Below are 114,887 nucleotides of genomic sequence, written 5' to 3'. Positions count from 1 at the left end.
GAGCCGTTGAGGTGCAGGTGAGCGGCGAACATCGCGATCTCCCGGTGAGGGTCGAAATCACGAAAGAGTTCGTCGGCGAGCTCGCGTTCCATCGCACCGATGCGTTCCGTGTATGCGGATTGCCACCGGTCGGGATCTGCGAGCATGTCCAGGTGCCGGTTGGCGTGCACGAACGGCAGCACCGCCAGGCGCAGCACCGTGTCGTCTGGGCCAGGAAAACGTAGTACGCCACCGTTTTTCGGGTCTCGGGGGCTGTCGATGTAGTGAATGCGGCTGTGTGGTCCGGCCGCGGTGGCGAACAGCCGGAAAAGGTACGCCGAATCGTGGTTGCCGCGCAACACCACCACGGGAGCGACGGTTTCGAGTTCCTGCAGGACCAGCAGGGCTCTTTCCTGGTCCGGGTAGGACGGGCGGGCGTGGTCGAACAGATCGCCGGAATGCACGATCAGGTCCGGCTTGTCGGTACGAGCGATGGCAATGATTTCTTGCAGGACTGTGTCGTGGTCTTGTGCGCGGGGCTCTTTGTACAGGATGCGACCGAGGTGCCAGTCGGAGGTATGCAGAACTCTCATCAGGTCTCTTCCAGGAATGGTCGACGGGGCTTACCCGCCGTCGGGAGCGATCGAACTGTCTGCGAATCGTGCGGGTCAGGCGCTGCGAACGCGGTGGGCGTGCAGGTGGGTGAGCATGGCCTGGTTGGCCTCCCATCCGTCCGGGAACTTGGCCGGCACGCCGATGTGCAGCGGTTCACCGGGCGGGTGGGCGTCCAGAAGTTGTTGAATCCCTGCGCGGGCGACCACAATGCACGCATGCCGGTGCCGGGAGGTCAGCACGCATAGTCGCCCGGACTCGAGATGGAACGCGGTGGCGTCCCGGCGCCCCGACAGCGGATGCAGCACCAGGACAATGTCGTATTCGCTGCCTTGGAGCCGATTGGCGGTATCGACCCGGATCCGGTCGACGCCGCGCGCGTGCAAGGCCTGCCCGATGGCGGCGACCTGGTTGCGGTGGGCCGCGCCGATGGCGATGCGCTCCTGAGTGACCACGACACCGTCCGGGTCGCGTTCGGACCGGGCCATCGCGCCACGCTCGAGCAGGCGCACGGCGATGTCGGTGATCGCCTGCACGGCTTGGGGGTCGGTGCGCATCGTATGCCGGGCAGGCAACTCGTGCAGGGCCCATCCGGTGCGCGCGGCCACTTCGAGGGTGTCATCGATCGGACCGCCGAATCCACGGGTCCGGTAGGTCAGCTGCCGCTGTTGGGCGGTGGTGGCGGCGCGGAACCCGGTGAACGGGTAGAACGCTGCGGAGACCGGGGGCGCCGCGGTGGCCGACAGCCGCCAGGACACCGGCAGCTGGTGCGGGCGAATGTCAGGGTTGTTAGCCAGCAGCGCTGCCACAGCGCTCTGCATCGGATCCCACGCCAGCCCGGTCCACCGGTTGATGTCGATCGTGGAAAATGGGTCGAGCTGCCCCGGGTCCCCGACCAGCAAAGCCCGGTCGAAGCGCGGCGCGACACGCAGCAACATATCCGAGCGCATCTGGTAGGCCTCATCGACGATCGCCCATGGCCAAGGCCCCTGGTTGATGTGGACCCATTTGGCTGCGGTGCCGAGCACGATCGCCGCCTCACCGAGGTCCGGGACCTTGTCGGCCACAATCACATTCGGATGACCGACGCGGGCGCTGGGGACGTAGTCACCCCCGCGCAGGCGGCCGATGCGCGTGGCCGGGGCTTCGCGGGCCATGCGGTCGACCAGGTCGTCGACCTGGTCGTTGGTCTGCGCGACGACCATGACCGGCTCGCCTGCGCGAGCAATCTGTGTGGCCGCGCGCACGACCAGCGTCGACTTGCCCGCTCCGGGTGGGGAATCGACCACGACACCACGACCGGCGCCGCCGGTGAAATCGTCCAGGACCCCCGAGATCACCGACTCGACGACGGTCGCGTCCTCGCTCATCACGACCACTCCTCATCGGCATCTTCCATCGACCAGGCGGGAGGTTCGGTGGAGCCGCCATGTGTCCACGGGGTGTCCTGGCGCGCAGGGAAACTGCCCTGCGGCTGGTAGGCGGCGCTCAAGGTGCTGTAGCACACCCGCTGCCCGACGACGGGCACGCTGCCCTCGGGGGCGATGGAGGCTCGACCCATCCCGCCTGCGAGCTCGAGCGTGACCTGCACACCCTCCGGCACGTCGTCGACGGAGATGATGGTCGCTTTCTGTTGTGGGCGTGCGGGATCGGTGAGCGGTCCGTCACCGGGGGCGAACCGGACCGGATCACGGGTGACCACGGTGGCCAGCGGTCGCAGCACCGCGTGCCGGCCTGTTCCGATGCGCCGATCGGCCGTGATCGAGGCGAGGGTGCCCGCGAACGCCTCGCCGATCAGCCGGAACTCGGCCATCACGAGGGGGTCGTCGAATGCGCGCTGCGCATCGTATTCGGCTCGGCAGCGTTCGAGCTGGTTGAGACGAATCGCTGCGGCTACCGCGCTGTCACGCTTGGGCTGGGGCCGCCCTCCTTCGGCCACATAGGTGTTGAACGCGCCGAACGCATCGACGTCGCGCGCCCAGCGTTGCGGGACATGCGCTGCGGGCCGCAGCTGGCGGAGCTGATCGATCGCCCGCCACATCAACTGCCAGGTCGGGTCGAGCTGGCTGCGCAACGCCGATTCGATACGCGCCACCGCCCGCCGCCGAGCCCGCTCCCCGGTGGCGCGATCGTACTCGGCGATGCACGGCGCCAACACTTCCCGGTCGAACCCCGGGTCCGTGCTCGGCCCGGCCGGGGGCCACAACAACGGATCCTCGGCCTCGAGCGCACCGTGGGCTGCGGTGGAATCCGACGGCGGGGCGATCCATGCCAGCAAGGCCGCCAGATTCTGGTCCTCCACCGCGCTCTGCCCGCTGGCCCAGTGCTGCCCGAGGACATCGGTCGCGGCCAGCAAGAGACAGGCCCCTGCGTGTTCGGCCTGCTCGGTGAAGAACGTCAGCCACATCCCCGAGCGCGGCACAGCACCGCTGACCGCGTGCGGACCGGTGGTGGACCGAAAGCGGGTGGAGCGGCCCAGCAATCGCAGAAACTCGATCCCTCCACGGTTGGGCACCCACAACTGCGGCGCGCCGTCCATGTGCGAGCCCATGCCTCCCGGGCCCGTGCCGATGGAAGCGCCGAGATACCGGTGCAGCGTCTTCGCGAAGCTGCCAGCGAATTCCAGGCGCAGATCACGAGCCCGAGGCTGAGGAACAACCCACAGGCGCGGGGATTCCCGCTCGGTACCGGCCATGAGCGCCAATGGGGCGTTCGCCTCCCCCGCCATGGTCAGCGGTACACACACCATAGGTTCTCGGGCGATGTGCACATGCCGTGCGGTGGTGATCGGTTGTGCGCGACCCCGATCGAACGCCCTCGCCCGCGCCAACGCGGTCAACGTGCTCATGCCACACCGCCCAGGCACTCCTCGCGCAGTGTCTGCGCCAGCTGCAGCAGCTCGGCAGCCTCCCGCTCGTGGTCGCCGGGATCGCGATCACCGACCGCCAACTCCAGTGCTGCAGAGATTGTTTCGATACCGCCGAGATCCTCGCGAACCGAGCGCCCCAGCGCGGCAGTGGATCCGCGGGCCTGGGTCCGGCACAAGAAGCTCATCTCACAGGTGGCAAGACACTCCGGCGCGTACCGCGGCTCGAGCCGATTCACCGCCTCGAGCAGCTCACTGACCGGTCGCCGCGCCACTCCCGCCGCGTCGATCCGCAGGTCCAGGGTCAGCCCTGGCGGCAGCGCAGAGATCAGTGAGCCGATCTGCTCGATCCGGGCGAGCTGGCGGCGCAGGACCAACAACTGTTTGCGCACGTCCACGCGCGCCGCAGTGGGGCGGTTCGAGAAATCCTGCGGGCACACCACGAACACCTCATCGGACACCCGCCCCGGATCGGCGCCGAGTTCGGCCAGCAACTGCCGCAACGCCAGCACATACACCGCCGACTGCGTCGCGGCCGCGGACACCTTGCCCGGATCAGCGCGACCGTCGATGATAGGGAACGATTTGATCTCCACCACATGGAACAGGGTGTTGTGTAGTTGGAACGCAACAAGATCCGGCTCCAAGTAGACCTGATGTCCCGCGATCGTCATCTGCAGCACCGGATGATCGAACAACGTCCCCGAATCGTCCCCGGCGCGCACAGCCTGCGCGAGCACCTGACGCGAACGAAGACACCGCGCCTGCAAGGTTTCCCGGCCCGCGACGCTGTTGAGGTCGGTGTAGGACGCCTCGCGCACGGGCAGGCCGAGGCGATCGCGCAGCAGAGCCAGCACCTCCGCGCACCCGTGGGCCTTGACGAAGGTCTCGAACGCGATGCCACGGGCGATGGCGAATTCGGACATACCGAATCGCGGCGGGTACCCCAGGTGTTGGGCCAGGGCATGTTTGTCGATCGCGGCCGCGTCCAGCACCGCGCGCCGCGCGCACCCAGGATTGCCGGTCAACGCGGCGATGGCGCGCGCGTTGAACTTCTCCGGCGCGACCGGGCCGCGAATGACATCCAGACGAAAGTCGGTGTCGTTCAAGTGATCTTCCTTCACAACGGAAGCAAGCAAGGGATAGGGGAAAGTATGACCGGGTCGCCGGTCAGTCTGGAGCTGTAACGCGCGTAACAACCTTCAGAGCCGAGCCGAACAATTGCTCGGCGTCGTCGAGTTGTCGGCGCGCCCGCAACGCGGTCGACTCTCGCTCAGCGTCGTCGGCGTCCCGGTGGATCGCCAACTCCGCCCGCGCAGCATCCGCAACGGTGGCTGCGTCCATCACGTCGAAGGACGCAGCCGCATCAGGAATGCTGGTCGCAAACCGCCACAGCAGCCGCAACACCGGCAGCGTGGGGACAGGCATCCGCGTGATCCGTTCTGCCACCGCAATTCCCGCGGTCAGGAAATCCACGCGCGGACTCAGCGGCCCGATGACCCGGCGACTCATCGCCCAGGTCGACACCGCCACAAGACCACGAGCGGCGACCAGCCGATCGGCAGTCAACGCGCTGCACAGGTAGAAGGGCCGCGCATGCGGTGAAGAACGAAACGACCGTTCCTCGTCCCGCCGCAGACTAGCCAGCTGAGCCCCGGTCAGTTCTCCAGCGAAAAACGCATCCTGCACTGCCACAATCATTTTCGGAGCCGACGGCACACTCAGCAGTGTCAGCGCTTGATGGACCTGATCACGCACAGGCAGCATCGTTCCCGGTTGCTCACATGGGCCGGACTCAGCCTTGGGCATGTCCACAGCGTCCAACGCCTCGTAGTACGCGCTGTCCGCGCGACGTAGCTCGGCCCTCAACTCACGAAGGCGCAGGGGATCACCCGCACGCACCACTCGCTGCACCTCGGTCCGCAGATCGTCGATGCGCCGCTGAAGCTCCTCCAAGGACTCGGCCACACCACGCACCGTACCCCAAAGCTCCAATGACTTCCAAACTATTCCAATCTTTTTTGCTGTACGCGTCGTGAGGTAGCCCGTTCACATCGAACCGACCAGTGCTCGGCCTCGGTACTCGCGAGCGGTCACCGAGGCGTCAGGTAGCCGAATCCGCTCGGATCGTCGGAGTTCCGTAATAAACCCACCGGTCAAACCGATCTTCGAGGTCGGACATATCTCAGATCTGGCGTGTAGTTCGCGTGTCATCGTTCGGGGGCAGCGTCGGAGTCGAGAGAGTGTTGATCAAAAGATCAAGCTGTGCCGCAACGTCATACAGTGGCATTGCCTCTTGCTCGATTCGCCGGAACAGCGCGGGTCCTGCGGTGGCGACGAAGTCGTAGGCGTCGGCTTCGGTCTGGGTGAGGTGGGTGAGCCGCGCCGGGGAAGGCTTGATCGGGTGACCGGCCTTGTCGTGGTTCACGCCATGGCGGGCATACCGGTGCAGGTCGGAAGCGTCCATGAGGAGGGAGTGGACGGTCTTGGCAGGCAAGCCGTCTGTGGTGGGTGTGCCCATCGCAGCGCGCAGCCGGTCGAGGATCGCGTACCCGTCGGCGTCGATATCACCCCAGTAGACAACGTGTTCGGCCGCGCGTATCCAGGTGATGCCGACAAGCAGAGACGCAGCGGCCTTGCCGCTTCCTTCGACGATGATCGTGTCCTTGGCAGGGGGGAACCAGAGGCGGCAGTCACGGTTTTCGACGATGAGGACGACCCGTGGCTCGTACGCGAGATCGTGGACGTCGCCGGTGGTCCACGAGTCGTGCCTGCGTCTACCCGAATCGGTGTAGTCGGGGTCGACGTAGGTCAGGTGCACGACGGCGAGTCGCGGCCGGACTTCGGCGCGCACGTCACGGCCGGCGACCATCGCCAGGAGCGCACTGTGGGTTTCGAGCCACTTGGAGTGCATCCCGGGGACCGGAAGTTGGCGAGCAGTCCACTCACCCACGTCGGGATGGTCACGTAACCAGGACACAGCCGCGAACAGAATCTCAGTGTCGGAATCGGCGAGCCGGTGGGCGCCCTTCAAGGTGGCTGGGGTCAGAGTCGCACCGATGGCGTCGAGCGATTCGGCGAGGATGCGGGCACGATCGACGTCGACGGCCAGGGGGCTCGCTTGAGCTCGGCCCGCGAGTTCGATAGCGGCGGAGAAAGTTTCGGCTACGAGCATTGCCGGGAACTCATCAGCCACACCGCGGATCGTCACCGGCTTACGGATGATCTTGACCCGTTCGACTCCGCTGATGACCTGTGTCTCGAACAAGCGCCACGCCGCATGCCATGCGTGCCAGTGGTCGTACCCGATCTGTCCGACGCTTTTCCCGGTCGACACGCCGGGGCGAAGCGGCACCGAAAAGGAGACGGGGACACCGATGCCGCGTTCGGCGCACACAGCGTCGGCCCACTTCTGGTCGATCTTGCGGCGGATCGTGTCAAGGGCCGCCTGCACTGTCACCAGTCGGGCGGTCACTCCGGCTCCCCGGACACGCCGATAATGGGTTTGGCCCACGAGCGGCTTTGGGGGTCCTTGAGCACCAGATACTCGGCCTCGACATGCGGTTCGATGGCGCTGTTCTTGTCGTTGGGGGCACCGACAATGAGCTGGAATCCGAGACCACGCCAGGCGCCGATGGCGCGACCGGTGTAGCGGGCGTCGGCCTTGATGAGTGCTTCGTCGAGGAAGACCGGAGCGTAGCGGGGTCGTTCGGCCCCCGCGTCGCCCAGCTGATAACGCAGGGCCGAGCCGACGATGAAGGCCACGAGTTCCTGGGACTCGCCGCCGGATTTCTCTCCGATGTGGTCGTAGAGCGCGACGTGTTCGTTTGCGGCGTTGCGCTTTTCGGCGCTGATGCGGATGTGGGTGCGTACATCGATAAGGTCGGCGAAGTCCGGGGCTGCCCGGCGGATGCGGTCGATCACCTTGGACATTCGACCGTAGGCACGCTCCCGGTCGGTGTCGGTGCTGGCCTGGTCGATCAAGCGGCGGACATCACGCAGCTCTTTGCGGAAGCGGGCGCGGACTGTCGAGTGGCTTTCCTGTGGGTCGATCTGCAGTCGATGGTCGTCATCGCTGAAGGGTAGGTCGGCGAGGATGCGGTTGACCGGTTCGATCCGGTCGCGGATTTCCCGGATGGCCGAGGCGAGTTCGCTGTCGAGGCTTGTGAGGTCGTTGCCCGACAGTTTCAGCAGGCTATCGCGCCATTGGCTTTCCAGCTCGTGCAGTCGGCTGGTCTCCAGGTCGGTGAGCAGGCGTTCGAAATCGTCGTAGGAGGCTTCGGGGTCGGTACCGAGGTTCGGGTTCGGCCAGCGTTCGACGAATGTCGAAAATGTTTCGGACAGTGCGTTTCTGGCCCTGGCGATTGCGCTCGCCGAGGTCTGTCGATCGGTGGTGAGCCGATCGGCCACACGGTGCACAGAGCTATCGAATAGCTCGAGGGCCTCGCCGGCCGAGACATCGGTGGCCCCATCTGTCCCGAGCGATGCGGTGAGATAGTCGCGGTGCTCCGCGGTGATCTCGTGGCCGGACTGGTGGGCGGTGTCGAGTTCCTCTGTGGCGGTGGCTGCCTCGGCGGTGAGCTTTTCCCAGGCTTTGTCGAGGTCTTCCTTCTCGAGCTTGGCCCGGATCGCTTTCTCGGCGAGGTCCTTCGCCTTGACCTTCAGTGCGTTCAATTGTGTCTGCAGCCGGTCGATCTCGGGGTTGTCGGAGTGAACCTCGTCGATGATTTTTGTCCATCGGTCCCGTTCGGCCGAGACGGAGTCGACATCGATTTGGTCCCAGGACAGTTCGGTCAGAGTGCGGTACGCGCCGCGCCGGTCTTCGAAGGAGTCGAGGGCGTCCTGCGCTGCTTTCAATCGCTTGCCCGCGATGGTCTCGCGCTTCTCGGTGTCGCTGATCTGTTCATCGAGACCCCTCAGCAGCCGGTCGTTGGTAAAGCCGAGGACGTTGGCTCGTCCCTGGCCGCCGTGCGCACCGCGCGCACCGTCCGAGATCTGACCGGTGATCGTGAGCGCCTTGGCATGCTGTGACAGCAGGCGGGGAGTCTCGACACACACATAGTCGAACCGGCTGACGAGTTCGCTTTTGAGCCAGGCCGTGAACGGCGAGGGACGGTAGTCGAGGCGGCCGGGGAGCCTGCGATCGTCGAGCCCGATCACGTCCCGCAATCCGGTCCGCACCCCCTCGAACTGGATGCGCCGACCGGTGCGCACGGTGTTGATCTTCTCGCGAAACGTGTTCAGGTGCGCGACGTCGATCAACATCCTCGTCGCGAAGCCGCCCAAAGCCAGGTTGAACGCTTCGCGCCACGGTTCGAAACCCGTACGCACCTCGATCAGTTCGCCAACAAACGGAAGATCATCCGGCGTGAGACCAGCCGCCTCTGCGAGCTCGGCACGCGCGCGATGCAGCTCGGTGGGGATATTGCCACGGCAAGCGGCGGTGGCGTCACGCTCGGCGCGCAACGCCGTCAGTTCACGCGAAACGCTCGTCTGGTGCACCTTCGCTTCGGCGAACTGGTTCTGAGCAGTCTTCCGGGCTGTCTTGTCATCGATCGATCGGCGCGCCTGTGCGAGCAAGGCAGCGAAATCCTCTTCACCGGTTACCTCGGCGTCGAGAACGTTCAACACCTCGTCCAGTCGCGTGCGCGCCCGCGTAACGTCGTCAAGCCTTTTCTCCACCTCACGAAGCGCTCCATGTGCTCGCTCGAGCCTGTCGCCACCGGAAGCACGGAGAGTCTCCGCTACTCCGTCCCGTTCGGATGTGGCCGCCTCAGCCAGGGCTGACTGCACACCGGCTGCTTCGCCGGCTCGCTTGCGATGTCGCTGTAGGTCTTCTACAGCAGCGCGCATCAACTCGACTCGTCGTTCGTGCCGCCACAACCACGCCGGTGATGAGGAGTCGGTGAACGATCCGATGGCTTCGATCATGTGCAGTCGATCGGTCGCCTCGTGGATGGCGCGGCGATGCTCACGGATCGGCGTCAGGGCCCTGACCTGCTGGCGCGCGGTGGTCATCTGTGTGCGCGTGCTGGACAGTTCGTCGAACTGCTTAACCACCTCATCGGCCGTGGCAAGGGTCGAGGGTTCCTCGAGAACCATCGTCTTGTACAACGCGTCGACCGTGGTGATCTGCTGTCCTGCTTGAATCCGGCCCAACAGCGCGACGGCTTTGTTCCCGTCACCGGCGGCGCCGATCCCGAGCGCGGCGTGCAGCCTCGCGGTGTACTCCAGGTCGGTGGGGTAACAGATCAGCCCGAGTCCTTTCACTGCAGGCTCGGCAAGCCGCTTGTTCGCCGGTCCCGCCAGCTCGCGCAGGTCGAAGGGCCCGTCGCAGGTGGCTCTCACCTTGACGAGGTCGTCGAGAGAGCGCGCCGAGGACGGCACATACCATGCCCGGACGGCAGTGAACTGCGCATTGGACCGATCCGCCCATGTCATCGCGATGGCTGACCAGGTGTCCCGGCCGTCGCCGCGCAGAACCCGCGCCTTCGTCTCACCCGCGGTACGGGATTCGTCGAGTTTTCCCCGCGCATACGACAGGATGTTGCGCTGGTCCTTGCCGCGCGGCCGACCGACCACGCCGCCATTGGAGGCCCCGTTGAAGGGCATCGTGTGCGGCATGATCAACGCGATATAGGAGTCCATCAGAGTCGATTTGCCCGATCCGGACTCACCGCACAGCAGGGTCGCGCCGGGCGCGAAACGCACACGATGATGCCCGTCGTATCCGCCCCAGTTGACCAGCTGCAGATCCTGCGCCACCCACTGCTCGCCGCGAGACGCCTCGGGGATCAGCCCGAACAGCGTGTCGATCATATTCATGACGCGATATCTCCCGTGGCGTCCTCGACCATGGGGCCCGTGCCGTCGTTGCGTTCACGCAACCACCGACTGAGCTCGCTGAGTTTCTCGGTGCTCATCACGACCTCCACCAGCGGCGTGATCCGGTACCGGCCCGCGGTTTCCTCCTCGATCAATCCCTCCTTGGCCAACCGCGCCACCGCGCTGCGGATCTCTTGCTGTCCTCGTGCCAGGTTGGTGTCATCCGGGTCGAAGTAGGTCAGCACTGTTTGCTCGAGTTCTTCGATATCGACGCGCGCCGAGTTCTCACCCGCGACCCTTTCCTGTTGGAATACCGTGCGCAGGTGGACCAGTACCAGCGTCTCGGCGCGGTTGTAGGGGTCGTCTCTCAACAGGATCGGCACGTCGAGTTCCGCTGAGCGCACTTGCTGCTTGTGGGCGATGCCGCGCTCGTGATCGATCACGAGCCGGACGAACATGTCGTGAAGCCGCGACTCGATGAGTTGCTGGTTCTCCAGTAGCGTCCGCCACTGCGTCGGATTCTTGTCGGCCAGCAGGTACCGGCGCTGCAGAAGCCGCACCAGCACCCGCCGCACCTGCGCGTCCAATGTGCCGGTGTCGCCAGCGAACAACTCGGTCGGGTCTTCCTCCATCGAGACCGGATCGATGAACCCGGTGTCCTCGCTCTCGGGCCACGAGTCATCGCCGGCATTCGTCTCACTCATCCGTCGCCCCCTTCTTTCGTCGCGGCCACACCGCCGAACGCGAATCGCCGCCGCGTCCGATCCGGTCGGACCGCCTCGACGGTGACGACCTCTCCAGTTTCGGTCATACCGGCGCGATGCGCGAGCTCGAGCAGACCGAGCAAATCGACTGGGCGGCGGACCTTTTCGGGTGCCGCACCGAACACGGCCGCGATGTCGATCGCGTCCGCTTCGGCGGTGAACCGTGCTAGATGCTCATCCAGCGCCGCGTAATTCGGACCGCCCCACGCCCGGGTATCGGTGTCCGGCACCATGTCCCGGTTCCACTCGGCCAGCGGTGCGGGCGGCTGGAATGGGCGTAGATCGCTCACCGATTGACGCAGATGCTCGACACTCGCGGTTGGTAGGCGGCGCAGCGGCTCGATCAGCTCACCGCGCCGGGAGCCGGGCATCCATCGTTGAAAGCCGGTCATCACCTCACGGAGCAACTCGTCCACTTGCCGGTCCCGCATCGGATCGTGGTTGCGGACCTGGGTCGTGATCACATGCGACGCTTGCCGCTGCGCTGTCAGCACCTCCTTGACGCCTCGCTCGATCCGGCGCGCGATATCGGTGAACTCCCGCCGCTGCGGTTCGGTCAACTGCGCGGTGAACCGATGCCGCAGCACCGTACGCAACCTGCTCGACAAATCATCGATCTGCTCGGGATCGCCGATCAACCGCAACGCCCCCGCGAACGCCCGCCCTTCCGGCGTTGCATCCATGATCTGCTGTCCTTGTTCCAAGTATTCCCGCAACACCTCTCCCGTCGGCCGCACATCCTGCCGCAGATCAGCGACCACATCCCGCTGCATAGCCTTGATCGACTCCGCCACCCGGGCAAAGTCCGCTGGCAGCTCCCGCACCAGGTGCAGCACGTTTTCCGTCTCCTCCACCAGCCGCTCATCGTCGATCGACTCGACGTCGCCACCGGCCTCGAGCCGCTCCAACTCCTGTTGCCGTTCCTGGATTTCGCCCCTCAGCCGAGCGATCCGCGCCGTCACATCCGGATCGGCGTCCTGCGCCAGCCGCTCTACTGCTTCCAACAGCGTCCGGACCCGCGACTCCGACACCCGCGTCCGCGAACCTCCCACCCGGCCCGCAACTTCCAACGCGCCCACGCCGTGCGCAGACAGCCGATACACCTCGACCTTGTTGTCCAGCACCTGACGCACCAGCCACCCGGCGTTCACCCACTGACGGCACAGATCACGCGCGCTGCCCACCGGCAACGGCAACTGGTCTTCCTCGCCGTATCCCACTGCCCGCAACTGGTCCAACGCATCGCTGATCTCCGCATGCGCGTCCGCCACAGTCACCGCAGAACGCTCAGCCGTGAACACCGTCGCCAGCATGGTCACCACAAATGGCGCATACGTCTGATGGAGCAAATCGAGCATCGGGGTCTTGAACGCCCGAAGAGCCCCCTGATACGCACCCTCTACACCTGCAATACTCATCAGCGCCAGAGTACGTCGGGTGACCGACACAGAAGCCGGAAAGACAAGCCGCTCAGTATCTCTCAGTCACGGAACCTCGAGGCGCCCCGCGTCCACCCAGGCAGACTTCACCCGCCACTGAGTCCGCGGGAACGGAACCAACAGTGCATGTGACTCACCTGCGCCTATTCGGTCATGAGTCTTTTTGGTGTGAGCACTCGTAGGGCGGAGGGCGACGCGCAGAATGATCCGACCTGCCGCCGACCAGAAGCCTCTGTGACCGAACCACGTGTTGGGAGCCCTCAAGGGCGGATGCAGGCTGACCGGGATGACCTGCCGGAAATAGCTGTGTGCTTCGTCGTAGTGGTGGAGGTATTCGTGGTGTACACCGCCGATGTCGGAGAACCTGCTCGCGGGCAGCTGTGTCGTCGCCGACACCTGCCCGGTGGCGCGGCAACTCACTGACGCCATCCGGTGCGATTCATTCGTTCGAAGTAGGCGTCGTCGGCAGCTTGTATCTCCTGCTCGGTCATCGGCTTGGTCTTCGCGGGTCGTGGTGTGCCGGTTATTGTTTCGCGGACAGCTTCTATCCCGGTCCGGACTCGGGGGTCTCCGGTCAAGGGCTGCGTTGCGGCCGCAGCTTGTTTCGCGGCGTCGCGTTCGGCGGCGGTGGTGGCTTCGAGGATCAGGTCGGCGAGCCGGGGTCCCAGACGGGACACGTCGCGGGGCAGGTGAAGGTCACGCAGACGCCCAGCGGCGTCAACGGTGGCGAAGATGGTCCCGTTGCCTGCCCTGCCGACGCCCCGGATCTTCGCCATCGCTGCGCGAACGCGATCGGCCTTGGCGCGGATCTCCGCCAGCGTGGTATCGATCTCGGTGGAGTCACTCATCGAGCAGGTCCGCGAACTCGGCGACGATCTCGGGGAAGTTGCGCCATTCCCTTATCACGTCCAGGGTGCTCTTCGGTGGGAAATAACCGTACTTGTCCGTGATCGTTTTTCCGGTCGGGTCGGCCCCACGGGTCCGGAGAATGCGGATCGTCTGCACGGGTTCGCCGACACGGGCAACCGCAGCCCAATATATTGCGGGCATTCCCTTTGCGGTGACCGCGTTGACATCGGCCCCCGCGTCGAGGAGACGTTCGACGACCTGTGGCCGTCCTCTGTTCGCCGCGAAATGCAGCGGCGTCCACCCCTCCGAGTCAGGGAGATTGACGTCCTCGGTGGCCAGCAGACGTTCGACCTCGGCCAGGTCGCCTTCGAGTGCGGCGTAGTGCAGTAGTGATCGACCGTATTCATCCAACTCGGTCACTATTTCTGCTCCCTTCGGTGACTGCGGTTACCGTACTGATCCTCGACGTGGAAGTAGTCAGGGTGTGTGTTGACGTAGTCGTTCAACTGCTCCTGAGTCATATTCTGCGCCTGGGCATCAGCGAGCAGCCTTCGATTCTCGAAGCCGCTGTTGTGTCCGAACTCCCAGCTCGGATTGACCGGATACATGGATCCGTTGGCAGTGTCGATGTAGTACTTGCCGTCGGGAGTCTTGGGTAGCTGCTGAACCCACGGCTTGTCGGTGTAGGACTTGTTGATCGGTACTTTGACTTCGGGCTCGGAGTCGACCTGGTAGAAGTCCTCAGGCTCTCCCGGCCGGCCCCACGTCTTGGTTTTGGCCAGGATCGCATCCTGTGTGCCCTGGCGCAGTGACGGGCGACGCAGCTTGGCCCAGGCGGTGAACGATCCTGGCCCTGCCTCCGTCCCCAGAGGTCCGGCCAGCGCGGGTTCCGCACGTAGCAACGGTATGAGTAGCTCGGCGCCGCGTGCGATCGCCTGGGAGACCGCGGCCGGGACACGGGACAGCTCGGCCAGCCCGATCAGCGTGCGAATCAGATTCGCGATGTCCAACCCGGTGCGCGCGATGATCAGCGCCATAGCGCCCTGCGCGGCGGCCTCGGCAGAACCGCCGGTGAAGAACGCCAGCGCGGCACCGGCGGCTTGGTCGGCGAGGATGAGCCCGACCATCTCGACCAGTGATTTGATGATCGCCTTCTTCGTGCTGTCGACCGAATCTGCATACGCGTCACAGGATTTGGCCAGGCCGCCGCAGACATCGGCCAGCGCCGTGAACTGCCCCTTGACGATGTCGTGCTGGTCCAGCGCTTGTGCGGTGTCAGGGCTGCGCTGGGCGTCGATGAAGCTCCGAGCCTGCGGCACCGTGGATGCCCAGAGTTTGTCGCGCATCGTGCGCCACGCCTGCGCTGCTTTACGAAGCTTGCCGGGGTCGCCGTTGGGCCACACCTCGCCCTGGACAGCGCCTTTCACCCAATCCCAGCCGGTGGGCTCGGGGTCATCGCCCCCGAAGGTGACCGGCGGTTCGGGCGGGTTGTACACCGCCAGTGATCCGGGCGGGAACACCAGATCGTCCGGTTTCGGATCGGGTGCGGATTGCGCGTTGGCGTTCTTGTAGTTCGCCGCGGTGTGCTGCAGCAGGTCATGCATCTGCCCGCACGCCAACGCCAGGTCCCCCAGAGCATCAACCGTGTCGAAAGCAGCCGGGTCGTAATCCTTCGACCACGCCAGCCCGGCATTGTCCGAACCCGCCGAACTCCCGCAGCCGGCCAGGACGTTGCACAGATCGGTAATCGCCGGAACGAGCTGATCGTCGTGCACGGCGGCGTAGACCCCGGCCGCCTTGGTGAACCCCTCGGGATCGACGGCCACGATCGGAGCCATCAGGGCCACATACGGGTGTTGGTGTGTACTGCGTTGCTGTAGTTCGCATGCGCGCGTTCGGCGATCTTGCGCAGATCCTCGAGGTTCTCGCGCATCTCACCGACCCCGGACACCCATTTGTCGTGTGCGACATGCTGCGCATCGGCCGCGGTGCTCGACCACGACATGTGCAGATCCTTGATGTGGCGATCCACCTCGGCCAGCCAATTGTCCACGGCCACACCGAACTTCGTCATCGCATCGACCGACTCCTCGAGCAGCTCGAGGTCGACCGTGAACTTGTCCTCACTACCGGCCACGACTACAACCCTGGCAGATCCAGGCTGGAGCCCGCGATACTGTCACGGAAGGAATCATCCTGGGCCACATAACCATTCGCCGCATCAGCCAATGCCGTCGACGAATCATCAAGAGCAGCAAGGATCGTGTCCGCGCCACGCTTCCACTCGATCCACGACCCCTCATACGCCGAGGCGGCCTTACCATCCCAGCCCTCGGCCAGCAGTCGCTTACCGATCGTCTCGTCCAACTGCTTCAGCCGGGACCGCATCGCCACAGCCTGATCGGAGACGAACCGGGACGCCTCCCGCAACCGATCCGGATCGACCCGCAGTTCCCCACTCACGCCCATCCCGCCCTCCCGTACTCGACACGCCACAAGCGATGCCACGAACGACCCCCGTCGAGAAGATGATCCGCACTCACGGTCCTGGGGCTCTGCCGATGACGCCGTCTTCGTACGATACCGGCACCGAACAAACCGACCAACGTCATGGTCAACGTCTATGCGCACCAGCACTTCCCGCCGACCAATGCGCGATACACGACCCACGGCGTTCACTGGTAGGCATCGAATTCGCCGACCATGGCCCTCCCTTCCATTGACCGCTCCCCGGACCACAGCCGCCTCGAACGACACAACAACAGGCCGTCGCGACTCACTGACCGGCCCCGCGCATCGGGCGCTGAGATATGTTCTACCCCAGCATGTTTTGGTGATGGGGTACAGCGCGCAATAGGCTTTCGAACTTTTCCAGGCTCTCCAGCCGCACGTATGCGGTGTTGCGATTCTCACCGGTCCCCGAGGACCGACGCTGCCACCCGCAGATCGGGATCGGCCTGCCCGCCAATCCGTTGCGATTCTCGTCGGTCCTTGAGGACCGCCGCTGCCCGCGGGGTCCGGTGCGTTCTGCCCGCCAGCGATCGTTGCGATTCTCGTCGGTCCTCGAAGACCGACGCTGCCTCCAAAGCATCCGCAATGATCGCGTCGATATCGTTGCGATTCTCGTCGGTCCTCGAAGACCGACGCTGCCGTCGAGTGCGTCGATCCGCTCCTGCACCGACGCGATGTTGCGATTCTCGTCGGTCCTTGAGGACCGACGCTGCCGAAGCCCTGGACGAGGCGGCGGCCGCCGAGCTGGTTGCGATTCTCGTCGGTCCTTGAGGACCGACGCTGCCGTTCCTTCACGTACGTTCCCGAGCCAGCGCGGCTGTTGCGATTCTCGTCGGTCCTTGAGGACCGACGCTGCGCGTGCCCATCGGGCAGCGCCGCCAGGCGGTAGCGGTTGCGATTCTCGTCGGTCCTTGAGGACCGACGCTGCTGTGGCCAACCAGAAGGGTGGCGTCGGCAAGACCGTGTTGCGATTCTCGTCGGTCCTTGAGAACCGACGCTGCGCCATCATCGACGCACGCATCGGCCCACCGAGGTTGTTGCGATTCTCGTCGGTCCTTGAGAACCGACGCTGCGACCGCGATGTCGAGGTCGTCGTGCTGGGTGGTGTTGCGATTCTCGTCGGTCCTTGAGAACCGACGCTGCCTGCTGGACCGGGCCCGCGACGCGTGCCTCGAGATGGTTGCGATTCTCGTCGGTCCTTGAGAACTGACGCTGCTGGCTCAACCTGACACCACCACAACTGACCAGAAGTTGCGATTCTCGTCGGTCCTTGAGAACCGACGCTGCGACTTCCCGATGTGCCGACAGCTGATCCCCGAAACCGTTGCGATTCTCGTCGGTCCTTGAGAACCGACGCTGCTGCCACCGCGACAGGCATCCCGGCTCCCTGCACGTGTTGCGATTCTCGTCGGTCCTCGAGGACCGACGCTGCCTCTGACGCAGCGCAATTGGGAGGACGAGAAGGGGTTGCGATTCTCGTCGGTCCTCAAGGACCGACGCTGCTGGGCGATCTGACCGGCCACGAGCAGGACCGGGTGTTGCGATTCTCGTCGGTCCTCAAGGACCGACGCTGCCGCCAGTTGCATGGCACGCAGGCGCGGATGCGCGCGTTGCGATTCTCGTCGGTCCTCAAGGACCGACGCTGCTTCCAGTCCCCCCGCGCCTTGCCCGGCCCGAAATCGTTGCGATTCTCGTCGGTCCTCAAGGACCGACGCTGCGCTGGATGACCAGCAAGTTTGGCAGGCTGTTGTTGGTTTTCGATTGCCTTGACGGCTCTGCGGGGCATTCCGTCCTGGATGCGACTTCGGGACCTGTCCGGGTTGATGATCGCATTTGGGGTTCCGAACTTGTTCTGGCCACTGGGCCCTGCTTCTGCATGCCTCGTTGCGGGGTCCGTAGAAAAGACCTACGGGAGAACGGGTCACAGGATGAGCGGCGCATCGTGTGGTGGATCTACAGCTCTGCCCAGATGGCGTGCTGCTCTTAGTGTTCCACCGTCGAGTGGGTAGATTCTGACGCTGTCAGTACCAGGTTTGATGGCTTGGGCTAGAGCCGCTTCCAAGCGCAGCCGGTCAGGCGTGGTGCAGGTGATCTCGAATACCGACTTCTGGACCCGGTACCCATGACCTTCGCAGATCTTCGCGACGCGGCGAAGCCGGGCCGCTCCTTCCGGGCTGACGGATTCGATGTCATAGGTAACGAGCAACTCCATCAGCTAACCATCCAGGGAATGTATCTATCGGTGTCGCCCCGCAAGTGCCGTGCGAGCAGCCGGGCTTGAATGAGCGGCAGCAGCCCGGCGGGCACGTGGCGGTCGAGATATGCGTGTAGCCATTCTCGTTCTCGCGCTACAGACCATTGCTCAAGGAAGGATCGACGACCTGTGTCGGTGAGTTGCACTTCCCCGCCGGGGAGTGTCTGGGTATAAGACTTGACGATTTGATCTCTGTTGATCAGTGTGAGCACTAGTCGATCAACCAGCAGCGGGCGGAATACCTCCATGAGGTCCAGGGCCAGTGCAGGTTTCGCAGGACGGATACCGTGCAGATACCCGATGTAGGGGTCTAGTCCGACCTGTTCGAGTGCGCCGTGGACCGATGCCCGAAGCATGCCGTAGCCGAACGACAACAGGCAGTTCGCAATATCGGTTGGTGGTCGCTTGCGGCGGCCGGGTTGCGTTGACGGTGCGATCGACGGAAAGCATTGGAAATAATCTCGTGCGGCGCGGCCTTCGATGCCGAGGACTTCGTTGAGGTGTTCGGCGGCGCCGAGGGCGGTGAGTGCGGTGGCGTGGCGGTTGGCGGTATCTCGGAGGTTGGTTTGACGGGTACCGGTCAGGTCGCGAGCGGCGCGCAGGAGTAGTTGCCGGTAGTTGTGGAGTTTGCCGGCGACCATGGACTTGGCCAGTGTCAGCCTGCGGTCGGGATCGTCGTGGGCGCGGACCTGCTGGAGCCGCAGGTGGGGGTTGCCGTGCAGCGGTCCGGCGACGCGGGCGAGGAATTTGCCGTTGCGGGTCACCCAGGTCACGGTCCGGCCGTCTGCTGCACATCGGTGCAGCAGAGCGTCGGTGAGCGTGACGCCGTTGAACGCGACGATGTCGTTGATACGGAACAGTGGCAACAGATGGCGGCCCGACTTGTCCGGGTGGTATACGCGCATCGCGTCGCCATCGAGGTGCAGGCTGGTACCGGGTGTAGTCACGTATAGGGTTTTGAGCAGCTCAGTCATTCCAGTCTCCGAGGCGGCGCGGGAGGAACAGGTCGACGGGTCGATGGTGGGTGCTTTCGGGAAGGCATCCCGGGCGCAAAGAGCACCGGTTGCAGCGGCTGTCGTTGACAGCTGGCGGTAGTGCAGCGGCGGCGATGGCTTGTCGCAGGTTTTCGACAGCATCGCGGACTGTGCAGGTCAATGCGTCATCGACGTCGACCCGGTAGTGGCGTCGGGATCGCCCAGCGAACACCTCGCCGTAGGGAATGTCTTTGTCGAACATCTCACGTAGACACATCACTTGGGCGGCGACCTGCAGGTCCGCCGCGCCCCCGGATCTGTAGGTTCCGGATTTGTGCTCGACGGGGATCGGGCCTGCTGCAGTCCAGTGGACAGTGTCGCAGATCCCGTGCATGCCGAGTTCACAGTGAAGGACGGGGAGAGACCGCCAGATGGTCGCACCTGCCCGCCCTGTGAGCTTTCCGCCTCGGTCGACGGCGGCATGAGCGAGGTCACCGCGCACGGTGTCGATGTTCGACTCGAAATACGCTTCCTGCCAAATCAAGATCGCTTGGCGAGGGCAGTACGCGTAATGCTCGAGCGCTGAAATCGGCACATTCCAGCGTTCATCGGTGTCCAGAGTGCGGCTCATCTGGCCGTTACCGCGTCGAGGCCGGTTCTCATCCAACAATTTTGGTGAGGGTGATCCCGTTGGGGATCTCGGTTTCATCGATAGTGACGCGGTAGTCGGTGAACGAGCGAATTGGTGGCGCGATCGTATTGCCGGAGTCGACCGCGCGCTCGATCTTGACGGCATCGGTGAGTACGTGGGCCGGTGCGGTGCCGAAGGCATCGGAGTGGGTGAACACATACAGGCCGCGCAGTGCCATCTCCGCACGCGAGGAGGAATGGTCGTGCTCGAACATCCATTCCATACTCCGCCACAACATCGCCAGGTCTTCGGAGGTGACACCGGTGCGTTTGGCCAGGGGGGCGCTGAAATGTCCGATACCTCGGTAGAGGCCGTACGGCACTGTGTGTTTGCTGCCCATGTCAGTCTTTTTCGAGTCTTCTTCTCTGGTGCGGGTGGCGCGGGTGATTCCGTGTTCGTGTGGGAGGACGGGGTCGATGCTGCGCGAGAAGGTGAGTTGCACAGGGCCTTGCACTCGTCCTGCGGGCTTTTTCCCGGTGGACATGACCGCGCCGAACATGCGGACGTCGAAGAAGGTTTGGCACATCCATTGTTGCGCGATCGCCTCGGAGTCTTTGCCGTCGGGCAGGCCCAGTGCCTCGTAAGCACGTTCGTGCTGAGAGTTGAGCGATACGCCGGCTTCGACATAAATGTCGTTGCCGGGCTTGGGCTTTCCTTCTCCGAAGAGCGTCACCATGTTCCGGATTTTGCGTTTGATGGCCACGTCGGTGACCAGACCCTGCATAGTTTCGGGGTCGGTGCGTGGTGTCCCCGCGGCGTCGGGGTCTCCGTTGGGGTTGCCGTCGGTGACGTCGTACAAGAACACGAAGTCGTGTTTACGGGCAGGGTCCACATGCGGTCCGGTGCTCATGTTCCGGGATGCTCCTTGTCCTACGGGGTGTTTCACGGGGTGTTGCAGCGGATTATTTGGCGGCCTTGGCGGCGCGGGCGGCGGCCATGTCCGCAGCGCGCTGGTGGTCGTATCCCAGGATGAATCGGATCTGACCGTGACCGTCCAGGAGTGCCGGGAGAGTCTGGAGGTGTTCGCTGAGCACGGCCAGCTTCGCGTCGAGGGCATAGCCAGCGCCCCGGGTGGCTTCGGTGCCGCGGAGTTTCTTGAGGTGGCCGTTGGCACCGAGCCGCAGCGTGCGCATCGTTGCTTCGGGTCGGCTCATGGCCAGCGCCAGGTATTTGTCGCGGATGGTGGTGTTGATGTCGGGGATGGCTTTGCGCTGGATCGCTTCCAGGACGGCGAACATCCGGCCCCACACGTAGCCGGGATCGGTGGCCGTGTCATCGAGGCCGGGCATGACTGTCTCCTTGTACGGGGGTCTGGTGAGGGCCAGCCGGAGCATGGCGACGCGGGGGGCATCGATGCGGTGGTCGTTACGGATGCGATGAAGCAACTGCGGGACCAGGCTCGGCGGCGGCGCGCTGCCGTGCAGTGCGCACCGCAACAGATCACGTTCCAGACCTCGGACAGCGCTTCCTGCAACGTATTTCTCACTCCCGCGGTCCCACCGGCCGCTGGCTTGCACCATCCGCCACAGCGCGACAGCGTGGACCCCGTCGTCCCATAGCTGGGTGGACTCGTGGTCGGTGAACCACTCGGCGAGGCGAGCCTTGATCCGGGTGAGCGGGACATCGATCCAGTCGCGGACGATGACGCGACTCTGGTTGGCCGACAGCAGCAATCCGTAGAACTCGTTGTCCTCGAACGCCCCGGAGGAGTCGATGGTGTTGATCTCGTTCAGCAGCGTGGTGACGTCGTTCGGATCAGGGTCGTCGATAATCAGCGGATTGAATGCCGCCCGAGTACGCAGCCACCAGACGAATACGGTGTCATCACCGCGGCGGCGATGGTTCTGGTCGGCGAGCATCGTGTTGAGTGCGGATATCGCGCGGCCACCGCAGTCCTCGCACAACGGGGTGTTGACCAGCTGCTTTCGTCCCGATCGGCCCTGCGCGGAGGTGTTGATCGATACCAGTGCTGCGTCCCGGCCGCGTTTGGGCTGGCCTTTGGCGTCGATGCCGACGGGGATGAGGTGTCCTTTGACCATGTCGGGCACCGACTTCAGCAACGGCCCGACTTCCCCGCACGACAGACACACACCGGTCACACCCGAGCCCTTCCGCGTCCGCGCCACCTGCGCCCAGAACTCGACGGCCGACCCGCACATATGAACCAGCTCCGCATCGATGACCAGGCACACCAGATCCGACGACGCGGCTTCACGAATGCGCGCCTGCGCAGCGAGTTCAATGCGAACCTGCGCCGAGAAGAGTTCGATCACGGTAGCCGCGATCGGATCACCGCTTGCCGCGTTCCATTCCTGTAGCAGCGCAAGGTAGTTCGCGTGCCGCTTGTCCGCGCGCGTCTGCGCGGCGGCGGTGTCGTTCTCCGCGATGCCCAGAACGTATTCCATGGTGTCGACCAGCAATGTCGGAGTATCACCACTGGCCCGCACGACGTACGGAGTGCTCATCGGAGGTCCGCTCTTGTGATCGCTGTCGGCCCGGTCGATCAGTTGAGCGTTTCCGTCCCGGGTCAGGTGCACTGCCCAGCGCACAGCCCGGGACCGGTGGTAGCGCACAGTGCCGTCGTCGGTATGGGCGCGGACGAGTTGTTCGATCAGCACCCGATCACCCGCGTCCGGCCGCCGAACGCGACGACGGCAGTTGCAGCCCGTAGCGCGGCACCTGCAGCACACCGTGGTCGAGGGCAGCGGAGAACCAGCTGTAGGACTCGCCGGATTCGTCGTAGTGGATGTCGTGCAACATGATCCCGAGTTGCTTGCTCAGTGCGATCGGCTTTGCCGCCGTGGGGTTTCCGAAACTGGCCGAGAATTCCCTGGTGCCCAGGAACGGCTGACTGAAACACGCCCCCTTGTTGACGCGCCGCCGGAACTGCTCGCGGTACCCCGATTCACTCGTGGTCGCGTGCGCCTGAAGCTGTACTTGGGCGTAGATCCGGTAGGACACCTCTCGCAGGCACACGGCATTGCGTTGGTCGCGGTCGGTCTCCACGTCGTAGCGCACCGTGGTGTCGGCCGCTGCCCGGCGCACCCAGTCCTGCGACAACATCGTTTTGACTTCGTTACGGCGGATCGAGAACCACGAGATGGGTTTGAGGACCTCGATTTTCGTGATGACGTACTCGAACTCGGGCTTCCAGAAGATCGCATGGAGCACACCCCGCGCCGCGGAGGGCGTCATGACCTCGTAGCTGACCCGTTCGGCTTTCGCCTCGGGCCGTGTGAAGCAGGCGAATTCACCGGCAACCTCCACCACCAGCGGCGGATTCCGGTAGCGGGGATGGTCGTTCACAATACGTACTCCTTCGGCTCGAGATCCTTCAATTCGATGCCCCGCTGGTCGTGGTAACCGCTGATCAACTCATACATGCGGGCCTGGTGGGGTGTGGCTGGGTCGCCGAGCAGTACACGCGCATATCCGTCGGTGACCGCGCGGGCTGCCAGCTGTTTGGGCAACGCCGCAAGATAGGGCTGTAGTCGTCGAAAGACCCATGGCTCAACAGGATCCGGTCCCACCAACTGTGACCGCAGGTCTTCGCGTTCCACCTCGTCCCCGTAGGGGACAAGCACCGGGACGGTGCCTTCCTCGATCATGGTGAACAGCTCGGCGACCTTGATGAAGTCGAAGTCCGCGCGAAGCTTCTGGATTCTGGTGCCGAGGCTGGCGTTGTCGATGTTCTTCACCGCGTAGCGGGTGTTGTAGTAGGCGGTGAGCAGATCCAGCCGATCCGGGTCCCGGCCGGGCCCGAAATACGATCGCGTCGCATCCAGGGCAGCCCCGTAGACCATTCTTGTGCCCCGCACGCTGCCGTCGGCGGGATCGAACACCACCACCACGCCTTCGTCCAAGAGCCCGTTGCGGTTACAGCGGCCCGCCGCCTGCAGCAGCGCCTCCGCCGGGGCGAACGCGCGATACACCAGCGGGAAGTCCACATCCACGCCTGCCTCGACGAGCTGGGTGCTGACCACCGCCACCGGCAGCTCGTCCGCGAGCAGTCGGCGGATCCGTTCGAGTGTGTCCCGGCGATGTGCACCGGCCATCCGAGTGGACAGATGGAACACCGGCCCGCCACAGCGGCGTCCATGCTCGATCGCCGTGTGCAGCACACCAGCATCGCGGGTGGTGTTGACCACCAGCAGCACCTGGTGAGCGGCGGCCACCTCGTGAGCGATCCGTTCGAACGTGGGCTTAGGGTCACACCGCCACTCGAATCGCACCCGGCGCAGGCTGTCGTACAGCGGCTGTGGCTCGGTGATCACCGGCCGTGGTTTCAGATCCTGAAAAACTTTGAGGCTGAAGAATTCCGGTTGTGTCGCCGAGGCCAGCAACACACTCGTACCGAAGTGCTCGCTCAGGTGCCGCAGCGCTGACAAGATCGGAACCAGCAGCTCGTCCGGCAGAGACTGGACTTCGTCCAGGACGATCACCGCCCCCGCCAGCCGGTGTAGTTTGCGCATCGCCGCGGGTTTGCGGCTGAACAGCGACTCGAACAACCGCACGGTCGTTGTCACCACCACCGGTGCATCCCAGTTCTCGGCCGCGAGCCGCTGCCAACGGTGTTCGGCGGGCAGATCATCCAGGTCCACCCCGCTGTGATGCTCGAGCACGTTCTCGGCTCCGAACAACCCCCGATACACTGCGGCGTTCTGTTCGGTGATCGACAAGAACGGCACCGCGATGATCACCCTGCTCAGATTGTGCCGAGCCGCGTGATGAACAGCGAAACCTCCTGCCGCGATGGTCTTTCCGACACCGGTCGGCGCCGGAAACGGGAAAATCCCCCGCCGCGCCGAGGCAGCGGCCACCGCCTGCCGATAGACCTGCTCTCGGATCACGTTGACCTTCGCCCCCGCCACACCGGCGTCGGCCAGCAACGTTCGACGGTTGGCCTCGAACACCTCCGCCATACCGGACAACGACGGCGGCGTCACACGCGGAACGCCCGTGAAATGCTGTGCGGTGTCAAGGAAGTCGGCATCCACCAGGGCGCTGAAAACCATCCGAAGCCACAGTTCTCCGACACACGGATCCAACGCGTGCAGTATTCGATCCGGCACCGCTGGTGACTGCCGCGGCATGATCGCCGGAACCAGTGCCGCGACCCGAGATATCGCCTCCTGCACCGCATCCCGCGCCGTCCCCTCGGCACGAGCGATGGCCTGTTTGAGCGATTGCCGGTCCCCCAGACCGCCGTGGTGGCCCAGCACCGCCATCGCGAAATAGCCCAAACCCGCGTGACGGGCAGCCAACCACGTTCCAGCAAGTTTGTGATCGATGCTCTTGCCATGCTGATCAACCACCCGACCGCCGCACTTGTCCGCGCGATCCAGACCATCCTGCCACGCACACCGGCCCTTGCCCACGTCGTGGACACGACCGAAATACTCGGCGACCTCGCGTCCTCCGAATACCTCGGCGAAATCACCAGCGCGCCTGGCGGTTCCCTCCAGATGGTCGCTGAGGCGATCTCGCGTGCCCGCCGAATTCATGCTGTGCGCCCACAGATCCGACGCCATAAGATACCCTCCCGACCTGCAGCGATACGTACAGCGCAGGACTGTACACACGAGGTCCGACAAACTAGATGCGATCACCACCGATCGAAATACCCTGGGCGCGTTCCTGTTCTGTTCGACAACAGCCACGACGTCGTGGATGACATGGTCGCTCGCTGGCCAGGATCGTCACCGAGCCTGTGGCAATGGGCCAAGGGCCGGGCCGGGAGTGCAACGGTGTCCCATTGCTCGGTTAAAGGCATCGTGCCGAAGTCGATGTGATCGAAACCGCGTGGTCGGGGGCGGTCTCGGGGTCATCCGCGTTGGGCTGCGGACCGACTATGGCCGCACTCCCTACGCCGACTGCGGGTTTGGCTGACCCAGCCGCACCCTGACCAGGCAGCATCTATCCTCGCCGCAGCGCACGCCCGCCTCCTCACCGCGATAGCGCCTCATGGAGCACGACATGCACGACGACGGCGAGATCGAGCCCGCAGAACTCGGCGGCGACCGCGAAATTGCTGCCCCAAGACAAGCCCGGCGTGGTGTTCACTCCCAACGCGTACACCGGCCCAGCCGAGCTGGCGACATAGTCCACGCACACGGCACCGCGGCAGCCGAGCGCATCCACAGAGTTCGCGCATACACCGCCAGCGCTTCCAACACGGCGGCGGGCAGATCCGCCGGTTCGAGGGAGACGGCTCCTGGCTTACTGCAGTCGAGTTTCGCTGCAGCATCATAGAATTCGGCGTCATGCACCACGGCGTCAAGGCGGGAGAACCAGCGCCCTACCGGGGCCTGATCATGTGCCCGATCCCGAAAGTATCACCGCCACTGGCAGATACAACGATCGAACGAATGTACCCGACCCAATGCAAGGACCGCAGCTGCGGTCAGTCGCAGAGGCGCCCCAGTAAAGCACCTTGTCCCGATTGCAGAATGTGCGCAGCTTCCAGTGGGATCCAGAAGCATTCGAACCGTGTCGGTTCCTGCTGGCCGTCGTGGTCTTCCTGACTCGCCCACCGATCAGGCGTGTCCTGTGCGAGCGCTAGTTGGAAGAAGTGCCGGTGCTGGATCTCGAACCTGTACGGGCTGATGTCGTAGTCGGCTTCCCCGAGCTTGCGCACCACGGTGAACTCCGACAACCCGGTCTCTTCTCGCGCCTCACGCAGCACCGCATCCTCAGGCGCTTCACCGTCACGGACACTACCGGCCGGCACCTGGATCCCGACCTGTTCGAAGGAGAAATCGGTGTGCCGGAACACCAACAACCTCCCGCTGCGGACCACATAGGCCATTACCTTGTCCTTGACCAGCTTCTCGCGCATCAACCTCGATTCCCTTCTCTCCGAACAAAGAGCCCGCACAAGTAGAACAACCGCTACACCGACTCAATCCGGCACCTGCACAGCCTTTTACATCGAGCACGGCTGCGGCCGATACGAGCACATACATCCGTATACCCGGTGTCCGATCTTCTCACGACCTCGTCGGCGGCGACGTGTGAGACCTGGTGCGGCTCAGCCTCAACGCGCGGCTCTGGATCTGCTCCTCGGCGATGGTGAATCGGTCATTCGGCCCTACTTTCGGCACATGCCGATGCGGGGTGGGGTCTGCTGATAGGTTCGCCGCCATGTCCTACGACGACAAGACCGTCGATCTTGTTCTGTGTACCTTCAACAGCGGCGAGGACCTCGAGCGTTTCCTGCCGACTCTGGCCACCGCGGTAGAACCGCTCACAGTCAACGTTATTGCGGTGGACAATGCGTCACGGGACGCAAGCGCCGACATCGTCGAGCAGTACGGTGCCCGCGTGATCCGCAACCAGGACAACCTCGGGCTGACCCGGGCCCTCAATCAAGGCGCCGCAGAGGGGACCGGGGAATGGATCCTGATAGCCAACCCGGACACGGTACTGTCACCGGGTTCGGTGGCCAGGCTGGTCGAGACCGCCTCGACCGATGAACGGATCGGCCTGATAGGACCGCGGATCGCACGGTTGGACGGCACCCCGTATCCCACCGGGCGCCGGTTTCCCGGAGTCGCGGTGGGGATCGTGCACGGACTGATCGGGTCGGTGTGGAAGTCCAACCCTGCCACCCGCGCCTACTTCGGCCGACCCGTCGACGCCGTCAGCGATGTGGACTGGATCAGCGGCTGCTGCATGCTGTTCCGCCGCACCGCATTCGAGACCATCGGCGGCTACGACGAGCGCTACTTCATGTACTTCGAGGAAACCAAGATCGCCCTGGACATGCACCGTGGTGGGTGGCGGGTCGTCCTGGACCCAGCTGTGCAGATCCACCACCGCGAAGGCGGCAGCACACAGCACGCCCCGATCCGCAAGGTACTCAATCACCACCGCAGCGCATTACGATTCTTCACCGACTACAACCGCCACCGCCCCTGGATCGCGCTGGCCCCGCTGGTAGCGGCCGGATTGGCGCTACGTTGCGTCGCGTCGATGGCGCGTACCGCGCTAGCACAACGGCACAGCTAACTCATCAGACAGCACGCTGGCCCGCTCGTACCGTGGACCACCAACGTGCACAGTCGAATTCCCTTCGGGGGCTGAGGTTTCGACCAATTCGGCGTCCCGGATCGAGAGGTTCGAAAGCGCGCGTGGAGACAAATCCAGTGTGGTGGCACGGCAGAACAGGGTCATGAACTTGCCGATCAAGGTCGGCATCGGTGGGGTGTTCCGCGTGCGTGCGGCACCCAGCGCAGGAACCATGATCGAAGTCATCCACAAGGTAGCTGCATCCAGGTCACCGGAGGCCAGGCCGAGATCCTCCTAGAACAGGCTCCAGCACTCCGTACCGGAACCACGTGCGCCGAGGACGATGTAACGAACCCGCTCTACACGTCCACGACCACCAGCACCGACCTTCCAGGCATGTCCGCGAACACTTCCACCCCTTCAGCAACCGTAGAGGTACTACCGTTCACGCCAACAGGATGCCGGTACCCTGAACCCACGTTGCGCGATGCGCTGCCGTGAGGCCCAACACTATTCACTGCAGGACGGGCGCTTCAGGACGGCTCACCCGGCAAAAAGCATCTGGCGAACATGCTGTCCGACAACGCAATTCTGCCCTTCTTAGGCAGCTGTTCCTGACCGCGCCGTGCACTGCTAACCGCGGCTCATCAGCAATCCGGCGCTGCCCTTCGACCGGGCGAGACGGTCGTGTGGGAGACTTGCTGCTGTGCCCAAGCTTCGCATCGGCGTCCTGGTCTCGCACAACGGCTCGAATCTTCGTGCGCTACACCGAGCATCGCTCGAACCCGACGCTGAGTTCGAAATAGTGGTTGTGATCAGCAATAACAGCGGATCGCTCGGCCTGGCGCATGCGCGGGAGAACCTTATTCCCTTCCAGCATCTGTCGAGCAAGACCCACCCCGATCCCGATCAACTCGACGACGCGATCCGCGCTGTGCTCGTGGCACATTCGGTCGACTGGGTCGTCACCGCCGGCTACATGAAGAAGCTCGGCGCGCGCACCCTGACGGACTTCACTGCGCGAATCCTCAACGTCCACCCCGCATGCCTTCCTAAATTCGGAGGGGCCGGATTCTTCGGGCACCATGTTCACCGGGCTGTCCTCGACTCCGGAGACACGATCAGCGGCGCGACGGTCCATCTCGTCGACGGCGACTACGACACCGGCGAAATCCTCGCCCAACTCGAAGTCCCGGTCCTTCCCGACGACACCGTCGACACGCTCGCCGCACGTGTCCTCGAGGCCGAGCACCTACTGCTGCCGCGGGTCGTGCAGCAGATCGCCAGCACCAGGCTCTCGCGGGAGACGACCCATGGCGATCAGTGACTCGGATATCTCGAACACGCTGTCCGCCTACCTCGCGAGCCACCCTCAAGACGCCGCGCAACTGTCCGAACCGATGCGTCTGCTGCAGCGGGGAACGAACTTCGCCTCACGGCGAACCTTCCCCTTGCACGTGACCGTCGGCGCACTGCTCGTCCGCGGCGACGAGATCCTGCTGGTCGAGCATCGCGCCTACGGGATCCTGTTGCAGCCAGGGGGCCACCTCGAGCCACACGACACGTCGTTGATCGGCGCAGCAGTCCGCGAACTGACCGAAGAGACCGGACTCGACCCGCACGAGATCTCTGCAGTGTCACACACTCCCGTCTATATCGAGCACGGCACGGTTCCGGCCCGATCGGAAAAGGTTGAACCGGAGCACTCCCACCTCGATATCGGGTACTGCTTCTCCGCCACAGCACAGGCAGACATCGGGAACATCCAAGCCTCCGAGGTGACCAGTGCCGGGTGGTACCCACTCTCGGTAGCCGAGTGCCTGGTCGGGTCCCGCATCGGACGAGCCCTCACCGTCCGATCCATCGTGTCACAGCTATCATCGGATATACCGGACAATCGAGTCCAATGAGTTTCGAATAGCGTTCAACACATTCGGGTTTCATCAGCCCGAGGCGCGGAACCGATTACCACCGCAGCTTTCAGCAATTGACTGGTATTCGCGCGGATACGAGCTGGATTTCCGGTCGCGTCCCGGTCCCCGGCTCTCACCATTCGTCTGGCCCGCCCGGTTTTATGAGCCCTGGAGCCGGAGGGCGTGCCCGGCGGCACCGGTACCGAAGGCGCCAGTGACTTAGAACAGTGCGGCGCGGATCTGCCGTCCCGCCCTGCAGCCGACCGTAGGCGGCGACATGTTCTGTCCCGTGGGTTGGCCTGCGACATTGACGAATTCGGATGCGGTCGTGGCGGAATCGAGTCTCGTACGGCACAGTCGTCTTCGTGTCTACGCAATTCGGGCCCGTTACTGATGCCGCTCTGCGCGAGACCGCAAAGCGGCTGGACGAGCCTGGCGCGGTCGTGTTCTGCGGATTCCCCGGGGCGGGCAAATCAACTGCGGCGCGGTATCTCGCCTCGCTGAGCGGCGCGGTGATCCTGGACAAGGACCGCTTCGCACCCGAGGTCGAGGAATCGGTGATGGGTGTGCTGACTCACCCCCATGATCGGGACAGCGATGTCTACAAATCCGTTGTGGCACCGCATATTTACACCGGGCTGATCCGCACCGGGTTGAGGGTCGCGGCCAAGTGCCCGGTAGTGCTGGACGCGCCGTTCCTGAGTACCATCCAGCAAGCCTCGAATCATGGGACGAGTTTGCGTGAGCGCCTGTGCGCGATCGCGGACCTCGACGAGCCGGTACCGGTGACCACGATCTGGATCGACTCCGCACACGCCGATATCCGTACACGGATGCACGATCGGGGATTCGAGCGCGACGCAGGCAAACTCGCGGACTGGGACGCCTATCGGACCGGTGTACTCGACAGCGGCCTGCGCGAGCTCGCCTGCTCGGTCGTAGACCTCGTCATCGCCAACTGACCCGTCCCCATTCACCAGACCTCCCTCAGCACGGTGACCGATGAAGTCGTTGCAGGGACAGTGGGAAGACCGGCAGGTCAGCGTCTCTGGAAGGCGTCGAGAGTGTCACGGACGGTCCGGGTGATATCGGGGTGTCGGTGGCCGCTCGCGGCCACCAAGGGCGGCCGGACATAGGCAGGAAAGCCCGGCAGGCGGGCGGCCGTTGCGGCCTTGGCGAAGGCGATATCCGAGAGTCCGCTGGTTTTGCGGTGATCGGTGTAGCGATCGAACAGCCTCTGCCACTGCTGCGCGCTCTGCCCGTCACCAGCCCGGACCGCGGCGGCGATCGCGACCGGTAGCTCGGCGACCGGGCCACCGGCACCGGTCACCACCCCGTCGAGCCTCAACTCGCGCACTCGCACCCCCACACGGTCATCGCCCAGGAACACCTGCAGTCGCGGGGTCTGCTGCTTGTACCCCTGGCTGACCGTGAGGTCCTTCCCGGAATCCTTCACCCCGCACATCAACGGAAACTCAGCAGCCAGCCGTGCCACCATCTCAGGACTCAGCACGGTCTGCGTGTGCCGGGGAAAGCTATACAGCAGCACCGGCTTTCGCGCACTCCCGAGTACCTGAGCGAAGAAAGCCTCCACACCCGCCTCGGTCGGTGCGGCGAAGAAATAGGGGGCGATCACCGCCAGAGCGTCAGCGAGATCGTTGCCATGGGCGATGAGCTCGACCACATCACCCACCGCGGGCGCCCCGACATGCGCAATCAACCTGCCCCGCCAGCGTCCGCGGCAGAACTCGAGCACCCCGCGTCGCTCAGCGAGAGTCAGGGAGGAGAACTCCCCCGTCGTGCCGTTCACCAACACCGTCCGAACACCGGCCGCGTCGACCATATCCAGATAGTCACCCAGCGCCGCGAAATCGATCGCGCCACCCTCGCGAAAGGGCATCAGCAACGCCACGACCGGTGACTCGATACCCACGACATCCTGCGTCCCGCTCATACATTCGCACGCTAGACCGCACGCGCGCGGACATCCCGGGCAGGGGCCAGCGTATGACTTCCTGGGTCCGGCTGTCGCGGAATATACTGGGGGCGTGTACGTTCCGTGTTCGATGTTCCGGCGAACTCCTTTGGAACGCGCCGACCAACACCTGGCCTGGGACCGGGACGATCAGTGGTTCTTCGCTGCTGGCGCCTGTCACATCTTGGCGTACGCGTTCCTCGACGCGCATCCCAACGAGTTCGCGGCCATGGGCCTGTGGCCGAAGGACGCCGCCGATCCTGGCCATGTGTACGCCTCCAACGGCACATGGGCTTTCGACCACTGTGGTTGGACATTGGAAACCGAACTGCTCGAGGTTTCCCGAACCGCCGAGCCCAATGCTGACCATCAGCGACGGCGGATCGACATGGATCTGGACGAGTTCTGTGCTCGGCACTGGCACCGCACCCGCGCTGAGTTTGCCCACGATCCCTGGCGTCGAGCATATGACTACATTGCCCGATTCGCCGACCCACTCGAGGCCCAGACATCAGGCATAACGCACCAAGGTTCAATCGCGGTTCCTCACCACGACGACAACATTCGTACCGGTCAGTGCAGACACGCCGCTTCGGCAACTGGTAACTGAAGTGCCAGCGCGACGCAACGGGCTGTGATGGCTGAGGCGCTTCGTCGCGCTGTTCCGAGATCTGTTGCCGCTCAATCTCCCCCGCTCCCGAGCGAGCGCGGTTAGGCTTCGGGTTCATGGCGATCCCCAGTTTTCTGGCCGAGCTCCGTCAACTGGTCGGTACTCGCCTGTTGTGGCTTCCTGCTGTCACCGCGGTCGTGCTCGATGAGCATGAGCAACTGCTGCTGAATCGTCGCGCCGACGACGGTCGCTGGTCGTTGGTGGGCGGCATCCTCGATCCCGGCGAGCAGCCCGCGGACGGGGTTGTGCGTGAATGCTTCGAGGAGACCGGACTCACTGTCGTGCCCGAATCGCTTGCACTCGTGGATGTTTCACCCATCATCGAGTACCCCTCCGGGGACCGCTGCCACTACCTGGAATTGGTGTTCCGATGCCGGCCCGTCGCAGGCCACGCTCATGTCCACGACGAGGAATCCCTCGCCGTCGAGTGGTTCCCACGGACCGACCTGCCCGATATCGACCAGCACGTCCAGCACCGCATCGACACCGTACTCACCGCCGGAACCACCACCATCTATCAACCGCCAACAACCACCTGACAAACCAGGGCGACGACAACCATCCGGTGGTGGCGAGCAACGCTGTCACCTGCCCTTCCCACCGCCCGCGGGGCGCCCCGCGCCACACACTTCCCGTGCGGCGAGGAACAATTCACCACTCTGACCTGGCCATACGAAAAATGATAGGACGCTAGCATACGATCATTCTCGTCACGGGGGTAAAGTTCCGAGGGACAAAAAGATACACAAGTTGGAATGGATGCGGCCAACGCGTCCGATCCACAGTGACAAGCTGATGGCCGGGCCGCGGTGTTCGCAGCGACCCGGCCGACAAAGCAGCTGCGGCTAGATCCGAGCCCTACCAAGCATCCGAATCAGTGCTGCAGCCACTCCATCAGCTCGGCGAGAAGCTTTCTCGCCGAGTTGGTGGAGCCCTCCGATCGAACGCGCGCGAGAAGGTCAGCTGCCGAAACAACCGTCCTCATCCACCCGATCGCATCCACCCATCTGCTCGAGCGCCCTCGCGGGCGCCGAGGCTCGGGAGCCTCGTTCGACATGCCAACCGTCCTTCCGGCTCGTTCTGCGATGCCACCGGCGATTTCCGGCGGCAGACCCAGCCCAACTACCGGGGCGGGCCTTCGCCTCACCACGGCGAGGCGAAGCACGAGGTTCTCGGACCAGGCGAGAAGCGCAGTTCGAGCCGGGAGGACCGGCGGTGCCGGTCGACCAGACCCGATGAGTCTAGCCATATTTCGAATCCCCGCACGCCCCACAGGGCATCACGGAACACGAACATCCTTCAGGCACATCCTCTTTGCGTGCAGAACATCACGAGCAGAATCTCCCTCCACCGCCATGGTCAAGTACACCGGCCTGCCGATTCTGGTCGGCCTGTCCCGCTGGGGATCTGCCTTCTAGCGGAAATTGGTTGGCGTACAGTACATCTGATCATTCGATGACTGCGCGAGCTCGGGTCGCACAGTGCACTTTCAGGGTTCGGGGGGGAGCGGTGGCGAGGCAGGAATCCGGTGGCAGGGCCGCGCGTGAGCGTCTGCGTCGCGCGATGCAACGGGAGGGGTTTGCAGTCGAGCAGATTGCGCGAGAGTTCGGGATGCGGTGGGGATTTCGCCCTCGTCAGGCGTGGCGGCATGTGCGCGGGATGACCCAAGACGAAGTCGCCGCCGAGTTCAACGAGGTACTGGGCGATCCTCGGGCACCGATGAGCGGCAAGCGGATTTCCGATTTCGAAGCGTGGCCGACCGGCGGTGTAAAACCTACTGTGCAGACGTTGTCGGTATTGGCCCGGTTGTACGGTACGCAGGTGCACATGCTGGTGGATTTCGCGGATTTCGAAGCGATGACCCGCGCCGAGCGAGTTGCGTTGCGCGCCACCGATCCGGCGGTGGCTCGCGCGGATGCGGTGCAGGAATCGGTCTCTGCCAGCAGCACGGCTGATTTCGCGGATGCCGCCGCCGACTGGGGGGCGTACGTGAAGTGCTGTGTGGGCATCGTTGAACGGGGGACGTACTACTGCGAGGAGATCGATGAGCTGCTGGCGACGCTGAACCGTGTCATCGCGGCGCTGGTGTGCCGGGATGTCGCGTGGCTCGATGTCGTTGTGCCGGTGCAGAACCCAACTCCCGCTGGTGCGGCAGCGCCCGTAGCGGACGGGGTGGTCAGCGATCTGGGGTGGTTGCAGGTGTGGGCCAGCGGGGTGCGCCGGACCACGCGGCCGAGCCTGATTCCTATTCAAGTGCACGGCATTGCGTGGCGTGGCAGCGGCAACGCGTTCCTGTCTGGCGGGATCGATTATGTCGGCTCGTTCCGTGGCTTGTATTCGCGCGCGGAGTACGGTTTGGCACCGAAGGTCGTGTCGCAGATCGAATCCCGCTACGAGTACTGGCGTGAGGAATGCTACTTCGCTGCGTTGCTCGCGGTGGCGATCCGGTCACCGGAACCGGGGGTTTCGGATGCGGTGGGTGTGCTCAATCTGAATTTCACGACCGAAAACCCCGTGGGAGACAATGACACTCTCGAACCGCACAGATCGGCTGCGATTCTGGATATTCTGGAACCTGCGTTGCGGCTCATATCGAAAGCGATTGCGAGACATCAACAGAAGGATAGGACCGCATGAAACAGAGCGCGCTGGTGGTTATCGATATGCAGGAGTTCTTCTTCGTGGAGAACACTGAACTCGATCGGGGTGAGTTGGGGCAACGATGCCACGAGATCGTCGACATCGCTCGCCAAGCGGGCATCCCGGTGATCTACGTGGTCACGCTGTACCGTGAGGACCGCGTCGACTGGCCGAAAGCATGGCAGGCCGGGGATACCTGGTGCGGCAACCTCGTCCGCGGTGTGGAGCAGGCTCAGGTCATCGATCAATTGTCGATCAAACCGGACGATTTCATCGTCGAGAAGAAACGCTTCAGCGGCTTCTACAACACGAACCTCGACGATATTCTTCGCAGCCTGGACTGTGACCACATCTACGTCATCGGCTACTCCGCCGATGTCTGCCTCAGATTCACCTCCGTCGACGCCTACAACCGCGGCTACCGCGTATCTCTGGTCTACGAGGGTATCGAGTCCTTCCGCGAGAGCAAGGACGCCTCGGTGGCATATCTGGACTGGCTCATCGACGCCGAATGTGTTCGGTTGACCGAATTCCGCACGCGCGCTCTGGACGACCAGCCAGCGATCTGAGCCCCCCGCCCACGCCCTGGGCCCGAGGCTCCGCTGCTGTCCTGTTTCTCGCGTCGACTCGCCCCGGCAGTCCGTCAGTCCCGGGGGGCGCGGGGCCGCGCTGGCACTCACTTTCCGAGTCGCCGCTCGAACTCCCCAGGGGTGCGGACCTTGGCCGTGTCGATCCGTTGTTTCGGCCGGTCACCGGCGGGTGATGTGGCGGAGAAAAGGTCCGCAGCCGTGGTCGGGTCAAATGCCCTGCCGGGCAGGCATTCTGGACGATGAGCGCGTATCCGGCGCTCGTTGTCGAGAGGTGGGAGTTGAGTATGAAGGCTAAGAAGGACCTGGTCATTGCGGTCGAGCAGTTGGCCGGTGTGCGGGGACGCCTGGATGCGGTGCACTCGGACTCCAGCACCAGCGGTGGTGGAGACGGGCACGGCAGTTCCGGTGGTGACGGCCTGAACATCCCCGAGTCCTGAAGACACGACCCATGGACCACTACCTGACCCGGGCAATCGAGACTGCGCTGGGATGGCACGGGGTCGACGGGCTCGGTGCCGCGTTCGCGCGCGGCACCATGCCCGACCCGGGCCTGTGCACCAGGATGCTCACCCCAGCGGGGTTGCTCGATATCCTCATGCGCCGCAGCCTTTCTCCTCCGCAGTTCCGATGCTTTCAGAACGGCCAGGAACTGCACCCCGACGCCTACCTGACGCAACTGGTCACCCGCCGGTCGCAGGTGCTGCCGATGGTGAACATGGATCGTTTGAACCAGTTCATGCAATCCGGGTGCTCGGTCGTGCTCGATGCGCTGGATTCCTTCGACGCGACCATGGAGGTCGCGTGCCGAGCACTGCAATGGTGGTCGCGGGAAATTGTGCAGGTCAACACCTATCTGACCACCCAAGACGCCGACGGGTTCGACTTGCACTGGGACGACCACGACGTCATCATCGTGCAGATCGGTGGCGAGAAGTCCTGGGAAGTGCGGGGCACATCACGACCGGTGCCGATGTATCGGGACGCCGCACCCAATTCCGTTGCACCCGAACACATCGTGTGGTCGGGAACGATGCGACCCGGCGATGTCATGCACATCCCCCGCGGCTACTGGCATCACGCCACACGCACCAACTGCGGCGCCGGCTACAGCCTGCACATGACCTTCGGGTTCGTACGCAGAACCGGGGTCGACTGGATGTCCTGGGTCGCCGACCGCAGTCGCGAACGCGAACTGTTCCGCCACGACCTGTCCCGACCCGATCTATCCCAACCCACGGGCATCCACGACCGCGCTCGCGAGGAGGAACAGCTCGCGGCAGGCATGACGCAACTGCTCGCCGAATACCCCATCTCGGCGTATCTGGCTGCCCGAGAACAACAACGCCAACCACCCCGCCACGTAGCAACCGGTGGCGTCTTCGGCCCAGCCCAGGCCGCGGCGTGTATCAGCGACTTTCCCCCGCACATCCAGACACACGACCACGGCGTCGACGTCGTGGCCGCGGGGAAGCGGATCACCTTCGCCACCGCCGCCGAACCGGTGCTGCGGCTGTTGCTGTCCGGGCACCCGGTCGAGCTGGCCACCGCAACCGCTGCGACCGGCATCGACGCCGACGTGGTGGCACAGACACTGATCACGGAGGGTGTATGCGCAGAAATGACCGACGCGTTGTCCTCGGGCTATACCGGAATGATCCCGACCGGCGCCTGCTCGAACACGCCCTGAGCCTCGGGGTGCGCGGTGTGGACACCGCCTACAACTACCGCGATTTCACCGCACACCGGCAACTCGCCCGGACCGCCGGTGACCTCCTCCCCCAATTCACCCTCTCGACCAAGGTCGGGTTCTTCCCCGGCCCCCGCGGGCACTCCACGCACTGCCTGGAACCCGACCGGCTGCGCACCGCCATCGAACAGACCGCCGATGACCTCGGCCGCACACCGGACGTCGTGTTCCTGCACAACCCCGAGCGCACCCTGTCCGGCCTGTCGACCGACGAAGGCAGCGACCGGTTCGCTGGCGCCTGCGCCGCGCTCGCCGACGCAGTCCGATCAGGCCTGGCCCGACGCTGGGGCCTCTCGACCTGGGACCCACGCCCGGTAGCGGCCATAATCCAGGCCAGCACACGCGATCACGCACCAGAGGTGCTGCTCGTCCGCGCCGGATTGACCGTGCCCGAGGTGGTGCTGACCTCGGCGGAGAAAATCAGTGCGGCGTGCCGAATCCCTTCGCAGATGCGTTGGGGCATGAGCCCTTTCGCAGGCAGCACCACCGAGGCGGTGTGGCAGTCAACGGACTTGTCCGCATTCGCGCCGTCGCATCGACAAAGCTCAGCGATACCGGTAGCTTTCCGGCTGGCATACGAACTCCCCTCCGTCACCCGGCTTGCCGTCGGAACCAGCGATCCTGCGCACCTGACCGACCTGATCGCCGCGACCGACATCAACATCGACACCGACGCGATCATCCAGTACCGCCAGCTGATCAGCACCGAGACCCGAACACCAGCAACAGATCAGTAAGCACCCTCCAACAGGCCGGGGCACACAGGAAAAGGAGACAGGGCGTGGCAGAGGCCGCAACCGAGCCGACGCAGGTAGCGGAAGCCGGTGACCTGCGCAAGCAGCCGATCGAGCAGATACTCACCGAACTGCAAGCCCGGCTGGGAACACGTTTCGCCGAATCCACCATGGTGCGCAAGCGACGCTCGGTCGGTGTGCAATCCGATCGTGATACGTGGATACGGATCGAAGCACGCCCGATCGGCAAAGCCGCAGCCCAAGCACAGATCAACAACGGCATCGAAGCCTCGACGCTGCTGGATGGCATCGCCAAACCCCGCTGGCACCAGACGGTGTCCTGGCTCGACGAACCCACCCAGGTGCTGTGGCGCGCCGACGAATGCGAACTGATCACCGGCCCGGCCGCACAACCGATCGGATACCCACTCACCGAACCCGATCTATCCCCGGCCTGGTGGCGCACCCTCAACGAGTCCCTGGACAACCTCGCCCGCCAACACACCTCCCGAATCGCCACGCCCGATACACAATCGATCACTCAAGCGCTGGTCACCGACACCATCGAACAGGTATTCCCCGGCCGAGTCGACACCACGATCACCGACCACCCGTGGGTCCCCGCACACGCCGATCTGGTGTGGTCGAACCTCACCGCGCCGGTCTGCTGGATCCTGGACTGGGAAGACCTCGGCCTGGCTCCCCGCGGCCTCGACGCCGCCACACTGTGGATGAACTCGATCATGGTCCCCGCACTCGCCGACCGCGTATACGCCGAACGCCGAGCAGATCTGACCACCAGGTCCGGCAGAATCATGGCCCTGTTCTACGCCGCCAAGGAACTCAGCGACCCCAGCTTCGCCTCCACCCCCGCCTACGAACCCACCATGAAACAAGCAGCAGAGCTCCTCGAAAACCTTCGTCCGTAGGCGATCACCGGCCCCATCTCGGCCAACGTCGGCCAGTCGTCCTCAGCCCCAGCGAGCGAACAGATTTCGGCACTTCGGGAACGGACATCCCGGCTACCCGCAATGCGTGAATTTCCAGCACCGAACACGAAACCTTCCCGGGCCTTCGCGACCGATGACCGATACAGAACGATCAGTGAGAACCATCGTCTAAGCGGCAAGCCGACCGGGCAGCAGCCGCAGCCAGGAAGACATCGAAGTCGAACACCGTGGAGGGACCACTGCGTTCGCCAGCGTCAAGTGCCTCTCGCATCACACGCAGACGGGTGCCATGGTCGTTCCCGGTCGGCCCGCATCTATCCACGAGCATGAGGCTACGACTTTCAGCGATCGCGATGGTGCTTGCAGCCAGTCAGCGATCACTGGTCGTCGGCATCGATGATGGACAAGCTGGTCACGACGAATTCGGTCTCGCGCGTCTATTTACAGGTGTGGCGGTGCCCGGAGATCTCGACGCCGCGGACCACGCTCTACGCCGCAGCCGACCAAAGCCATGAGCACCTGACCGGGCTTTGATGTGCGCCCAACACCTCCCTGCCAGCCACTCGTACGACCCCGCGAGAAGGAGCCCACCACGAGTCTGGACAGCAATCTCTCAAGAATGCCATAGCGCAGCGTGAACCGCCTGAAGGGAAGGTATGCGAGTGTCTGCATCCACCACACAGATCCATGTGCTCTCCGGCGATGACTGGGCACTGTTCCGCGACATCAGGCTCCGGGCTCTCGCCGACGCCCCTGCCGCGTTCGGGGCGAACCTGCCCGAGGCACAGTCTCGGACCGAACAGCAATGGCGCAACCGCATCTCCCAGCGAACGCAATTCGTCGCGGTCACCGAACAGGGAACGGTCGGGACCGTAGCCGGCGCCGTCGATACCGACCGCAACAGCGTGCACCTGTTCTCCATGTGGGTCGATCCCCGTGTCCGCGGAACCGGCATCGCCGACCAATTGGTGCAGACAGTTGTCGCCTGGGCGGCCGCCAACGGCCACACAACCATTCACCTCGAGGTCACCGAGCACAATTCCCGCGCCGAACGCCTCTATGCGAGAAACGGATTCACGCGCACGGGTCGTATCGGCACGATCTCCCGCGACGATCCGCGTGCAGAATTCGAGATGACCCGAACCATCTCCGAGACACCATCGTGAAGGTCGTGGACTACGACCGAATCTGCCCTGTTCGTGCCGAACGGCTGATGCCGAGCGTGCGCTCAGCTCTTCCCTGCTGGGACAACACCGATTCGTTTTCGAGCATATAGGTTCGATCGTAATGCCCGGCAGGGAGTGCCGGTGAACGGATTGTCTTGCGCGGACAAGCAGTCCTGGAACTGGTGAGGGTTTCGCAGACACTGACGATCGCGTTCGGGGATCCCGAGCGCGGTGCCCGTGAACTGTTGTCGACACGCCGCGACCGCTTGAAATCCCCTCTGGGTGAGGGGTTACACCCCCATCCGCGCCCGCGCGGGATGTTGCCCTGTCGCGTGCCGATCGTGCGCATTGCCTGTCGACGTTCTACGCTTACTTCTCCGGCAGTGTGATGAAGACAAGGGGCAGGCTCGTATGGCGAAGAAGGTCACCGTCGAATTGATCGACGATTATGACGGTAAGTCCGCAGCGCAGGAGACCGTCGTGTTCGGTATCGATGGTGTCGAATACGAGATCGATCTGTCGGTGAAAAACGCGGGCAAGCTGCGCAACGCGTTCGAGCAGTGGGCTGAGCCCGCTCGCAAGGTCGGCCGGATCCCCAAGGCCAAGAGCACGGTCAGCAATCGCACTGTGGCGGATAAGGAACAGACCAAAGCGGTTCGGGAGTGGGCCCGCAAGAACGGCTATGACGTACCCAGTCGCGGGCGGATACAAGCCAGCATCCTGGAGGCGTACAACAAGGCGAGTTAGCTCAGCGGCCACCACACCGGGATCGTGTCGGGGTGTGAGAGGCTGCCCGATTCGGTGCTGATGCGTACCGCGACCACAGGCTCGAAAAGCGACCATTCGACATCTTTGAGTTGATGCTCACGTAGCCTGTTGATCTTGGTCCGTGGAATGCTTGAGCGCATGTCAGCGCTTTCCGCGGTCGACCGGGAGCAGTCCATGGTGATGGTCGAACTCGAAAACCTTCGCGAGCACAGCATTTCACTCGCGATCAACCCGCGTGGTGGGCAGAGCCCCGTCACGATCGGGATCCTGACACGGATCGTGAAAAGGTTACGGCCAGGTACATGGATCAGCGCGGAACATCGTATCGACGCGATCACCGATGTTCTGGCCGACGCCATCGAGCAGCTGCCGGACGAAACGCTTCCTGGTGCCGCCGAGAACTCGCAGATCACCTGGCGCAGTGCGGCGCGGATCCTGTTCCAGGCGCCACCATTGCCGTTCGAGGTGTTCGTCGCGGTCAAGAAGGCCGACCCCGGCGTATCTGCTCCGTTCTCTGCCAAGGCTGCCCGCTATATCCAACACGCGGCGGGATTGCCCAGCGGCCAGGAGACGATCACTGACCTCACCCGGTTGCTGAACCACGAACTCGCTCAGATTCTCTTACGGGAAGAGAAGGCGATGACTACTTCGGTCGGCGAGCCGGGACACCCCGGGGACCTCTGACGCGCGCTGGCCTCGCCGGGGAATCCGGTCGACGCCAGCGTGACAGGATTGTCAGGGCTTGTGCCCGGCCGCCGCGTACATCGCGATGTCGGGATCCGCTGCGGCACTACGACACCTGTTCGACAAGATGTGTGGTTTCCCTGAGAAGGTCATCCAATGCGCTACAACCCGGGCAAACTGTTCCGCTCGACCGCTCCCTACTACGCGCGATACCGTTCCGGCTACCCTCCAGAATTCTTCGATCACCTCGTCACTCGTTTTTCGCTCGACGGCACTCAGCAGGTACTCGACTTAGGCTGCGGCACAGGCCAAATCGCTCTGCCCCTGGCAACGCACGTCCGTCACGTCCTGGCTGTCGACCCCGAGCCGAGCATGCTCGCTGAAGGCCAACGCCTGGCCAGGGACAGCGATATCGACGACGTCGATTGGATCGTCGGAGACTCCTACCGGCTGTCCGAGCTTGATCTTCCCGACCTGACACTGGTGACAATGGGCGCTGCGTTCCACTGGATGGATCGCAGCGCGATTCTCCGGGATCTCGATCGGCGCGTACTGCCCACTGGGGCCGTCGTGGTCGTCAGCGGTGGAATCCCCGAAACCCTAACCCCGCCACCGTGGATCGACACCATCACCGCCATCCGAACGAAATATCTCGGCCCGCAGCGGCGGGCTGGCTCCAGCACGTACAGCCACCCCGACGAGGGACACGTCGACGTACTACGCCGTTCCCCCTTCTCACATGTCGAGACCGTGGAATGGACCTGGACGCTCGAACGCGACCTCGACTCGTTGATCGGGCTGCAGTTCTCCTATTCCTTCTCTGCCCCAGCCCAATTCGACAATGAGGAACAACGCGCAGCATTCGAACGCGACCTTCGCGATGCCCTGACCGAACAATTCCCCTCCGGAACCTTCCCGGAAAGTATTCGCACCGAAGCCCTGATCGCAACACGCCCATGACCTCCAAACTCCCACCACAGCAAGCCGATTCGCCTATCGACCCCAAGGCAGCGGGGTGAGTGGCAGTGCTGGGTCGCCGCTACCAGCGAAGGGCGCGTACGCTCTGGCTTCCTGCGCTCATACCGCGGCCACCACTCGGCCACATGAGTTCCGGACAACTCGTCTCGGCGCGGAAGGTGCCCAGCGGTTCGTCGCACATGCAGCACACCCGGATAGCGATGACAGTCTCGCCCGGTCTTTCCGCCCCCGGCGGGTTGACTCTCAGGGGCGATACCAGAGGAAATGCCGCCACGGGTGCCCTTGTTCGACCGATGTGCCGGACACGTCCAGGCCGGTCCCCCTCCGCCGATCCTGGCTAGAGCTGGTCAGCGCACGCTAGGCTACCGAGACCCTCAACAGCGCGATGCGGTCTAGTTGGTCATGTACAGTAACGTCGCCATCTGACTCGCGCGCCGCACCCATCGGCTACCTCGCCCGGCGTCTGGAACAGCTGCAATCTGTACATCCCAGCGCACGGCATTGACGGGCGCGTCCGGGGTCTCCATGATCAAATCACCACGCTCGCAACCGCATTACCCTGACCAACCCACGCGAGGAGTACCGTGCACGACGACCGCGGACGAATCTTTCGCCAAGCCTGGATCGACGGAGTCAACACTCATTACCCCGGCGAACCCAAAGCCAGCTACATCACCCCCTGGGACGACACACCCGAGTGGGAAAAGTCAAGCGCTACAGCCGTCTTCGACCAGGTTCGAGCATTCATCGAAGCAGGCGCAGCCAACACAGCCACGCTCAGCCGCGACCAGAAAAGCCGATTCGTCGCCGTGTGCTGGATCGTGCAGATCTACCGCCACATACCGAACCCGAAGCCTGGTTACGTTGCCGACTGGGAACAGTTGCCGGAATGGCAGCAGAAGACCGACGCCGACATTTTCGAAGCGATCGAACGATCGTTGTTGAAATCGTCGGCAGACTAACTCGCAGCACAGCGAGAAGATCCCGCTAATGGCTACCGGCGTCCCAGACAGCCGTGACCAGTCGGCCGGCGCCCAGATTGGTCCTCCGTCCATAGGACAACCGACATTCTGGATGCGCGAGTGCCGTTCTACGCAGGCGTGGTGTGTGCAAGGCTCACGTGCGAGTGTGGCGATCCAGCCGTCGAACGCACCGTCGGGGTTGCACGCACAGCCCACGCGCGCGCAGCCTTCCAACCGGAATCCTTGACCCCCGCCCTTTTTCGCTCAGTTCTCGCGGACAGAACCGATGCACCAATCGAACCGTGATGCTGTATCACAGAATTGACCATCCCGTCCGAAGGGTTAGGAACCGATGACCGACCGTGTGTGGCGCGGCGTCGCTATCGCCGAAAGCTTCACCTGCGATAGCGTGATCACCAACAGCACGACCATCCGTACCGATGCACAGGCGCTCGAGGGCGAAGGAAGCCTGGGTCAATGGCATTTCCATTTCATCGAAGTCGCCGACTCCGAGATTGACATGGTCGTGGGTGAAGCCCTCCGCACGCTCAAACCGTCGTGGTATCTGCATCTGGTCAATGCCGACCGAATGATCGTGGTGTTCGAAGGCAGATCCTTCACGATCACCCAGGACGACACGCACGGGATCGCCGAGGTGAAGGAGTATGCGGTCGGGTTCGGAGTGCACCCGGAGCAGATCGAACTCGAGCGGTTGTTCGACAACCCCTACGACGAATAAGTACCACCAGGTGTCTGCGACGCAGGCAACAGAGCACCCAGTGCGTTTCCCGCAGGTCGTGCGAGGGCCGGTCAGCCGATGGAAACACCTGCCGCGGCCGCGATCCGGGCTGCGATCTCCAGTGGATGGAGTTCGGTGGTGTCGATGACGTGGGCTTCCTGACGGTGCCATGTATCGGCGGCCTCATAGGCGTCCAAGTGGTCCAGACGCCACTGCCGGGCAGTCGTTTCAACCGTGTCGGCCTCGATGCGCCGCACGAGTTCCTCGCGCCCGGCGTGCAGGACCATGTGATGCACCAAGACCCCGACGTTGTCGAATCCGTTGCGAATCTCCTGCCAATAGTGTTGCACGAGAACCGATTGCGGGATGATCACGTAGCCGCCGATGTATGCGAGGACTTCGGTCGCGGTCGCGACGACCAACGCACGCCAAGGCCTCCAGTCCTGGAAATCGCCGACCGTCTCGGGAGGCAGGACATCCCGCAGCAGGAAGCCGATTTGTTCAGTGTCCAGAATGCGTGAACCCGGGATTAGGGACATTAATTCCCTTGCGGCCGTGGTCTTTCCGGACCCGAAGGTGCCGTTCAACCAGATGACGCCACTCTGCGGTGGGTTGGATTGCGGGGAGTTCGTCAACGCTGCTCCTCGAGGGGGTGTGCACGGGCGACACCGGGCAATCGTGAACTTTCGCTGCGATGATATGCCCGCCGGAGTCTGGCACTATCGGCAGGTGGGCCGAGAGCTGGGGCGACACGGTGCCAGCGCGCAGTCTCATTTACGGGTACCCCGCGAGCGACGGACCGTCGGTGATCACCCCGTGCGCGTCAGGCCCTTTACCTCCGCATGTAGAACCGCCGGTGACGCATATTTTTTTCGGTAGGTTCCCGGTGCTGCATCCCGGCGGTGAGATCGATTGCGAGCGAACACGTGTGCGCCGTGACCGCTTGTGCCGTTGGCCCAGTGGATATGAACGAGCAGTTCCCACCAGCCCGCGGTGTAGCCGGTTTCTTCGGCGGGTTCCGCGGCGGCGGTGTCCTGTGGGTAGCGGACACTGGGAGCGTGCCCGCCGGGAACTCCCACGACCTCACCGCTACCGGGTACCGAACTGGTTCGACGAATTGTGTCGTACCAGCCCGCTAGGCTCCACCGCGATACGGCCCACTACACCGGCGGGAATAGTCATACAGTGAAAAGGGACCACGACGAGTACGATCCGGACGATTTCGGTGAGTTCGGCCACGTTTTCGTGTCGCGAGCCTGGGAGAACACTTCCGGGAATCCGGTATTCCTGGATATCGCGGTACCCCGTCAACAGGATTCCGGACTGTGGGTATGCCCGTTCCGCATCACCGGATTCGATATGGACCCGATACTCAGCAGTATCGCCGGCGCGGATTCCATACAGGCACTGTTGAATACCGTGTTCGTACTTCAGGGAATCGCCGGCGTGGACAGCCACCCCCTGGCGCCGAGCGGAGACTTCCGCGATCTGCCCACGGTGAAAGGAGGCCCCAGTGATGTCGACCACCAGCTCATGTCCTGGGTGCCGCGTCCGCCGTCGAACGAAACGTCCACCGACCCCGTTGCGCCGAGGCGTTTGGCCAGGGTGAGTGATCTGTCGGACCGGAACACAGAGGTCGGTGCGTCGAGCGTTCACTCTGAGCATCACCACGAACCTACCGGGGCTCGGTCTGAGTCCACCGACCGCGCGCACCCCTACGTGCAGGCCGAACACAGCGCGCTTGATCAGGAAGATCCCGGCTGGCTGGCATGGGTCGCTCCGGCGGCGATGGATGCCCAGCTGGTCCGGCTGTTCACCGAGACAATCCCCAACATGCCGGGTGATCCGTGGTCCGCCGACGGGCTGGACCGGGCGGAAAGATATCTCCTGGAGAGGTTTCCCGATTCCGAGGCAATCGAGCGGCGGGAGAATCTGGACATCGCCGATCAGCTGACCCGATTCATCGGTGAAGTTTTCGCCCGACATTTCGAAGGCGCCTGGCGCAACACTCCGGGCATATGTCAACGGTATCCACACTTCGGGCCTGCCGTTGAACAGAAATGGATGGCGATGAGTCTGGATGCGGGAAATCTTGTGACCGCTACGCTCGATAAACGGTGGGGCGATAACTTGTCCACTATATTCGACAGCGTCATGGAGATCTACACGGCGTGGATCGCTGCCGGTCGACCATCACTCGGGGGTGAGGTGAGCAACGACCAGCTGAGCCTGGATCTGGGCGATATCGACATGACGCCGGTCGACAACCCCGCGCCACCCGGCCCGGCCGAATGGCGGCGCTGGTACCGACAAATGGACACCCAGCTCGACAGATTCTCGACTGAGACGATACCCGAACTGCCACAACCGATCTGGTCGACCGATGCCATCGAGCGGGTGGCCGCGGTATTCGACGACATGTTCCCCGACACCGACTCGGTCAGCGACCCATCCAACGCTGACCGCGTCGACCAGTTCATCCGGTGGTTCGGCGAATGCAGCATCCACTACCACCCAGGTAGCCGCTGGTGGTACAGCCCGTACGGCCCGACACTACGCACCCCCGAAGACCACGACGAGCAGGAAGTGACCACCGTCCGATTCTGGGTCGATTACGCCGCGGAATACGGTTTCGACCACGTCCGGTTCCTGTTCCGGCCCGACGAAGAAGAAGACGACGACGAATACGAGCACCGTGAGCAGCAACGAAATCAGGCCGCTGCCACGGAATTCCGCCGCTACCTCGCCACCGCGGCCCAGGAAGCGTCCGCGCCCACCCCGTGGGGGACATGGATCGACCCGCGCCGCCGTGCAGGCCAGGTGCGAGAGTTCCTGGATCACGTCGGATGGACGCACCTGCCACCCCAGCTCTGGGACGACCACAGCCCGCACGTCGAACAGATCGGGGACCTGCTGTCCGCGTGGTTCCCCACCCACGCATCCCTCAGCGACACCGACAATGCGGACCGCGCCGACCAGGTGGTGTGTTTCCTGGGCGAATGCCTGACCCGGTACGCCCCCGGGCACTGGTTCGACCGACGCCAGCACAACGACATGCACCTGGTCTACATGGGAGAGAAGAGCGTTCCGTCGCTGTACGACGACATCGAACCCGCGATCGCCGTCCAACGATCCAGCGACCCCGAAGAACCCCCGTACACCTACGTCGCGGGCGCACTGCTGGCACGCGCGGTGCGCAACTTCGCCGACATGATCCGATTCATCCACGGCCTCCGCAACATCAACGCTGCCGACGACTAAAACGGTTCCACCTCAACCACCTGCGAGGACCTCGAGTCACCCGATCGCCCGCGCGATGCGGGGCACGACAGGACGCTCGGATCGATAGCCGATGATCCAGGTTCCGACGAGTCAGCACAGCATGACCCCGTCTGAGAAACGTGGGCGCGTTAGAGCCACCAGGCCGCCCGCTGGGCAAGTGTCCAGCTAACAGCTTCCATGCCGCGAACCGCTACGGACGTGGGGATCGGTGTCTTCGTCGTCCAGCCGGTGATCGAGACCACCGACGCGGCGCCTGACCTTTCGCGGATCGACGCAAATAGACCGATCATCGGTAACACCCGACTTTCCAAGTGGTCTCTTCACCATCCATCACGATTCTATTGTTCGCGGATGCTGTCGGGAGTGCGGCCGCGTGTCGCGCGCAGCCGGGAGTCGTCGCCGCGGAAGTCGTTGTGGCCGTGATTGTTTTGGAGTTCGGGTAGGTCGGCGTAGGCTTTGGCGGCTTCGGCGTGGTGTTCGTAGAGGGCAGTGCGGAGTTCTGCGGGCTCCTCGATGACGACATCGCTGCCGAAGCTGGCCACGAGCGGGACGAGCCAGCGCCAGCGGTCGACGTAGAGCACGATGCGGGTGGTGCCGTCGGGGTCGTGGTGGACTTCGGAATCGGGTTTTAGCCCGAGTCGGAGCATCTCCTCGCGGCTTGCCGGTTCGACGCGGATGACCACCCGGTTGGGTCCGCTGCCGAAGTCTTGTAATGCTTGGCGCCACCATGTTTGGAGATGGAATGAGTCCGGGTAGGTGAATTTCAGATCTGTGATGGCGAGCCGGTCAACGTTGTTGAGCTGGTAGCGCTGGGGTTCGCTGCGTGGTGGTGCCGCGACGAGCCACCACTCGCCGCCCTTCCACACCATGCCGTATGGCTTGACGACCAGGTGTTCTTGTCCGGCACTGTATTTGGCTCGCAGGGTGACCTCGATCGCGGTCCCGGTCAGCAGTGCGTCGCGCAGGGTCGCGAGGTGTCCGGAGCCCTCGTCGCGCCAGTACCAGTCGGTGGTGTCGAAGAAGATCCGGCTGGCTAGCCGGTGCAGGACCCTGGCGCGCGAGGCGCTTACCTCGGACGGCGGGAGTTGTTTTGTGGGGTCGAGTCCGTCGTCCATTAGGGCGAGGGAGTCGGGGCTGCGTTCGAGCAGGCCGAGGATGTACAGGCGCAGCGCGTCGTCGCCGTCGACGATGAGCGAGTCCAGGGGCTGATCGCTGGACAGGCGGAAGCCTCCGTTGCGTCCGGGAACCGATTCGATGGGGATGCCGTGGGAGACAAGCACTTCGATGTCGCGGTAGATGGTGCGCTGGGTGACGTTGAATCTGCTGGCCAGGGAGGTGGCCGACACCCAGTTGCGTGAACGCAGTTGGTGCACGATCGCGGTGTGCCGGGCATGGCGGGTGTTCAGTGGCATGCGCGTCCTACGATCCGGCGGTTCGGGGTCAGATCGAGTTGAGCGCGGCCCGGCGGTAGACGTCAAGCAGCCGGGCCCCGACCACCGCGGCGCTGTAGCGCCCGAGGAGGGTTTGCACGGCGGTGTGGTCCGGTGGCGGGGTGCGGCAGATGTCGATGATGCCTTTGGCGAGGGTGTCCTCGTCGTGGGGATCGGCGAATGTCGCCAGGCCGCCGGTGATTTCGCGGAGCACGGGCAGGTCCGAGCACAGCAGCGGGCGGCCGGCGGCCAATGCTTCCTGGGCGGGGATGCCGAAGCCCTCGAACAGGGTGGGGAACACGAACGCGGTCGCGTGGGTGTAGAGCGCGGCGAGCTGGTCGTCATCGATGTGGCCCAGGACGGTGATCTCCGGATCGCGGGCCGAGGGCAGTCCGCGTTCCCATCCGCGGCGCCCGGCCAGCAGCAGGCGGGCGGGCACGACATCCGGTGCGGCCGAGCGCGCGAGCCGGAACGCGCGCACGAGGCGGGGAATGTTCTTGCTGGGCATGTAGACCCCGACCCCGAACAGGAACGGTGTATCGGGCGCCAAGGCTCGGTTCGGGTGGCGTAGCCGCTGCGCGAAGTCACCGGCGACGTAGTTGGGCACCACCTCGAGGGGTTTGAGCAGTTCGCCGAGCGTGCCGAGGATCTCGGCACGGGAGGCGTGCGAGACGGTGATGACCGCGCGCAACAGTGGATCGTCGAGCTGGGTCAGCAGTCGCGGGTTCTGCACGTCGCGGACTTGCCGGACCATCTGTTCGGGGAACAGGTAGCGGCCTGCGTCGTGCAGGGTGAACACCGCGGGCCGGTGCAGCCGGGCGGGCAGGGCGAACGGGTAGTGCACCACATCGGCGCTGAAGGCTTCCACCGCGCTGTGCAGGTGGCGTTCGCGCCGGTTCGGGACCGTCACCGTCTCCACCGGCCCGTCGGCGGGGAAGCCGGGTGCCTGAGTTTCGGTCAAGACCACCGCGACCCGTACGGGTTCGGGTGCGGCGGTGAGGGCTTCGGTGAGCAGGTGGATGTAGCGCTCGACGCCGGTTTGGATGCTCGAGCGCCAGTAGCGGGCGTCGATCGCGACGCGCAACGGCTCAGCCACGGGCACCGGAGCGCACCCCGACCTGTGTGCCCAGTTCGGCGACCCAGGTATCGGTATCGGTGGTTAGCAAGTCCAAGACGACCTCGCCGAGTTCGCCCCACCGCTGGTCGACGAATTCCGCGACTCGTTCCGGGCTCGGCTTCGGGTCGTGGAGATACAGGCGGCCGATCACGTCCACGACGTAGGTGTCCACGTGCGCGGTGCCGCCGCGGCCGTACGAGAGATTGACCGCGAGGTTCGCGGTGTAGGGGCCCACACCCTTGATCTCGAGCAGTTGCGGGATCACCTCGGCCGGAGGGCGGGCGCGCCACTCGTGCCAGGTGTAGCCGGCCGCAGCGAGCGTCGAGGAGACCGCGGCCAGGTTCTTGGCGCGGAATCCGACCTTGCATTCACGCAACTGCTCGTCGCTGGCTTCGGCCATACGCGCCGGGGTCGGAAACGCGAAAATGGGTGTGCCGTCGACGGTTTCGCCGGTCGGCTCACCGAACGCCTCGGCGAGGTTACGCATCATGGCGTAGATCCGGTTGAAGCTGGTGCGCTGCGCGCACACCACCCCGCACAGCGCCTCGAAGATGTCGGGATACAGCTTGCCGCGACCCAGTCCGCGGTGAGCCACGGCCGCAGCCAGCACCGGATCGTCGGCGGTGAGCGCTTCCACGGCCTGGTACGGGTAGTCCAACTGCAGGCAACGCGACAACGCCGCGCGCACATCGGCGACGGTCTCTGCGGTCAGGGCCGGGCCGATGAGCGTGGCGCGCAACGTGGTCGGGGCGGTGTGGCGGATGCGCGCGGTGGTGATCGTGGCGTCGCGGTCGCCGGTGCGCAGCGGGCGTACCAGTTCGTCGCCGTCACGCACCCACGGGTAGATCAGATAGGTTTCCAGGGCGTGCGCGAAGTCCACGTGCCGGTCGAGGGCCAAATCGAGGGTGGTCGTCTGGGGGCTCATGGCATCACCAGGTTCTCGAGGTACCGCAGCACCGGGTGGGGTCCGGTCAGGTCAAGCTGGACGTTCAGGCCCAGAGGGAGAGCGAATTTCGTTGGCGTGTGCCCGAATTCGGCGCCGGTCACGACCGGGAAGCTGCCGCCGACACAGCGCAGGATCAGATCGTCGTAGGAGGCGTCTGGGGCGTCCTCGCGCGGGCTGTCGACCGGGACGGCGACCAGCAGGCCCGCGATCCGGTCGAACACCCCGGCCAGGCGCAGATGGGTCAGGGCGGCGTCGACCTGGACCCAGGGCACGAACACCTCTTCCAGGATCAGCACTGCCCCAGTCACATCCGGCATCCACGGTGTGCCGACAAGTGCGCGGATCGTGCCCAGGTGCCCGCCGATCACGGGCCCGGAGAACGATGTCCCTGTCCCGCGCGGGACTCGCCAGTCCAGGCCGGGAACCTCGATGTCCTTGACCGGCTGCTGCACAATCCGCCAGAACGATTCCGCGGTGGCCTCGTTGACGGTGGGCCTTGAGAAGTCGTACCCGGTCGGGCCGTGCAGCGTGGCCAAGCCGGTCCGTGCGGTGATGGCGTTGGCCAGCACTACAGGATCGGACAGCGCCGTGAATACCTTCGGGTTGTCGGCGATGGTGTCGTAGTTCAGCAAGTCCAGCAGCGCAGCGGCGCCCTTGCCGCCCGTCGCGGGCACGATCAGGTCGATGTCCGGATCGGCGAACGCCGCCATCAGGTCCGCGGCACGCTCTGCTGGGGATCCGGCGAGGTACCCGGTCGAGGCTCGCGCGTGCGGCGCCACCGTCACCGGGTGGCCCTGGCCCTCGAAGTAGGCGACAAGGCGGTCCAACTCGTCGGCCGGGACCGGTGAGGAGGTGGAGACGATCGCGACGCGACCCTCCGGTGTCACCGCTGGCGGTCTGATCACGGGGCGGGTCATTAGTGTGGCTCTCCTGCTCGTGTCGGGCCACCGGCGACAAGATCGATGTCGGCGGCGGGGTCGGTATCGCGGACCACGCGCACGCCCACCAGATGCCCGCACATATGCGCGGCCTCCAGCGGTCGCACGGTGGCGCGCAGGAAGTACGTGTTGGAGGCCACGTCCCCACCCCGGTAGACCGGGTGGCCCCGGTAGGTGTCCGAGCACCACTGCCATACGTGGCCGGTCAGGTCGGTCAGGCCGAACGGTGATGGCCCGTCGTCTCCGTCGTCGATCGTAGACAGGCCCGCACCACACTCCAAGCATCTCGGCGGGCCCGGCAGCTGTGAACCCCAAGGGAACCAGCGGCCGTCACTACCGCGGGCGGCGTGCTCCCACTCCGCTTCGCTCGGCAGCCTGCCCCCGGCCCACTCGGCATAGCGGACCGCCCATTCGAACGGAAGAACCACCGGCTCGCCAGGCCGCTCGGCACACGAGACCAGATCCCCGCCCAAGGTGTAGCCGGCGCCGGCCGCGGCAGCGCCGTCACGGGCGGCATCTGGATCGAGATCGGCCAGCATCACAGCGAATTGACCTCGGGTGGCCGGTGCGGCGCTGACCCACAGAGCAGGGATGTCGACCTCCGCGTGCCCGCGTTCGCCGATCGGCTCGATCCCGAATATCGCCCGCACCACGTCGACGTCCTCGTCGGTCAGGCCCGGTGTGAAGCGGGCGGCGGGCACGCGGATCTCCCATGCTCCATCGCACGCGCGCCGCCGCCGCGGCATTGTTTGCTCACGCGGGGTACTCGGCCGGGTCGCGAGGTAGTTGGTCAAGACGGCGAGCAGATCGGCGGGCGCGATCCCGTCGCGGGTCGCGCTCGGCCCAGTGAACCACGCCGTTTCGCCGTCGCGGCCGTGCTCGTCGGCCCACCCGATATCAGCGAACCACCGTGCATAGCCCTCGTTTCGGCCGTTGGGCCGATACAGCGCGGTGAGCCGGTCGATCCCGCGGCGGTGGGCGTCCTGGCGGATCAGATCTAGCATCCGCTGGTGGGTGCCCGACCACAGCAGGCGGCAGCTGGCCAGGAACGAGTCCAGCCGCGCACCGCCGTCGCTGGTGAAGTCGATCTCAGCGCAGCCGATGATTTCCGGTGCCAGGGCGGCACCGTGGTAGCGCACCTCGAACGCCAGCACGCTCCAGCCCGGATCATCAGCGAGACAGCGCAACTGCGCGACGGTGCGGCGCGGGCTGGTCATGTTGAACTGGTTGGAGCGCTCGTGCAACTGCGCGAGCCGGTCAAGTACTTCCGGGTCGGTCGGGTTGGTCAGGCACACCACTTCGGGAATCAGCTCGCCGGCGGCCTTGGCGCGGTAAAACGCCGTGCGGCCGGTGTCCGACGTGGTGACCGGCCCGTCGCCGCGGGGCGGCAGCTGCGCGAGCAGGTCACCGATCAGCAGCGGCGGCCCGGCCACCGCGGGCACCCGCGCACCCGGCCATCCGGCGCGGACTCGTTCTTGCTGCGCCGGGTCGTCATCGACGAACACCACGGTTTGCGGGGCGATGCCGTCGAAGAACTCCAGGACCGTCGCGATCCCGGCGGCCTTGTCGATATCCGGCGCCGCCCACACCCCGGCGAAACCCACGTCCGCCGCGTGCTGGTCCACCGCCGCGCGCGCTGCGCCGGACTCGTTGCGCGACAGGCCCGCCACCAGCGTCCCGTTCGCCCGCCGCTCGGCCAGCGCCGCGCGCCATACCCGGTGCGCAACCCCGATCAGCGGGTTGGCGCCGTCGAGCTGATCAGCGCCGTCCTCGGCGAGGGTGCCCGCCCAGATCACACCGTCGAGATCGGTGATGACCGCTTTAGGGCCGGGGACATCGCGTGCCGCGATCACCTGCCAGTGCAGCCACGCCAGATCGACCACCCGCGCCCACAGCGCGGCCGCGCGCGCATCCCGCCCGGCCGCGCTCAACGCGTGCTCCACGCCCGCATAGTCCTCGGCCGCGGCGAGCACATCCAGCGATGCCACCCGGTGCACCGCGACAACACGCAGCTCGGAGCCCGGTGTCGTCAACCCCCGGATCGCGGTGTTCGCTTCCTCGATCACAGCGTCGATCCGCTCGTCACCGCAATAGGGAAGTGTCTGGACCAGCAGCTCCGGCAGCGCGGACACCCACGCGCGAATCGCGTGCAGCAGCAACGAAATCGCGTCCGTCTCGCCCGCATACACCGCGGCGGCCTCGGGCAACCCGACCGTGGCCAGCACGATCGCGCTAACCTCCCCGCGCGCCGGCGCGCACTGCGCGGCGACAGCCGAGAGCAGGTCGCGCAGCGCGGGCAGGTGCACCGAGTCGGGCACGATCCGCAGCCGCAGCGAGGTCCCGGACTCGGCGGGATCGAGTGCGGCGGGGCCGGTTTCGAGTGCGGCGAGCCACTTCAGGTACGCGGTCACGGGTTCCCCCTCGGTGTCGGAATGTCGGCGCCCAAGCGCACGATCTGGCCGGAGGCGTAACCCCAGGCCGGGTCGCAGACGATGCTGACGGCCAGCTGCGCGACCTCGGCGAGGGTCAGGGCGCGGCCCCACGGCAGGCTCCGGTAGTAGCGGTCGATATCGGTCTCGCCCTTGAGGGCGAGCAGGTGTTCGGCCTGCGGCGAGGCAATCAGCGACGGCGAGAGCACATTCACCCGCACACCGTGCTCGGCCTCCTCCTTGGCCAGGGTCACCGCCACCGCCTCCAACGCCGCCTTCGACGCGCTGTAGGGGCCGTTGCCGGGGGTGCAGGTCAGCGCGGCTTGGGAACTGATCACCACCACCCGCGCGGCGCCGGACCGCGCTGCGGGATGCACCGCCCGCCATACCGCGTGCAGGCCCGCAGCGTTGATCGTCAGCAACTCCACGCATTCGGCCGAGGTGGTCTCGGCCAGCCGGGACTTACTCGACGCCGCCCCGGCCGCATACACCAGCACGCGCACCGGCTCCCCGGTCTGCTCGACCGCCCGCGCCAGGCCCGCGGCCCCGGCCTCGCCGTCGCGGGCATCGAACCGGACCCACCTCGTGCCGTCGGTGCCGGGCTCGGTGCCGGTTGTGGAGGTCGCCACCACCGACAGCCCGATATCGCGCAGCAGGGTGATGATCGCCGACCCCAGCGCACCGCTGCCACCGACCACCAGCGCTGTGCCCGCACTGGTGCTCATGCGCTGGGCTGGAGGTCGGAGTCGGGATGGTCCACGGTGAACATCTCCTGAAATCGCATCTGCCGCTGCGGGATCCCGAACAACGCGCCGACCGCCCGTGCCTGTTCGGCGGCGTGCTCGTCGCCGCGCGGGACCTGCATCACGCACCGCGGGAAGATCACGATCATGATGTCCCGGTCGACCAGGTGTGCGTAGAAACCCTCGGGCAGCAGCACCCCGGCCAGCCGCACCGCGACCTCCGGAGCGCGGCTGGCGGCCACGTGCAGCTCCAGCACCTCGACCGGGAGGTGCCGGTCGAGCAGATGCGGGTAGCTGCGCACCACAACCGCCGGCAGCGGCAACGGCAAGCTCCGACCGGGAAGGCTCTCGCGCAGAACGATTCCCCGCATCACGCTGCCCCCGCCGCCGCGCCGGGCGCTTTCACCAAGCGCGTGTGCGAGCGGGCGCGGGCGACCATCTCCGCGCTCGTCCACGGGGTTTGGCTGTCGTAGTAGTCGAAATCGGCCCACGCCTCCAAGGTGGTGGGAGCCGAAAAGCCCCGCGCGAGTGCCTGTTCGAACAACGGCGTGCCCGGGAACGGCCCGAACAAATGCACCCGGGTCTCCGGACGCGGCTCGAGGGTGCTGATCTGCTCGATCAAGCTGTAGGTTTCCTCGATCTCGTCGAGGGTTTCGTCCGGAAACCCGACGATGAAGGTGTAGGCGCCCATAATGCCGTGCGCGGCGATATCGGCAGCCACATCCAGAGCGTGGGCGCGGGTGATGTCCTTGCGCACCACCTCGGCCAGGACCCGGTCCGAACCGGACTCGATACCCATCAGCAGCCGTCGGCATCCGCTCTCGGAGATCGCGGGCAGCAGGTCGAGTTTCTGCTTGCGGGCCCGCAGCACGTCGTTCGGATTGATCGACGCCGCCCACGACAACCCCACGCCGCGTTCGGCTTTGATCCGGCAGAACTCGACCGCGCGCCGGACGTTCACGAACCAGTCCGCGTCGTAGAACTTCACCCCGCTGATATCGAACCGCGCGGTGAGATCCTCCAGGTCATCGATCAGCGCACCGGCTTCCATCGCACTGTATTTGCGCTGGTAGGTCAGCTCGTAGCAGAACTGGCACTTGTAGACGCAGCCCTGGGAGGACACGAAGTTCAGGGTGCGTGGCGCGACGGTGGGATCGTCGCGGATGTAGTCGGCCACGGTCAGCAGATGCCACGGGTACGCGCCCAGATTCCCTGTCCGCGGCGGGTTGACCGGGCCGCGGATCGTGCGGTTGCCGTCGATGGACAGCAGGCCGGGCACCGAGTCCCAGCCCCGCCCGTGCAGTTCGGCATCGACGAAGGCGGGCATCGAGGTCTGCCCCGGTCCCTCGAGCACCACGTCGACCAGCGGATGCCGCGCGGTCTGCTCGGCCAGCACATTCACGTGCGGCCCACCGAAAACCAGTGGCGGACAACTGCTGCGCTCGCGCGCGACGGCCGCCATGTCCAGGGCGTGCCGGATCTGCGCGCCGCCGGTCATGATGCTGATCCCGATGCAGCACGCCCGGTCCAGGTGCTCATCGAGGAACCCCGGCCACTGCGAGACCGGCCGCTGGTTCCCGTCGAAGATCACCACCTCGGCCAGGTCATCGTCCAGCAACGGCTTGGCCAGGGTCAGCAGTGAGAACGGCATCCAGTGATACAGGTAGTCCTTCTCGTGCTCCACCTGCGGATAGACCAGGATCACCAGCGGACGCGAGGTCAGGAGCCCGGTCATGACGCCACCACCGGCAGCAACCGCACCGGCCGCGCGGGCTCGTCATCCGGGCCCGCAGGGCGGAAACGCGCGGTCGCGTACGTCGACAACGCCCGCCCCAGCACACTGTCCATCTGGTCCGGATCGTGCAGGATCTCGCCCAGCGGTACCGAAATCTCCTCGCGCAGAAGGCAGAACTGCAGGCGCCGATCCGCGGTCAGCCGCAACGCCATCAGCGCGTCGTGACACGGATAGAACCGGCAACCGGTACACACATCGCCGTACCAGGCGCCGGCCCGGCTGTCCTTGAGCACGACCTCGAACCCGGACGCCAGCCTCAGCACCGTCATCGGATGCCCCAAACCGCCCTGGGAACGGACATCCACTGACGCGGCCTGTTCCCGCAGCGCCGCGGCCACCTCGTGCAGCGGCACATACAACGAGCCGATCGAGGCACCACCGCGGGTGATCGCCAACCGGCGCGCGAACGACTCCGCACCGGAGTCCATGTCCCGGATCACATCCAGCAACTTCAAGGTCGCAACCCCGGTCTTCTCACACCAGGCCGCCAATTCCTCGATCTCGCCGTCGTTCACCCCGGCCATCACCACCGTGTTGACCTTCACCGGCACCCCCGTGGCCACCACCTGCGTCAGGGCTCCCAGCACGGCCGCCAGATCGTCGACGCCGCAGATCTGCCGATGCAACGCCGGATCCAGAGTGTCCACACTCATGTTGAACTGGGTCACCCCCGCCCGCGCGAGCGCCGCGGCGCGCTCACCGATCCGGGGATGGCGTGAAATCAGTTCGATCTCAGCGAAACCCGCCTCCCGCAGCCGGGTGACCGCCTCCTCGAGCGGCTCCCACAACGCCGGATCACCGCCGGTGAGTTTGATGCTGTCGATGCCGTGGGCCAACAACGGCACGGCGACCGCGAGGAGGTCCTGCACGCTCAGCTCCTGCCCGGCGCCGGTGGCCACCGCTTCACCGGAGGGACGGCAGAAGAAACACGCCCGCCCGCAGCGGGAGTTAACAGTGACACGGAACTGTGGCAGTCGAACAGTCGAATCTTGACGCTGCGCCGGGGAATCCATAGAGGTAATCATGAGGCCACCTGCATCGAATCAGCCAGTGCGCCAACACAACTCGATGTCAGTGTTCGAAGACGCCGACGAGATAAACCCTGACATTCAAATCGCGTTGCCACCCGCGCGGGCACTCTAGGCTCCATTCCATGATCAAGGGTGTTCTCATCGCCGAAAGCTTCCTGCCGGGCACGAAGATCGAGGGTGTGCCGCTCACGATCACCGGCTTCTACCGGGTCGAGATCAAAGACGCGGCCGACTACCAGCCCTCCCTGTGGACCATCATCTACTTCCAGGCCAGCGAACCAGACGCCGACCAGATCACCGACCTGCTTGCCGCCAGCCTCGATGCCCCCGGCTGGTATGTCGACATGCACACCGACTCGCTGGTGTACGTCATCTTCCCGAACAAGGTGTTCCGGTACATGCCCGGAGACCACGACGCCCGCGCCGAAGCCGTCGCCTATGCCCGCACCGTCGGTGTCCCCGACACCCAACTCTGGGGCGAGACAGACGATTTCGTGGACCCGGCGCTCACCTAGCACCGGACTGCCGAACCCGCACACCCTCAACGCCCGTCACCGCCCTCGTCCACGCCGTCACCGGGCTCCGCCCGGCACGGCGCAGGCCGGCCGGATCCATCTTTTGTCAGTTCTCTGATCTGTGCCAACGCGGCACACCTCCTCGTCGTTGCGTTGCCTCGCTGCCTTCCGGACCCGCTCGCGCCCGTGGATCGCACAGGCGAGGTTGGTCCGGCGACGGCAGGCGGATAGCTCTCAATATGTTGTGCCAGAACGAAATTGATGCCCGGCGCCGGGCGGGTGGCGCGGCAGGAGTTGAAGGCGGTGCTGCTTCGCAGTGCCGAGGGAATCGGCTGGTGCTCGGCCGTGCCCCGCCGTCCTGCTGCCGTGCCCCGATTGCCCGCGCAGTCCGAGGCCGCGAATCGCGTCTACGGTGTGGAAAACCCGATCAGCGCACCGATCCCGGCGCCGATCGGGACGGTGACCAGTGCGCCGACTCCGCCGAGGAAGAACCCGAGTACCGCGCCGATCCCGCCGCCGACGAGAGCGCCGACCACCGCGTTGTGCTGCTTACGGGCCAGCGTGCCGGCGTCCTGGTCGACCGCCCGCACCGGTGCAGTCGCTGATTGCCGAGTGAGGGTGAGAGTCCGGCCGCTGTTCGCGATCGAGGCGGTGAGACCGACCAGGCCGGAGGCGGTGTGCAGGCCCAGCGGGATGGTGGCGACGGCAATTCCCTCGGCATCGGTCAGTGCGACCGACATCCCGTCGGCAGCCGGAACGAACCGGCCGCCGCCGTCGAGCGTGGTGATCGCGCCGCGGCCGCCCATGGCCGCGGCGGTGGTGTAGGTGATGCCGTGCTCGCTGGCGTGCACGCTCGGCGCGGGCCGGGCTTCGACCGGGCCGGCGTGGGCCGTGGTGCTCGCACCGGCGATGGCAGTCGCCGCGATCACGGCGACCGTGAGGGGGTAGAGCTTCATCGAATTCTCCTTATCGTCAGGGATATCGCTGTGGAATGAAGGTGTTGAACAAAACGAGTTCGACGTGCCGGCGCACCAGCACAGCCGTGATGTCCTCCGGCTCCGGGTGTCGCGCGATGAGCCCGGCCAGCATGTTCATCAGGACGTAGGCGGCGTCTTCGCCGCTGGCGGTCTGCACGCCGATGTCCTCGGCGGCGCGGTCGAACCAGCCGCCCAGCGCCATGATCAAGCGCGCCAGCGGGATTGATCTGGTCGGAGCGTTGGCTCCGGCCAGCGACAGTTCCAGCCGGATCCAGCCCGGACGGGTCACCGCCAGATAGCCCCAGGTCGTCACGGTGGTGACCAGTTGATCGACCGTCGTGATGCGCACAGTGCGCATGCGCTCGGTCACATGGCGATACAGCTCGTCGAGCACCGCCGCCCCCACCTCGGCCTTACTGGCAAAGTTCCCCGAGACTGCGCCGCGGCTATACCCGGCGTGCGCGGCGATCCGATCCATCGACACCGCGTCGAAACCGTTGGCCAAGAACAAATCCCCCGCCGAACGCAGGAGCCGGGCCCGGGTGATCTGGCGCTGCTTCCGCCGGGAACGGGGCGCGGCTGCCACACCCGCGCTCACCACTGGTCCCCCCGGTGTCCAACCTCGACGATCGCGCCGACGCCGTCGACACACGATGCCGGGCCCGCGCAGTGGTTGTGGTCTGGCATCCAGCCGTATTCGCTGTACGTCAGAGCGCAACCAGCGCTGACGGACCGGATACCGGAGTATTCGGTAATGCCAAGATCCGAATTCGGCAGACGGTCATGTCCGCCCTGCCGATAAAAATCCAGTTGCGTGCGGTACTTCTCCAGCGCCGTTGCGACACGCCCCATTGCAGTCATCACTTTCGGTTGTGGCGTACAAACTTTCGGATCGCGTGCAACCTGCGGGGAAACCGGCGAATGAAGATCGAGGGCCATATGACATAGCTTTTTGCCACCGCGAACAGAATCATCATGTTCACGAAGGTCCTTGCCGCTCTCGTTCCCGCCTTCCGCTCGAATCGGCCGACGTCTTTCTCGAGCCGCGCGAGTGCCTCGGCGTCGCCCGGCTCGTCGATGTTCCGTGCGCGAATTTTCGATTTCGCGCGGTCCCATGTTGCGAACATCGCCAATGCGCCGCCCACGGACCAGGCAGCAAAAATCCACCAAGCGAGCGTCACCGCGTCACCTTCGCGCCCGTCACTGTCACGCTGGTCACCGACTCGGTGTCCATCGAGTGCGCGATCACCTTGACGCACGCGCCGCCAGTGACGATGGACCCCACCAACACCACCGCGAGCAGCCAGACACCCGCGCCTGGCCCGCTGACCTGGGGCTCGAACAGATCGGCGATGGTGTCGACCAGGAGCGTGGAGACCACGCCGATTGTGGTGAGGGCAGCGGCGAGCCCGAGGGCATAACCACGGCCGCGGGTGCGGGGGCCGATGACCAGCAGGACAACTGCGGCCGCGGAGATCACCACACTGACCACCAGCGCGATACCGACCAGTTGCATTACGGGTCCGAACTCTCTACCGCTGGCGGTCCAGGACGTGCGCTTGATATATCCGAATGCCGTATCCAGGGGGCATATCGACGCGATCATGGCCACGATTGCGGTCGTGCCCAGCAGTTCGCCGATGAGGTGGTCTGTTCTGGCCTCGAGGCAGGGCATGCGCCGGTCGATGGCCCATGCGCTCGTGGACATCGCGAGTAGCGCGACCGGTACACACGCCACCAGCGCCCAGAAGCCCGGCCCGACCTGCGCCGCGCCGCTGTGGTTGTCCTGTATCCACGCCGCCGCCAGCCCGAGGACCCTGGTCAGGCTGATTCCGAAAACCAGGCTGGACGCAGCGATTTCGGCTATCAGGTCCAGGTCGCCGGATCGTGCCCGAGTTCGCACCGAGAGCACCGCAGCCAGCAGCGCCGCGAGGCCCGCCAGCACCAACATGACATTGGGCCATGACACCGTGGACTCGGCACGGCCGGGCTGGATGAGGACGTGCCGCCACCCCCAGACCTCGGAGCGGACCTCGGGGGACAAGGAATCGCCCATACTCCAAAAGCGCAGCCACCGCAGCCCACAAGCCAGCGCGACCAGTACCGCGACCAAGCCCAGGAACACCCCCGGCAGCCGCATACTGATCCTCACCTCCGCCATCACAATCCTCGGACGGAACTTCGAATCCATGTGTACCCCTTCAAATTTCGTGCGACTTACGGGAATTACGTGCCTCATCGTGTCGCCCTGACGGAGCGGCCGTCAGTGGTGCGGATGTGCACCATCGCGAACGCCGAACCGTCGTCGTGGATCGGCTCCAGGTACTGCGCCCGTCGACCACGACGGCGACCGCCGGATGAGTGAGATTCACTAGTGGTCCGTTCCGCCGACCTTTGTCGGGTCGAGCTGGGAACAGTGCGATCCGTGGTCGGCGAGGGATTCACGGATGAAATCCACCGTCATCGCCACGTCGTAGATAGCCAATATCGCGATCACGGCGAGCAGTGGGCCCGGCGGGATGCGTTTCATAGAGTTCACGCTCAATTCTGTTGTGTACGTGCGGGTTTGGCGATTACTGCGGTGTGATGTGATGCGCGTTTGATCTGCTCGCCGAGGTCGTACCGGCCTCTAGGCGTGGCGAAGCTGGCGCAGAACCCGCCGATTCCGGCCGGGGCTCTGCGTGTTGACCTGCCAGAGCGTTGCGCCCAGTTCGGGCACGTGCACCGAACGAATCAGTGGCTTGAGTCCTTGCCGGGCAATAACAGCGGAAGCACTCGCGGTCCATCGTCCGGGCGGAGCACCACCACTGCCGAAAACACCCCTGCCGCAATCTGTTTGGCTTCCTCGATCGAATCGGAATAGCCGCCTGCTACCCGCTCGAGATCATCGCCGCACTCGACCCACCACTCCCATTCACCGAACGGCGGGCGGGCAGGCCAGATGTGCGCACAGCCCACATACGCATCACGGAAAAGCGAATCAGGCACGCTACCCGCGGTCCAGTCGGCAGTGAAGAAATCGATCATTGGTCTGCCTTCCAGCCGTGGTTCCGTCTCGTCGTTATCGCCGTCCTCGTCACGCCACACCTTTCGGTTCAAAAACTCGCGGATTGCTCACAGCTCTTGCAAGACGGCGTCCCACACCGGCATCAATCGCGGCCATAGGTCCCGAGCTTGTGCCAAGGTCGGATACTCCCGACCTTCGTACGACCGCAGCACCCGGCCGTCTACTTCCCCGACAGACCGAATGTGGGCGGTACCGCCGACTACGTGCCACCTCACCTCGAACCCATCGACAGCAGTACGTCGAACGCCCTGCGCGGTTACGTCGTCCACGGAGCGCGGGTCCTCTCCGTCAGGTCCGGTCCCGTTTCGGTTTCCAGCAGCCGGGACACGTTCACCCGCCCCCAGTCGGTGAGCACATATCCCCGCCGGCAGGACCGACTCCGCGCACGCATACACCGGAGCCAGCACGACCGCGCCGGACTGCCGGAACTTGCTGGGTTGCCTTGCCCAGCAACGAATCTGAACAAATCGTGCTGCGGAAGTCGGCAGCCGGTGTTGCTACTGATGACCGCTCCTTGCGTGCCGAGGAATATCGTCGTGCCTTCTTGGCTGTCGAGGCGGACCGTGTGGTTCCCGGGCTTGTTTGCGAAGACTTCGGACCCGGTTACACCCAGGGGGTCGGCCAGTCGGCGGGCGCGGTCGAGCACTTGGGGCCAGACGGTGTCGGGGATCCCGGAATTGGAGACGTAGTTCTGCAACCGGACCTTGCTGCCCTGGGTCTGGTCATAGGGGCGGTCGCAGGATTCGACAGAGCGCTCGTCGACCCATTGCCAAGTCAGGCCCGGTACCAGTGAGCTGACGTACGAACCCAACTCGACCACCGCGGCGCGGAGTTGGGTTTCGGTGTCTTCCAGGGTCGGTAGTTCGGCCAGGCGGGCAGCGGCCTTCTGAGTGTCGGCCGGATTGGTTTTCTCGTAGGGGTTGTCGGACAGTCCACAGCCTGTCGTCGAGAGGATCACCGTGGCTACAGCAGCGGTCCAGAGCGATATGACTTTCTGTCGCGTCGGTGGGAAACGGCCGATGACGGGATCCGGCACACGCCGCCGAGCGTGACCAGCATCGCGGGCGGGATGCGCTACATCGGTGCGCAGGTCGATCGGACTCTCGGCCACGACGAACTCCTTGTCAGATCGGGTGGTGTGCGGGATGAGGCAGACGCCTCGTGCGCACGTGGCGACGGGATCGCAGCGACGAGCCACGGCATTGGTGACGAGGTGGAGTTGCCGGTGCCGCGGGTCGGTGAGCTGGGGCACCGGAAGGTACGGCATACCGACGTCGACCGCGGCACCGTCACGTGATGCGTTGTCGCCGACCATCAGGGTGTGTTCGGCAGGGGTGCCGAGCCGATCCAGCGCCAGCTGGAAGAATGCGGGATCGGGTTTCTGCACTCCTTCCTCGTTGGACAATACGAAAGTATCGATCGCATCGAGCAGTCCGACGGCTTCGAACATGGGCCGGATGTCGAAATGAATATTGCTTGCCACCGCGACCCGGCAACCCTTCTTCTTCACGGCAGCGATGGTCTCGGCGGCGTCGACTGCGAAAATGTTGTATGACGGATCGGAATCCACCGCGAACAGCTCGTGCGCGAGGTCCTCAGGCAATCCGGCATCGGCAAACACCGAATAGTAGGTGTCGCGATGCCGCTCGAAACTCGTATTTCCGAACGGGTCTTTCAGACGGTTGGGTTCGCCTGCCGCTGTAAGAATTGTTCGCAGCAGATCTTTTGTGGCGGTGTCGCTGTGATCGCGCCCGGACCTGCGTAGCGCTTCGCGCGCCCACCGGTCCTGGGTCAGCTCCGACACGAGCGTGCCACGCCAATCGAAGACGACCGCTCGCACCGGGTGAATAATCTGTGTTCCCAATGATTGTGCCTTTCAACGCATCTCACCGACGCACATCGGTGAGGAGTAGTCGGTTGTCGCCGATGTCCGGCGGCGCGATGATGAATTCGCTGGACGGGGGAAGACGGCCGCGGTGACTACTGCGGCGATACTCGGCACACGCGGGTGCGGGTCTGGTCTTCCGGGGTCGCGCGATACCAGCGGTCGGTCGATCTCGAGGTTTCGCTGGACCGTTCCGCGACGATCCACTGTTGGGCCGCGAAGCCGTCCAGGATCTCATCCACCGTTCGCCGGCGAATTCCGCTGGCGTGCCGTAGCTCTCGCGCGCAGAATCGGCGGCCGGACAACGCAAGGACCAGCGCCGCGATCCGCGCCATCTGCCGACGGCGCCGAGCCCGTGGATGAATGTCTCTGTGCCAGGAGCGGTGCTGGCGGTCGTCCAACCGTCCCAGCCTTCTGACATGTCGAAATCCCTTGTCCGTGTGGGTTATTCAAAGTGGAGTGGGCAGCCGCGTGTTTCCCCCGGCGGCTTCGTGTGCCGCTGCGGCGCTGCTTCGCCGCGTTCAGGGGCGGTAGAAGGCGTGGGTCGTGGGATGTTGTGGTCAGTAGTGGCAGCGCGGTTCAGTCGGGCTAGCGCACTCGCAGACGAGCCATCGAGAAGTACCGGTACGTGGCCCATGCGCCGTATTCCGGCCATGCCGGGGAACAGCGTGGGTTGCCGTTGTCCCAGACCTCCACGATCAACGTCCGCCATGATGGCCAGCGCAGTCCCAGCTGCCCGACCATGGCGCGGCGGTCATCAGGACGGGCGTCGTTCCAGCGCACTAGGTTGTGTACCAGCGCGGTGGCGGTCTCGCCCGTGGCGTGGACGGCCCACGGCGGCAGCGCCCACTGTGCCGCCTGGTCGCGCGAATGCGTCCCGGCGGAACTGGCGACGTCATGGTGATTCAGCCACAGCCTTGTGTCCGCGGTCGGTCTGCTGATCACGGTGTTCTGTCCTTTTCCTCGTTCGGGCGGTGCGTCATTGCGGAGTATTTCGTCAGGTTGTTTTTTGCTGCTCGCCATCTGCGCAGGCTGTACACCGTTGCTGCGATAAATATCGGTGATACAAGAAGAGGGGAATAGAATCTCACTCCGGGATCCGCCGGAATCGGAACGGCGACAACGATGCAGAGCATCAGGGCGAGCATCGAGAGCGTGGTGTAGAGAAAGGCTCTACGTTTCCAGGCTGCCGTATTGCTGTCCAATATTTCAGTGTCGGTACACAGGTAAATGAGTTCTTTTTCCGACTCGCTCGTAATGATGTCGCTTACCTCTTCATCGTCCTGGTGTCGTCTTGGGTCTTTATCCGAATTTCGCGCCGCGCGGGAACGACCGGGGGCGTCGGCGCGGGGTCTTCCTCGGTGGGGGCTGCTTCGGCGCGCGTGGGGAATCCACTCCTGAAAGACAGCGCGCAACCTGTCGGCATTGGTGGCCGACAGGTCGATTTCGTAGCTGACTCCGCTGATATCGAACGCGACCGTCTCGGCCGCCGGTGTCTTGTCAAGGTCGTCGATGAGTTCGACGGAAACCGATCGCGCCATGAATATCTCCAATGTGTCAGTGCAAGAGGGTGATTCGCGCGATGAGGGCCTGCTTCCAGTGCCTGGGACGACGTCACTGCGGCCTCGTTGTGCTTGGTCAGTGGGGGTGGGCTGCGCTGATCGCGGGCACGAGCATCCCGAGGGTGATGAGCATCCCGACCAGGTACACCGCCACGCCGGTCAGTGCTGCTGCCCGTATTGGCCGCTGCGTTTCGGCCAGCCCGATCAGCAGGGATGCCACGCCTGAAACGATGTAGGCGCAGGCCAGGCTGACCATCGCGGACGTGGTCGCGGACATCATGGTGCTGGGTGAGCACGGTGAGTTCGCGCGGCACTGGGCGAACTCGGCGAACTTGTCCGCGATCAATACCGCGAGGTTCACCGACACGAATGCGGACACCGCGCCCATCGCAGTCCAGGCTCCGATGAACGGCCATCGGCCCCACCGGCTTCGGGTCGGCCTGGACTCGAGGTCTCGGTTCTGGCCGTCCCGGGATTCGAGCGTCGCCGGATTCTCGGTGATGCTCGATGCGGTCTGCTCACGCATCGGCTACTCCTGGCCGGTGATGGGTGATATGCCGATGCCCATGCGTCCTGCTCGCTCCGGGGGTGCCGTGTCGTCGCCGGCCCACTTCACCGCCCGCTGCATCACCACAAATCCGACCGCGAAGATCGCGGTATTCGACAGAAGTCTCCGTTTGTTGATGGCCACCTGTGTTGTGTCCTTTCCTGTTGAGCTGCAATGGATTCGGTCCGATGTCACTGGCGAATGTCGTGTTCATCGTTGGGGCTGGATCGGTGCTCGGCAGTTCGCCGCGCGGAGCGGGACGGTCACTGTTCTGGCGTCAGGTACGTGAGCCGACCAGGGTCGGGTCCGGTGCGGGGGCTGGGGTACTGCCGCCGCCGTGATCGCGGTGACAGGACACGCACCACGCGCGTAGTGGCTGGTGGAACAGGCGCGCGTAGGTGACGACCAGGATTTCGGGCACCAGCATGGCCACCCCGGCACGTGCGTCGATCTGGTGTGTGTCCATCGCGATCAGCCCGGTCAGACCCAGCAGGACCACCACGCTCTGCCCCGCGATTCCGGCGGTGATGTGTGCTGCCCGTAGCCTTTTCGGCTGTTTGGCAGCTCGCAGCGAGCCATCATCGGGGATCGCGCGAAGGCAGTCGAGGCACCATCGGGTCAGCAGCTCGTGCAGCAAGTCGGCCGTGGCGCACACCACCATCACGACGAAGGCGACGGCCACGATCGCGTCGGGCAGCCCGTACCAGCTGGCGGCATAGCAGGCGGTGGTGATCGCCCACAATGGACGCAGGTGATGCGCCAGCCACGTCAGCGCCAGGGTCGTGCGGCCCTCGCCGTTGAACAGGTCGATCAGATCGAGCCGGGTGGTCGAGCGGATCGTTCTGCGCGCGAACCACGCCACCATCCGGCGGCGGGGGTCAGGACTGTTCGCGGTCACTGATCCTCCTCAAGATCCGGTGATGTGCGAGAGGTTCGCCGTTCGCGGCGATCCGGGCGGCACGGGGTGGCTGTGCTCATCGCGGTCCCGAAGGCGTCGGCCAGCCACGTGGAGCCCAGATCGGTGACGTGGAAGGTGCGGTGCAGCACCTCGCCGGTGTGCGGATCGTGCCACTGGCGCGCCAGCCATTGACGGTCGATCCAGTCATCCAGGAGCGCGTGAAGCCGCCGCGGCCGCACCTTGGTCACCGACGTCAGCTCCGCCAGCCCGCATGCACGTCCCGGCACAGCCAGCAGCACCGCGGCAACCAGTGCCTGGTCACGACGCTGGCGAGCGGCACTTCTTCTCATCGGCTCACCGGCGATGAGAAGAAGTCCCCGTGGCCGTCCGGCTCCGGATCCGGTCCGATGACCCAGGTACGCCCGCGCACCAGCATGCGGTAATCGCGTTGTGCAGCAACCACACGATGGCGGGCCCTAGCGATCCACACTGTGTGGCCCGGGGATCCCGGGAGGTGGGCGGCGGTTGCGCGCCGCAGTTCCCAACAGGCTCGAGCAATGGCGTCGATCATGTGCCCGACACGGTTGTCGAACCAGCAGCCCTTGGCGGCGTGGTTGATGCGATCGATGATCGCGGTACGGACCGGATCGGTGATGTCGGCGATACCGATGTCGGCCAGGACCTCGGATCCGTAAGCGATTTCGTTTCCGTCGTCGCCTGCGACCACGAACCGGTCACAGTTGATCCAGTCAGGCACGGTGGTCAGCAGACGCGCAGCCAGCAGGAATAGACGGGCAGGATGGTCGGCGGGCACCCTGCCGTCCATCGCCTCGCGCAACTCACACACTGTCGGCAGGAACTGCGCGAAGCGGCGCGGCTCGGGGAGGTCGGCGTTGTAGTCGACACCGATTTCCGGGGTCGGGGGCATTGGTGTTCTCCTGGGGTGAGATCGGAGTACGGCGGTTTCGCTGGCTGGTTCAGATCGTTTGTGCGGTAGGTGGTTTCGGCCCACTCGGCGGGCTGTTTGAGAGCCACGCCCGCCAGGATGAGCTGCGCTTCGGATGAGTCGGGTACGGCCGATAGGAGCCGGGGCGATCGCGGCCGTGTAGTGGCCGATGATGATGGCGGCGGGGTCGGCCTCATCGGGCCCGACGGGCGCGCTGATCCCGCGCGCACGGGAATCTGTTGGTGTGGAAGGTGTTTGAGTCATGTCCTGGGTGTGGCTCCGGGCGTGCGGCACTGGGAGCCACATCGCGGGATGGGAGGTCAGCTGGCCTTGCGGACCGGCACGGCGGGGAGCGTGTCGGTGGTCGAGCTGGTCAGCGTCCGATAGGAGTCGAGGTAGTCCGAAGCGAACAGCGGTGCGGTGGGTAGGGCGGGGACGTCGAAGGCGGCCACGAGTTCAGCCATCGCGTTCGCGATGGCGCCGCGGTGTTCGAGCAGTTCGGTGTGGATCCTGTTGGCTTGCTCGTTGTTCATCAGGCCGTGGACCGCGAACCAGCCGCCGCGCTCGTAGATGCAGCCGAGGGCATAGGCAGCTGCCGCCGAGCGCAGGAGCTGTTCGGCCGCGGGATGGGGTGCGGTGGTCGCGGCGATGTGCAGCGCGGTCGCGGCCAGGCGTTCCCCGGTCGCGGCGGTCAGCTCCGCGCCCGCGCTGTCCTCGCCCCAGATCGGGCCTGCCGCACCGTAATTGCCGCGGTGCATTCCGCCCGCGATCGCGTGCTCGCGTTCGGTCAGCAGATCGATGTACCACGGCAGGCCGGCGGGGGTGTCCGGGAGGTGCAGGTCGAGCAGCTCGTTGTAGTGTTTCCCGGCCGCGACCTGCATGATCTGGTCATCGCCCTCGGCGGTGGAGATGCCGTCCGCGTTGGCGATCCAATCCGGGATGTAATTCGAACGGAGAACGCCCTGCGCACCGGCGCGTCGGCGGCACTTCACCAGCACGTCGTAGGCGGTACCGGACAGCAGCGGCTTGGCGACCATGGGCCCCAGCGTCGACCACGGTGCTGTATCGGTCGCGCGGAGTTCGCGCACTCGCCGGCCCAGGATGCTGGTGGCCCAGACCTGCGCCAGCGCGGTCACGATGTCGCGCTGCACCGGTCCGCGGTCGATCATGACCGTCCGCCCAGGGCAGCGCTGCCCGGCGTAGCCGACCACGCCCGCCAGCGCGGCGCGAGCGGTGGCGATGGCACCGCACGGCAGATCCACCCGGCCACCACCCAGAGGCTCGCTCGTGCGGGCGAACCGCTTCCCCCACGGCACCGCGCATTCGAATTCGCCGCTGCTGGTGATGCGTGCCCAGTCCCCGCCGAGCAGCGCCTCGCGCGGCAGCACGCACGTGGCCGGATCGAACTCGATCAGGCCGTGGTCCATCGCCGACCCGTTCTTCTCCGGCAGCGCCGTCACCCGTACTCCGGCAGCGAGCTGTCCGTCGGCTGCCCGCACCCGCAGCAGAAACGGCAGTACCCCTTCATCGCGGCCGCCGACCACCAGGCGCGCGGTGACCACCGCCCACTTTCCTGCCGGGCCTGCGACGTTCGGCATGAACTTCGCCGCGTGGAGGTTCGGGGTGGCGAGCCGGATCCCGCCGACGGCCGGATCCCAGGTGGCGATCGTGCGGCAATGGCCACCGTTGGTGCCGGCCACCTCGGTCAGCATCAGCACACCCACCGCGGCGCCGGTATCGAGGTCGGTGACGCAGCGCCGCACGTACTCCGAGTCGGCTCGAGAGGCGAGGATGGCGCCCAGCGCCAGGTTGAGGTGCCCGCTCATCAGGGTCAGCACCGAGGGCGCGGCGATCGCGGCCTCCTCGAACAGGACCCCGCGCAGCACGGGATCACCGGCGATCTCGAGTGCGGATCCGCCCATCTCGCGGATGAGGGCGCGCAGCAGATCCGGTGTGCGCGCATGCTGTTCGGCGTAGGTCAGCCCGGACGTCGGCACGTCCCCCACGGCGAGCACCGCCTCGCGGGCTCGTGTGTGCAACGGGCCGTCCGCGCCGACCAGCACCGTGTGCAGGACCTCGACGAGATCGGTGTTGAGACCGTCCAGCGTGCCGTGCGTTGTCATGGGGAGTCCCTTCGGGAGTGCCGGTGATGTGCCCGGCGAATGCGGCCGGGTCATGTCACCGAATGCTGTGAGCTGCACGCACTGTCGTGATGGCGTGCTGAATGGGAGCTGTAGATGACCGGTGGTGGTGTGTGCGGGTGCACCGGCCCCGCAGAGGCGCCCGGTCCTTGGTGTCACAAAGTGGACCTGTGGTTCCCTGCGGGGCACTGCTGTGCCTATCTCGCTGTAGCCAATACAGCGCTGAATCCAGAGTTCGGTCATGCGCCGTTCTCGGACTGACGCCGATATTGGCGCGGTACCACCTCCTTTCACGGGAGCCGATTACGGGAATCCGGTCGTGCAGAGATGACTCACGATGCGACACAACGAGATTCGGTTACGTCGTTCGTTCTCTGCGGCCGGACGCTTTCTGTGCTGCCGGGTGCGTGGCGGCGACTGGGACGAACGGTCAGCCGAGCCACAGGCCGGTGGCGTGGAGGGTGCCGACCCAGTCCGAACAGACGTGGCGGCCGCGGGTGAGTGCGCCCAGGACGGCGAATGCTTGCGGGGGTGTCCATGTTTCGCACACCGTGGCCAGGGCCAGCCAGTCCGCACGCCATCGCTCGTTGTGATGCGGCACGCCAGCGCCGACTCGCAGCAGGAAGGCCATGGTGCAGCCCGGGTGTGGCCACCATCTGTCGTCGAACCGGTCTGTCGGCGTGCTGATGACGTCCGACAGGGTGAGGGCCTGCTCGAGGTCCAACGCCGTGCGTGCGGCGGCAAGCTGCTGATCGAAGAACCCGAGGTAGTAGTGCGGGTCCCGGTCGAGCGCGTCGAGTTGCTGCGGGCTCAGGTGCCCGGTGCCGCGGTGGTGGTCGATGAACTCGCGATGGTAAGTGTCGAGAAAGGTATGCGGGACCACTCCGCCGTGGGAATCCAGTGCTGCGGGGGCGGGATCGATGGTCATCGGTGATGCTCCTCGAGGCTCGGGGATGGGGCGGGACGCTCGCTATTCGCGGCGATGCGCATCGCTGCGGCGGAGATCGCGGCCAGCGGCTCGTGATCGCGGTGCATGGCGATCACAGAGCGGCGAGGCGGGCAGTGTCGTGGTCCGCGGCGATCACCAACGCCAGCTCCGGCGCGAGGTGTGCCGCACAGAGGATCGCGAGCATGTCGTCGGAACTGGGGCCGATGTCCAGGATCAGCGGGGTCCCGTACAGGCCGCGCAGGGGCGGGCCGCCCGCGCGCAGTTTCTGCGCGAGTAGTTCGAAGCCGGGATACCGCACGTAGAACTCCAGGAGTGTGTAGTAGCCGGCGGCGGCTTGCGCCCACCCGTCACCGCTCATGTGGCCCCTCCGACGAGGCGATATCGGGTCGGGTTCGGTCGCGGTGAGTTGCGTGGTCAGCCAGATCATGAAGGTGGTTGGCGTAATCGGGTGAAGCCACAGTTGCACCGCAGGCGGGGATGCTCATGTCGGTGCGGGCTGTGGCCGGGCGGAGGGGAGGTGCTGGTACCCGGGGCGGCATCGTGTACGGCGGGAAGACCACGCGTAGTCCTGCCAGGGCTCGCTGGAACGATCCCGACCGCCACGTCAGCGCGGTCGCGAGCCGGATATCGGGAAGAACGTCCAGGAGCTGCTCGACCGCGTCTTGGGCGATCAGGTAGGCGATCGAGGTAGCCGGGCACATGTGCGGGCCCGCCCCCCACGCCACGTGCGCCCGATTCCCGGTCCGGTCTCCCTGAATGTCGGGGTCGTTGTTGCATGCGGTGATACCGATCAGGATCGGCTCGTCCACCGGCAACCAGACATCCTCGAACAACACCGGCGTGGTCGGATACCGGGCACAGAAGACGCTCATCGACGGGTCGTAGAACAACTCCTCGTCCAGAGCATCACGCACCAGCATGCTGCCGCCCAGTACCCCGCCACCGAACCGGTCATCGGCCATGGTGCGGCACAGCGTGTTGGTGATGAGATTGACCAGGGGTTGAATGCCCGCCCCGTAGCAGGACATGAACGCGCCGACAAGCTCCGGATCCTTGAGGTTCTGGTGATGGAGAATCATCGCCGAGGCGATGTCGTTGCCGAGGTGATCGGGTTTGACCGCGGCGAACCGCTCGAACGCGGTCTTGGCCTGGGCCGCGCCGCGCACGGACTCCTCACCGATCGCGTTGAACCGCAAGGTCATCCCCTCGGCGATCTGTGCGGCGAGATCGTCAGGACACCCCATCAACCGATTCAAGACCCTGAACACGAGCGGGAACGAATAGTCGTACAGGAGATCGGCTTCCCCTCTTTCGCTGAATGATTCGATCAGCGACAGCGCCGCGTCTTCCACCTCGGCGTGCAGGCGATTCGGGTCGACGCGATCGAGCGCGGCCTTGATGGGTTGGCGGACCCTTTTGTGCTCCGGGCCGTCACAGAACCGGGTCGAGGGGTAATAGCCGAGCATCGCCAGGACCGGGTCGGCCGGTGGGATCGTCTGCTGCCACCGGCGCGGGTCTGCCGGGAAATGCTCGGGGTCGTGCAGAATCTTCAACGCTGCCGGGTACCGGACGGCCAGCGTGGCGTTGATGCCCGGCGCGAGTTCGACCGGCACCAGCGAGCTTCCGGTTCTATGCATCTCGTGGTAATGACGGTGCGGATCGGCCGCGAAGTCATCGGTGTACAGCTTCACCCGGGACACATCACCGGGAGTGAACAGGGTCATTGAGTTCTCCACCGCGGACCAGAACGGTTCAGCGGATTTGTTCAGAGTGCTTCGGCTTCGATGGTCGACAACGCCCCGAGGGTGGGTGGCGTGATGGTGACGATCCGTAGCCCGGCCGCGTGCAGGAGCTGTTCGAATTCGTGTTGGGTGCGTTCGCGGCCGGTGACGATGGACAGCATCACGATGTCCAGCACCTTGGACTGATCGGGCTCGTTACCGGGCGGCACGATCATGTCGTGGATGATCACCCGCCCGCCGGGAGCCAGGCCGCGCCGACAGTTCCGCAGAATCTCGACGCAGCGCGGGTCGTCCCAGTTGTGCAGCACGTACTGGATCACATACGTATCCCCGGCAGGCAGCGAGTCGAAGAAGCTGCCGCCCACCGTCGTCCAGCGATTGGAGTCCTCGAGTTCCCCGAGCCGGTGGTGTGCGATGACGTGGGGGAGATCGAACAGCACACCGTGCAGGCCCCGGTGTCGTTGCAGGATCATCAGCAGCAGCGAGCCCTGCCCTCCGCCCACGTCCACCACGGTGCCGGTCTCGGGTAGCCGGCATTCCCGGACGAAGTTCGCGCTCTCGATCACCGAGTACTGGCCCATGCCGGTGTGGAACTCGGCGCCCTCGGTGGGGTGTGAGGCGAAGTAATCGAACAATGGCTCACCGAACACGTGATTCACCGCGGGCTCACCGGTCGTCAGCGCGTGCAGCAGTTCACCACCCGCGCGGTAAATGGCCGGGGTCGTGGCCGCCAGAATTCCCTCACGGACCGAGAACTTCGAATCCGAACGGAGCGACGCCCCCCGTTCCATCAATACGAAAACCCCGGAGTCTGTTTCCCGGACAATGCCTCGGGTGGCCAGCAGGCGCAGCACTCGGTACAGCGCGAGCTCGTCGGCGCTGACACGCTCGGCCAGATGCCGGACGTGCACGGGCCCGTCCGCCAGCAAATCCGCCACCCCGAGCTGCGCCACCACACGCAGGCAGCACGCATAGATGTAACCGTTCGCCTCGGCGGTGAGGAAACTGGCCGACTCCCTATCCTTCGCCATCTCCTCGGCCAGTGCTTGTCGCATCCCCGGCGATGGAGTCGAATAGTGCAGCGCCCCTTGTGAACGCCGCCCCGAGAAGATACCCATATCGACAATCCCTTTCAGAAAGACATTTCACACCGCGAGAAACCGCCTCGAAAAAATGCCGCATGTGCGAATTGGACGAAAATTACCGAAAGCGCAGAAACAAATTCAGGCTCTTTCGGAATGAAATACGCGACGGATGCACATCCGACAGCACCCGTGTGTCACACTCGCTGGTCGAACACCGCCCGCAGTCGTTGTGCGCGCCGGTCTATGAGCAGCTGAGTTAGAACGCGATCAGTGCTGGCCAGGCACCTGGATGACCGTCGACGAGGTTGAGCGGATATTGCCTTCCCAACCCAGGGAACTTCATGGTGCGCGCAAATTCGTGCCACCAGTGCAGCAGCCTCGCTTCGACCAGCAGTTCCCGCTACCCAGATTGGGTCGCACTGTTTTCCAGTAACGGCGATATTGGCGAGTCCGTATCGACTACCCCCGCTGACCAGGTCGCTTGTCAGGTAATTCGATCCCCTTGAGGCGGTCATCGGTGGTGTCCTCGTGGGGGCGGGTACGGGGTCATCGCAGGCTGACCGGGAAGGCGGACAGGGCGCGGTGGAACGGTCCCGGCCGCCAGGTCAGTCGCCCTTGTGGCCGGGCATCGGGCAGCATGTCGACGAATCGCGCGGTGCCTTCTGTCGCGATCAGACGCGCCACGGCCTGCGCGGTCGTGGGGCACTTGTGTGGTCCGGCGGAGTAAGCCAGTCCCCACCCGGCGTGCAGGTAGTCGCCGCCGCCCTTGTTGACCGCGGGGTCGTTGTTGCAGGAGGCCATGCTGATCACCACGGGTTGGTGAGCCGGCAGCCAGATCCGGTCGACCGTCACCCCGGCGGGTGGGTAGGACAGGCAGTAGTTGGCCATCGGCGGATCGGCGATCTCGTTCTCGGTGACCGCTTCACCGATTGGTAGGAAACCGTCGTGCCGTGCAAGGAATCGGGGGTCGGTGTAGATGAGCCGCAGGGTGTTGGCCATCAGGTTCACGGTCGGCTCGATGCCCGCCCCGTACAGGGTCACCAGCTGCTGGATCAGCTCTACCGGGTCCAGGCCGGTGGGGTGCGCGATGAGGCGTGAGGTGACGTCTTTGCCTGGTGTGGATTGCTTGGCGGCGATGTGCCCGCCCAATGATCGGCTCAGCACGGTGTTGACCTGCTCGGTGTGTTCGGTCGACTCGAACATCCGCGCCATCGCCCAGGCGACGTCGTTGCCGACTTCCTCGGTGCAGCCCAGCAGCCGGTTGAGCACCGTGAATGTCAGAGGGCGCGCGTAGTCGGCGATCACGTCTATCTGGTTGGCGTCCTGGATGTCTCGTCGGCCGAGCAGGGATTCCAGGCGTGTTTCGGCTTCGTCGATCACCTGCCTGCGCAGGAGGTGCAGATCGATGTGGTCGAGGCTGTCGATGTTGGCGCGTCGAAAGCGCTCGTGCTCGGTGCCGGCGCTGCGCAGTGCGTTTGCTCGCCATTCGACCATCGACCGGATCGGGCACCCTGGGGGCATGGCGTCCTGCCATCGGCGCGGATCGGCGGGGAAGCGTTCGGGATCGCGCAGGATGCGCAGCGCGGTGTTGTAGCCGACCACCAGCGTCGCGGGCACGCCCGGCGCGAGTTCGACCGGCACCATCGAACCTTGTTTGCGCATCCATCGGTAGATGCGGTGCGGATCATCCGCGAATCGCTGGGTGTGCAGCAGGGTTCGTTCGCACACGTTCTCGATCGGGATCGAGTCCGCATCCGGCACGGCAGGCGGGGAGTTCGTCGGCACAGAGGTCTCCTAATTGCTTACGAGAGCGGGAGCGGTGATGACGGGTCGAAGACGACCGGAAGGGCAACCAGCGCACGGTGATACAGACTCGGCAGAAACTCGATTCGTTCGCCGGGGGCGAGGTTCATGTCCGGGAGCGATTCGAACAGCAACCCGAGGGCTTCCTCGCCGAGGAGCATCGCCGTGGCGGCCGCTGTGGCCGGGCACTTGTGCGGGCCTCCGCCCCAGGCCAAATGGGAGCGGCTGCCGTAGTTTTCGGTGCGGTCGGCGCCCATGATCGGATCGGCGGCGCAGCCGGCCAGGCTGATCAGCACAGGTTGGTGAGGATGCATGTGGACGCCGTCGCGGATCTGCAGACTCGGAGGCCACCGTGGGCGAAGAACCGGCCGCGGCGGGTCGAGCGCGAGCACGTGCTCGAGCGCGTCCCGATACGTCAGCGCCGCGAACATCACGGCCTCGCGGAACTGTTTATCGGTCATCACCCGCAGCAGGGTGTTGGCGATCAGGTCCACGGTCGGCAGGCATCCCGTGGTGTGCAGCAGCATCAGCTGCTGCACCACCTCGTGATCGTCCAACCCCTCCGGATGCCCGCACAGCCAGGAGGTCACATCCGGGCCCGGGGTCGTCCGGGCCGCTTCCACAGCCGCCCAGGCAACCTCGTGCAGCGCGCGTGCGTCTGCGGTGGCGCGCAGCGTCCGGACTGCGGAATCTGCCTCGGCCCACGCCTCCGGCGCCAGGCCCAGCATCCGCGAAAATATGTGCACCACAAGCGGAATCGCGAAGTCTCCGACGAGATCCGCAGACCCTTCCCGGCAGAATGCCGCGATCAACTCGGCGGTGACTCGACGGGTAGTGGTGCGTATTGCGTGCTGGTCGATCTTTTCGAGGCACTCGCGCACCGCGCGGCGCAAGCGCGTGTGGTCCGCGCCGGTGGCCTGCGACAGATCCGGCCGATCCTGGAACTCGACCCGCGGGTGGGCCTGCCCCGCGCTCAGGTCGGTCGGATAGTGCACGGGATCGTCGAGGATCTCGCGGGCGTGCTCGAACCCGATCACCGCGGTCGCTTGCACTCCCGGCCGCATCTCGACCGGAACGACCAGCCTCTCGTCGTGGTGCGCTTGACGGTAGGTGCGGTGCGGATCAGCGAAAAACTCGGGTCCATAGAGCCGCACCACCGAATCGTCCTCGGCGGGCTGGTGAGCGATCGGGCATGTGCCGGACCCTGATAGCGGGGTTGTCAAAGGTGCCTCCGGGCAGGGAAAGTGACGTGCTCGGGGCACGACGAATCAAGCCGGTCTGCCGGAACAGTCGGCTCTGAGGGAAGGTGCCGGACGTCCACGCGCGTGGTTAGCGCAGGCCCCGGGGAAGGACGGCTTAGAGGTAGGCGTGCTCGCCGCGGGTCGGTGCCGCCTTCAGGCGGGTAATGCAGTCGTCGTAGGCGCGGGTCGCGCTCACGATCTGCGGGATGTTCGCGCAGATGGTCCAGTACGCGACTCGCGCGGCCAGCACACCCGGCCGCGCCGAGCCCAGATCGAAAGCCGCCCCAGCGATCCGGTCGAAATCAGCGCACAGACGCAACTCGGTCGGGTTGGTATCCACAGGCCCCTCGGCCTGGTCCCAGTTGACCGCGGCCGGCGGAGCACCGAGCCGCTGGTTGTCCTCGCGGCGCTCCCGATACAGCAACGCCATCCCGCACACTATGACCAGAGCCGGATGATCGCCCACAGTCACGAGCTTGCCGCGCAACGCATCCGACACCGCGCCGATCACCGCCAGCGAGTCCGGCCAGGCCCGCCCAGTGCGGATGCCGGTCATATCGTCCCCACCCGCGTCGACACGGGCACCGACTCGATCCCTGCCACAACCCCGCTCGCGGAAGACAAAGGCGCGTACGGGATTTCGTGGCGGCTACCGTTCTCCTCCCGGGACCGGACCAGTCGGCGCACACAGGTGAAGGGATGACCTGCGTGCAGTGACCGCAGCAGATGCGCTTGCGCGGTGGTGATCTCCGAATCCGGCGGTGTTGCGCAGTCGCCCAACGCCATCCGATCGCGTTCGCTGGCGGGCATATACGACAGCGACTTCGTCATGCACATTCGAAACCTCCCATGTCTCGGGCACCAGCTATCGCCGCGCTATACAGAGCGGCCCCGCAAGGGGTACGGTGCCGCCCCGCACAGCTCGGTGCGCTGAGGTGAATAGCGTTCGCGATGCGGCGAAATAACCAGTGCCGGAACCATTTTCGGCAGACCACGCAACACCACGCAAGAGGTTGCGTGTCCCGTATCACTTGTCCAGTTCACTGGAACACAGGTCAGCGCGAAAAAACAATCCCGTTCAGCGCGACCGTCTCCGACCGGTCGGGGGCCTGGCGCAGCGGCACCACACATGGCACAACGAGAAGATCGGGACGGGTGAGTGCGCGCCGTGGGGCGAAGGGTGGGTTGCCGCAGCGGCTATTTCACCGCAAGAACTCGGCGTTTCACCGGAGCTTACTGTGCGGCTGTGGTCCACGGGAACACACCAGGCAACACGGCAGCGACCGAGTGGATCCGACTGGCGGGTGTCACGCCAGGGTGTTTACATGCCGTGCCAGGGTTCGTTGGCCATGGCCGGGTTGCGGAGCATACCCAGGCGACGGTGGAGTTCGCGGGCGGCGGCACGATCATCACCGGCGGCGCGGCGGATGTAGCCGGTCAGAGTGTGCAGATCACGCATCGCGATCAGCACGCTGAACACGGGCCTGCTGCGGAACTCCTCGAGGTCGAGACCGTACTCGCGGAAGAACTGCGCCAAATCCTCTGCGGGGGCGCCGAATCGAAAGTGGTCGTGGCAGCTCGGGATCAAATCCAGCTCGCGCGGGCCGATACTGGCCTCGTCCCAATCGCCTAGCACAACCCGATCACCGTCCCACAAGCAGTTGCCCGCATAGAAGTCGCCGTGAATGAACCCCACTCCCAGCGCGAACTCGAGCCCTTCGTACCGGTGGAGCAGTTCGGTGGCACGGTCGGACAGCCAGGTCAGATCATCGGGATCGAGAACCTGGCGCGCGGTCTGCGACGCGAGAATGGTCGTCAGCCCCTCCAACGGCGGGTAGGCGTGCAGTTCCACCGGCACGGGATCCGTCAGGGTGTGTAGCCGGCGCAGGATGGTGCCGAGGTCCCGCATGGGTGGTTCGCCGCGGTCGTGTTGCGGGTAGTAGCGCCACAGCGTGACCGTGGCGTCGTCGATATCGACGACTCGGTCCGTCAGCGGTTCGGTTACCGGGATGTCGTGCTCGGCCAGCCATCGCGTCAGGGTCACACCCGCCGCGAAGCGCAGGCCCTCGTGCTGGTTGCGGCCGATCCGGACCACAGCACTGCTGCGCGGCAGCAGCCACACCGCGTTGCTGTGGGCCCGCAACAACTGCGCATCCCCCGCGTCGAGGCCGACCTGTTCGCATGCGGCAGTGAGGATGTCGTGTGCGGCCACATCGGTCATCGCAGCGCCACGCTCGAGTGCGCAGTGTATCCGCGGATGGTCTCGCGAAGGTCGTGAGCGATGGGTGCCTGGGCATGGCGGTGCTCGCGCAGCGCACCAACAACGGTAGTCATCCCCTCCATGATGCACGTGATCCGCTGCTCGGTGGGAAGTTCCAGGACCGGGGCCAGTATCTCCTGCGCGCCCTCGAATTCGCTGCGGGCGATCCGCGACAGGCTCACCTGCACCCGGGCCAGTGCCTCGTCCCCATACGAACGCTGTTCAGGTGGGCCAGTGGTGTATTCGTCGATAGCGTCCAGGGACCATCGCTCGGCGTCCTGATGATCACCGATCGCCTGGTACGCACAGCCCAGGTAGTAGGCCATCTTCGGGCGCGGGAACGTACAGGCACCGCCGAACACGGTCACTTCGTCGCGTACATCCCGCGCTTGCTCGGCCGCGGCCACCGTGCGAGCCGCAGCCGAACGGGCAAGGCGCGCATCACCGAGACGGCCGGCGCAGCGCGCCTGCAACGCGAACAGCCTGACTCGGTAGTCACCCACCGGCGCCCACCCCGCTGCGTCCTCGATGATGCCCAGCGCGGTGTAGGGCTTGGGAGACCACTCCGCGATCAGCGCTTTCGTGCCGGCCACCCACGCAGCCGCCCCGGTGTGCCCAGCTTCCTTGGCCAGCTGCTCGGCAGCCAGAACATGCCGCATCGCCGCCTCGGAATCACCGGCCACGTCGTCGGTGAGTTCTCCGAGTAGCTGGACTGTGACCGCGCCCAGCAGTGCCAGTTCACGTCGGCGCTGCAGTCGCCGCGCCTGCTCCAATTGCTGGGCGATCTGCGTGCGCACTCGCAGCAGATCGGTCAGCAGTGGCAACGGAGGACGATGCACGTAATCCCGGGCGATCCGGCTCAGATCGCGGGCCAGCGCGTCCTGGCCGATCCCGGCCAGCGGTTCCTCAATCGTCCACCGCACCAGATCGGACGACTCCTGCGCCGCGGTGGTCAGCAGCCGCTGCAATGCCGCAGCGGTCGCCGCGGCCAGCAGAGCCCCATCCGCTTGCAGAGCATCATCGAGTCGAGTGGCCATATCCGTGGTCGGCTCCCGATCACCCGTCTCGACGTAATGCAGGCTCGTCTTCCCATACACCGTCAACGCGCCCAGGGCTCTGATTGAGAGGCCACGCTTTTTTCGCAGGGTACGCATCAGATCGCCGAATGTGTTGTCGCGGTTGCTCATCGGGACCGCCCGACTGCCGCGAGGCAACACACATCGTGCGGTGGCGCCGTCTGTCCGGGCCGCCATCGATTCGCGGGGACCAGTCCCGGCTCGAGGAGATCACAACCGGTCAACAGTGCGGCGATCTCCTCAGATGAGCGCGGCCACAACGTGATTCCTGCTTCCTGGTAGATCTCCACCGCGCGGACGACGGCCTCCGCGTTGCCGACATCGGCGGCGACATGACTTAGCACCAGCAGCGTTCGCCCTGGCAGCTCCGCCATCAGCGGATCAATGATCGCCCTGGGGTCCGCGATGAACTCCAGCACCGAGGACAGAATCAGCGCGACAGGCTCGTGGAGGTTCATCGTCTCCCTGATCCGCCGAACAACCGTGCCGGTGTCGCCCAGATCCGCGCACACCATGTGCGACCGGTCACCGTCGAGGAACACGCGGCCGTGGACCGCTACGTGCGGGTCAGCGTCGATGTACAGGGTCCGCACACCCGGATCCGCACGCAGCGCGACCTCGTGCATATTCGGCCGGTAGGGCAGACCACTACCCAACTCCACGATCTGGCGCACTCCGTGACCCGCCACGAGATTTTCGATCGCACGCAGCGCGAACCGCCGAGCCTCCCGGACCGCTGTGCGGAAGTCCGGGGCATCGGACAAAAGCATCTCCCCAGCACGACGGTCCGGGGGGTAGGTGTCTTTGCCGTGCTCAAGCAGAAAGTCGTGAATCCGGGCGCTGGTTGCCCGGCCCGGATCGAAGTCCATCGTCGCGGACTCCGTGCCGCAGCTCTTCGCAGCCGACACCTGCTCACGTGCGGCAGTGGCGTGCCCAGGACCGTCAACCACCCTGTGCCCCCGACTTTTTCGCCATCGCAGCAACTACGGCCGCCTTCGCAGCAGCTTCGGCTTGAGCCGTGGCCGTGGCGATCACCGCGTCCACGACATCGGTGAATCTGGGAGGCGCACCGCCGGGGTCGGACACCCAAATCCGCGACGGGTGCCCTGGAGTCGGCAACTGGATCTCTCCACCCCGCCACACGGGCACGGCCAAGTATTTGTATTTGTCTGACCTGCCGCGCCAGGCGCGATACTCGTCGTCGGAGGGGGGCGTCACGACGAATACGTATGACCGGATGGCATCGCGAACGGCCACGGTGAACACTGGGATCGGTGGATCCCACGTCTCGGAGATGTCGGCGCCGATGCTCGGGCTGGTCACCACCGCGCAGACTCGTCCAGCGCGTACCGACAGAGCGCCGTGTGCGGTGACCGGTTCGTCAACGCTGGTGCCGAATTGTCGGCGGTAGTTCGAGCGGGCAGCACTGATCGAATCTCCGCCCCTCGCGGTGTCGTCGGATAGGAACACGGCGGTCATCGGCAATCCTCGGTGGTCGTCTCGCTGACGGTCCGGTCACGGGCACGGCAGCGGCAAACTTTGCTATATGGTCAAAGGTCGAAAAGTGTTGTCTAACAAGAACTTCGGTACAGATCCGAGCAAGGTAACGGAAGCCCATGCCATGGTTCGGGTAACCGAAGGTCTTCGCCAACTTCCGTGGTCCGAGACCGCTGCCCCGGGCTTCATTGGTCCACACCGATCCCGTAGGCGCGGGGCGCAACCTCGAGCGCGATCTCGGTCCAGCCAGCTGCCAGCGCCGCCGCATCGGTGAACGCCATGTGCACCATGCCGCTCACCGGCTCACCACTGTGCAACGCCTGATGAGCCGCGGCAGCGGCCGCGGCCATCCGATCGACATAGGCACCGATCGACCCCACCCGCGCCGGACCGCGCACATGCTCCGCCGCCCACGCATCGATCGCAGCGATCAGCCTCGCCCGACGGCGAGCGACCACAGTCCGACGCCGTGGGCACGGCTGCCGGTGCACACGAGCCAACTGGCACGCACACGCCGTGACCGGATGCTCTGTGGCCGCCCCGCCGCTGCCGAACGCCGCACGGAACGCCGCGGTGAGCTCGTGCCAATCCGGCAAGTCGTCACCGCCCCGGGCCAGGGCCGAGGTAGTCATGCCGCCCCCCAGGCCGCGTTTTCCATGCAGCTCAGCATTGGTCCGGGAGAAGAAATGCGGAACTGCAATAACGCTGCAATGCACTGCAATTCCACTGCAATTCGGCAGCGGCCCACTTCTGTCGTGGACCCCCGTGATGACAAACTGGCCGCATGATGGAACTCAACGCCGCACCGGTCACGGTGGACGACTTCGCGCCCTTGGGCCTGGTCGGCTTCGGGCACTTCACCTCGATGCTGGTAGAGAACGCATCGGTCCGCGGCTTGGAAATGCATCTCGATCGATTGGCCCGAGACTGCCGTACTGTGTTCGATGCCGAATTGGATCCCTACCGGGTCCGTGATGCCGTGCGGCACGCGATTCGCGATGTCACCGACGCGGTCGTCGTGCGAGTAACCATCTACGACCCGAAGCTGACGCTGGCGCGGCCGGGAGATCCCGCCAACCCGCAGGTGCTCATCAGTATGCGGGCAGCACCGGCCGGGCCACAGCCGCCGCTGCGCCTGCAATCGGTCGTCTATTCGCGTGATGTTCCCAAGGTCAAGCACATCGGCCTGTTCGGCGCGGAACACCAGCGTGCCCTGGCCCAGCGCGCCGGATACGACGATGTGCTGTTCACCGACAGCGATGGTTCGATCAGCGAAATCGCCACCAGCAATATCGCTTTGATCACCGAGGACGGCCAGCTGGTCTGGCCCCGCGCAGAAGTATTGGCCGGCACCACCATGCGCCTGCTCAACCAGGTCCGCGACGAAGACGTGCTGACCCGGCACATCACCATGGCCGGACTCACGGACTATGTCGGCGCTGTCGCGACCAACGCGGCAACAGGCGTGCGCGCGATAGCGTCCGTCGACGATGTTCACTGGCCCGAACACGAGATGGTCGCCACTCTGCGCGGACAGTACGAATCCATTCAGGCGCAACGGATCTAACCCGCACGCCCCGCCTGGTACTACTAGGCTGATACGCCACCACTCGGGGAAAGGGCACCAGGGGAAATGACCATCAGCCTCGTTCGGCTGTGGACCGGAGCCGAAGTCAAGGCGCTGCGTGAGGCCCGGCGCATGAGTCTGATCGACTTCGCCGGGCATCTGGGCGTGAGCGTGCGCATCGTATCGACGTGGGAAGCCGACGGCGCGGCCATCACACCCCGCCCGGCCAACCAAGAAGCCCTCGACACCTCGCTGTCGCGGCTCACCCCCGCCGAACAGACACGATTCATCCAATCCGTGCCGTCGGATGCCATCGGCGAGGCATCCGACAGCGAGCAGCTGGTGCAGCCCGACCGCATCCGCCACCCCGTCGACGGGCGATCGATGACCTGGATCCCCGGCGGTGTCTTCCTGTCCGGACCGCTGGACCAGCAGGTTTGGCTGCCACCGTTTCATATCGACACCTATCCGGTGACCAACAGCGACTTCAAGATGTTCGTGACCGCGGTCGGATATCCACCGCCCCACCACTGGAACGACGACCAGCCGCCCGCCGACATCGCCGATCACCCCGTCGTGTGGGTGACCCACGACGACGCCACCGCCTACGCGCGCTGGGCCAACAAACTCCTGCCCAGCGCGCAACAGTGGGAGAAAGCCGCACGCGGCACAGCCGGCGCGAAGTGGCCGTGGGGCGACCGAGCCACTGCGGCCAAATGTAACTGCAAGGTGCGCGATCGCGTCGGTGCCACCACACCGGTTGACCGATACAAGTCCGGAGCCAGCCCCTTCGGCGTGTTCGACCTCGCCGGAAACGTCTGGGAATGGCTCTCCACTTCCTCGGCGCCCGGCCGGTACGAACTCAAGGGATCCAGCTTCAACAGCCTGCTCGAGGCAGCCGCCCCGGCAGCCATCAACGACGCCGACCACCTGATGAGCGACGACGACACCGGATTCCGCTGCGTCACAACAGAATCGAGCGGACAGACTCGATAGCCGCCGACGCTCACACCCGTCCGACAACCCGATGATCAGCCATCGCGGCCACGATGCTGCGGTCATGGCAGCCCCACCGGCACGAAATCCGCGACCTTACCCGGCACATTCAGCCGAGGCCAACAGCCCGCGGGCCTGAGCGTCCACACGCTCACGTCCTGCCGGACCGCATCCAGCCAGCCGGCCAAATGCGCGACCGTCGGCACGATCAGCGCGGTAATGCGCGAGGGCTCCAGCGTCGCCAGCAGCAGCCCGAAGTCCGCATCACCGTGTTCGATTCGCAGCCCGCGCAGGTCGAACCCACACTGCCTGGACAGTCCGCGAACTCGTTGGACGTCCAAATCGGTAGCGTCCCTGGACAAGTCACTGCGCACGATCCCGTACGCCCGCACGATCGGCGTCATGCTGGCCTCCCGACGAGCGAGGCCGACCGCATATCCACGGCCTCAGCCAGGGTGATCTCGAGCCTGGTGACCGTGCCGCCGTCGGCGGCACGCGTCTGGCGCACGCCCTCCGGCCCGCAGATCGCATGAGCCGTCGCGCTGATCGGCTCGCCGACATGGTCATGGGTTTCGCTGACCAGAACAACCAACGACTCCGGTCGCCGGATCAGTTGCACCGTCAGCTCATTCGTCCGGCCAGGCACGAGGGTGTCCTCCACCCGTCGGCCGATCAGATCACCCAGCAGATCGGTGACGGCGTCAACCAGATACGCCAGACCAGCCCGGTTGAGGTACATCTGCGAGCTCAGCTTCGCGACCTCGATCGCGAGCCCGAAAGCGCTTATCCGGAATTGGCCGATCTCGGCCCCCTCCCACACCGGCGACGCACGACGCTTCCCCAGTTCCGGAGCGCTGGCGCCGCCGCGCAGAAACACCACATGCACGTCCATCGACGCAAGCCGCTGCAGCACAACATGTCTGGGCTCACCAAGCCCATCCAGGTCATGAGGAGACGGCACAATAATCCAGCCACCGTGAAGCTGATCAAGCTCGGCAAGCAGATCACGCCACCGCACCGGCGGCACTCGCCCGGCGTGGACCACTCCCCGCACGTCGATGCCCTCGGCCTGGGCGTACTCCGTCACTGCGGACACCAGATGCCCACCCGTGTGGCAATCCAGGCCCTCGAGCAGGGCCCACAGCGTCCCGACCGGTGAGGCCGTCTCGAAGTACACATCCCGCAGCGGTCCACCGCCGAAGGACTCCGCCCGCGCCTTGAGCGCCCCGACTATCTCGGTCCGCCGCTGCCCGAGTAGCGGATACCGCAGATAACCGAAGACCGCCGTCTCCGAGGGCACCGACTCCGATTCCGTCGCGCCACCGCCGATATCTCTCATCACCGCCGCCCGAGGGGGAGCAGGTTGCCGGAGGTGTCACCGAAGCGTCGATCGATAGAACTCGTGATGTGCCCACGTGCACCGGGTCTCAAGGCTGTGCGCCACTCGGCCACGATGGCCGCCCCCTGTGGAGTGATCTCCCATCGTCCGTCGCGAGGACCAGTGAAGATCAGATCCCTGACGGCTAGGGGAGCTATTGACCGGCGAATCTTCCCCGTCGACAGGCATGTTGCGGCGCGGATCGGATGCACTGTGAGCATTCCACCGCAGTTCAGCGACCTGAGAACACAAGCTTGAGCGACGGGAAGACGTCCGCCGTTATGCTGCTGCACAACTCGGGTTAGGTGTTCGTTGCCCTGCACCGATAGGCAAGTGAGTTGGGAGAGCCAATCTGCCAGCGCCCGCAGATCACGCTCGGGCAACCAGGGCAGACTCGGCGCCAGCATGTCGACTAGTTGGTCCAGCAATGCTGTTCGCGGCCCTTCGAAGTCTGGAAGTTCGCGTCGACCGGGGTCTTCCGCATGTAACTCAGCCAGCGCATTCGGCAGATGCGCAATCGCGCGGGAAACGAGCCTTCCGGCAGCTTCCAACGACTGGCCCCAGACTGCCTTTGCCAGTTCTGAACGTGTAGGCAGCGCCATGTCCACAGCAACCAGCCCGACCTGGTCCTCAACGGTTGTCGTTGGTGTGTTCCTGTGTTCCATCGCACCAGCCTCTGGTCCTGGGTTGACGTGGTAACCGGAGGCTAGATCACTTAAATTTAGTGCGCTATACGCTCAACGTATATAGCTGCCTTGTACCCCGGCAGCTAGAGTCTTGGGGTGAGTAACCTGACCGGAGAGGTGGTCTGATGAGCTCGACATCCCCCACGGTGGCGCGGCTGGAGCTGGTGTTGCGGATCAAGCAGCGTCGTGAGCACATGGACATGACCGGGGTTCAGATCGCTAACGCTCTCGGGTTCTCCAACACCTACTGGACTCACGTGGAGAAGTACCGCAATGTCTTGACCGAGACGAACATGGAAGCGTTGATGGACCTACTCGAGATCGAGGCCCCCGAAGAGCGCGAGGACCTTCTGTCTCTACGCTCGTCGGCGAGTAAACGAGATCCATGGGCCGACTTCTCAGGACTGTTCGGTGAGGAGACTCGCAGGCTGTTTGGGCTCGAGAGTGGCGCTCAGAGTATCCGCACCTACAGTGCGGCGCTGATTCCCGGATTACTCCAAAGCGAGGAGTACGCCCGTGCCCTGGTCCTCTCGGACTCGGCCCATATCCGGCGCGTCGATGCCGAACGATATGTGGCTGCACGGATGCGCCGACAAGAGCGCCTGTCCGCCGCCGAAAAACCACTCGAGGTGACTGCAATCGTCAGCGAAGCTGCGTTGCGGCAGGAGGTCGGCGGACCACAAGTCCTCAAACGGCAGTTGCAGCACGTCATCGATCTCTGCGCCCGTAGCGAGGGAGCGGTTCAGATCCGGGTGCTGCCGTTCTCGGTGACTGTCGGCGCGATCGTCGGGGCCGCCGCCGCCTTCCATCTCCTGGACTTTCCGGGTGCACGCATTCCAACGATCGGATGGCATGAATCGATCAACTTCGGGTCACTGATCGAGGACGACCAGGCGGTGCAGGACATGAGCATCGCGTTCGGACAAGGGTATGAAAAGGCATTGAACACCGCGGACTCACTGGCCCTGATGGAAAAGTTCGCCGATGACCTATCCTGACTCGGTGATCAATTCGCGTATGCCCGACCCACGTGGCTGGTTTAAATCGTCAGACTCGACCAGCAGCACCCAGTGTGTTGAGGTCTTCCTCGGCGATGACACCGTATATCTGCGTGACAGCAAATACCTCCGCGACCCCGCGAACGACCCTGAGTCTCAACCTATCATCGAGGTTTCCCGCCATCGATGGCCTGCGTTCCTGTCCATGGTCCCCAATGGCCTTCGCGATGATCACCACCTGCCGATCGTCGAGAAGGAGGGCGGCCAGATAACGCTCAGGTCGAATGACGGAACGAGACTGACCTTCACTCCCGGGGAATGGACCGCATTTGAGTCCGGTGTAGAGAGGGGCGAATTCTCAGAATTCGCAGATAACGCCCCGCGGAATTCGAATATAGGCACGGAAGAAGGCCATTGATGCGGCCGATTAACCTGATCATGTGAACCGCTAAGGGAAACCGACATGGGAGCGTCCGAGAATCGCATATCCGAGGACCGATACTGCGAACAGTGCAGCAGCAGACTAAGCCGCTACAATCTGCATCCCGTCTGTAGCACGTGCGCTGCTAACGATGGGTTCACCGAACCCGGCCCGCCCGTCCTACCTCTGTCGTTCTGGCGGACCGATTCGATGCGGGACGCTCTGGCCACTTGGCATATGGGGCAGGTCATCTATGCCTATCGCACGCACCCCTCCCACGCCCAGCCGCTCGCCCAGGAGCGAGTGGCCATCTGGCTGGGACTCACTCAAGCACAGCTGAGCCGAATCGAAAACGGACCGGCACCTGATCGATTCGGGAAACTGATTCGATGGGCTCAAATCCTCCGGATACCGGAAGAGGTCCTGTGGTTCAAGCTGCCGCCGGGGTCGTCCGGTACCGTCGAAGACGTGAATCGCCACGGTTTTCTCCGCGCCGCCGCGATTACCGCCGCCACCGCGACCTCAGACTCGTTGATGGCGTTGCTGTCCCACCTCGATCCAATCTTGATCCCGGCCCGGATCGGAGACACCGAGATCGAGCAAGTCCGTTCCGCCGCACGAACATTCCTGTCGTGGGACAACCGCTACGGTGGCGGGCTGGTCCGGGAGACCGTGGCCGCCCAACTGCGGTATGCGGTCACGCTGCTCGATTCGACGATCGCACCGAGCAAACGTCCAGATCTACTGTCCGCCGTGGGATTTCTCGGCCACACCGCGGGGTTCATGGCCTTCGACGCATACGCACACAACGATGCACAGCGCATGTTCGCACTGGCCAGGATCTGCGCCGAAGCCGGCGATGACTGGCATCTGCGAGCCAAGGTTCTGTCATCGACCGCCCGCCAAGCGATCTGGTGTGGACGCCCCTCCGACGGGCTTGCCGCCACCGAGCAGGCATTCATCCGCGCCGATCGGCTCACTCCGACCGAACGCGCCATGCTCTACACCACACAGGCCAGAGCACTCGCCAAGATGGGGCGGGTGCAGGAGACCGTGACCGCAGTAGGCCGTGCAGATGATGAATTCGCTCACTCCGACCCTGCGGCGGATCCAGTCTGGATGAGATATTACGACCACGCCCAGCACTCTGGCGACACCGGACACGCCCTGTTCGACATCGCCGTCGGTCAAGCAAAATTCGTCACCGACGCCACCGAGCGCCTAGCCGCCGCAGTGGACGGCCACAGGGATGCATTCGTCCGATCCCGCGCCATCTCAGCCACCAAACTCGCAACCCTCGTCATGGCCACCGCGGACCCCGTCGAAGCGGCCACCATCGGCAACAACGCCTTGGCCGACGCCGGTCACCTACGCTCGAGCCGCGCGGTCGATGACCTCCGCGACCTGCGCCGACTAGCAGCAACACACCCAACACAACCAGAAGTCACCGACCTGACCCAGCGCATCGACACACTCCTGACCATCGCATGACAGCTATCGACCCTGATCTCCAATACCGGCCGATCCTGGAACAGGCATGCACGCTGGCAGGTATCGACGCCGCCAATGCCACACCATTACGGTTCAGTGAGAACGCCATCTACAAACTGTCCGGCCCGATCATCGCCCGGGTCGGACGCCCCGGCCAGCACGCGGCCGCAGTTCGCGAAGTCCAAACAGCGCAGTGGCTCGAGAGCTCCGGCCTGTCTGCTGTGCAAACCATCGCGGGGATTGAGCAACCCGTCATCGTGGCGGATCGACCGGTGACATTCTGGCAGGAGCTGCCTGATCATCGGCACGGCACGATACGGCAGGTCGCAATCATGATCCGCGAACTTCATCACCTATCGCCGCCGACATCGTTTCCTCTCGGACACATTGAGCCGTTCGTCCGACTCGACCAGCGAATCGAGAGTGCCGCATCGTTCGACGATATCGACCGAGCCTGGATGCGGAATCATCTGACGCGGCTCCGCGAGCGATGGGAAACACGGACCGAAGGGTTGCCGTGGTGTGTGATCCACGGCGACGCATGGGTGGGCAACGTGGTCTCCACCGACGACGGCCGCACGTTTCTGCTCGACCTCGAACGCACTTCCATCGGCCCACCCGAATGGGACCTCGTGCACGCCGCGCTCAAACATCATTCGTTCGGATGGGGCGACCACAGCGAATACCAAGACTTCTGCGAAACCTACGGCCATGACGTCACAGCATGGTCAGGATTCGAACTCCTACGCGACATCCGCGAGTTCCGCATGACCTGTATGGCAGTACAGAGCTCGCAAACCAACCCAGCCGATCGAGATCAAGCACTTCACAGGTTGTCATGCCTCCAAGGGGAGCATGGTGCACGCCCGTGGGCGGGGTGGCGACCGCTCGCTTGAGCAACACCTATGAGGTCTTCGGACAAGGATCCACACCTTCTTCCGCGCGATCGCGATGATCAGACGCTTGGGTCTGCTGCGGGGGCGGAGACGCATCCAGCTGGCTTGACTGCGACCGGCGGGGGGTAGCGTCCGGTGGCATCGCCGATACGTGACACCGTGCACCTCGGCCACATACCATGCCCCCTCGCCGTCGTACACGTTGTCAAGATGAGCTAAGACCTCCCCACCTGCGACTTCCTATGGAACTAGAACCCGGTGCTCATCTTCATCCTCGCCACTGGCTCAAACCCGGTCTGGTCGAAAGACAACAGCCCGACGTCGCGGTAAGTACCTGAAGTGGTCCCCGCAGTCGAGCCGCCCCGAATACTGAGGGATGTAGGACGGGCGCTCGATGGTGCTACCCTGCCTTCGAAGTTGTAACGTTGACGTGCGCCGACGCCGGATTTGCACGGGGTTTTGGAGGGCGTGGTCAGGTGACGATTCTTTGCTGCCCGAGTTGGTGTGTTGGGCACACCGCATTGCCGGAGGATCCTCTGGATGGGGTGATGCATTACGGTCCGCCGGCGGTTCTGGAATTGAGTCGTAGTGCGCGCCCTGATGTTCCTGATGTGTTGACGGTGCGTCTGGCGGCGTGGTCGGAGACGGCGTCAGATTGCCCCGGACGGACCCATCTCGATGTGTCGATCAGCGGCAAGGACGGTTTCGACCTGAGCCCGCACGAGGCGCGGGAGCTGGCCGCGGTGCTGCAGTCGCAGAGTGTCCAAGCCGAAATCTGAGCGGTGTCGAGGATTGTCACCCCACGTGATGCCGAGCGTATGCCAGGTCAGAGGCCGAGGTCGTCGGCACGCTCGGGTGTGGAGGGAACTGCATCCGGCGGGGCGGGCGGCGGCGATTCTTGGCGGGGTGATGGGGTGCGGTGCTGGTCTTCGGCGGCCAACTGTTCGGCGGACAGGCCGTCGCGTCGGGCTTGCTCGGCTTGGGCGTCGGTGAGTTCGCGTTCGAGGCGGGCGAGTTCGTCTGCGGCGCGCCTGGTTTCGCGGCGTTGACGTTCTCGTTTTTCCGTGGCGGCCAGGTGTGCGGCGGCGAGGTCCGTGGTGCGCTGGTCGGGGTCGGTTGCCTCGTGAATAACGCTGTCCCAACGCTCCGTGGGGCCGGCTGCCAGGGTTGCTCGGCGTTGCGCTTCGGTGTGGGTGGTTCGAGCGGTTGCTGCGGCCGTTTCCAGGGTGCGCTGTGCCTCGAGGGCCTGGGCGAGTGCGGCAGCGGCTGCGTGTCGGGCGCTGCGGCGGCCTGTGGTGGTCTCGGCTCGTAGGTGTTCGGTGTGGTCACGCGCTGTGGCGAGGGCGTTCTCGGCGGCGCGCCGGGCGGGGGCAGCGGCGCGGGCGTCGAGGATGGCTTGGTGGGCTCGCGCGAGGTTGGTGCGGCGGGTATCGAACTGTTCGGTCGCGGTGGGTGCTTTCGGAAATGTGGTGGTGTCAGCGGCGCTGCGGGCGGCCGCGATCCGCGACGGAAGTAGTCGAATGTGTTCGTCCAGCTCGGCGGCGGGGATCCACCGGAACGGGTTGACAGGTGCCTGTTCGGATTCCGGCGCCAGGTCCGGCGGTAGTGGCCGGGTCGCTGTTGGGGTGGCGTCGGTGTTGTCGGGTGTTGCGTGGTGTTGGCGGTCTGCTTCGGGTTCGGCGAGCATGTCGTCGAGGTCGGGATCGAGGGGTTCGGGTGGCACTGTTGTGGGGTCGAGGTCGGTGTGGCGGTGGATCGCTTCGACGCGCCAGGCCAGTGCTGTCGCGATTTCGTCGGGGCGTAGGTGACTCAGATCGCCGGGTTGGTTGCTGGTCAGCAGGTCGAGCGCGGAAGCCAGGAGCGTCTCGGGTACCCAGGTGTCGGGGTCGGCTTCCTCGATGGCCGCGACCAGGTGCGGCCAGGATGGTGACGTCGTGACGTGCTCGGTAGTTTCGGGGCCGAGTAGATTCTGCAGGGATGTGATCCATTCCGGATTCAAGCGTCGTCCTGCTGGTTGGCCGGTGTCGAGGCTGGCGGTTCCGATTCGGTCGTGCAGGCGCCACCATAGTGCGGCGGCGGGCAGTTCATCCGGGAGCGGGGCTTGTGCGGCGGCGTGGCGGAGCAGTGTGGTGACGTTGATACCGGCGCGGTCGGCGAGGTCGAGGCGTTCGGCGAGTACCGGCCAGAACGAGTCGGACACGATGCGGGGGTCGATCTCTTTCGCGGTGGGGGTCCATCGGATCGTGCCGTGGTTGAGATCGCCCAGTATGCGAATAAGGCGTTCGTCGAGGCGACGTTGATAGCGGCGCTCGACGATGCGGTAACGCTGCGGTCCGGTCGGGCGACGGTCGTTACCCGGCACACGCTGGGCGGCCCGCCACACGGCGAGCTCGCCCAGCAGCGGCTGATGCCGGCCCGCGATAGGTCTGGCCCACAGTGGAGCGGTGGCGGTGGTGCAGCTCGAGCAGTCGCGGCCGATGCGGTCGGCGAGTTCGCGGATGCGGGACGCGCGGCCGGTGAGCCCCGGGCCGAATTCGGGATCGTCGCGCAGTGCGTCGGGGATGTCGGGCAGCCACGGGAGTGGTCCGGGCCGGGTGCTGTGACCGCCGGTTTCGTCGAGGCGCCAGTCCAGCACGGCGGCGGGATCCCTGGCGGGGTTGGCGGGGTCGTCCTCAAGCGGGCGGCGCGCGATCGCGGCGGCGAGGTCGGCGACGGGGTCGCGGCCCTCGACGGCGAGGAGCGCCAGATGCTTGCGCAGTGTTGGCCAGGCCGGTGCGTTGGAGAGTCCGGGATACAGGTTCTGCGCGGCGGTGTCGATGGCGGCCATGGTGTCCGGCCCGGCTTTGTGCTCCGCGGCCGTGCCGAGGGCGTAGCTGTAGGCGTCGGCGAGTGGACCGAGTCGGGTGTGGGGGTTGTATGCGTCGCGTTGTCGTGTGGTGGCGGACTTCTGTGCTCCGTCGTGGGCCAGGATGTCGGTGAGGAGGTCGACGGCGGTGGGTGGGGCGGCGGCGGTGTCGGTGAGCAGCGACAGTCCGGTGCCGTCGAGGGTGGACGTCACGTACCAGGTGTTGGCGTGTTTTCCCCGGGTGGCGGCGACGTAGAGCTGGTTGCGGGTGACCGATGGGGTGAACACGGCGTGGCAGGTGTCCGCGGTGATGCCTTGGGCGGTGTCGATGGTCGATGCGTAGCCCAAGGTCGTGTCGGCGGCGAGGTAGTCGGCCGGGAGTCGGACGCGGCGGTGCGAGGCGAGGTGGGAGGCGGTGAGACTGCCGTCGGTGTGGATTTCGGCTATCTGCCACCGGTAGCCGTTGCGGACGTAGTCGTTGCCAGCCAGCGTCAGGCGCGAATCGTTGCGTCGTGTGCAGATGATGTCCCCGGCCGACGCGTGCAATCCGTCGGCGAGTTCTACTTCGTGATCGGGGTCCGGGGCGCCGTCGGCCGCGAGCCGGTCGGCACGGGCGCGCTGGTTGAGCTGTTGCACCAGGTCGTGGGTGGGCGCGAGCATCACGGTGTCCTTGTCTGCGGCGCGGTCGCGGTTCCAGGCGGTGTAGGCCAGGTCGGCGACGGTGGCGGTGTCGCCGCTGTGGACCCGGTGTTTGTCCAGGTAGTACGCGATCGCGGCGGGGTCGCCGTCACGTAGCGCCAGCGACGCGGCGCCTTCGGTGCGGTCGGGAAACCGGATCACGTGCGACAGGGACAGCGCGCCGACGGTTTCGGCGATATCGCGTACGACACCTCCGGCCGCGACGGAGGTCAGCTGTTGGTCGTCCCCGATCCCGCGGACCGTCGCGCCGCGTGCGAGCAGCCAGGCGACGGCGTGGTCGAGGTGCCGGGTGCCGGCTTTGCCGATCTCGTCGATGACGACCAGGGTGCCGGGGCCGATGTCGTGCATCCATTGCGGCACCACAGTTTTCGATCCCCCGTCGGCGAGCACGGCATTCAGGGTGTGGGTGAGTTTGTCGATGGTGTTGACCGGAGCGTGGATGTCATCGCCGAGTACCGCGGCGGCGCTGGCGGTGGGCGCCAGGCCCAGCACGTGGCCGCCCTCGGACCGCCAGGCGTTTGCCAACACTTGCATCGCGGTGGTTTTCCCGGTGCCGGCCGGGGCGATGGCCAGCTGGAATCTGTTGCCCGACAGGGCGAACTCTCGTACCAGGTCGATCTGCCCGGCGGTGAGTTTGCGGTCGTCGGTGTTGGCGGGGTTGTTGTTGATGTCGAACTCGAGCAGCGCGATGTCGACCGTGGTCGGTGACAGGGTGCGCCCGCCGGTCAGTTTCGCGGCGGCGACGAGGCGGTATTCGGCGGCCAGTACCGCGGCGGAGGTGTGCTGGGTGGCGCCTTCGACCGTGAACACCGACGCGCCCGAGCGCCGCCGCAGGAGTTCGGGGTCGTCGAACAGGTCGGGCTCGCGCCGGGGTATCGACCGATCCGGCCCCAACGCGGCTGCCACAACCTTTGTGGTCACCGCGTCCCACTCGTCCGGGGCGACTTGGCCGCGGACGCGTCGCTCGGTTTCGGAGCGCACGTGGGTGGCCTGCCATGTCGCTCGTGACATCGATACCGTGTCGATCACCTCGTCGGCGAGCGTGGCGATCCATTGCGGTGTGATCACTGGTCGCGGTGTCCGGACGGGATGCAAAGCCGCGGCGACCATGGCGGCGATCCCTTCGTCGCCGCCGAGGAGTTCGCGGGCTTCGGCGCGCCACGCGGCGCGCTGCTCGGCCAGGCTGCGGGGTTCGTGTTTGGGGTCGCGGGTTTCCAGGATCGCGCGCTGGGACAGCCGGTAGCTTTCTTCGGCGGTGGGTTCGCGGCCGTATTCGAGCTGGAACAGGGTGGACAACGCACCCAGTCGGGCTACGATCGCCTCATCGCGGCGTGACCAGCGGCGGTTCAGTTGTGGTGCGACACCGATGATTTCGCGGACCGGCCGTTTGCGGGGATCGCAGTCGGGGCGTTCGGCGAATTCCACGCCGAGCGTTGCCTGCAGGTGCATTTCCAGCCGGGTGTTGTAGATCTCGCTCACCGCGACCAGCGCCCGGTACAGCATTCGGCCGTCCAGGGTGCGCCACAAACCATCGGCGGTCATGACCCTGTTGGCGATAACGACGTGTGTGTGCAGGTCGGGGTCTCCAGCGCGGCTGTCCCGGTGATCGAAGGCGGCGACCACGAGCCCTTCCACGTCGACCTGGGCCACGCCGTTGGCGCCGAGTCGAGTTCGGGCGACATGTTTCTCGAGGTGAGCGAGGGCGTCGCGGATGGCGGCGTGATGCGCGTCCTCGATCTTGCGGGCGATCGTGCGCGGCGCGACCGCCCACAGCGTCGACACGCTCTTGACCGGCGAGAACGTGACGTCGAACCCAGCTACCGAGGTGGGAACGTTGCGCGAGTTGCGCGCGACCCACCCCGACAGTTCACGGTCGGTCGAGGGCGAGCGGTCGTATTCCGCGGTGAACATCTCGATCGCGATGGCGGTGCGGATCCGCGCGCGCTCCTCGTCGGCGATCGCCGCCTCCCACGGCAGGCCGCGTGCCTGGTTGTATTCGCCGTACGCGACCGCACACCTCTGGCGGAATTCGCTGTTGGGCTTCGGAATCCGGTACGGCAAGCCGAGTTCGGTGGCCTTCAAAGCGATCCGGGCCGCCACATCCCGGCTCCCTCCCTGCGCCATGTGCTCGGCCAGGACGGCTTTCTGGATCGCGTCGGCGTTGGGGTGGCGCCCCTCGCCGAATAACGCCCTCATCTGAGCCTCGGTCACCGCTGTGCCCGGTGAGATGCCCAGCGCGGCCAGCCCGGAACCCATCCACCGCCCAGGCGACTCCCCGCGTGAGGAGTAGTAGTCGTCCAGCGAGGTTTTCCCCGAGGTGGTGACGTCGTTGCGGGCCACCTGCTTGGTCAGATACGTGTAGCCGGATCCGGCTGCCAGCTTGTGAATCGTCGCCGTCATGACCACACACCCCTGGCCCTCGAGGGAGCACTCCTCGCGGGATCGCGCCCGACACGCTCATACGCCGGTGCCGGCATCAGGGTGCACAGGCTGTAGTCACCAGGGCTGCAACAGCATTCGAACGACGACCGGTCGATCTGGTTCTGCTGCTGCGTCGCACGGATCGACACCGACCTCATGGCCGGTTGAGCCGATCGATCCGGGGAGAGAATTCTGGCGTCTACAGGTCCATGACAGGCGCGAAATATGTTGTGCGTCCAGGCATTTCGCCGCCACTGTCAGTGGCCCCACTCCGAGTGGCGATCACCCGGAGTTTCTCCCCCTTCGGACCTGCGGAGATAGCAATGACCGAACGAAACACAGTGAGGACGTTACGGTTTCGTGACCTGGATGCAAGAGGTATGTGGTGAGAAAAATTGGTGCGGGTGTTGGGTGGGAGATGTGGTGTGCGGGTGCGCGTGGGTGGTCGGTGTGGTGTGGGCTGGTGACGGGTGGGTGTGTGGGTTGGGGGTGTGAGCGGGTGTCGGATGTCGGTCCGGCGGGGCCGACGCGCGCGGGTCCGCCGGACCGGTCGGCCTACGCGGCTGCGGGCTGGGGCTGGGGCTCGTTGGCGGGAACTTCGACGGTGAGCGTGCCGTCTCGGATTTCATCGATGAATCCGTCATTGCGGGCGAGGATATCGGCGTCGGAGGACATTCCGCCTGGTCCTCGCGGGTTCTCCTGGTCCCCTGGGGTCTGGGTGTCGAGCATGGCGGTTGGTGCGGGTTCGGGCGCGGCGGTCTCCTGGGGCGGTAGGTAGTCCTCGGCTACGTGTTCGATGACGGCGCGGGCGCTGGGGCTGCCCAGACGCCAACGGCGGCGCAAGATAGCGCGCGCGGGCTTGGGGTGGCGTATCGCGACGGTGATGCACCACGCGGCTATGTACTCCTCGAGCGTGGTTACCGGGACAGGTCGGCCGTGTGCCATGGTCAGGAATCCGGGACGGCGGCGGGATCGGCATTCCCCGCACAGTCCGTCTTTCTTCTGCTTGTCGCGTTGCGAGCGTTCGCAGAAGCAACACACGCACGGCAACCCGCGTATTTCGTGTGCGGCGAGATAATCGAAATCGTGTTGGTAACCGGCGGGCGGTTCGTCGGGGATCCGGTTCTCGGCGGGCTCGGGGCCGCGTTCGGCAAAGTACGCTCCGGCCTGCGCATCTCCTCGGATACGACGCGCGTCGTCGTCGGCGGATCGTCGGGGCGTCGTGTAGCGCGTCCGGACTGGTGCGTCCGGACGTGCGTCTTCGGTCGTGACTGTATCCGGGCGGTAGGTGCGCGGGTCCTGCGTGGGTGTGCACTGTGCGATCAGTGCCGCGTCGGCGGGGTTCATCCGCGCGAGATTGCCGAGTTTGCGGCGGGCAATGTCGTACGGGTAGAGCTCGAGAATGCGTACACAGTGGGTTATTACCCATCGTTGCTCGTGGCTCACGCGGCCCAGGGCTTCGCCTGCGATCTCTCGTGCGCGCGCCATCTGGCCCGCTCCGACGAGATCGGCGATATGCGTTATCTCTACGACGGTCGGTGTCTGTTCCGCTGGCGCGGATACTGCGACGGACATAGTTTCACACCCTCCGGTTACTGTTTCGGCTCGCATTCCGGGCTTGACCTTCCCGAATTGCTTTGTTCACCCTCGATTCTAGTTCATCACGGGCGAGAATAATTGATATTCGACGTCCGGGATAAATTAATTCAGTGTGAATTTCACAATAGGAGAGGGGGTGAATTCCGGCTTTTCCGGATATTGAGAACCTGGGGTGAGCGGCGTTGTTTTGCCCGTTCGGGGCGCGGCTGCGCCCCTACGGGCAGGCCCCCTGGCCTGCCCGGTAAGCGCCTGCGCGCGGTGCCGCAGAGGCTCCGGGGTCAAGTTTTCGTGGCGGAACGCGCCGGGGCGTGCGCAGGCGAATTTCCCCGCGATCAGCGCTCGACGTGCGCCGGCGGCAGAACGCCGCGCCGGGAAATTCGTGTGCGCCGGGCGCGGGCCGCTACGAAAACTTGAGGCTGGAGGGGCGGCATCGACACAATGCAGGCGCGCCCCGAACGGGCACGACGCCGCAGGCGTCGGACGCGGGCGGCCACGCCCGCGCGCAGCAGCCATGCTGTGACGTGCCTCTGAGCACAGGTAGCGGGGTGAGCTACGCCGCCCTGGCACCGCCGAGCGAATCCTCGGAGCCTATAGGCACGGCTCGGGTGTGACGATATTCGCGGGTGTGCCGATCGGGACCCATTCGGTTTCGCGCAGGCATAGTAGCGGTCGCCGATCGCGACGACGTCGCCGATGGACAGGGATCGGTTGCGTGCCTGGAAATACTGGGTCGCATGCCGATTCGTGCCGATATTGAACCGTTCGAAAACCTGCCGGAGAAGCGACAGATCATCGACAGTGGCAAGGTACGGATTCTCGTCGTAGGCATACACTTCGCGTAGTACGTCGGTCGGCCGGTATCCGTCGACGAGGGCCAGGCGGCGATTCAGCAGAATGCGGATCCTGCGGGGGCCGGACGGCAGGGTCGGGGCAGCGCCAGCGTGGGTTCGCTCGATCATCGACACGAATCGCTGTTCGGCCGCGCGGTAGCGGGAACGGCGGTCGAAACATACCCCCATCGAATCGGCTGGACCGTGACAATAGCAGCAGTGCCAGTCGAAACACTGGGAAACAATTGAGCCGTCCTCGGCGGTGTACCGGATTCGTGTGCAATGGCTCGATGCGCAATCGGTTTTCCCTCGATACGCCACCATAATAAACTCCTCATTGCGAATTCTGATTCGATCAAGACAGCCGATAGCGCGGACACGTACCGGCCGCGCCGCTCGGATCGGTGGCGGCCGGTGTGCGGCCAGGCGTGCGCGTCGGATGACGACGCCGGGTCCATCCGCCACGATCGTTCGACAGCGGCGGACGCGCGTCCGGCGACGCGGCCAGCGGATGAGTCTGCGGGAGTACGCGCGTCCGCGAAGGACGCAGCGCGCTGGTATTCGCGGCTGGGTCCCGGACGTGCCGGAGTCCGGCGTCTACAGTGATGGGTGAGCGTCCGGTCGTGGGTCGTTACTGTCCCTGTGCCGGTCGGGCGCGGTGTCGGCGCGGTCTTGACCGGCCACTCGAACCTGCGGGCTACGAGTGGCAAGCCTTCGTGCTTGCCGCGCCGACACATCTACCTGCATGGCTGATACATCTACCCGCATGAGGGGTTATCGGGTCGCGCCGCCGAATCGGGCGGCGGTGCGCGCGTTATCGCCTGCCCGCACGACCAGCAGGGTTTCCACGGCCTGGAACGCGTTGTCGAACAGCCACCCGTACACGCGGGCCACAGCTTCCCCGTTGGCGGTGGTGATCAGGTAGGCCGCGTCACCGAGCGCCTGGTGGGCGCGACGCAGGGCAGCATCGACGGCGAGTTCGGTCGCGTGGGGCTCGGCAGCCACGGGTGCCGCGCTCACCGGGAAGCCGTCGGGAGTGATGTCGCCGAGGTCGGGCAGGCGGGGCCAGTGGAATCCGGGTCGGTGATCGGGCCGATGGCGGCGTATCGGACGGTGTCGGAGTCGGCAGCGAAAGCGAAGCCGCTCTCTCGGGGCCAGCCGCGGCGGGCGAGGGCAGCATCGACCGCCTCCGGGGTGTCCTGGGATGCGACGACGGTGTCGGTGCGTACCGGGTCCAGCCAGAGTGTGAGGGTGCGGGTTCGGGAGTCGTACCAGAGGAGACCTCCTGCCGCGGGCACGGATTCGGGCGGGACGGGGGCGCTGTCGGTGAGGTCCATGAAGCTGGTCCTGTCTGGTGCGGGTCGGCTGTGGCGGCGGTCGTGGCCACGCAGGCCGACCGGCCGCCCCGCGGATGGGGGCAGCCGGTCGGTGTGAGCGGGTCAGGCTGCGGAGGTCAGCAACGACTCGTCCACAATCGGATGGTCGGCGTCGGTCTCGGTCGGATCGGCCGGGGTCCAGTCGTTCATCGGGACCGGGTGGGCATGCACCCAGGCTGCGATGACGTCCCGCACATGGTCGGGTGAGCGCCGGTACTGCTCGTGCAGCAGTCCCTTCGCCGCGCGCGGGTAGGTGGTGGCGAGGTAGCCGCAGAAGGCCAGCACCTCGTCGTCCCAGCCGTACCCGGGATCCAGTGCCGGGATGCCGGGCATGGCGGCGTCGCGGCAGCTGTCGCACAGGCCGTCGTCGCTGCGACGCTCACCGGTGCGGGGATCGTGCGGGCGCGCGTCGGCGACGGCGCGTTCGATGAAGCACGACACGCACCGCCAGCCGACGACCGGGTAGAGGCTGGCCTTGTCGAAGTCGATGCCGTAGCCGACGGGCACCTCAGTCTGTACCTGGTAGGCGGGCCTGGTCGCCGGTGTGTCGGTGTCGTCACGCACCGGCAGGTGATCGGGGTCGTCATCCTTCATGTAGCGGGTGGCGAAGTACTCGATGACCTCCCGCTGCTCCTCGACCCACGGCCGCCGGACAGCACGGCGGGCCTCGTCGCGCGGCGGGTTCCTCGACGCGGCAGCCTTGGTGGCCTTGCTGGGCCGACGATAGAACTCGTCGCGATGCTGGAGCCGGACACGCCGCGGGCCCGCGGCCTGATCGGTGTCGTCGAACCAGTCGGACCCTCGTGCGGTGGTCACCGGCTCGGTGGATTCCTCGGTCGGGATCGTGCGCGCCTCGTAGGCGATCGGGCAGTACAGCTGCGGGTCGCTGTGCGGCACGCACAGCTCGAGCAGGTGCCGATCCTGCGGACGCGTACTCCACATCGCGCGCAGGTCGGCCAGCGCCACGGTGTAGAAATCGCCTTCGAAGATCCGGACCATCTGCATCATCAGGGCGATCTCCTCGGGTGCGGCGATATCGGCGATGGCGCGGGCGAACTGGCGGCGCGCGGCGGCCGGATCACCGGCGTCGAACAGGCCGCCCGCGGCGGTGATGGCTTCGGTCAGTGTCATGGACTGCGACATCGGAAGGTCCCTTCTTGGACAAGCGAACTCCCCTGCGGCACAAGCGCATACCGGAGGGATGGGCTGGCTGGTCGTTCGACCAGCCAGGGGGCGTCGGACCGGGTCACGGTGCCGCGCCGGAGGGAACGCGCCGGGGCGTGCGCGGCCGGATTTCCGCGCATACCACCCGAAGTGGGCGAGAGGCTGGGGCGTCGCGCCGGGAAATGCGGTTGCGCCGGGCGCGGGCCCTCGGGCGTGGCACCGGGATCCGGTAGCCCTCGGGCTGGCTGGTCGAGCGGCCGGCCAGAGCAGCCCGGCCCCCACAACCCACTCCCCTATTCGTCACATACAGAGCCGAACGGCGCAGGGACACAACGAGACCGCTGGAATGGGCCGTGGACACCGGGCTGGGCCCGCTCCCGTGGAACGGGCCCAGCAGCCAGCAGTGGAACGCTCAGAACGGGGGCTCGTCGTCCTGGGCTCGGGCTCCGACACCGGCGAGCGCGGGGCTCTGCGCCGCAGGCCTGTTCTGCCACGGATCATCGCTCGCGACCGGAGCCGACTGAGCTGCCGTGCCGGTGCGGGTGGTCTTGGTGACCTTCGCGGTCGCGAACCGCAACGACGGGCCGATGTCGCTGACCTGGAGCTCGACGGTGGTGCGCTTCTCGCCCTCGCGGGTCTGCCAGGTGCGGGAGACCAGTTTGCCGGTGACGATGACCCGGCTCCCGCGGATGAGCGTTTCTGCGACGTTCTCCGCGGCCTCGCGCCAGATGTTGCACCGCATGAACAGCGCTTCGCCGTCGCGCCACTCGTTGGTGTTACGGTCGAAGATGCGCGGGGTCTGCGCGACAGTGAAATTCGCGACGCCCTGACCAGCGGGGGTGAACCGCAATTCGGGATCGGCGGTCAGGTTCCCGATGATCGTGATATAGGTGTCTTCGGCCATGACGGCTCCTTCAATAGTGTTTCAACACAGGGGGATTCACGCCTGAACGGCGCGACGAACTCGCCGCGACCGGTCCCAGGACGCGACGCGAGGAGAGGAACAAGGGGAAATCAGAGTGCCGAGGGCGCGAATACAGGCACCGCACCCTCGCCGTGGATCACTCTCGCGCTGTCGACGGAGACCGAGCGGCTCCGCGGGGTTTGCCCGGTATCTACCGGCAAGTGGCCGCAGATCTTGCTCACCGCAGAGTTTCACACCGGTACATTGCGGTTGCGGTACAGCGTCGAGCGGCGACAGCCCGTTGTCGTAGTGATCACGCCACAGCGCTTCGGGCACAACGAATTCCGGTGACAGGCCCTGATGTCGTAGGCGCTGATGGCGGTCAACGTCTGCGCCGAACCTGGATCGGGGCAGGCTTCAGAAGGGAGGCTCGTCGAAGGGAGTGTCCACAGCGTCGCGATAGGCCGTGGCGAGATGGCCGACGACGTAGTCGAGATGCTCGGAGAGAACGTCGGTCAGCCAGGTGCGGAGCTGCTGGTCGGTGATGGGTTCGTCGCTGGTGGGCATGTCGACGCTGAAAAGGCCAGCCCCGGAAAGCCTCACCTCGAGTGTGTGCGGTGCAGGGCTGAGATCGATGATGACGTGGTGGTCAGGATGCGGAGAACTCACAGGCTTCTCATTTCGACGGTGGCGTGTGGATAGCCGGATGGTGTGCGGACGCGGCAGGTGGGTGACTACGGCGTGTTGGTAGCCCCACGGCCGCACAGTGCGTGCAGGTTCGTCGGGGTGAAACCTGATGCCAGGAGGCGGACCGGGTGCGGTCCGCCCCGACGTGTCCTGGATCAGGACGCGGGAAGATCGGAGCCGATTCCCATGTCGATGCTCGTGCGGCGGGTGATGACGTCCAGGGTGATGACCGGTCGACGGCGCGCGTTGTAGGCCAGCGCCGCGACCGTGCCGCCGCTGGTGATGCGCCGATCGCGCACCGCGATGACCACGTCGGCGTCGCCGATCAGGATCTCGTTGCGCGCGAACAAGAATCGCTTCTCCGCGGTTGTCCCGACCGTGACCACTCGCGCGGCCGCGTCGAGCAACCGGCGGTGATCGTCCTGCTGGCTGGCGCTCCACCGATCGGACTGGCCGGAAAACGGCCGATACGCCCACAGGCTCATCCCGTCGGCCTGTTCGACCGCCTCGGCCCACCAGGTGTCCGCGCCGGTCGCCATCCCGCTGCACCCGACCGTCGTGGCGTGCTCGGCACACAACTTCCGTGCGATACGGGCGAGTTCGTCTCGCACCCAGGCATGCGTGTCCGGGGCGAGGAGGTGTTCGCGATGGCCGGTCAGGGCGGCGCGGGGCCAGTGCACGGCCGGGTCCAGGCCCCGTAGACGGGTGCGGGTGCGCATCAGCAGCCAGCCCAGCTCGTTGCCGCCGGTGGCGGTGAGAAACCCGGGCCGCTGCCAGCGCCCCCACGTGCCATCCCGCCAGGTATTGCCCTCGATCAGTAGCAGGTCACCGGTGGCGGTCAATCGGGTAGCCAATGCCGGGGCGGTGAACTTCGAGGCGAGGATCTCGCGCATCGCTTCGAACCGCACCCTGCGGTCCCAGTCCGGCCGCAACTGCACCCGGCGACCGGCGGCCTTCGCTGCACCGGCAGTGTGCGCCAGAGCGATAGCGGCACGCTGGTCGCGGTCCAGGGTTTTCGCCGCGGCGAACGCATGCTCACCCGACCGGTATTCCACGCCGTCATAGGCGGCCGGGTACTGAGAAAAATTCGACAAGAAATCGAACTCGTCGCGAAAGCAGTCGATCACCTTCATCCCGAACTCCCTTGAAATAGACAACACCCTGCGGGGTTTCGGCTGCACAGACGCCGCGCCATGATCGAGGTGATCGAGTAGCTGTGGCGCAGTGCCTGATCAGGTACTCCCGGCGGTATCGCCGTCCACCACGCGGTTCAATGCGCAGTAGTCATTCGCGGTGTTGAATTTCCGACGATGCGTTATCGCCAATTCCTTCACGAACGACCTGAGCCTGGAAAATTCCCCGATATCACCTGGGATCACTGTGCCGGGGTTGTCCAGTTCATGAGTCGGTGCCGGGTCGGGACGTGAGGCCGGGAGCAACAGCGGTGTCGAGGCGGCATCCGGTCGAACGATGGCCGGGTGTTAGAGGGATCCGGCTGGGGCGAAGGAGATTTCATACTTCTGCGGGTTGGCGGTGATGATCATCCATCCACCGGCCCGGCCGTGATGGCGAATCAGGTCGAGCAGTGTGCCGCCGCCGGATACCGGCTCGGCCAGCTCCACGTGCTCGGCGAAATCGTCCCCGCCGACCGGAGTGTCCCCGATCGCGGGTCCGGTACCGGGACCCCAGCCTTGCGCATACGCGACCAGAGAACGGCTCTCGGGCTGATCGGGATCGGCGAGCTGACGCGGGATCCCGTTACTCATCAGGTAGGTTCCGTCGTCCTTGACCCACACCAGCGACGCCACCCCCGGCTCCTCGTTGTAATACTGGGTGATCGAGGGTGAATGCTGGGTGGCAGCGGCCGCGTGCTCGGCGATCACACCGACCTCGGACAGCCGGAACCACAGAGCGATCGACTCCATCACAAAATCTCCTTTCACAGATCATGGGGCTGATACGGCGAGCGCGATGCGCCGTGGGGGGCGAATAAATTCTCAGGGAGAGAACGGAATTCGGTCGGCGCACCGCGCGCCGAGCAACGACGGGGAACAGTATCCAGGCTCGGATATGGTGTGATACTGGATCTTTCGCCCCGGTCGGGGAGGTCACCGAGAAAGATCCGGCGAGCGATGTGACGTGCGGTGGGAGCGGTCAGTGCATCGGCAGGCCGAGCAGGGGTTGGTCGCCGGAGTATCCGCTGTTCCATGGCCAGGATCCGCTGCGATCGGGGTAGACCAGCTGTACCGCGTCGACGGCGTGGCCGAACAGCGCTTCAGCCACGACCAATCGGGGTACCGGTGCGGCGACCGCGACCGATTCGACCAGCTGGCCCGCGATGGTGATCCGTGTCCCGGGGTCGGTCGCCGTGGCGGGCAGTCCCACAGCCTCGGTGAGGATGTCCGCGGCCCGGGGATACGGCAAACCGGTGATGACGAGTTCGGGCCGGTGGCGGCGGGTGAGTCCGACCGTGTACGCCCAGGCCGGTGATTCGGGTCCGGCGTCGATGCCCTGGATGAGCCAGCCGTGGTCGGCCAGGATGGTCTCGACCTCGGTCAGATAGTCGGTGAAGGTGCGGTCGTGATGCTCGCACAGCCAGCACATGGGGATGCTTTCCGGTTCAGGGCCGCAGCGCACGGCCGACAATGGGCGCTGCGGAGTTCACAGTTGGGTGGTGCCGGTGGGCAGCGGCCGTCCCAGGACAGCGAGGCGGGGTTGAGTGATCGGCGCGAGCAGACCGGTCCGGATATCGGCGAAGGCGTAGTAGCGGTAATCGATCGCGACCACGTCTCCACGCGTCAGCGGACGGTTGCCGCGGCCGAAGTAGTTCGCGGCACGGTGATCGACCTGCTGCGCGGCCGAATCCGGCTCGGCACCGAACAACCCGATCACCCGCGCGGCGATCTCGTGGTCGGAGACGGTGTCCGCGACGTCGCGATCGCTGTACGTATAGACCCGGATGAGCTCGTCGGCCTGGTCCGTGTAACCGGTGGTCGCGGCGTCGGGGTTGGTGTTGTGCAACACCTCCACGGCGACCGAGTACCGCAAGTTGCGTGGCAGGGGCAGCGCAGGCACCTCGGCGGCCGTGTCGATCGTGTCGACGTCCTCGGAGATCAACAGCGTCAGCGCGGCCACGACATGGACCGTGGCAGCGGCCAGCCGGGACTGCGGATTATCGCCGGTGCCGGCCAGACGCAGCTGACGCAACGCCGCGGCGCGGTGCGCGGCCGCCTCGGCACGCACACCGCCAGCGAGGATCGGAGTCAAGGGATAGTCGAAGTCGAGGTGTTCGGACACGGCGCAGGGCTCCTGTCGGGAAAGAGGGATGATGCCAGCTGCACACCGCGACGGCGACAACCAGGCTTCCATGACATCGCTGAAACCGCTTGTGTGTCCAGGGTTTTCGCCGCCACGGTCAGTGGCCCCACTGCCAGAGCGGGTGACACGACGCAGCCCGCGCGATCGGCACACTCGTGTTCTCACGTGTAGCTCGCTGGTCGCGCAACCGTGATGACGACGTCCACGGACGCCTCCGGTGACGGCCTGATCACGATGACCACGGCGTGCAGGTCGGCCGAGGTGTCGCTGCGTCGGCTGCCGGGATCGAGGTCGCCTTCGCATCGCGTGGTATCACGCAGCAATCTGGCGAGAATCGCGGCGACGACGAGCGCGCCGACCGACCGCAAGGGCTGTGAGCGGAATCTCGGCGGGGATCATGGTGATTCGGTCGGATCCTCACATCCATCAACGTGCCCGCTGCGGCGATGGGGCGGGCGAGTGATCCGGCAGTTCAGACCGTCACCGCGCCGCGTGCGGCGATCAGAGCGTCGGACGCCAGAAGCCGCCCGACGAACGCGGGAGCCGTAGCCGGGTGGGAATACCATGTCTCGGCCCGGCGGTGCGGGTGGCGGCGCGCCTCGGCGTCCACCGCAGGGTCCGCCTCGGGCCGGAACACCCGCAATCCCCCCGCGTCCAGGGCGAGCTCGGGCCCGACCGCATCGTTGAACTGGGTCCGTGCGGCCTCGTCGACCAGGACCACGCTCGCCAGTCCCGCGCACGACCGCGCCGTCTCGGCCGCGATGTCGGCCAGATTGCTGCGTTCGCGTCGCAACCGGGCGAACAGGTCGGGCTCGCTGCTGAGCACGACCAGCGGGATCCGGCGCTCGAACTCGGTCACCCGCGCCGCCAGAGCTTCTCCCCCGTCCCGGCCACGTACCATGGTGGGCGACACCGAGAGCGGATCACCAGCGAACCGTGGCCGCACACCGCGCGCGATCAACTGCTGCACCAGCCACGGCGAAGGAAGGTACTCGTGCAGATCCTCCCCACTGCGGTGCACATCCACCGTCAGCCACCCCGACGGCGAGTCGTCGAACCGATCGCGGCTGCGCATCGCGGCGACCTCGCTCGTCTCCCGGGTACCGTCCCGCAGGGTCTCGGTCAGGCATGCCCGGAACGACAGCCGGCCAGGCGATTCGGAGGTGTGCCGGGAGGACTGGAGAAACCCGTACGCCGCGTCGGACTTCATCTCGACCCACGCGTCGAAGACCTCGTCCGCCAACGCGCAGACATCCTCGGAGTCATCGATCCAGGAAGCAGTGAACAAGTGAGGCATGAGAGTTACTCCAGGTCGGTGTGAACAAGCGGTACAGCAAGGAGCGTCAGCGGCTCCGGATCGCGGTCATCGCGGTCGCGACGCGGCGTGACGCTGGGACAGCTCGATCATGCGAGCGATCTGGGCGCAAGGGAGATCGGGTGTCTTCACCAGCATCATCAGCTCGGTTTTCTCGTCGGTGGTCAGGGGCGCGAGCGAGGTCCGGTCATCCGCACCGGCCGTGGACGGGATCGATTGCGATGCATCGTCTTTAGTGCTCATGACGTTGCTCCTGACGGGACGAACGGGAACAGATCGGCTGAATGCTCGAACGCGGGGTGCGGGAACCCAGCGGGCAGGATGCGTGAGGCACACCGTGATCGGCGCCGCTGCCGCTGGTGGACGGCTGCGATGGCGTGCCGGTACGATCCGCTCGAGGCGCACCTGGTGATCCGGTGCCGAGTGCTGGCCGCGCTCGTGGTGGTCAGACCAGATCCAATACGAAATCGAGAAATTCGTGGGTGCCGTCGACATCGACGGTGTCCAGGAACGACAAGCGGCGCCGCCTGCGCTGTGCCGGGCGGTTCGAGAACCTCTGGGGCGGAAACAATGTCGCGCACAGCGACCGAACGCACGGATGACAATTACTCACCCGGACGAAGGGGCATATGCGGACGCGGGTCTGCCGGAGAGCAGTGTCACCGGTGCGGCGAGGGCTCGCGGGAGGCTGATCGTGTGTGCGGTTGGGCGCAGGGTCCACCAGCCACGCAGGCGTAGGTCGGGGCCGTTCGTGCCGATGCAGGTCCATTCGGTCGAACGACGGCCGGGGTCTCACAGGGATCCAGCAGGCGCGAAGCGAATTCCATACGTTCGTGGGTTGGCGGTGATGATCAGCCAGCCTCCCTGCGCGGCGTGGTGGCGGATCAGATCGAGCAGGGTGTGGCTGCCGGATACCGGCTTGGCCAGCTCGATATGCTCAGCGAAATCGTCGCCGCCGACCGGAGTTCGTCCGATGTCGGGCCCGGTCCGTGGGCCCCAGCCGATCGCGTAAGCGACCAGTGATGCGCCTTCGGGTTCATCTGGATCGGCGAGCTGGCGTGGACTCCCATTGCTCATCAGGTAGGTGCCGTCGTCCTTGACCCACATCAGCGACGCCTCGGCGGGCTCGTCGTTGTAGTACTGAGTGACCGACTGGACATGCTGTCGGGCTGCGACCGCATGCTCGGCGATCTTCACCACCTCCGGCAAACGGAAAAAGAGATCGATCGACTCCATCGGGGCTTCCCCTACGAATCGGTGGTGACACGAGCCAGACCGGCTTTCGCCACTGCGAAGAAGTGAGTTACATTGCGCCCCCAGTGATCCGAACCTCGGCAAAGACGGATCTCGCGTGCCGAGGAGAAGGGAGTCGCTGTCGCGCCTGGACGGTGTCAGCCAGTGTCGGCGGCGGAGGCACTGGGGGCGGCGTGCGGCATAGTCACCGGGGCGGCGAGGACACGCGGGAGGCCGATCGTGCGCGCGGTGGGCGCAGGGTCCACCAGCCACGCAGGCGTAGGTCGGGGCCGTTCATGCCGATGTAGGCGCGCAGGCTGCCGAATTCGAGGGGAGTCACACTCCATTGAGGCAGACTGCGGTTCCATTCCGGCGCTGTGGCCAGGTGCCCGTAGCGGATCGCGGCCACGATCGGGTCCCAGTCCGCCTCGCACATCGGATTCCAGATCGTGGACGTGTGGAGGATCTGCGCGATGTCTTTGCGCTCGGCAGTGCTCAGCACAGGCCAGATCCCCGAGGTGTAGAACGCCGGCCACGCTGTCCACCGGTGCATCGAGAAGATCTGCGGGACCACCTGCCGGGTCTGGCGGCGGACCAGAAAGATGCGCGGCGCGGTGAAGTTGCGGCGCGCAGTATTCCACCGCTGAGTGTACGGGTTGAGGCTGCGGGTGAAGTAGCGATCGGAACCGTTGCGGCCCTTGTCGACCCACGACAGCATCGTGGTGCGGGTGAACCCGTACGGGTGGTCACGATCGATGACCGCCGAGTCCTCATCGACATGGCCCCGCAGCACCTCGGTCACCGCACGGCGCGAGTCGGCGGCGCCGCGGTGGCTCGCGGTGCGATCGTGCGGCCGGGTCGCGCGGTGATGTCGAATGCTGGTCTGGATGGTCATTACATCCTTTGTGTAACTAGGGATTACATGGACCGAGGCGCTGTGATTCGCATCGTCAGCACCGTTACCGTTACCGTCTCCGCCGTCGGCGTGGATTTGTGTGGCGGGCGGCCGGCCGGGTTGTCCGTGAGCAACTCACGCGCCGCGGGCGGAGGGGACGGTGGTGCCGGTGGGCCCGCCTGGTGGCGGGCCCAGGAACGGCGGCGCGGCGCGGGAGCGTGGCGTTACTGCGACTGCAACAGGGCGGTGAGCTGGGTTTCGACCAGATCGAGCGATGAGGTGGTGTCGCCCAGGCCGGTCTCGAGCCGCTGGGAGTAGTCGGCGGCTTGGTGTTTGAGGGTGCGGAACCGGTCGAACAGGGCCTTGCGCTTGTTGTCGGTGACGCCGGTTCGCTGTGCGGTGGCGATGTCGGTGGACAGCTTCTGGAGCGCGTCCTTGGCGGAGGCGATGAACGAGGTGATGATCAGCTGACGCATCTCGGTCTCATCCGGCAGCGGGATGCGGGCGAACATGCTGTGGTGCCCGAGGCCCTCGATGAACTGGTGCAGACCCTCGAGGGTGGCCTCATGGTCGGCGGTGATGAAATACACCCCGCCGGTGGGGCGCACCGGAACCGCGTCGAGGCGGTGCATGTACTCCCGCAGCAGGGTGCGGATCCGGTCGGCCCCCAGATACTCGCACTGCCACCGATGTTGCTCCTGGACCGCGCGCACGAGGGCGTGCACACGCTGCTGCTCGGCGGGCGAGAGCTCCGCGGCGATCGCATCGTGGTCCAGCCGGATCACCATCCGGCCGGACCTGCTCGACGCGCTGTCGCGTTCGAAGACGACTTCGCCCAGGTGAGTGTCGTAGGCGAGGGTAGAGGCGGATTCATCACGCAGTTCACGCACGATGTGGCGCACGATGCGCTGGCTGTCGCGGCGCACGGGACGGATCATCAGGCTGGCCGACCGCACGGGACCGGCCGGGCTCGGCGCACCGGGTACCGGGGCGTCGGTGCCGTCGTCGCGCAGCGTGTCCAGACGGTAGGTGTCGCGGATGCCGTCGGCGCCGGTGACGCGCAGGAACGCGTCGTCCGCGCGCAGCGGTCCGGGCAACAGGTCGGTGTTCAAGCGCAGATCCCGGAACTGCGCGGTCGCGTCGGCCAGCGTGATCTGGCCGCGGAACACGCTGTAGACCACGATGTAACCCAAGAGCGGATTGCGGCTGGTCTGGTCGGTGTAGGCGGCCAGCCGGTTGTGATTGGCGGCGGGTGCGACGTAAAAGGATGCAAGGGCGGTCATCGTGATGTCCTCTCGAGGTTCTGCTGGTCAGAGCTCTGCGGGGGTTACAGGGCGGTGAACAGGTCGTCGGCGGCGGCGGGGACGAGTTCGTCGACGAGGGTGAGATGGTCGGCCAGGGTGGTCAGGGTGTCGGTCGGGGTGGTGTCGATGGCGATGGCGAAGGTGCGGAATCCCAAGCGGGCCTTGCGATCCCGCCACCGCGAGAGCCAGGCGTCGGCGAGGTGGTCTTCGCCGTCGGTGATCAGCACGATGTCGCCCTTGGCCGCGCCGTCGTGGTTGTATTGGCCGGCGAGAATGTCCGCGGCCTGTTCCAAGGGGGCTCGGAAGTCGGTGCCGTGGCCGGTGGGATGGTCGGCAAATGCCAGTACCTGGTCCAGGAGCGGTTCGTCGGTGGCGGGAAATCGGTAGACCGAGACGTCGTCGGTGGCGGCGAACATGATTGCGACGAAATCGCGGTGCTGGCGGCGGGCCTGGTCCAACAGCGCCAGCCCGCAGGCCTTGGCCCACGCTTCGCGGGTCACCTCTCGACCGCCGGGGCCGGGATGGCGCTGGCGCATCGAGGGGGAACAGTCGATGCACGCGATGATCGCTCCCCGGTTTTCAGGCTTCGGTCCGACGGTCTGATACATCGCCAGTTGCTGCTCGGCGTATTTGGCGGCGAACACCGCCCGCAGTGCGGGGACCCCGATGGCGGCTAGCTCGGAGGGGATCAGCCGCGACAGATCGGCGCCGAGGGTGACACCGATGACCTCGTCGCGGCCGTGGCTGCTGCGGCGCGCGGAGATGCCCGCGGCCATCACTCGGAACCGGCCGATCAGATCGGCGAACTCGCCCAAACGCCCGGACCGCAGCCGCTGCGCCAGTGCGGTGCGCTCCCGAAACGACATCCGTTCCAACTGCTCGTCGGGGATACCCCACGCCGTCATGAGGGCTTGCTCGGCGGCGGCGTCCTGGACAGCCTTGTCGGCGGCGGCCCGCAGGTTCGCCCGGAGTGCGGCCCCGACCTCGGCCGCGGCATGCTGAGCGTCCGCGGCGGCATCGGCGGCGTCCTGGGCGGCGGCGCTCGCGTCGGCGATAGCCCGATCGACCGTGTCGGCCTGCTGGTCCGGGACCGGGTCGGACAGGTCCCGTCCCGCGGTCGCGTCGTCGAATGCGGCGGTCACCGCATCGGTGGCGTCCTGGGCGCGGCGGGCGTGCTGGTCCGCGTCGTCGGCGGCGGATTGCGCCTGGTCGCTGTCGTCCGACCAGGATTTCAGGGCGTCGGCGTGGGCCAGCACAGCCATCGCCGCGGCGTACCGGTCGCCGACGGTGTGCCGGTGCAGGGCTTGGAATTCCGGGGTCCGGGCGATCGAGGACACGACCGCGTGATTGGGCAGCCGGGACACCAGCATGTCCTCGGCGTCACGAATACGAGGCTGGGCCTTGTAGGCGGCCAGGAACAGGTCGTGCAGCAAATCGCCGGGGTGGGTGTGACCGTCGCTGATCTGGTTCTCCAGCACCGGCAGAGCGGGGGCTTCGTCGAAGGTCTGGGTCCAGACCTGCTCGTCGAGCCGGTCCCCGGCCACGGCGTGGCGATGCTGCGGGGCGGGGTGGCCCAGCCCGAGCCAGCGCGCCGCCCGCCCCGCGAGCTGGCCGACCGTGGAGTGCGGCTGCGGCTGCGGCTGCGGCGTGCTCACGGCTGGGTCCCGTCCGTAGTGGTGGGGGCGTTGAGCAGCTGGGACATCATTCGCGCGTGCAGGTCCGCGCGAATGGACTCGACCCGGTCGATGGTGCTGGTGGACCGTGCCGCGGCGCTTGCCCGCGAATGCAGTTCCGACAGCGTCGTTTTCAGCGAGTTCAGTTTGTTGTTGGCCTCCTTGATGACCCATACGCACAGGTCGTCCGGGGACAGGTCGGCGTGTTTGCGGTCGAACTCGCGGCCGAGGTCGGTGATCGACTCCTCGACGGTCAACGCCTCACGCTCGTCGGGATTGACCGCTTCCAGGACCCGCTCGGCCACTGTCTGCCGTTCGGTGAGGGCCGACCACAGCACATGGGTCAGGATCGTCAGATCGGTGTCCTGGACGCGGTCGCGGCCGGCCAGCCATGCCGAGGCCCGCAACAACCCGACGCTCTGTTTCCAGCGCCGATCCGACACGACAATCCCATCGGCCCGCAGCGTGGTCCGCAACGCGGCGATGGTGTCGAAAACCGCGTCGGGCACGGTCACCGCGGGCACCTCGATGTGCACCGCGTGCAACAGCGCGTCCAGATCGACCGTGGTGACGGGTCCGGATCCGGTCGGGTCGGACTTGAGCAGGTCGATGAACGTGGATTCGGTGCGCAGGTAGTCGACGTGGATGCGGACGCTGAGCCGGTCCCAGATCGCGGCGGTCTCCTCGCCGTCGGGCAGCTCGTTGGACGCGGTCACCGCGGAAATCAGCGGGCACTCGATCGGAGCCCCACCGGCTTCGGGAGAGTAGCGGCGTTCATTGAGCCACGACAAAGTCTCGTTCAATGCGCCGACACCACATTTGAAAATTTCATCGACGAAGGCGATGTGAGCGGTGGCGGCGTGGTCGTCCAGGATCTGCCGGTACTGGCCCTGGGCCAGCGCGCCGACGTCGATGGGCCCGAACATCTTGCTGGGAGAGGTGAATTTCGACAGCAGCATCTCCCACCGGCGCGCACCGATGATCCGTTCGGTCAGCGCACGGCACAACTCGGATTTTCCGGTGCCGGGCGGGCCGAGCAGAAACGAGTGCTGCCGCGCCAGCACGGCCACGACGACGGCATGAACGACCTCCCCGCGCTCGTAGAACCGGTCCGACAGCTCGGACACGATCGCACGCATGGTCGCGTCGGTAGACGCGGGTACCGCAGAGCCAACGGCAACAGGTGAAACAGCAACGGTCACAACAACTCCCGAGTAATGAGAACGGAAACAACAACAGACGGGGATGCAGAGGGGAACCACTGGATCGCCCCTGGCAGCCGCAGGCGACGGCAGGGATCCCGGTTCGGCAGCGGTGGCGCCGACCTGGCCGCAGGGGGTCGTCGGCTATTCGGTTCGCTCCGGCGCGGACGGCGTAGGGTTCTGGGCGGGCAGTGGCCGCTGGTCGAATACCTGGCCTGAGTCCGGCGGTGCCCACGGACGGCCTTGGCGGTGGTGGCGAGCGTCGAGCCAGTGCGGGGTTGGCCCGCATGCACGGTCGGCGGCGGTCTTCCAGGTCACTCCGGTGTCCTGGTGGCGTTGCAACGAATCCAGCAGGGCCTGCGCGGGCGAAGTGAATCGTTGCAGATATCGGTGCCGCGACGACCCGAACTCGACAGGGCCACGGTGCTTTCCGTGGCCCGCTTCGCGATCCAGATCGCGCAGAACCCCTGCCGAACAACCCAATTCGGCGAGAACCGCGGCCACCAAGCAGCTCGGTGCGCCGCGCACCTGGTATCGGGGTGAGTGCCCCTCCGCCAGGTAGGTATCGCGGCGGTCCTGATCGCGCGCCACCACACCCATCACAGTGGTGTAGACCTCATCGACATCGATTTTCGGGCGGCGACCCATTGGATGCCTCCTTCGCCAACGACATGTGCTTCGGAATTGAGGCCACGCCCCTGATTCACGGACCGCAGCGCGGCAGCGATCTACGCCGACGGCCACCTCCGGGCCGGACCGGCTGCTTTACGCGGTCGACGCGGCATCGGCGGTCGGAA

The 114,887-nt window shown here is 65.5% G+C and carries 115 protein-coding genes and 1 pseudogene (1 of these 116 only partly in view); 29 read left to right on the top strand and 87 right to left on the bottom strand.

Translation table 11 applies throughout. The features are described from left to right. From NM2_RS07710 to NM2_RS07640, 14 genes are all read right to left on the bottom strand, one after another. Positions 1–572: the 5' end (the start) of a metallophosphoesterase family protein gene (locus NM2_RS07710; RefSeq protein WP_067665932.1), read on the bottom strand. The gene continues 685 nt to the left of window position 1, outside the view; the window shows 572 of its 1,257 coding nt (coding positions 1–572); it begins with the start codon at positions 570–572; its stop codon lies off the left edge, out of view. Positions 573–647: 75 nt separating this feature from the next. After that, a complete protein-coding gene (locus NM2_RS07705) occupies positions 648–1,961 on the bottom strand; it encodes an AAA domain-containing protein (RefSeq protein ID WP_067666171.1) in 1,314 nt (437 codons plus the stop codon). Beyond that, complete coding sequence (locus tag NM2_RS07700; protein WP_067665928.1) at positions 1,961–3,439, bottom strand: hypothetical protein; 1,479 nt, start codon at positions 3,437–3,439, stop codon at positions 1,961–1,963. The genes NM2_RS07705 and NM2_RS07700 overlap by 1 nt, the downstream gene beginning before the upstream one ends. Further along, complete coding sequence (locus NM2_RS07695; protein ID WP_067666174.1) at positions 3,436–4,566, bottom strand: hypothetical protein; 1,131 nt, start codon at positions 4,564–4,566, stop codon at positions 3,436–3,438. Before NM2_RS07695 ends, NM2_RS07700 begins: the two co-directional genes overlap by 4 nt. A 61-nt stretch (positions 4,567–4,627) precedes the next feature. Further along, entirely contained in the window at positions 4,628–5,425 is a 798-nt protein-coding gene (locus NM2_RS07690; protein WP_067665925.1) for a hypothetical protein, read from the bottom strand. Between the two features lie 217 nt (positions 5,426–5,642). After that, positions 5,643–6,932, bottom strand: coding sequence for a Wadjet anti-phage system protein JetD domain-containing protein (locus NM2_RS07685; protein ID WP_067665922.1), 1,290 nt, complete (start codon positions 6,930–6,932; stop codon positions 5,643–5,645). Continuing rightward, positions 6,929–10,276 (bottom strand): ATP-binding protein, encoded by a 3,348-nt coding sequence (locus tag NM2_RS07680; protein WP_281182417.1) that lies wholly within the window; start codon positions 10,274–10,276, stop codon positions 6,929–6,931. The genes NM2_RS07685 and NM2_RS07680 overlap by 4 nt, the downstream gene beginning before the upstream one ends. A 2-nt stretch (positions 10,277–10,278) precedes the next feature. Further along, the gene (locus NM2_RS07675; RefSeq protein ID WP_067665917.1) at positions 10,279–10,986 is read right to left on the bottom strand and encodes a DUF4194 domain-containing protein; all 708 of its coding nucleotides are present in this window, start codon (positions 10,984–10,986) and stop codon (positions 10,279–10,281) included. Continuing rightward, positions 10,983–12,464: a DUF3375 domain-containing protein gene (locus tag NM2_RS07670; protein ID WP_067665914.1), complete on the bottom strand. Its 1,482-nt coding sequence runs from the start codon at positions 12,462–12,464 to the stop codon at positions 10,983–10,985. Before NM2_RS07670 ends, NM2_RS07675 begins: the two co-directional genes overlap by 4 nt. 437 nt (positions 12,465–12,901) lie before the next feature. Continuing rightward, entirely contained in the window at positions 12,902–13,333 is a 432-nt protein-coding gene (locus NM2_RS07660) for a YbaB/EbfC family nucleoid-associated protein (protein ID WP_067665907.1), read from the bottom strand. After that, the gene (locus tag NM2_RS07655; RefSeq protein ID WP_067665904.1) at positions 13,326–13,754 is read right to left on the bottom strand and encodes an ankyrin repeat domain-containing protein; all 429 of its coding nucleotides are present in this window, start codon (positions 13,752–13,754) and stop codon (positions 13,326–13,328) included. The genes NM2_RS07660 and NM2_RS07655 overlap by 8 nt, the downstream gene beginning before the upstream one ends. Then, entirely contained in the window at positions 13,754–15,172 is a 1,419-nt protein-coding gene (locus NM2_RS07650; RefSeq protein ID WP_157120953.1) for a GH-E family nuclease, read from the bottom strand. Before NM2_RS07650 ends, NM2_RS07655 begins: the two co-directional genes overlap by 1 nt. Continuing rightward, a complete protein-coding gene (locus NM2_RS07645; RefSeq protein WP_067665898.1) occupies positions 15,172–15,471 on the bottom strand; it encodes a WXG100 family type VII secretion target in 300 nt (99 codons plus the stop codon). The genes NM2_RS07650 and NM2_RS07645 overlap by 1 nt, the downstream gene beginning before the upstream one ends. Before the next feature lie 2 nt (positions 15,472–15,473). Continuing rightward, entirely contained in the window at positions 15,474–15,803 is a 330-nt protein-coding gene (locus tag NM2_RS07640) for a WXG100 family type VII secretion target (protein WP_245717885.1), read from the bottom strand. 971 nt (positions 15,804–16,774) lie between these two features. On the opposite strand from NM2_RS07640, the gene NM2_RS53365 reads away from it, so the two are divergent. Then, positions 16,775–16,975, top strand: coding sequence for a hypothetical protein (locus NM2_RS53365; RefSeq protein WP_439956848.1), 201 nt, complete (start codon positions 16,775–16,777; stop codon positions 16,973–16,975). 791 nt (positions 16,976–17,766) lie between these two features. Here NM2_RS53365 and cas2 read toward each other — a convergent pair. The 9 genes from cas2 to NM2_RS07605 form a co-directional block, all read right to left on the bottom strand. Next, a complete protein-coding gene (cas2, locus tag NM2_RS47270) occupies positions 17,767–18,057 on the bottom strand; it encodes a CRISPR-associated endonuclease Cas2 (RefSeq protein ID WP_084530570.1) in 291 nt (96 codons plus the stop codon). After that, positions 18,057–19,073: a type I-C CRISPR-associated endonuclease Cas1c gene (gene cas1c, locus NM2_RS07635; RefSeq protein WP_067665895.1), complete on the bottom strand. Its 1,017-nt coding sequence runs from the start codon at positions 19,071–19,073 to the stop codon at positions 18,057–18,059. The genes cas2 and cas1c overlap by 1 nt, the downstream gene beginning before the upstream one ends. Beyond that, on the bottom strand, positions 19,066–19,704 hold the full coding sequence (gene cas4, locus NM2_RS07630; protein ID WP_067665892.1) for a CRISPR-associated protein Cas4: 639 nt from the start codon (positions 19,702–19,704) through the stop codon (positions 19,066–19,068). Before cas4 ends, cas1c begins: the two co-directional genes overlap by 8 nt. A 28-nt stretch (positions 19,705–19,732) precedes the next feature. Next, positions 19,733–20,614: a type I-C CRISPR-associated protein Cas7/Csd2 gene (gene cas7c / locus NM2_RS07625; protein WP_067665889.1), complete on the bottom strand. Its 882-nt coding sequence runs from the start codon at positions 20,612–20,614 to the stop codon at positions 19,733–19,735. A 52-nt stretch (positions 20,615–20,666) separates the two neighbouring features. Then, entirely contained in the window at positions 20,667–22,382 is a 1,716-nt protein-coding gene (gene cas8c, locus NM2_RS07620; protein WP_067665886.1) for a type I-C CRISPR-associated protein Cas8c/Csd1, read from the bottom strand. A gap of 4 nt (positions 22,383–22,386) precedes the next feature. Then, positions 22,387–23,070, bottom strand: coding sequence for a type I-C CRISPR-associated protein Cas5c (gene cas5c / locus NM2_RS07615; protein ID WP_218025869.1), 684 nt, complete (start codon positions 23,068–23,070; stop codon positions 22,387–22,389). After that, a complete protein-coding gene (locus NM2_RS07610) occupies positions 23,067–25,268 on the bottom strand; it encodes a CRISPR-associated helicase/endonuclease Cas3 (protein WP_084530599.1) in 2,202 nt (733 codons plus the stop codon). The genes cas5c and NM2_RS07610 overlap by 4 nt, the downstream gene beginning before the upstream one ends. Before the next feature lie 442 nt (positions 25,269–25,710). Beyond that, positions 25,711–25,905 carry a hypothetical protein gene (locus tag NM2_RS48800; protein ID WP_157120952.1) on the bottom strand — a complete coding sequence of 65 codons (195 nt, stop codon included), beginning with the start codon at positions 25,903–25,905 and terminating at the stop codon, positions 25,711–25,713. 262 nt (positions 25,906–26,167) lie between these two features. Further along, on the bottom strand, positions 26,168–26,602 hold the full coding sequence (locus NM2_RS07605; protein WP_067665880.1) for an NUDIX hydrolase: 435 nt from the start codon (positions 26,600–26,602) through the stop codon (positions 26,168–26,170). A gap of 305 nt (positions 26,603–26,907) precedes the next feature. Between NM2_RS07605 and NM2_RS07600 the strand changes: the two genes are divergently transcribed. The 4 genes from NM2_RS07600 (at position 26,908) to NM2_RS07585 (ending at position 30,649) form a co-directional block, all read left to right on the top strand. After that, the gene (locus NM2_RS07600; protein ID WP_067665877.1) at positions 26,908–27,774 is read left to right on the top strand and encodes a glycosyltransferase family 2 protein; all 867 of its coding nucleotides are present in this window, start codon (positions 26,908–26,910) and stop codon (positions 27,772–27,774) included. 706 nt (positions 27,775–28,480) lie between these two features. Further along, positions 28,481–29,101, top strand: a complete 621-nt coding sequence (gene purN / locus NM2_RS07595) for a phosphoribosylglycinamide formyltransferase (protein ID WP_067665874.1) — start codon at positions 28,481–28,483, stop codon at positions 29,099–29,101. Further along, the gene (locus NM2_RS07590; RefSeq protein WP_067665871.1) at positions 29,088–29,684 is read left to right on the top strand and encodes an NUDIX hydrolase; all 597 of its coding nucleotides are present in this window, start codon (positions 29,088–29,090) and stop codon (positions 29,682–29,684) included. Before purN ends, NM2_RS07590 begins: the two co-directional genes overlap by 14 nt. Before the next feature lie 368 nt (positions 29,685–30,052). After that, positions 30,053–30,649, top strand: coding sequence for a P-loop nucleotide/nucleoside kinase family protein (locus tag NM2_RS07585; protein WP_169816126.1), 597 nt, complete (start codon positions 30,053–30,055; stop codon positions 30,647–30,649). A 77-nt stretch (positions 30,650–30,726) separates the two neighbouring features. Here NM2_RS07585 and NM2_RS07580 read toward each other — a convergent pair whose 3' ends face one another. Continuing rightward, positions 30,727–31,641: a dihydrodipicolinate synthase family protein gene (locus tag NM2_RS07580; protein ID WP_067665859.1), complete on the bottom strand. Its 915-nt coding sequence runs from the start codon at positions 31,639–31,641 to the stop codon at positions 30,727–30,729. A gap of 94 nt (positions 31,642–31,735) precedes the next feature. On the opposite strand from NM2_RS07580, the gene NM2_RS07575 reads away from it, so the two are divergent. The 8 genes from NM2_RS07575 (at position 31,736) to NM2_RS07540 (ending at position 38,972) form a co-directional block, all read left to right on the top strand. Then, the gene (locus NM2_RS07575; protein WP_157120951.1) at positions 31,736–32,272 is read left to right on the top strand and encodes a hypothetical protein; all 537 of its coding nucleotides are present in this window, start codon (positions 31,736–31,738) and stop codon (positions 32,270–32,272) included. Positions 32,273–32,388: 116 nt separating this feature from the next. After that, a complete protein-coding gene (locus NM2_RS07570; RefSeq protein ID WP_067665853.1) occupies positions 32,389–32,871 on the top strand; it encodes an NUDIX hydrolase in 483 nt (160 codons plus the stop codon). Between the two features lie 1,024 nt (positions 32,872–33,895). Then, positions 33,896–34,969 (top strand): helix-turn-helix domain-containing protein, encoded by a 1,074-nt coding sequence (locus NM2_RS07565; RefSeq protein WP_157120950.1) that lies wholly within the window; start codon positions 33,896–33,898, stop codon positions 34,967–34,969. Next, positions 34,966–35,541: a cysteine hydrolase family protein gene (locus NM2_RS07560; RefSeq protein ID WP_067665847.1), complete on the top strand. Its 576-nt coding sequence runs from the start codon at positions 34,966–34,968 to the stop codon at positions 35,539–35,541. The genes NM2_RS07565 and NM2_RS07560 overlap by 4 nt, the downstream gene beginning before the upstream one ends. Before the next feature lie 305 nt (positions 35,542–35,846). Beyond that, positions 35,847–35,999 (top strand): hypothetical protein, encoded by a 153-nt coding sequence (locus tag NM2_RS50120; protein WP_169816125.1) that lies wholly within the window; start codon positions 35,847–35,849, stop codon positions 35,997–35,999. Between the two features lie 11 nt (positions 36,000–36,010). Next, entirely contained in the window at positions 36,011–37,249 is a 1,239-nt protein-coding gene (locus tag NM2_RS07550) for a JmjC domain-containing protein (RefSeq protein ID WP_067665841.1), read from the top strand. Continuing rightward, positions 37,171–38,046: an aldo/keto reductase gene (locus NM2_RS07545; protein ID WP_067665839.1), complete on the top strand. Its 876-nt coding sequence runs from the start codon at positions 37,171–37,173 to the stop codon at positions 38,044–38,046. The genes NM2_RS07550 and NM2_RS07545 overlap by 79 nt, the downstream gene beginning before the upstream one ends. A gap of 44 nt (positions 38,047–38,090) precedes the next feature. Next, complete coding sequence (locus NM2_RS07540) at positions 38,091–38,972, top strand: hypothetical protein (protein ID WP_067665836.1); 882 nt, start codon at positions 38,091–38,093, stop codon at positions 38,970–38,972. Positions 38,973–39,144: 172 nt separating this feature from the next. Here NM2_RS07540 and NM2_RS47265 read toward each other — a convergent pair. Then, a pseudogene (locus NM2_RS47265) lies at positions 39,145–39,288 on the bottom strand (type II toxin-antitoxin system ParD family antitoxin); the annotation flags it as partial. A 101-nt stretch (positions 39,289–39,389) separates the two neighbouring features. On the opposite strand from NM2_RS47265, the gene NM2_RS48795 reads away from it, so the two are divergent. The 7 genes from NM2_RS48795 to NM2_RS07505 all read left to right on the top strand — a co-directional run bounded on the left by NM2_RS48795 (position 39,390) and on the right by NM2_RS07505 (position 44,290). Beyond that, a complete protein-coding gene (locus NM2_RS48795; RefSeq protein ID WP_157120949.1) occupies positions 39,390–39,527 on the top strand; it encodes a hypothetical protein in 138 nt (45 codons plus the stop codon). Positions 39,528–39,655: 128 nt separating this feature from the next. Further along, positions 39,656–40,159, top strand: a complete 504-nt coding sequence (locus NM2_RS07535; RefSeq protein ID WP_169816123.1) for a GNAT family N-acetyltransferase — start codon at positions 39,656–39,658, stop codon at positions 40,157–40,159. Positions 40,160–40,570: 411 nt separating this feature from the next. Then, positions 40,571–40,906: a histone-like nucleoid-structuring protein Lsr2 gene (locus NM2_RS07530; protein WP_067665831.1), complete on the top strand. Its 336-nt coding sequence runs from the start codon at positions 40,571–40,573 to the stop codon at positions 40,904–40,906. A 147-nt stretch (positions 40,907–41,053) separates the two neighbouring features. Next, positions 41,054–41,611, top strand: coding sequence for a hypothetical protein (locus NM2_RS07520; RefSeq protein WP_157120948.1), 558 nt, complete (start codon positions 41,054–41,056; stop codon positions 41,609–41,611). Positions 41,612–41,767: 156 nt separating this feature from the next. Next, complete coding sequence (locus NM2_RS07515; protein ID WP_067665821.1) at positions 41,768–42,571, top strand: class I SAM-dependent methyltransferase; 804 nt, start codon at positions 41,768–41,770, stop codon at positions 42,569–42,571. A 602-nt stretch (positions 42,572–43,173) separates the two neighbouring features. After that, positions 43,174–43,551: a hypothetical protein gene (locus NM2_RS07510; RefSeq protein ID WP_067665819.1), complete on the top strand. Its 378-nt coding sequence runs from the start codon at positions 43,174–43,176 to the stop codon at positions 43,549–43,551. Positions 43,552–43,903: 352 nt separating this feature from the next. Continuing rightward, positions 43,904–44,290 carry a hypothetical protein gene (locus tag NM2_RS07505; RefSeq protein ID WP_067665815.1) on the top strand — a complete coding sequence of 129 codons (387 nt, stop codon included), beginning with the start codon at positions 43,904–43,906 and terminating at the stop codon, positions 44,288–44,290. A gap of 71 nt (positions 44,291–44,361) precedes the next feature. Here the strand turns inward: NM2_RS07505 and NM2_RS07500 are convergent, their stop codons facing one another. Beyond that, the gene (locus NM2_RS07500) at positions 44,362–44,925 is read right to left on the bottom strand and encodes a P-loop nucleotide/nucleoside kinase family protein (protein WP_218025868.1); all 564 of its coding nucleotides are present in this window, start codon (positions 44,923–44,925) and stop codon (positions 44,362–44,364) included. Positions 44,926–45,475: 550 nt separating this feature from the next. Here NM2_RS07500 and NM2_RS07495 point away from each other — a divergent pair. Next, the gene (locus tag NM2_RS07495; protein WP_067665808.1) at positions 45,476–47,551 is read left to right on the top strand and encodes a DUF6968 family protein; all 2,076 of its coding nucleotides are present in this window, start codon (positions 45,476–45,478) and stop codon (positions 47,549–47,551) included. Between the two features lie 359 nt (positions 47,552–47,910). On the opposite strand, the gene NM2_RS07490 is transcribed toward NM2_RS07495, so the two are convergent. Genes NM2_RS07490 through NM2_RS07450 form a run of 9 tightly spaced genes read right to left on the bottom strand, consistent with a single transcriptional unit; the run spans position 47,911 to position 57,983 of the window. Next, complete coding sequence (locus NM2_RS07490) at positions 47,911–48,984, bottom strand: helix-turn-helix transcriptional regulator (protein ID WP_067665805.1); 1,074 nt, start codon at positions 48,982–48,984, stop codon at positions 47,911–47,913. Between the two features lie 28 nt (positions 48,985–49,012). Beyond that, entirely contained in the window at positions 49,013–50,104 is a 1,092-nt protein-coding gene (locus NM2_RS07485; RefSeq protein ID WP_067665801.1) for a glycosyltransferase family 4 protein, read from the bottom strand. Beyond that, entirely contained in the window at positions 50,091–51,044 is a 954-nt protein-coding gene (locus NM2_RS07480) for a DNA-3-methyladenine glycosylase family protein (RefSeq protein ID WP_067665798.1), read from the bottom strand. The genes NM2_RS07485 and NM2_RS07480 overlap by 14 nt, the downstream gene beginning before the upstream one ends. Continuing rightward, entirely contained in the window at positions 51,041–51,970 is a 930-nt protein-coding gene (locus tag NM2_RS07475) for a S66 peptidase family protein (protein ID WP_169816122.1), read from the bottom strand. The genes NM2_RS07480 and NM2_RS07475 overlap by 4 nt, the downstream gene beginning before the upstream one ends. Before the next feature lie 11 nt (positions 51,971–51,981). Then, complete coding sequence (locus tag NM2_RS07470; RefSeq protein ID WP_067665792.1) at positions 51,982–54,414, bottom strand: SUMF1/EgtB/PvdO family nonheme iron enzyme; 2,433 nt, start codon at positions 54,412–54,414, stop codon at positions 51,982–51,984. After that, complete coding sequence (locus tag NM2_RS07465) at positions 54,411–55,157, bottom strand: SDR family oxidoreductase (RefSeq protein ID WP_067665789.1); 747 nt, start codon at positions 55,155–55,157, stop codon at positions 54,411–54,413. The genes NM2_RS07470 and NM2_RS07465 overlap by 4 nt, the downstream gene beginning before the upstream one ends. Next, entirely contained in the window at positions 55,154–55,498 is a 345-nt protein-coding gene (locus NM2_RS07460; RefSeq protein ID WP_067665786.1) for a hypothetical protein, read from the bottom strand. Before NM2_RS07460 ends, NM2_RS07465 begins: the two co-directional genes overlap by 4 nt. 47 nt (positions 55,499–55,545) lie before the next feature. After that, complete coding sequence (locus tag NM2_RS07455) at positions 55,546–56,910, bottom strand: B12-binding domain-containing radical SAM protein (protein ID WP_067665783.1); 1,365 nt, start codon at positions 56,908–56,910, stop codon at positions 55,546–55,548. Further along, on the bottom strand, positions 56,907–57,983 hold the full coding sequence (locus NM2_RS07450; protein ID WP_281182416.1) for a radical SAM protein: 1,077 nt from the start codon (positions 57,981–57,983) through the stop codon (positions 56,907–56,909). The genes NM2_RS07455 and NM2_RS07450 overlap by 4 nt, the downstream gene beginning before the upstream one ends. A 140-nt stretch (positions 57,984–58,123) precedes the next feature. On the opposite strand from NM2_RS07450, the gene NM2_RS07445 reads away from it, so the two are divergent. Next, on the top strand, positions 58,124–58,516 hold the full coding sequence (locus tag NM2_RS07445) for a hypothetical protein (RefSeq protein ID WP_067665777.1): 393 nt from the start codon (positions 58,124–58,126) through the stop codon (positions 58,514–58,516). Positions 58,517–58,923: 407 nt separating this feature from the next. Here the strand turns inward: NM2_RS07445 and NM2_RS07440 are convergent, their stop codons facing one another. The 30 genes from NM2_RS07440 to NM2_RS07310 all read right to left on the bottom strand — a co-directional run bounded on the left by NM2_RS07440 (position 58,924) and on the right by NM2_RS07310 (position 82,824). After that, positions 58,924–59,472 (bottom strand): DUF8020 domain-containing protein, encoded by a 549-nt coding sequence (locus NM2_RS07440; protein ID WP_067665773.1) that lies wholly within the window; start codon positions 59,470–59,472, stop codon positions 58,924–58,926. Positions 59,473–59,488: 16 nt separating this feature from the next. Continuing rightward, on the bottom strand, positions 59,489–60,079 hold the full coding sequence (locus tag NM2_RS07435; protein ID WP_281182415.1) for a TetR/AcrR family transcriptional regulator: 591 nt from the start codon (positions 60,077–60,079) through the stop codon (positions 59,489–59,491). Positions 60,080–60,087: 8 nt separating this feature from the next. After that, positions 60,088–60,354, bottom strand: coding sequence for a hypothetical protein (locus tag NM2_RS50115; protein WP_067665767.1), 267 nt, complete (start codon positions 60,352–60,354; stop codon positions 60,088–60,090). Continuing rightward, on the bottom strand, positions 60,354–60,674 hold the full coding sequence (locus NM2_RS07425; RefSeq protein ID WP_157120947.1) for a hypothetical protein: 321 nt from the start codon (positions 60,672–60,674) through the stop codon (positions 60,354–60,356). The genes NM2_RS50115 and NM2_RS07425 overlap by 1 nt, the downstream gene beginning before the upstream one ends. Then, the gene (locus NM2_RS07420) at positions 60,671–61,654 is read right to left on the bottom strand and encodes a hypothetical protein (protein ID WP_067665761.1); all 984 of its coding nucleotides are present in this window, start codon (positions 61,652–61,654) and stop codon (positions 60,671–60,673) included. The genes NM2_RS07425 and NM2_RS07420 overlap by 4 nt, the downstream gene beginning before the upstream one ends. A gap of 210 nt (positions 61,655–61,864) precedes the next feature. Beyond that, entirely contained in the window at positions 61,865–62,023 is a 159-nt protein-coding gene (locus NM2_RS48785; protein WP_157120946.1) for a hypothetical protein, read from the bottom strand. A gap of 203 nt (positions 62,024–62,226) precedes the next feature. Continuing rightward, a complete protein-coding gene (locus tag NM2_RS07415; protein WP_067665757.1) occupies positions 62,227–62,520 on the bottom strand; it encodes a hypothetical protein in 294 nt (97 codons plus the stop codon). A 296-nt stretch (positions 62,521–62,816) separates the two neighbouring features. Then, positions 62,817–64,400, bottom strand: coding sequence for an LppA family lipoprotein (locus NM2_RS50110; protein ID WP_067665754.1), 1,584 nt, complete (start codon positions 64,398–64,400; stop codon positions 62,817–62,819). A gap of 140 nt (positions 64,401–64,540) precedes the next feature. After that, a complete protein-coding gene (locus NM2_RS50105; protein WP_067665751.1) occupies positions 64,541–64,780 on the bottom strand; it encodes a hypothetical protein in 240 nt (79 codons plus the stop codon). A gap of 253 nt (positions 64,781–65,033) precedes the next feature. Beyond that, positions 65,034–65,390, bottom strand: a complete 357-nt coding sequence (locus NM2_RS07400; RefSeq protein ID WP_084530565.1) for a hypothetical protein — start codon at positions 65,388–65,390, stop codon at positions 65,034–65,036. Continuing rightward, a complete protein-coding gene (locus NM2_RS47255) occupies positions 65,387–65,986 on the bottom strand; it encodes a histone-like nucleoid-structuring protein Lsr2 (RefSeq protein ID WP_157120945.1) in 600 nt (199 codons plus the stop codon). Before NM2_RS47255 ends, NM2_RS07400 begins: the two co-directional genes overlap by 4 nt. A 97-nt stretch (positions 65,987–66,083) precedes the next feature. Next, a complete protein-coding gene (locus NM2_RS07395) occupies positions 66,084–66,533 on the bottom strand; it encodes a hypothetical protein (protein ID WP_067665745.1) in 450 nt (149 codons plus the stop codon). 3 nt (positions 66,534–66,536) lie between these two features. Beyond that, entirely contained in the window at positions 66,537–66,698 is a 162-nt protein-coding gene (locus tag NM2_RS48780) for a hypothetical protein (protein WP_157120944.1), read from the bottom strand. A gap of 133 nt (positions 66,699–66,831) precedes the next feature. Beyond that, positions 66,832–67,452 (bottom strand): hypothetical protein, encoded by a 621-nt coding sequence (locus tag NM2_RS07390; RefSeq protein WP_157120943.1) that lies wholly within the window; start codon positions 67,450–67,452, stop codon positions 66,832–66,834. After that, positions 67,449–67,802 (bottom strand): hypothetical protein, encoded by a 354-nt coding sequence (locus tag NM2_RS07385; RefSeq protein WP_157120942.1) that lies wholly within the window; start codon positions 67,800–67,802, stop codon positions 67,449–67,451. The genes NM2_RS07390 and NM2_RS07385 overlap by 4 nt, the downstream gene beginning before the upstream one ends. Then, positions 67,799–68,380, bottom strand: coding sequence for a hypothetical protein (locus tag NM2_RS07380; RefSeq protein ID WP_067665736.1), 582 nt, complete (start codon positions 68,378–68,380; stop codon positions 67,799–67,801). The genes NM2_RS07385 and NM2_RS07380 overlap by 4 nt, the downstream gene beginning before the upstream one ends. Before the next feature lie 338 nt (positions 68,381–68,718). Next, positions 68,719–70,521, bottom strand: coding sequence for an acyl-CoA dehydrogenase family protein (locus tag NM2_RS07375; RefSeq protein WP_169816120.1), 1,803 nt, complete (start codon positions 70,519–70,521; stop codon positions 68,719–68,721). A 448-nt stretch (positions 70,522–70,969) separates the two neighbouring features. Next, positions 70,970–71,467 (bottom strand): hypothetical protein, encoded by a 498-nt coding sequence (locus tag NM2_RS07370; RefSeq protein WP_067665730.1) that lies wholly within the window; start codon positions 71,465–71,467, stop codon positions 70,970–70,972. A 112-nt stretch (positions 71,468–71,579) separates the two neighbouring features. Beyond that, the gene (locus tag NM2_RS07365) at positions 71,580–71,846 is read right to left on the bottom strand and encodes a hypothetical protein (protein WP_067665726.1); all 267 of its coding nucleotides are present in this window, start codon (positions 71,844–71,846) and stop codon (positions 71,580–71,582) included. Beyond that, on the bottom strand, positions 71,836–73,212 hold the full coding sequence (locus tag NM2_RS07360; RefSeq protein ID WP_067665723.1) for a cytochrome P450 family protein: 1,377 nt from the start codon (positions 73,210–73,212) through the stop codon (positions 71,836–71,838). Before NM2_RS07360 ends, NM2_RS07365 begins: the two co-directional genes overlap by 11 nt. A 41-nt stretch (positions 73,213–73,253) precedes the next feature. Beyond that, positions 73,254–74,348 (bottom strand): methyltransferase, encoded by a 1,095-nt coding sequence (locus NM2_RS07355; protein ID WP_084530562.1) that lies wholly within the window; start codon positions 74,346–74,348, stop codon positions 73,254–73,256. Positions 74,349–74,861: 513 nt separating this feature from the next. Further along, positions 74,862–76,100 carry a cytochrome P450 family protein gene (locus tag NM2_RS07350; RefSeq protein WP_157120941.1) on the bottom strand — a complete coding sequence of 413 codons (1,239 nt, stop codon included), beginning with the start codon at positions 76,098–76,100 and terminating at the stop codon, positions 74,862–74,864. Between the two features lie 17 nt (positions 76,101–76,117). Then, positions 76,118–77,272 carry a cytochrome P450 family protein gene (locus NM2_RS07345; protein ID WP_067665717.1) on the bottom strand — a complete coding sequence of 385 codons (1,155 nt, stop codon included), beginning with the start codon at positions 77,270–77,272 and terminating at the stop codon, positions 76,118–76,120. Positions 77,273–77,474: 202 nt separating this feature from the next. Further along, a complete protein-coding gene (locus NM2_RS07340) occupies positions 77,475–77,915 on the bottom strand; it encodes a hypothetical protein (RefSeq protein ID WP_067665714.1) in 441 nt (146 codons plus the stop codon). Next, positions 77,912–78,190: a hypothetical protein gene (locus NM2_RS07335; protein WP_157120940.1), complete on the bottom strand. Its 279-nt coding sequence runs from the start codon at positions 78,188–78,190 to the stop codon at positions 77,912–77,914. The genes NM2_RS07340 and NM2_RS07335 overlap by 4 nt, the downstream gene beginning before the upstream one ends. Positions 78,191–78,680: 490 nt before the next feature. Continuing rightward, complete coding sequence (locus NM2_RS07330) at positions 78,681–79,580, bottom strand: phosphotransferase enzyme family protein (protein ID WP_084530561.1); 900 nt, start codon at positions 79,578–79,580, stop codon at positions 78,681–78,683. After that, entirely contained in the window at positions 79,577–80,806 is a 1,230-nt protein-coding gene (locus NM2_RS07325; protein ID WP_067665708.1) for a helix-turn-helix domain-containing protein, read from the bottom strand. Before NM2_RS07325 ends, NM2_RS07330 begins: the two co-directional genes overlap by 4 nt. Continuing rightward, on the bottom strand, positions 80,803–81,564 hold the full coding sequence (locus NM2_RS07320; RefSeq protein ID WP_067665707.1) for an SAM-dependent methyltransferase: 762 nt from the start codon (positions 81,562–81,564) through the stop codon (positions 80,803–80,805). Before NM2_RS07320 ends, NM2_RS07325 begins: the two co-directional genes overlap by 4 nt. A gap of 73 nt (positions 81,565–81,637) precedes the next feature. Continuing rightward, positions 81,638–82,018, bottom strand: coding sequence for a hypothetical protein (locus NM2_RS07315; RefSeq protein ID WP_157120939.1), 381 nt, complete (start codon positions 82,016–82,018; stop codon positions 81,638–81,640). Between the two features lie 359 nt (positions 82,019–82,377). After that, positions 82,378–82,824, bottom strand: a complete 447-nt coding sequence (locus NM2_RS07310) for a hypothetical protein (RefSeq protein WP_067665701.1) — start codon at positions 82,822–82,824, stop codon at positions 82,378–82,380. 152 nt (positions 82,825–82,976) lie between these two features. Between NM2_RS07310 and NM2_RS07305 the strand changes: the two genes are divergently transcribed. Both NM2_RS07305 and NM2_RS07300 read left to right on the top strand, forming a co-directional pair. Next, positions 82,977–83,759, top strand: coding sequence for an aminotransferase class IV (locus NM2_RS07305; RefSeq protein WP_067665698.1), 783 nt, complete (start codon positions 82,977–82,979; stop codon positions 83,757–83,759). Positions 83,760–83,825: 66 nt separating this feature from the next. After that, positions 83,826–84,755 carry an SUMF1/EgtB/PvdO family nonheme iron enzyme gene (locus NM2_RS07300; RefSeq protein WP_067665695.1) on the top strand — a complete coding sequence of 310 codons (930 nt, stop codon included), beginning with the start codon at positions 83,826–83,828 and terminating at the stop codon, positions 84,753–84,755. A gap of 62 nt (positions 84,756–84,817) precedes the next feature. Here NM2_RS07300 and NM2_RS07295 read toward each other — a convergent pair whose 3' ends face one another. Together NM2_RS07295 and NM2_RS07290 are read right to left on the bottom strand one after the other, a co-directional pair. Then, a complete protein-coding gene (locus NM2_RS07295) occupies positions 84,818–85,159 on the bottom strand; it encodes a hypothetical protein (RefSeq protein ID WP_067665692.1) in 342 nt (113 codons plus the stop codon). Further along, the gene (locus NM2_RS07290; RefSeq protein WP_157120938.1) at positions 85,156–85,932 is read right to left on the bottom strand and encodes a hypothetical protein; all 777 of its coding nucleotides are present in this window, start codon (positions 85,930–85,932) and stop codon (positions 85,156–85,158) included. Before NM2_RS07290 ends, NM2_RS07295 begins: the two co-directional genes overlap by 4 nt. A gap of 1,012 nt (positions 85,933–86,944) precedes the next feature. Here NM2_RS07290 and NM2_RS07285 point away from each other — a divergent pair. The 5 genes from NM2_RS07285 (at position 86,945) to NM2_RS53360 (ending at position 91,404) form a co-directional block, all read left to right on the top strand. After that, entirely contained in the window at positions 86,945–87,817 is an 873-nt protein-coding gene (locus NM2_RS07285) for a helix-turn-helix domain-containing protein (RefSeq protein ID WP_067665686.1), read from the top strand. Next, entirely contained in the window at positions 87,804–88,235 is a 432-nt protein-coding gene (locus tag NM2_RS47250) for a DUF397 domain-containing protein (protein ID WP_084530559.1), read from the top strand. The genes NM2_RS07285 and NM2_RS47250 overlap by 14 nt, the downstream gene beginning before the upstream one ends. Positions 88,236–88,280: 45 nt before the next feature. Further along, positions 88,281–89,729 carry a helix-turn-helix domain-containing protein gene (locus NM2_RS07275; RefSeq protein ID WP_245717883.1) on the top strand — a complete coding sequence of 483 codons (1,449 nt, stop codon included), beginning with the start codon at positions 88,281–88,283 and terminating at the stop codon, positions 89,727–89,729. Beyond that, positions 89,726–90,625: a phosphotransferase family protein gene (locus tag NM2_RS07270; RefSeq protein ID WP_067665677.1), complete on the top strand. Its 900-nt coding sequence runs from the start codon at positions 89,726–89,728 to the stop codon at positions 90,623–90,625. Before NM2_RS07275 ends, NM2_RS07270 begins: the two co-directional genes overlap by 4 nt. 476 nt (positions 90,626–91,101) lie before the next feature. Then, on the top strand, positions 91,102–91,404 hold the full coding sequence (locus tag NM2_RS53360) for a DUF6907 domain-containing protein (RefSeq protein ID WP_439956847.1): 303 nt from the start codon (positions 91,102–91,104) through the stop codon (positions 91,402–91,404). Between the two features lie 47 nt (positions 91,405–91,451). Here the strand turns inward: NM2_RS53360 and mobF are convergent, their stop codons facing one another. From mobF to NM2_RS07170, 20 genes are all read right to left on the bottom strand, one after another. Beyond that, positions 91,452–96,569 (bottom strand): MobF family relaxase, encoded by a 5,118-nt coding sequence (gene mobF, locus NM2_RS07265; RefSeq protein ID WP_067665674.1) that lies wholly within the window; start codon positions 96,567–96,569, stop codon positions 91,452–91,454. A gap of 576 nt (positions 96,570–97,145) precedes the next feature. Continuing rightward, the gene (locus NM2_RS07260; protein WP_067665672.1) at positions 97,146–98,165 is read right to left on the bottom strand and encodes a hypothetical protein; all 1,020 of its coding nucleotides are present in this window, start codon (positions 98,163–98,165) and stop codon (positions 97,146–97,148) included. A 1,628-nt stretch (positions 98,166–99,793) separates the two neighbouring features. Continuing rightward, positions 99,794–100,039, bottom strand: a complete 246-nt coding sequence (locus NM2_RS07250) for a hypothetical protein (protein ID WP_067665666.1) — start codon at positions 100,037–100,039, stop codon at positions 99,794–99,796. Beyond that, a complete protein-coding gene (locus tag NM2_RS07245; RefSeq protein WP_067665663.1) occupies positions 100,036–100,356 on the bottom strand; it encodes a hypothetical protein in 321 nt (106 codons plus the stop codon). Before NM2_RS07245 ends, NM2_RS07250 begins: the two co-directional genes overlap by 4 nt. A 102-nt stretch (positions 100,357–100,458) precedes the next feature. Further along, positions 100,459–101,538 (bottom strand): hypothetical protein, encoded by a 1,080-nt coding sequence (locus NM2_RS07240; protein ID WP_067665660.1) that lies wholly within the window; start codon positions 101,536–101,538, stop codon positions 100,459–100,461. 433 nt (positions 101,539–101,971) lie between these two features. Beyond that, positions 101,972–102,463, bottom strand: coding sequence for a single-stranded DNA-binding protein (locus NM2_RS07235; protein WP_067665657.1), 492 nt, complete (start codon positions 102,461–102,463; stop codon positions 101,972–101,974). Between the two features lie 417 nt (positions 102,464–102,880). Further along, entirely contained in the window at positions 102,881–103,132 is a 252-nt protein-coding gene (locus NM2_RS48770) for a hypothetical protein (RefSeq protein ID WP_157120936.1), read from the bottom strand. A 173-nt stretch (positions 103,133–103,305) separates the two neighbouring features. After that, on the bottom strand, positions 103,306–104,283 hold the full coding sequence (locus NM2_RS07230; protein ID WP_067665655.1) for an NADAR family protein: 978 nt from the start codon (positions 104,281–104,283) through the stop codon (positions 103,306–103,308). Positions 104,284–104,631: 348 nt separating this feature from the next. Next, positions 104,632–105,075 (bottom strand): DUF3085 domain-containing protein, encoded by a 444-nt coding sequence (locus NM2_RS07225; protein ID WP_067665652.1) that lies wholly within the window; start codon positions 105,073–105,075, stop codon positions 104,632–104,634. 229 nt (positions 105,076–105,304) lie between these two features. Next, positions 105,305–105,754, bottom strand: a complete 450-nt coding sequence (locus NM2_RS07220) for a DUF4262 domain-containing protein (protein WP_067665649.1) — start codon at positions 105,752–105,754, stop codon at positions 105,305–105,307. Positions 105,755–105,811: 57 nt separating this feature from the next. Continuing rightward, positions 105,812–106,447, bottom strand: coding sequence for a hypothetical protein (locus NM2_RS07215; protein ID WP_067665647.1), 636 nt, complete (start codon positions 106,445–106,447; stop codon positions 105,812–105,814). A 182-nt stretch (positions 106,448–106,629) separates the two neighbouring features. Continuing rightward, positions 106,630–106,836 carry a hypothetical protein gene (locus tag NM2_RS07210; RefSeq protein ID WP_067665644.1) on the bottom strand — a complete coding sequence of 69 codons (207 nt, stop codon included), beginning with the start codon at positions 106,834–106,836 and terminating at the stop codon, positions 106,630–106,632. Between the two features lie 104 nt (positions 106,837–106,940). Beyond that, positions 106,941–107,756, bottom strand: a complete 816-nt coding sequence (locus NM2_RS07205; protein WP_157120935.1) for a hypothetical protein — start codon at positions 107,754–107,756, stop codon at positions 106,941–106,943. Between the two features lie 75 nt (positions 107,757–107,831). Continuing rightward, positions 107,832–108,026: a hypothetical protein gene (locus tag NM2_RS07200; protein WP_067665638.1), complete on the bottom strand. Its 195-nt coding sequence runs from the start codon at positions 108,024–108,026 to the stop codon at positions 107,832–107,834. A gap of 549 nt (positions 108,027–108,575) precedes the next feature. Further along, positions 108,576–109,019 (bottom strand): DUF3085 domain-containing protein, encoded by a 444-nt coding sequence (locus tag NM2_RS07195; protein WP_067665635.1) that lies wholly within the window; start codon positions 109,017–109,019, stop codon positions 108,576–108,578. A gap of 202 nt (positions 109,020–109,221) precedes the next feature. After that, a complete protein-coding gene (locus NM2_RS07190; protein ID WP_067665632.1) occupies positions 109,222–109,911 on the bottom strand; it encodes a hypothetical protein in 690 nt (229 codons plus the stop codon). A 224-nt stretch (positions 109,912–110,135) separates the two neighbouring features. Continuing rightward, positions 110,136–111,194, bottom strand: coding sequence for a DUF6744 family protein (locus tag NM2_RS07185; RefSeq protein WP_067665629.1), 1,059 nt, complete (start codon positions 111,192–111,194; stop codon positions 110,136–110,138). 44 nt (positions 111,195–111,238) lie between these two features. Then, positions 111,239–112,870 (bottom strand): vWA domain-containing protein, encoded by a 1,632-nt coding sequence (locus NM2_RS48765; RefSeq protein WP_067665626.1) that lies wholly within the window; start codon positions 112,868–112,870, stop codon positions 111,239–111,241. After that, on the bottom strand, positions 112,867–114,027 hold the full coding sequence (locus NM2_RS07175; protein ID WP_067665623.1) for an AAA family ATPase: 1,161 nt from the start codon (positions 114,025–114,027) through the stop codon (positions 112,867–112,869). Before NM2_RS07175 ends, NM2_RS48765 begins: the two co-directional genes overlap by 4 nt. A gap of 207 nt (positions 114,028–114,234) precedes the next feature. Continuing rightward, positions 114,235–114,738 (bottom strand): hypothetical protein, encoded by a 504-nt coding sequence (locus NM2_RS07170; protein WP_067665620.1) that lies wholly within the window; start codon positions 114,736–114,738, stop codon positions 114,235–114,237. Between the last annotated feature and the right edge of the window lie 149 nt (positions 114,739–114,887).

The organism is Nocardia miyunensis NBRC 108239 (assembly GCF_001613065.1).
Classification (GTDB): Bacteria; Actinomycetota; Actinomycetes; order Mycobacteriales; family Mycobacteriaceae; genus Nocardia; species Nocardia miyunensis.
Note: the sequence above shows the minus strand (reverse complement) of the source record. Positions and strands in the feature narration are given on the sequence as shown.

Excerpts from the sequence above, each read along its gene's own strand:
- NM2_RS07705 (WP_067666171.1), bottom strand. The coding sequence starts at position 1,961 with ATGAGCGAGGACGCGACCGTCGTCGAGTCGGTGATCTCGGGGGTCCTG.
- NM2_RS07700 (WP_067665928.1), bottom strand. The coding sequence starts at position 3,439 with ATGAGCACGTTGACCGCGTTGGCGCGGGCGAGGGCGTTCGATCGGGGT.
- NM2_RS07680 (WP_281182417.1), bottom strand. The coding sequence starts at position 10,276 with ATGATCGACACGCTGTTCGGGCTGATCCCCGAGGCGTCTCGCGGCGAG.
- NM2_RS07675 (WP_067665917.1), bottom strand. The coding sequence starts at position 10,986 with ATGAGTGAGACGAATGCCGGCGATGACTCGTGGCCCGAGAGCGAGGAC.
- NM2_RS07670 (WP_067665914.1), bottom strand. The coding sequence starts at position 12,464 with ATGAGTATTGCAGGTGTAGAGGGTGCGTATCAGGGGGCTCTTCGGGCG.
- NM2_RS07660 (WP_067665907.1), bottom strand. The coding sequence starts at position 13,333 with ATGAGTGACTCCACCGAGATCGATACCACGCTGGCGGAGATCCGCGCC.
- NM2_RS07650 (WP_157120953.1), bottom strand. The coding sequence starts at position 15,172 with ATGGCTCCGATCGTGGCCGTCGATCCCGAGGGGTTCACCAAGGCGGCC.
- NM2_RS07640 (WP_245717885.1), bottom strand. The coding sequence starts at position 15,803 with ATGGGCGTGAGTGGGGAACTGCGGGTCGATCCGGATCGGTTGCGGGAG.
- cas2 (WP_084530570.1), bottom strand. The coding sequence starts at position 18,057 with ATGGAGTTGCTCGTTACCTATGACATCGAATCCGTCAGCCCGGAAGGA.
- cas1c (WP_067665895.1), bottom strand. The coding sequence starts at position 19,073 with ATGACTGAGCTGCTCAAAACCCTATACGTGACTACACCCGGTACCAGC.
- cas4 (WP_067665892.1), bottom strand. The coding sequence starts at position 19,704 with ATGAGCCGCACTCTGGACACCGATGAACGCTGGAATGTGCCGATTTCA.
- cas7c (WP_067665889.1), bottom strand. The coding sequence starts at position 20,614 with ATGAGCACCGGACCGCATGTGGACCCTGCCCGTAAACACGACTTCGTG.
- NM2_RS07610 (WP_084530599.1), bottom strand. The coding sequence starts at position 25,268 with ATGAATTCGGCGGGCACGCGAGATCGCCTCAGCGACCATCTGGAGGGA.
- NM2_RS07605 (WP_067665880.1), bottom strand. The coding sequence starts at position 26,602 with ATGCGCGAGAAGCTGGTCAAGGACAAGGTAATGGCCTATGTGGTCCGC.
- NM2_RS07600 (WP_067665877.1), top strand. The coding sequence starts at position 26,908 with ATGTCCTACGACGACAAGACCGTCGATCTTGTTCTGTGTACCTTCAAC.
- NM2_RS07590 (WP_067665871.1), top strand. The coding sequence starts at position 29,088 with ATGGCGATCAGTGACTCGGATATCTCGAACACGCTGTCCGCCTACCTC.
- NM2_RS07580 (WP_067665859.1), bottom strand. The coding sequence starts at position 31,641 with ATGAGCGGGACGCAGGATGTCGTGGGTATCGAGTCACCGGTCGTGGCG.
- NM2_RS07570 (WP_067665853.1), top strand. The coding sequence starts at position 32,389 with ATGGCGATCCCCAGTTTTCTGGCCGAGCTCCGTCAACTGGTCGGTACT.
- NM2_RS07565 (WP_157120950.1), top strand. The coding sequence starts at position 33,896 with ATGCAACGGGAGGGGTTTGCAGTCGAGCAGATTGCGCGAGAGTTCGGG.
- NM2_RS07560 (WP_067665847.1), top strand. The coding sequence starts at position 34,966 with ATGAAACAGAGCGCGCTGGTGGTTATCGATATGCAGGAGTTCTTCTTC.
- NM2_RS50120 (WP_169816125.1), top strand. The coding sequence starts at position 35,847 with ATGAAGGCTAAGAAGGACCTGGTCATTGCGGTCGAGCAGTTGGCCGGT.
- NM2_RS07550 (WP_067665841.1), top strand. The coding sequence starts at position 36,011 with ATGGACCACTACCTGACCCGGGCAATCGAGACTGCGCTGGGATGGCAC.
- NM2_RS07545 (WP_067665839.1), top strand. The coding sequence starts at position 37,171 with ATGCGCAGAAATGACCGACGCGTTGTCCTCGGGCTATACCGGAATGAT.
- NM2_RS48795 (WP_157120949.1), top strand. The coding sequence starts at position 39,390 with ATGATGGACAAGCTGGTCACGACGAATTCGGTCTCGCGCGTCTATTTA.
- NM2_RS07530 (WP_067665831.1), top strand. The coding sequence starts at position 40,571 with ATGGCGAAGAAGGTCACCGTCGAATTGATCGACGATTATGACGGTAAG.
- NM2_RS07520 (WP_157120948.1), top strand. The coding sequence starts at position 41,054 with ATGCTTGAGCGCATGTCAGCGCTTTCCGCGGTCGACCGGGAGCAGTCC.
- NM2_RS07515 (WP_067665821.1), top strand. The coding sequence starts at position 41,768 with ATGCGCTACAACCCGGGCAAACTGTTCCGCTCGACCGCTCCCTACTAC.
- NM2_RS07505 (WP_067665815.1), top strand. The coding sequence starts at position 43,904 with ATGACCGACCGTGTGTGGCGCGGCGTCGCTATCGCCGAAAGCTTCACC.
- NM2_RS07490 (WP_067665805.1), bottom strand. The coding sequence starts at position 48,984 with ATGCCACTGAACACCCGCCATGCCCGGCACACCGCGATCGTGCACCAA.
- NM2_RS07480 (WP_067665798.1), bottom strand. The coding sequence starts at position 51,044 with ATGAGCCCCCAGACGACCACCCTCGATTTGGCCCTCGACCGGCACGTG.
- NM2_RS07465 (WP_067665789.1), bottom strand. The coding sequence starts at position 55,157 with ATGAGCACCAGTGCGGGCACAGCGCTGGTGGTCGGTGGCAGCGGTGCG.
- NM2_RS07455 (WP_067665783.1), bottom strand. The coding sequence starts at position 56,910 with ATGACCGGGCTCCTGACCTCGCGTCCGCTGGTGATCCTGGTCTATCCG.
- NM2_RS07450 (WP_281182416.1), bottom strand. The coding sequence starts at position 57,983 with ATGGATTCCCCGGCGCAGCGTCAAGATTCGACTGTTCGACTGCCACAG.
- NM2_RS07445 (WP_067665777.1), top strand. The coding sequence starts at position 58,124 with ATGATCAAGGGTGTTCTCATCGCCGAAAGCTTCCTGCCGGGCACGAAG.
- NM2_RS07440 (WP_067665773.1), bottom strand. The coding sequence starts at position 59,472 with ATGAAGCTCTACCCCCTCACGGTCGCCGTGATCGCGGCGACTGCCATC.
- NM2_RS50115 (WP_067665767.1), bottom strand. The coding sequence starts at position 60,354 with ATGACTGCAATGGGGCGTGTCGCAACGGCGCTGGAGAAGTACCGCACG.
- NM2_RS07420 (WP_067665761.1), bottom strand. The coding sequence starts at position 61,654 with ATGGCGGAGGTGAGGATCAGTATGCGGCTGCCGGGGGTGTTCCTGGGC.
- NM2_RS48785 (WP_157120946.1), bottom strand. The coding sequence starts at position 62,023 with ATGAAACGCATCCCGCCGGGCCCACTGCTCGCCGTGATCGCGATATTG.
- NM2_RS07415 (WP_067665757.1), bottom strand. The coding sequence starts at position 62,520 with ATGATCGATTTCTTCACTGCCGACTGGACCGCGGGTAGCGTGCCTGAT.
- NM2_RS50105 (WP_067665751.1), bottom strand. The coding sequence starts at position 64,780 with ATGGCGCGGATCGCGGCGCTGGTCCTTGCGTTGTCCGGCCGCCGATTC.
- NM2_RS47255 (WP_157120945.1), bottom strand. The coding sequence starts at position 65,986 with ATGGCGCGATCGGTTTCCGTCGAACTCATCGACGACCTTGACAAGACA.
- NM2_RS07395 (WP_067665745.1), bottom strand. The coding sequence starts at position 66,533 with ATGCGTGAGCAGACCGCATCGAGCATCACCGAGAATCCGGCGACGCTC.
- NM2_RS07385 (WP_157120942.1), bottom strand. The coding sequence starts at position 67,802 with ATGAGAAGAAGTGCCGCTCGCCAGCGTCGTGACCAGGCACTGGTTGCC.
- NM2_RS07380 (WP_067665736.1), bottom strand. The coding sequence starts at position 68,380 with ATGCCCCCGACCCCGGAAATCGGTGTCGACTACAACGCCGACCTCCCC.
- NM2_RS07375 (WP_169816120.1), bottom strand. The coding sequence starts at position 70,521 with ATGACAACGCACGGCACGCTGGACGGTCTCAACACCGATCTCGTCGAG.
- NM2_RS07370 (WP_067665730.1), bottom strand. The coding sequence starts at position 71,467 with ATGACCATCGATCCCGCCCCCGCAGCACTGGATTCCCACGGCGGAGTG.
- NM2_RS07365 (WP_067665726.1), bottom strand. The coding sequence starts at position 71,846 with ATGAGCGGTGACGGGTGGGCGCAAGCCGCCGCCGGCTACTACACACTC.
- NM2_RS07360 (WP_067665723.1), bottom strand. The coding sequence starts at position 73,212 with ATGACCCTGTTCACTCCCGGTGATGTGTCCCGGGTGAAGCTGTACACC.
- NM2_RS07355 (WP_084530562.1), bottom strand. The coding sequence starts at position 74,348 with ATGGGTATCTTCTCGGGGCGGCGTTCACAAGGGGCGCTGCACTATTCG.
- NM2_RS07340 (WP_067665714.1), bottom strand. The coding sequence starts at position 77,915 with ATGACCGGCATCCGCACTGGGCGGGCCTGGCCGGACTCGCTGGCGGTG.
- NM2_RS07335 (WP_157120940.1), bottom strand. The coding sequence starts at position 78,190 with ATGACGAAGTCGCTGTCGTATATGCCCGCCAGCGAACGCGATCGGATG.
- NM2_RS07330 (WP_084530561.1), bottom strand. The coding sequence starts at position 79,580 with ATGACCGATGTGGCCGCACACGACATCCTCACTGCCGCATGCGAACAG.
- NM2_RS07325 (WP_067665708.1), bottom strand. The coding sequence starts at position 80,806 with ATGAGCAACCGCGACAACACATTCGGCGATCTGATGCGTACCCTGCGA.
- NM2_RS07320 (WP_067665707.1), bottom strand. The coding sequence starts at position 81,564 with ATGGACTTCGATCCGGGCCGGGCAACCAGCGCCCGGATTCACGACTTT.
- NM2_RS07310 (WP_067665701.1), bottom strand. The coding sequence starts at position 82,824 with ATGACTACCTCGGCCCTGGCCCGGGGCGGTGACGACTTGCCGGATTGG.
- NM2_RS07305 (WP_067665698.1), top strand. The coding sequence starts at position 82,977 with ATGATGGAACTCAACGCCGCACCGGTCACGGTGGACGACTTCGCGCCC.
- NM2_RS07300 (WP_067665695.1), top strand. The coding sequence starts at position 83,826 with ATGACCATCAGCCTCGTTCGGCTGTGGACCGGAGCCGAAGTCAAGGCG.
- NM2_RS07295 (WP_067665692.1), bottom strand. The coding sequence starts at position 85,159 with ATGACGCCGATCGTGCGGGCGTACGGGATCGTGCGCAGTGACTTGTCC.
- NM2_RS07285 (WP_067665686.1), top strand. The coding sequence starts at position 86,945 with ATGAGCTCGACATCCCCCACGGTGGCGCGGCTGGAGCTGGTGTTGCGG.
- NM2_RS47250 (WP_084530559.1), top strand. The coding sequence starts at position 87,804 with ATGACCTATCCTGACTCGGTGATCAATTCGCGTATGCCCGACCCACGT.
- NM2_RS07275 (WP_245717883.1), top strand. The coding sequence starts at position 88,281 with ATGGGAGCGTCCGAGAATCGCATATCCGAGGACCGATACTGCGAACAG.
- NM2_RS07270 (WP_067665677.1), top strand. The coding sequence starts at position 89,726 with ATGACAGCTATCGACCCTGATCTCCAATACCGGCCGATCCTGGAACAG.
- mobF (WP_067665674.1), bottom strand. The coding sequence starts at position 96,569 with ATGACGGCGACGATTCACAAGCTGGCAGCCGGATCCGGCTACACGTAT.
- NM2_RS07260 (WP_067665672.1), bottom strand. The coding sequence starts at position 98,165 with ATGTCCGTCGCAGTATCCGCGCCAGCGGAACAGACACCGACCGTCGTA.
- NM2_RS07245 (WP_067665663.1), bottom strand. The coding sequence starts at position 100,356 with ATGGACCTCACCGACAGCGCCCCCGTCCCGCCCGAATCCGTGCCCGCG.
- NM2_RS07240 (WP_067665660.1), bottom strand. The coding sequence starts at position 101,538 with ATGTCGCAGTCCATGACACTGACCGAAGCCATCACCGCCGCGGGCGGC.
- NM2_RS07235 (WP_067665657.1), bottom strand. The coding sequence starts at position 102,463 with ATGGCCGAAGACACCTATATCACGATCATCGGGAACCTGACCGCCGAT.
- NM2_RS07230 (WP_067665655.1), bottom strand. The coding sequence starts at position 104,283 with ATGAAGGTGATCGACTGCTTTCGCGACGAGTTCGATTTCTTGTCGAAT.
- NM2_RS07225 (WP_067665652.1), bottom strand. The coding sequence starts at position 105,075 with ATGGAGTCGATCGCTCTGTGGTTCCGGCTGTCCGAGGTCGGTGTGATC.
- NM2_RS07220 (WP_067665649.1), bottom strand. The coding sequence starts at position 105,754 with ATGTGCTGGCTGTGCGAGCATCACGACCGCACCTTCACCGACTATCTG.
- NM2_RS07200 (WP_067665638.1), bottom strand. The coding sequence starts at position 108,026 with ATGAGCACTAAAGACGATGCATCGCAATCGATCCCGTCCACGGCCGGT.
- NM2_RS07195 (WP_067665635.1), bottom strand. The coding sequence starts at position 109,019 with ATGGAGTCGATCGATCTCTTTTTCCGTTTGCCGGAGGTGGTGAAGATC.
- NM2_RS07190 (WP_067665632.1), bottom strand. The coding sequence starts at position 109,911 with ATGACCATCCAGACCAGCATTCGACATCACCGCGCGACCCGGCCGCAC.
- NM2_RS07185 (WP_067665629.1), bottom strand. The coding sequence starts at position 111,194 with ATGACCGCCCTTGCATCCTTTTACGTCGCACCCGCCGCCAATCACAAC.
- NM2_RS07175 (WP_067665623.1), bottom strand. The coding sequence starts at position 114,027 with ATGCGTGCGATCGTGTCCGAGCTGTCGGACCGGTTCTACGAGCGCGGG.
- NM2_RS07170 (WP_067665620.1), bottom strand. The coding sequence starts at position 114,738 with ATGGGTCGCCGCCCGAAAATCGATGTCGATGAGGTCTACACCACTGTG.